The 115,343-nt window shown below is 73.7% G+C and carries 105 protein-coding genes, 4 tRNA genes and 3 pseudogenes (2 of these 112 running past the window's edge); 75 read left to right on the forward strand and 37 right to left on the reverse strand.

Features of this window, described 5'->3' with window-relative positions; all coding sequences use genetic code 11:
- The 3 genes in view from FB380_RS22050 to FB380_RS22060 are tightly spaced (at most 30 nt apart) and all read left to right on the forward strand, a layout consistent with a single transcriptional unit that may run on beyond the window.
- On the forward strand, positions 1–915 hold the 3' portion of the coding sequence (locus tag FB380_RS22050; protein WP_166757495.1) for a sigma-70 family RNA polymerase sigma factor. Its footprint begins 102 nt before the window's first position; 915 of the gene's 1,017 nt are visible here — the last part of the coding sequence; its start codon lies off the left edge, out of view; it ends in the stop codon at positions 913–915.
- Between the two features lie 30 nt (positions 916–945).
- Complete coding sequence (locus FB380_RS22055; RefSeq protein ID WP_208383952.1) at positions 946–1,353, forward strand: VOC family protein; 408 nt, start codon at positions 946–948, stop codon at positions 1,351–1,353.
- Complete coding sequence (locus FB380_RS22060; RefSeq protein WP_166757496.1) at positions 1,353–1,907, forward strand: dihydrofolate reductase family protein; 555 nt, start codon at positions 1,353–1,355, stop codon at positions 1,905–1,907. The genes FB380_RS22055 and FB380_RS22060 overlap by 1 nt, the downstream gene beginning before the upstream one ends.
- Positions 1,908–2,035: 128 nt before the next feature.
- On the opposite strand, the gene FB380_RS22065 is transcribed toward FB380_RS22060, so the two are convergent.
- Positions 2,036–2,431, reverse strand: a complete 396-nt coding sequence (locus FB380_RS22065) for a VOC family protein (RefSeq protein WP_166757497.1) — start codon at positions 2,429–2,431, stop codon at positions 2,036–2,038.
- Between the two features lie 180 nt (positions 2,432–2,611).
- Here FB380_RS22065 and FB380_RS22070 point away from each other — a divergent pair, with 180 nt between their 5' ends.
- Together FB380_RS22070 and FB380_RS22075 are read left to right on the forward strand one after the other, a co-directional pair.
- Positions 2,612–3,571, forward strand: coding sequence for a sigma-70 family RNA polymerase sigma factor (locus FB380_RS22070; protein WP_166757498.1), 960 nt, complete (start codon positions 2,612–2,614; stop codon positions 3,569–3,571).
- 119 nt (positions 3,572–3,690) lie between these two features.
- A complete protein-coding gene (locus tag FB380_RS22075) occupies positions 3,691–5,169 on the forward strand; it encodes a family 14 glycosylhydrolase (protein WP_229682305.1) in 1,479 nt (492 codons plus the stop codon).
- Positions 5,170–5,349: 180 nt separating this feature from the next.
- Here the strand turns inward: FB380_RS22075 and FB380_RS22080 are convergent, their stop codons facing one another.
- The 11 genes and pseudogenes from FB380_RS22080 to FB380_RS22135 all read right to left on the reverse strand — a co-directional run bounded on the left by FB380_RS22080 (position 5,350) and on the right by FB380_RS22135 (position 20,609).
- Positions 5,350–6,126 carry a hypothetical protein gene (locus FB380_RS22080; protein WP_166757499.1) on the reverse strand — a complete coding sequence of 259 codons (777 nt, stop codon included), beginning with the start codon at positions 6,124–6,126 and terminating at the stop codon, positions 5,350–5,352.
- Between the two features lie 138 nt (positions 6,127–6,264).
- Positions 6,265–6,578 (reverse strand): annotated as a pseudogene (locus tag FB380_RS22085) (transposase); the annotation flags it as partial.
- A 338-nt stretch (positions 6,579–6,916) separates the two neighbouring features.
- Positions 6,917–8,584 carry a cation:proton antiporter gene (locus FB380_RS22095; RefSeq protein WP_166757500.1) on the reverse strand — a complete coding sequence of 556 codons (1,668 nt, stop codon included), beginning with the start codon at positions 8,582–8,584 and terminating at the stop codon, positions 6,917–6,919.
- A gap of 99 nt (positions 8,585–8,683) precedes the next feature.
- Entirely contained in the window at positions 8,684–9,178 is a 495-nt protein-coding gene (locus FB380_RS22100; RefSeq protein ID WP_166757501.1) for a cation:proton antiporter regulatory subunit, read from the reverse strand.
- The gene (locus FB380_RS22105) at positions 9,153–11,954 is read right to left on the reverse strand and encodes an HAD-IC family P-type ATPase (RefSeq protein ID WP_166757502.1); all 2,802 of its coding nucleotides are present in this window, start codon (positions 11,952–11,954) and stop codon (positions 9,153–9,155) included. The genes FB380_RS22100 and FB380_RS22105 overlap by 26 nt, the downstream gene beginning before the upstream one ends.
- A 239-nt stretch (positions 11,955–12,193) precedes the next feature.
- Positions 12,194–15,145 (reverse strand): annotated as a pseudogene (locus FB380_RS22110) (UPF0182 family membrane protein).
- Positions 15,146–15,517: 372 nt separating this feature from the next.
- Positions 15,518–16,810 (reverse strand): acyltransferase family protein, encoded by a 1,293-nt coding sequence (locus tag FB380_RS22115; RefSeq protein WP_208383953.1) that lies wholly within the window; start codon positions 16,808–16,810, stop codon positions 15,518–15,520.
- A complete protein-coding gene (locus tag FB380_RS22120) occupies positions 16,807–17,691 on the reverse strand; it encodes a bile acid:sodium symporter family protein (protein WP_166757503.1) in 885 nt (294 codons plus the stop codon). The genes FB380_RS22115 and FB380_RS22120 overlap by 4 nt, the downstream gene beginning before the upstream one ends.
- 5 nt (positions 17,692–17,696) lie before the next feature.
- Entirely contained in the window at positions 17,697–19,343 is a 1,647-nt protein-coding gene (locus FB380_RS22125) for an AMP-binding protein (RefSeq protein ID WP_166757504.1), read from the reverse strand.
- A 119-nt stretch (positions 19,344–19,462) separates the two neighbouring features.
- Positions 19,463–20,017 carry a copper chaperone PCu(A)C domain-containing protein gene (locus tag FB380_RS22130; protein WP_166757505.1) on the reverse strand — a complete coding sequence of 185 codons (555 nt, stop codon included), beginning with the start codon at positions 20,015–20,017 and terminating at the stop codon, positions 19,463–19,465.
- 518 nt (positions 20,018–20,535) lie between these two features.
- Positions 20,536–20,609, reverse strand: a tRNA-Gly gene (locus FB380_RS22135).
- Positions 20,610–20,685: 76 nt separating this feature from the next.
- Between FB380_RS22135 and FB380_RS22140 the strand changes: the two genes are divergently transcribed.
- The 6 genes from FB380_RS22140 (at position 20,686) to FB380_RS22165 (ending at position 26,560) form a co-directional block, all read left to right on the forward strand.
- Positions 20,686–20,759, forward strand: a tRNA-Pro gene (locus tag FB380_RS22140).
- A 95-nt stretch (positions 20,760–20,854) separates the two neighbouring features.
- On the forward strand, positions 20,855–22,291 hold the full coding sequence (gene tig, locus FB380_RS22145) for a trigger factor (protein ID WP_166757506.1): 1,437 nt from the start codon (positions 20,855–20,857) through the stop codon (positions 22,289–22,291).
- 301 nt (positions 22,292–22,592) lie between these two features.
- Positions 22,593–23,243 carry an ATP-dependent Clp protease proteolytic subunit gene (locus tag FB380_RS22150; protein ID WP_373286332.1) on the forward strand — a complete coding sequence of 217 codons (651 nt, stop codon included), beginning with the start codon at positions 22,593–22,595 and terminating at the stop codon, positions 23,241–23,243.
- Between the two features lie 2 nt (positions 23,244–23,245).
- Positions 23,246–23,878 carry an ATP-dependent Clp protease proteolytic subunit gene (locus FB380_RS22155; RefSeq protein ID WP_166757507.1) on the forward strand — a complete coding sequence of 211 codons (633 nt, stop codon included), beginning with the start codon at positions 23,246–23,248 and terminating at the stop codon, positions 23,876–23,878.
- Positions 23,879–24,195: 317 nt separating this feature from the next.
- Positions 24,196–25,467: an ATP-dependent Clp protease ATP-binding subunit ClpX gene (clpX, locus tag FB380_RS22160; protein ID WP_166757508.1), complete on the forward strand. Its 1,272-nt coding sequence runs from the start codon at positions 24,196–24,198 to the stop codon at positions 25,465–25,467.
- A gap of 178 nt (positions 25,468–25,645) precedes the next feature.
- Positions 25,646–26,560 (forward strand): DUF559 domain-containing protein, encoded by a 915-nt coding sequence (locus FB380_RS22165; protein ID WP_166757509.1) that lies wholly within the window; start codon positions 25,646–25,648, stop codon positions 26,558–26,560.
- A gap of 50 nt (positions 26,561–26,610) precedes the next feature.
- Here the strand turns inward: FB380_RS22165 and valS are convergent, their stop codons facing one another.
- A complete protein-coding gene (gene valS, locus FB380_RS22170) occupies positions 26,611–29,199 on the reverse strand; it encodes a valine--tRNA ligase (protein ID WP_166757510.1) in 2,589 nt (862 codons plus the stop codon).
- 19 nt (positions 29,200–29,218) lie between these two features.
- Between valS and FB380_RS22175 the strand changes: the two genes are divergently transcribed.
- Together FB380_RS22175 and FB380_RS22180 are read left to right on the forward strand one after the other, a co-directional pair.
- Entirely contained in the window at positions 29,219–30,616 is a 1,398-nt protein-coding gene (locus tag FB380_RS22175; protein WP_166757511.1) for a bifunctional folylpolyglutamate synthase/dihydrofolate synthase, read from the forward strand.
- Positions 30,613–31,002, forward strand: coding sequence for a DUF4233 domain-containing protein (locus tag FB380_RS22180; RefSeq protein ID WP_166757512.1), 390 nt, complete (start codon positions 30,613–30,615; stop codon positions 31,000–31,002). Before FB380_RS22175 ends, FB380_RS22180 begins: the two co-directional genes overlap by 4 nt.
- Before the next feature lie 8 nt (positions 31,003–31,010).
- On the opposite strand, the gene FB380_RS22185 is transcribed toward FB380_RS22180, so the two are convergent.
- Both FB380_RS22185 and FB380_RS22190 read right to left on the reverse strand, forming a co-directional pair.
- On the reverse strand, positions 31,011–31,544 hold the full coding sequence (locus FB380_RS22185) for a Clp protease N-terminal domain-containing protein (protein WP_166757513.1): 534 nt from the start codon (positions 31,542–31,544) through the stop codon (positions 31,011–31,013).
- A gap of 1 nt (position 31,545) precedes the next feature.
- Positions 31,546–31,767, reverse strand: coding sequence for a helix-turn-helix domain-containing protein (locus FB380_RS22190; protein ID WP_166757514.1), 222 nt, complete (start codon positions 31,765–31,767; stop codon positions 31,546–31,548).
- Between the two features lie 72 nt (positions 31,768–31,839).
- Between FB380_RS22190 and ndk the strand changes: the two genes are divergently transcribed.
- From ndk to holA, 19 genes and pseudogenes are all read left to right on the forward strand, one after another.
- A complete protein-coding gene (gene ndk / locus FB380_RS22195) occupies positions 31,840–32,259 on the forward strand; it encodes a nucleoside-diphosphate kinase (RefSeq protein WP_036336704.1) in 420 nt (139 codons plus the stop codon).
- 116 nt (positions 32,260–32,375) lie between these two features.
- A complete protein-coding gene (locus FB380_RS22200; RefSeq protein ID WP_166757516.1) occupies positions 32,376–34,301 on the forward strand; it encodes a TIGR03960 family B12-binding radical SAM protein in 1,926 nt (641 codons plus the stop codon).
- The gene (locus tag FB380_RS22205; RefSeq protein WP_166757517.1) at positions 34,301–35,068 is read left to right on the forward strand and encodes a TIGR03936 family radical SAM-associated protein; all 768 of its coding nucleotides are present in this window, start codon (positions 34,301–34,303) and stop codon (positions 35,066–35,068) included. Before FB380_RS22200 ends, FB380_RS22205 begins: the two co-directional genes overlap by 1 nt.
- 287 nt (positions 35,069–35,355) lie before the next feature.
- The gene (locus tag FB380_RS22210) at positions 35,356–38,709 is read left to right on the forward strand and encodes an Rne/Rng family ribonuclease (RefSeq protein WP_229682303.1); all 3,354 of its coding nucleotides are present in this window, start codon (positions 35,356–35,358) and stop codon (positions 38,707–38,709) included.
- A gap of 231 nt (positions 38,710–38,940) precedes the next feature.
- Entirely contained in the window at positions 38,941–39,252 is a 312-nt protein-coding gene (gene rplU, locus FB380_RS22215; RefSeq protein WP_166757519.1) for a 50S ribosomal protein L21, read from the forward strand.
- A gap of 4 nt (positions 39,253–39,256) precedes the next feature.
- A complete protein-coding gene (gene rpmA, locus FB380_RS22220) occupies positions 39,257–39,544 on the forward strand; it encodes a 50S ribosomal protein L27 (protein ID WP_166757520.1) in 288 nt (95 codons plus the stop codon).
- Between the two features lie 134 nt (positions 39,545–39,678).
- Positions 39,679–41,166 carry a GTPase ObgE gene (gene obgE, locus FB380_RS22225; RefSeq protein WP_166757521.1) on the forward strand — a complete coding sequence of 496 codons (1,488 nt, stop codon included), beginning with the start codon at positions 39,679–39,681 and terminating at the stop codon, positions 41,164–41,166.
- On the forward strand, positions 41,163–42,284 hold the full coding sequence (gene proB / locus FB380_RS22230; RefSeq protein ID WP_166757522.1) for a glutamate 5-kinase: 1,122 nt from the start codon (positions 41,163–41,165) through the stop codon (positions 42,282–42,284). Before obgE ends, proB begins: the two co-directional genes overlap by 4 nt.
- A gap of 12 nt (positions 42,285–42,296) precedes the next feature.
- Positions 42,297–42,776, forward strand: coding sequence for a peptide deformylase (def, locus tag FB380_RS22235; protein WP_166757523.1), 480 nt, complete (start codon positions 42,297–42,299; stop codon positions 42,774–42,776).
- Positions 42,777–42,865: 89 nt separating this feature from the next.
- Entirely contained in the window at positions 42,866–44,116 is a 1,251-nt protein-coding gene (locus tag FB380_RS22240; protein ID WP_188959686.1) for a glutamate-5-semialdehyde dehydrogenase, read from the forward strand.
- Between the two features lie 32 nt (positions 44,117–44,148).
- Complete coding sequence (locus FB380_RS22245) at positions 44,149–45,033, forward strand: AAA family ATPase (protein ID WP_166757524.1); 885 nt, start codon at positions 44,149–44,151, stop codon at positions 45,031–45,033.
- On the forward strand, positions 45,033–46,472 hold the full coding sequence (locus tag FB380_RS22250; protein ID WP_188959685.1) for a vWA domain-containing protein: 1,440 nt from the start codon (positions 45,033–45,035) through the stop codon (positions 46,470–46,472). The genes FB380_RS22245 and FB380_RS22250 overlap by 1 nt, the downstream gene beginning before the upstream one ends.
- Positions 46,473–46,787: 315 nt before the next feature.
- The gene (nadD, locus tag FB380_RS22255) at positions 46,788–47,645 is read left to right on the forward strand and encodes a nicotinate-nucleotide adenylyltransferase (protein ID WP_229682302.1); all 858 of its coding nucleotides are present in this window, start codon (positions 46,788–46,790) and stop codon (positions 47,643–47,645) included.
- A complete protein-coding gene (gene rsfS / locus FB380_RS22260; protein ID WP_166757525.1) occupies positions 47,642–48,151 on the forward strand; it encodes a ribosome silencing factor in 510 nt (169 codons plus the stop codon). Before nadD ends, rsfS begins: the two co-directional genes overlap by 4 nt.
- On the forward strand, positions 48,148–48,918 hold the full coding sequence (locus FB380_RS22265; RefSeq protein ID WP_166757526.1) for a histidine phosphatase family protein: 771 nt from the start codon (positions 48,148–48,150) through the stop codon (positions 48,916–48,918). Before rsfS ends, FB380_RS22265 begins: the two co-directional genes overlap by 4 nt.
- A gap of 46 nt (positions 48,919–48,964) precedes the next feature.
- A complete protein-coding gene (locus tag FB380_RS22270) occupies positions 48,965–49,885 on the forward strand; it encodes a DegV family protein (protein ID WP_166757527.1) in 921 nt (306 codons plus the stop codon).
- A 137-nt stretch (positions 49,886–50,022) separates the two neighbouring features.
- Entirely contained in the window at positions 50,023–50,874 is an 852-nt protein-coding gene (locus FB380_RS22275; protein WP_166757528.1) for a ComEA family DNA-binding protein, read from the forward strand.
- Positions 50,875–51,725: 851 nt separating this feature from the next.
- Positions 51,726–53,090 (forward strand): annotated as a pseudogene (locus tag FB380_RS25000) (ComEC/Rec2 family competence protein); the annotation flags it as partial.
- 544 nt (positions 53,091–53,634) lie between these two features.
- Complete coding sequence (holA, locus tag FB380_RS25005; RefSeq protein WP_229682301.1) at positions 53,635–54,639, forward strand: DNA polymerase III subunit delta; 1,005 nt, start codon at positions 53,635–53,637, stop codon at positions 54,637–54,639.
- Positions 54,640–55,003: 364 nt separating this feature from the next.
- Here holA and rpsT read toward each other — a convergent pair whose 3' ends face one another.
- The gene (rpsT, locus tag FB380_RS22290; protein WP_166757531.1) at positions 55,004–55,264 is read right to left on the reverse strand and encodes a 30S ribosomal protein S20; all 261 of its coding nucleotides are present in this window, start codon (positions 55,262–55,264) and stop codon (positions 55,004–55,006) included.
- 199 nt (positions 55,265–55,463) lie between these two features.
- On the opposite strand from rpsT, the gene lepA reads away from it, so the two are divergent.
- Both lepA and FB380_RS22300 read left to right on the forward strand, forming a co-directional pair.
- Complete coding sequence (gene lepA, locus FB380_RS22295; protein WP_166757532.1) at positions 55,464–57,308, forward strand: translation elongation factor 4; 1,845 nt, start codon at positions 55,464–55,466, stop codon at positions 57,306–57,308.
- On the forward strand, positions 57,305–57,964 hold the full coding sequence (locus FB380_RS22300) for an MOSC domain-containing protein (RefSeq protein WP_249523417.1): 660 nt from the start codon (positions 57,305–57,307) through the stop codon (positions 57,962–57,964). Before lepA ends, FB380_RS22300 begins: the two co-directional genes overlap by 4 nt.
- Positions 57,965–57,968: 4 nt before the next feature.
- Here the strand turns inward: FB380_RS22300 and FB380_RS22305 are convergent, their stop codons facing one another.
- The 3 genes from FB380_RS22305 to selD form a co-directional block, all read right to left on the reverse strand.
- Positions 57,969–58,934 carry a zinc-binding dehydrogenase gene (locus tag FB380_RS22305; RefSeq protein ID WP_166757533.1) on the reverse strand — a complete coding sequence of 322 codons (966 nt, stop codon included), beginning with the start codon at positions 58,932–58,934 and terminating at the stop codon, positions 57,969–57,971.
- Between the two features lie 70 nt (positions 58,935–59,004).
- Positions 59,005–59,583 (reverse strand): hypothetical protein, encoded by a 579-nt coding sequence (locus tag FB380_RS22310; RefSeq protein ID WP_166757534.1) that lies wholly within the window; start codon positions 59,581–59,583, stop codon positions 59,005–59,007.
- 249 nt (positions 59,584–59,832) lie between these two features.
- A complete protein-coding gene (selD, locus tag FB380_RS22315; protein WP_166757535.1) occupies positions 59,833–60,840 on the reverse strand; it encodes a selenide, water dikinase SelD in 1,008 nt (335 codons plus the stop codon).
- A 144-nt stretch (positions 60,841–60,984) separates the two neighbouring features.
- Here selD and FB380_RS22320 point away from each other — a divergent pair.
- The 9 genes from FB380_RS22320 to selB all read left to right on the forward strand — a co-directional run bounded on the left by FB380_RS22320 (position 60,985) and on the right by selB (position 71,980).
- Positions 60,985–61,080, forward strand: a tRNA-OTHER gene (locus tag FB380_RS22320).
- 193 nt (positions 61,081–61,273) lie between these two features.
- Entirely contained in the window at positions 61,274–62,272 is a 999-nt protein-coding gene (locus FB380_RS22325; RefSeq protein ID WP_166757536.1) for a LacI family DNA-binding transcriptional regulator, read from the forward strand.
- Between the two features lie 442 nt (positions 62,273–62,714).
- Positions 62,715–64,067, forward strand: a complete 1,353-nt coding sequence (locus tag FB380_RS22330) for an ABC transporter substrate-binding protein (protein WP_208383955.1) — start codon at positions 62,715–62,717, stop codon at positions 64,065–64,067.
- Between the two features lie 94 nt (positions 64,068–64,161).
- Positions 64,162–65,109 carry a carbohydrate ABC transporter permease gene (locus tag FB380_RS22335; RefSeq protein ID WP_166757537.1) on the forward strand — a complete coding sequence of 316 codons (948 nt, stop codon included), beginning with the start codon at positions 64,162–64,164 and terminating at the stop codon, positions 65,107–65,109.
- A complete protein-coding gene (locus FB380_RS22340) occupies positions 65,106–66,026 on the forward strand; it encodes a carbohydrate ABC transporter permease (RefSeq protein ID WP_208383956.1) in 921 nt (306 codons plus the stop codon). The genes FB380_RS22335 and FB380_RS22340 overlap by 4 nt, the downstream gene beginning before the upstream one ends.
- A 143-nt stretch (positions 66,027–66,169) precedes the next feature.
- Positions 66,170–67,681 (forward strand): arabinosylfuranosidase ArfA, encoded by a 1,512-nt coding sequence (gene arfA / locus FB380_RS22345; protein WP_166757538.1) that lies wholly within the window; start codon positions 66,170–66,172, stop codon positions 67,679–67,681.
- Between the two features lie 88 nt (positions 67,682–67,769).
- Positions 67,770–68,843 carry an ABC transporter ATP-binding protein gene (locus FB380_RS22350; RefSeq protein WP_166757539.1) on the forward strand — a complete coding sequence of 358 codons (1,074 nt, stop codon included), beginning with the start codon at positions 67,770–67,772 and terminating at the stop codon, positions 68,841–68,843.
- A gap of 60 nt (positions 68,844–68,903) precedes the next feature.
- Positions 68,904–70,214 (forward strand): L-seryl-tRNA(Sec) selenium transferase, encoded by a 1,311-nt coding sequence (gene selA, locus FB380_RS22355; RefSeq protein WP_166757540.1) that lies wholly within the window; start codon positions 68,904–68,906, stop codon positions 70,212–70,214.
- Complete coding sequence (gene selB / locus FB380_RS22360; protein WP_229682299.1) at positions 70,211–71,980, forward strand: selenocysteine-specific translation elongation factor; 1,770 nt, start codon at positions 70,211–70,213, stop codon at positions 71,978–71,980. Before selA ends, selB begins: the two co-directional genes overlap by 4 nt.
- A gap of 21 nt (positions 71,981–72,001) precedes the next feature.
- Here the strand turns inward: selB and FB380_RS22365 are convergent, their stop codons facing one another.
- Both FB380_RS22365 and FB380_RS22370 read right to left on the reverse strand, forming a co-directional pair.
- A complete protein-coding gene (locus tag FB380_RS22365; protein ID WP_166757541.1) occupies positions 72,002–72,163 on the reverse strand; it encodes a hypothetical protein in 162 nt (53 codons plus the stop codon).
- 285 nt (positions 72,164–72,448) lie between these two features.
- On the reverse strand, positions 72,449–73,234 hold the full coding sequence (locus FB380_RS22370) for an enoyl-CoA hydratase-related protein (RefSeq protein WP_166757542.1): 786 nt from the start codon (positions 73,232–73,234) through the stop codon (positions 72,449–72,451).
- 39 nt (positions 73,235–73,273) lie between these two features.
- On the opposite strand from FB380_RS22370, the gene hemW reads away from it, so the two are divergent.
- On the forward strand, positions 73,274–74,506 hold the full coding sequence (gene hemW / locus FB380_RS22375) for a radical SAM family heme chaperone HemW (RefSeq protein WP_188959684.1): 1,233 nt from the start codon (positions 73,274–73,276) through the stop codon (positions 74,504–74,506).
- A gap of 71 nt (positions 74,507–74,577) precedes the next feature.
- Here the strand turns inward: hemW and recQ are convergent, their stop codons facing one another.
- On the reverse strand, positions 74,578–76,431 hold the full coding sequence (recQ, locus tag FB380_RS22380; RefSeq protein WP_229682298.1) for a DNA helicase RecQ: 1,854 nt from the start codon (positions 76,429–76,431) through the stop codon (positions 74,578–74,580).
- A 105-nt stretch (positions 76,432–76,536) separates the two neighbouring features.
- On the opposite strand from recQ, the gene FB380_RS22385 reads away from it, so the two are divergent.
- Genes FB380_RS22385 through FB380_RS25680 form a run of 4 tightly spaced genes read left to right on the forward strand, consistent with a single transcriptional unit; the run spans position 76,537 to position 79,936 of the window.
- Positions 76,537–77,448: an ATP-binding cassette domain-containing protein gene (locus FB380_RS22385; protein WP_166757543.1), complete on the forward strand. Its 912-nt coding sequence runs from the start codon at positions 76,537–76,539 to the stop codon at positions 77,446–77,448.
- The gene (locus FB380_RS22390; RefSeq protein ID WP_166757544.1) at positions 77,445–78,185 is read left to right on the forward strand and encodes an ABC transporter permease; all 741 of its coding nucleotides are present in this window, start codon (positions 77,445–77,447) and stop codon (positions 78,183–78,185) included. Before FB380_RS22385 ends, FB380_RS22390 begins: the two co-directional genes overlap by 4 nt.
- Positions 78,186–78,221: 36 nt before the next feature.
- Positions 78,222–79,331: a sensor histidine kinase gene (locus FB380_RS22395; RefSeq protein ID WP_166757545.1), complete on the forward strand. Its 1,110-nt coding sequence runs from the start codon at positions 78,222–78,224 to the stop codon at positions 79,329–79,331.
- Complete coding sequence (locus FB380_RS25680) at positions 79,328–79,936, forward strand: response regulator transcription factor (protein WP_166757546.1); 609 nt, start codon at positions 79,328–79,330, stop codon at positions 79,934–79,936. The genes FB380_RS22395 and FB380_RS25680 overlap by 4 nt, the downstream gene beginning before the upstream one ends.
- A gap of 60 nt (positions 79,937–79,996) precedes the next feature.
- On the opposite strand, the gene FB380_RS26350 is transcribed toward FB380_RS25680, so the two are convergent.
- A complete protein-coding gene (locus tag FB380_RS26350) occupies positions 79,997–80,542 on the reverse strand; it encodes a type II toxin-antitoxin system VapB family antitoxin (RefSeq protein WP_425563407.1) in 546 nt (181 codons plus the stop codon).
- A 37-nt stretch (positions 80,543–80,579) separates the two neighbouring features.
- Between FB380_RS26350 and hrcA the strand changes: the two genes are divergently transcribed.
- The 3 genes from hrcA to FB380_RS22420 are packed head-to-tail and all read left to right on the forward strand — an operon-like array spanning position 80,580 to position 83,510.
- Positions 80,580–81,602, forward strand: coding sequence for a heat-inducible transcriptional repressor HrcA (gene hrcA, locus FB380_RS22410; protein ID WP_166757547.1), 1,023 nt, complete (start codon positions 80,580–80,582; stop codon positions 81,600–81,602).
- A gap of 16 nt (positions 81,603–81,618) precedes the next feature.
- Positions 81,619–82,755, forward strand: coding sequence for a molecular chaperone DnaJ (gene dnaJ / locus FB380_RS22415; protein WP_166757548.1), 1,137 nt, complete (start codon positions 81,619–81,621; stop codon positions 82,753–82,755).
- Positions 82,752–83,510 (forward strand): 16S rRNA (uracil(1498)-N(3))-methyltransferase, encoded by a 759-nt coding sequence (locus FB380_RS22420; RefSeq protein WP_166757549.1) that lies wholly within the window; start codon positions 82,752–82,754, stop codon positions 83,508–83,510. Before dnaJ ends, FB380_RS22420 begins: the two co-directional genes overlap by 4 nt.
- A gap of 89 nt (positions 83,511–83,599) precedes the next feature.
- Here FB380_RS22420 and FB380_RS22425 read toward each other — a convergent pair whose 3' ends face one another.
- The 4 genes from FB380_RS22425 to FB380_RS25685 all read right to left on the reverse strand — a co-directional run bounded on the left by FB380_RS22425 (position 83,600) and on the right by FB380_RS25685 (position 88,671).
- Positions 83,600–85,216, reverse strand: coding sequence for a PhnE/PtxC family ABC transporter permease (locus FB380_RS22425; protein WP_166757550.1), 1,617 nt, complete (start codon positions 85,214–85,216; stop codon positions 83,600–83,602).
- Positions 85,213–85,959, reverse strand: coding sequence for a phosphonate ABC transporter ATP-binding protein (locus FB380_RS22430; RefSeq protein ID WP_208384039.1), 747 nt, complete (start codon positions 85,957–85,959; stop codon positions 85,213–85,215). The genes FB380_RS22425 and FB380_RS22430 overlap by 4 nt, the downstream gene beginning before the upstream one ends.
- Entirely contained in the window at positions 85,956–86,918 is a 963-nt protein-coding gene (locus FB380_RS22435; RefSeq protein WP_166757551.1) for a putative selenate ABC transporter substrate-binding protein, read from the reverse strand. The genes FB380_RS22430 and FB380_RS22435 overlap by 4 nt, the downstream gene beginning before the upstream one ends.
- Positions 86,919–87,111: 193 nt before the next feature.
- The gene (locus tag FB380_RS25685) at positions 87,112–88,671 is read right to left on the reverse strand and encodes a GAF domain-containing protein (RefSeq protein ID WP_166757552.1); all 1,560 of its coding nucleotides are present in this window, start codon (positions 88,669–88,671) and stop codon (positions 87,112–87,114) included.
- Positions 88,672–88,821: 150 nt separating this feature from the next.
- Between FB380_RS25685 and FB380_RS22445 the strand changes: the two genes are divergently transcribed.
- The 8 genes from FB380_RS22445 (at position 88,822) to FB380_RS22480 (ending at position 95,396) form a co-directional block, all read left to right on the forward strand.
- Complete coding sequence (locus FB380_RS22445; protein ID WP_229682294.1) at positions 88,822–89,193, forward strand: histidine triad nucleotide-binding protein; 372 nt, start codon at positions 88,822–88,824, stop codon at positions 89,191–89,193.
- Between the two features lie 28 nt (positions 89,194–89,221).
- Positions 89,222–90,043, forward strand: a complete 822-nt coding sequence (locus FB380_RS22450) for an enoyl-CoA hydratase/isomerase family protein (RefSeq protein WP_166757553.1) — start codon at positions 89,222–89,224, stop codon at positions 90,041–90,043.
- A 95-nt stretch (positions 90,044–90,138) separates the two neighbouring features.
- The gene (locus tag FB380_RS22455; RefSeq protein WP_166757554.1) at positions 90,139–91,269 is read left to right on the forward strand and encodes a PhoH family protein; all 1,131 of its coding nucleotides are present in this window, start codon (positions 90,139–90,141) and stop codon (positions 91,267–91,269) included.
- 2 nt (positions 91,270–91,271) lie between these two features.
- A complete protein-coding gene (gene ybeY, locus FB380_RS22460; protein WP_166757555.1) occupies positions 91,272–91,769 on the forward strand; it encodes an rRNA maturation RNase YbeY in 498 nt (165 codons plus the stop codon).
- Positions 91,766–93,106: a hemolysin family protein gene (locus FB380_RS22465; protein WP_166757556.1), complete on the forward strand. Its 1,341-nt coding sequence runs from the start codon at positions 91,766–91,768 to the stop codon at positions 93,104–93,106. The genes ybeY and FB380_RS22465 overlap by 4 nt, the downstream gene beginning before the upstream one ends.
- A gap of 84 nt (positions 93,107–93,190) precedes the next feature.
- Positions 93,191–93,523, forward strand: a complete 333-nt coding sequence (locus tag FB380_RS22470; protein ID WP_166757557.1) for a cytidine deaminase — start codon at positions 93,191–93,193, stop codon at positions 93,521–93,523.
- Between the two features lie 143 nt (positions 93,524–93,666).
- The gene (locus tag FB380_RS26130; protein WP_166757558.1) at positions 93,667–94,740 is read left to right on the forward strand and encodes a sensor histidine kinase; all 1,074 of its coding nucleotides are present in this window, start codon (positions 93,667–93,669) and stop codon (positions 94,738–94,740) included.
- Entirely contained in the window at positions 94,737–95,396 is a 660-nt protein-coding gene (locus FB380_RS22480) for a response regulator transcription factor (protein ID WP_166757559.1), read from the forward strand. Before FB380_RS26130 ends, FB380_RS22480 begins: the two co-directional genes overlap by 4 nt.
- Positions 95,397–95,442: 46 nt before the next feature.
- Here the strand turns inward: FB380_RS22480 and FB380_RS22485 are convergent, their stop codons facing one another.
- Positions 95,443–96,039: a hypothetical protein gene (locus FB380_RS22485; protein ID WP_166757560.1), complete on the reverse strand. Its 597-nt coding sequence runs from the start codon at positions 96,037–96,039 to the stop codon at positions 95,443–95,445.
- 75 nt (positions 96,040–96,114) lie between these two features.
- Here FB380_RS22485 and era point away from each other — a divergent pair, with 75 nt between their 5' ends.
- The 3 genes from era to FB380_RS22500 are packed head-to-tail and all read left to right on the forward strand — an operon-like array spanning position 96,115 to position 98,612.
- Complete coding sequence (gene era, locus FB380_RS22490) at positions 96,115–97,032, forward strand: GTPase Era (protein WP_166757561.1); 918 nt, start codon at positions 96,115–96,117, stop codon at positions 97,030–97,032.
- A gap of 19 nt (positions 97,033–97,051) precedes the next feature.
- Positions 97,052–97,798, forward strand: a complete 747-nt coding sequence (gene recO / locus FB380_RS22495) for a DNA repair protein RecO (RefSeq protein WP_166757562.1) — start codon at positions 97,052–97,054, stop codon at positions 97,796–97,798.
- 49 nt (positions 97,799–97,847) lie between these two features.
- Positions 97,848–98,612 carry an isoprenyl transferase gene (locus FB380_RS22500; RefSeq protein WP_166757563.1) on the forward strand — a complete coding sequence of 255 codons (765 nt, stop codon included), beginning with the start codon at positions 97,848–97,850 and terminating at the stop codon, positions 98,610–98,612.
- A 98-nt stretch (positions 98,613–98,710) separates the two neighbouring features.
- Here FB380_RS22500 and FB380_RS22505 read toward each other — a convergent pair whose 3' ends face one another.
- Positions 98,711–99,061, reverse strand: a complete 351-nt coding sequence (locus FB380_RS22505; protein ID WP_166757564.1) for an ArsR/SmtB family transcription factor — start codon at positions 99,059–99,061, stop codon at positions 98,711–98,713.
- 66 nt (positions 99,062–99,127) lie between these two features.
- Between FB380_RS22505 and FB380_RS22510 the strand changes: the two genes are divergently transcribed.
- On the forward strand, positions 99,128–99,403 hold the full coding sequence (locus FB380_RS22510; protein WP_188959683.1) for an antibiotic biosynthesis monooxygenase family protein: 276 nt from the start codon (positions 99,128–99,130) through the stop codon (positions 99,401–99,403).
- Positions 99,404–99,406: 3 nt separating this feature from the next.
- On the opposite strand, the gene FB380_RS22515 is transcribed toward FB380_RS22510, so the two are convergent.
- Positions 99,407–101,380, reverse strand: a complete 1,974-nt coding sequence (locus FB380_RS22515; protein WP_166757566.1) for a methyl-accepting chemotaxis protein — start codon at positions 101,378–101,380, stop codon at positions 99,407–99,409.
- Positions 101,381–101,512: 132 nt separating this feature from the next.
- Between FB380_RS22515 and FB380_RS22520 the strand changes: the two genes are divergently transcribed.
- The 9 genes from FB380_RS22520 (at position 101,513) to FB380_RS22560 (ending at position 109,100) form a co-directional block, all read left to right on the forward strand.
- Positions 101,513–101,947: a DUF1622 domain-containing protein gene (locus FB380_RS22520; protein WP_229682293.1), complete on the forward strand. Its 435-nt coding sequence runs from the start codon at positions 101,513–101,515 to the stop codon at positions 101,945–101,947.
- A 7-nt stretch (positions 101,948–101,954) separates the two neighbouring features.
- The gene (locus FB380_RS22525) at positions 101,955–102,218 is read left to right on the forward strand and encodes a hypothetical protein (RefSeq protein ID WP_166757567.1); all 264 of its coding nucleotides are present in this window, start codon (positions 101,955–101,957) and stop codon (positions 102,216–102,218) included.
- Positions 102,219–102,297: 79 nt separating this feature from the next.
- Entirely contained in the window at positions 102,298–103,710 is a 1,413-nt protein-coding gene (locus FB380_RS22530) for a glycine--tRNA ligase (RefSeq protein ID WP_166757568.1), read from the forward strand.
- Between the two features lie 132 nt (positions 103,711–103,842).
- Entirely contained in the window at positions 103,843–105,000 is a 1,158-nt protein-coding gene (gene dusB / locus FB380_RS22535) for a tRNA dihydrouridine synthase DusB (protein ID WP_166757569.1), read from the forward strand.
- Positions 105,001–105,022: 22 nt separating this feature from the next.
- On the forward strand, positions 105,023–105,481 hold the full coding sequence (locus FB380_RS22540; protein WP_166757570.1) for an Rv0361 family membrane protein: 459 nt from the start codon (positions 105,023–105,025) through the stop codon (positions 105,479–105,481).
- 58 nt (positions 105,482–105,539) lie between these two features.
- The gene (locus FB380_RS22545; protein ID WP_188959682.1) at positions 105,540–106,169 is read left to right on the forward strand and encodes a YdcF family protein; all 630 of its coding nucleotides are present in this window, start codon (positions 105,540–105,542) and stop codon (positions 106,167–106,169) included.
- 8 nt (positions 106,170–106,177) lie between these two features.
- Positions 106,178–106,657, forward strand: a complete 480-nt coding sequence (locus FB380_RS22550; RefSeq protein ID WP_166757571.1) for a hypothetical protein — start codon at positions 106,178–106,180, stop codon at positions 106,655–106,657.
- A complete protein-coding gene (dnaG, locus tag FB380_RS22555; protein WP_166757572.1) occupies positions 106,657–108,543 on the forward strand; it encodes a DNA primase in 1,887 nt (628 codons plus the stop codon). The genes FB380_RS22550 and dnaG overlap by 1 nt, the downstream gene beginning before the upstream one ends.
- Entirely contained in the window at positions 108,540–109,100 is a 561-nt protein-coding gene (locus FB380_RS22560) for a hypothetical protein (protein ID WP_166757573.1), read from the forward strand. Before dnaG ends, FB380_RS22560 begins: the two co-directional genes overlap by 4 nt.
- A 7-nt stretch (positions 109,101–109,107) precedes the next feature.
- Here the strand turns inward: FB380_RS22560 and FB380_RS22565 are convergent, their stop codons facing one another.
- Together FB380_RS22565 and FB380_RS26135 are read right to left on the reverse strand one after the other, a co-directional pair.
- The gene (locus FB380_RS22565) at positions 109,108–109,320 is read right to left on the reverse strand and encodes a hypothetical protein (RefSeq protein ID WP_166757574.1); all 213 of its coding nucleotides are present in this window, start codon (positions 109,318–109,320) and stop codon (positions 109,108–109,110) included.
- Between the two features lie 29 nt (positions 109,321–109,349).
- On the reverse strand, positions 109,350–110,444 hold the full coding sequence (locus tag FB380_RS26135; protein WP_166757575.1) for a GGDEF domain-containing protein: 1,095 nt from the start codon (positions 110,442–110,444) through the stop codon (positions 109,350–109,352).
- Between the two features lie 191 nt (positions 110,445–110,635).
- On the opposite strand from FB380_RS26135, the gene FB380_RS22575 reads away from it, so the two are divergent.
- Both FB380_RS22575 and FB380_RS22580 read left to right on the forward strand, forming a co-directional pair.
- Positions 110,636–110,708 (forward strand) — tRNA-Asn (locus FB380_RS22575).
- A gap of 109 nt (positions 110,709–110,817) precedes the next feature.
- Positions 110,818–112,068, forward strand: a complete 1,251-nt coding sequence (locus FB380_RS22580) for a tyrosine-type recombinase/integrase (RefSeq protein WP_166757576.1) — start codon at positions 110,818–110,820, stop codon at positions 112,066–112,068.
- Between the two features lie 55 nt (positions 112,069–112,123).
- Here the strand turns inward: FB380_RS22580 and FB380_RS22585 are convergent, their stop codons facing one another.
- From FB380_RS22585 to FB380_RS22605, 5 genes are all read right to left on the reverse strand, one after another.
- Positions 112,124–112,327, reverse strand: coding sequence for a helix-turn-helix domain-containing protein (locus FB380_RS22585; protein WP_166757577.1), 204 nt, complete (start codon positions 112,325–112,327; stop codon positions 112,124–112,126).
- Between the two features lie 178 nt (positions 112,328–112,505).
- On the reverse strand, positions 112,506–113,123 hold the full coding sequence (locus tag FB380_RS22590; RefSeq protein ID WP_229682292.1) for a cytochrome c biogenesis CcdA family protein: 618 nt from the start codon (positions 113,121–113,123) through the stop codon (positions 112,506–112,508).
- Between the two features lie 236 nt (positions 113,124–113,359).
- Complete coding sequence (locus FB380_RS22595) at positions 113,360–113,959, reverse strand: TlpA family protein disulfide reductase (protein WP_229682291.1); 600 nt, start codon at positions 113,957–113,959, stop codon at positions 113,360–113,362.
- On the reverse strand, positions 113,952–114,590 hold the full coding sequence (locus FB380_RS22600; RefSeq protein ID WP_166757578.1) for a vitamin K epoxide reductase family protein: 639 nt from the start codon (positions 114,588–114,590) through the stop codon (positions 113,952–113,954). Before FB380_RS22600 ends, FB380_RS22595 begins: the two co-directional genes overlap by 8 nt.
- Entirely contained in the window at positions 114,583–115,224 is a 642-nt protein-coding gene (locus FB380_RS22605) for a DsbA family protein (RefSeq protein WP_166757579.1), read from the reverse strand. Before FB380_RS22605 ends, FB380_RS22600 begins: the two co-directional genes overlap by 8 nt.
- 99 nt (positions 115,225–115,323) lie before the next feature.
- On the opposite strand from FB380_RS22605, the gene FB380_RS22610 reads away from it, so the two are divergent.
- On the forward strand, positions 115,324–115,343 hold the 5' portion of the coding sequence (locus tag FB380_RS22610) for an ArsR/SmtB family transcription factor (RefSeq protein WP_166757580.1). It continues 367 nt past the right edge of the window; 20 of the gene's 387 nt are visible here — the first part of the coding sequence; its start codon is at positions 115,324–115,326; the stop codon falls past the right edge of the window.

A 115,343-nucleotide genomic window follows, 5' to 3' on the forward strand; every position in this document is an offset into this window, starting at 1 on the left:
ATGCTGGGGTCGTCCTTCGACGCGGAGGACGCCGTCCAGGAGACGATGGTGCGGGCCTGGCGCTCGCTGGACCGGCTGCAGGGCGCCGGGGCGCTGCGCTCGTGGCTGTACCGGATCGCCACCAACGTCTGCCTCGACGCCCTGGACGGGCGCAAGCGGCGGGCGCTGCCGGTCGACCTGTCCGGCGGTGAGCCGAGCGCGCCGGTGGTGGCGTCCCTGGCCGGGGTGCTGCCCGACGGGGCGTGGATCCAGCCGGCGCTCGACCGCCAGGTGCTGCCCACCGGCGCCGACCCGGCCGAGCTCGCCGTCCAGCGGGAGTCGGTGAAGCTGGCGTTCGTCGCCGCGCTGCAGCACCTGCCGCCGAAGCAGCGGGCGGTGCTGATCCTGCGCGACGTGCTCCGCTGGCGGGCCGACGAGGTCGCCGGGCTGCTGGAGACGTCGGTCGCGGCGGCCAACAGCGCGCTGCAGCGGGCCCGCGCCACCCTCGCCGCCCACCGGCCCGCGGCCGACGCGCCCACGCCGGTGGTCGCCGCCGATCAGACCGAGCTGCTGGCCCGCTACCTCGACGCCTTCGAGCGGTACGACGTCGAGGCGCTGGTGGAGCTGCTGCACGAGGACGCGGTGATGGACATGCCGCCCTACGCCATGTGGCTGCGCGGCTCGGCCGACATCGCCACCTGGTACGTCGGCCCCGGGCACGGCTGCCGCGGGTCACACGTGGTGCCGCTGGAGATGAACGGCAACCCGGCCTTCGCCCAGTGGCGGCCCAGCGGGCCGGGTGGGTCGTTCGAGCCGTGGGCGGTGCACGCCCTGGAGTTCCGCGACGGCCTGGTGGTGCGGACGACGGCGTTCCTGGGGCCGCAGCTGTTCGAGCTGTTCGGCCTCCCGCGCAACCCGGAGCCGGCCGGCCGATGAGTCCGGCGGCCGGTCAGGGTCTGTAGGGGCATGACCGCGACCCAGGAACCGATCCCGCTGCTCGCCGCCAGCGAGGCGTTCAGCGGCTTCTCCGTCGACGACCTCGACCGTGCCCGCGCCTTCTACGAGCAGGTGCTGGGCCTGCGCACCTCACCGACCGCGATGGCCGGGGTGGTGCACCTGCACCTGGCCGGTGACCGGCAGGTGCTGGTCTACGCGAAGGGCGGTGACCACACCCCGGCCACGTACACGGTGCTCAACTTCCCGGTCGCCGACGTGGACGCGACCGTCGCCGAGCTCGCGGCCCGCGGGGTTGAGTTCCTCCGGTACGACTCCCCGCCGACCGACGAGAACGGGGTCATGCGCGCCGGTGGTCCGCTGATCGCCTGGTTCACCGACCCCGCCGGCAACGTGTTCTCCGTGATCGAGCAGGGCTGATGGCGCGGCTGGTCTACGCGGTCATCTGCTCGCTGGACGGCTACACGGTCGACGCGGAGGGGAGCTTCGACTGGGCCGCCCCCGACGAGGAGGTGCACGCCGCCGCCAACCACCTCGAGCAGCAGGTGGGCACCGCCCTCTACGGCCGGCGCATGTACGAGACGCTCGCGGTCTGGCAGAGCATCGGCGGCCCGGACGTGTCGGCCGTCGAGAACGAGTACGCCGATCTCTGGCGCGCCACCGACAAGGTCGTCTACTCGAGGTCGCTGGCCGAGGTCGGCACGCCACGGACCCGGCTGGAACGCCAGTTCGACCCGGAGGTGGTCCGGCAGCTGGTGGCGGCCGCCGACCGGGACGTCAGCATCGGGGGCCCGGAGCTGGCCGCGCAGGCGCTGCGCGCCGGGCTGGTCGACGACCTGCACCAGTTCCTGCACCCGGTCGTCGTGGGCGGTGGCACCCGGGCGCTGCCCGACGGCATCCGGCTCGACCTGGAGCTGGTCGCCGAACGGCGGTTCACCGGCGGCGTCGTGTACCTGCACCACCGCCGGCGCTGAACCGCGCAGCAGGACGGCGCCGTGCCGCTGTTCGACCTCCTCGGCCTCCCGCACGACCCGGCCGTCGTCGACCGGTGAGCCGTCGACCGGCGTTCCCTCCGGCACAGCTCACCGGCCGACGCCCGGTGTCACCTGCCCGCCGGCTGGAACAACTCGACGAGGTTGCCGGACGGGTCCTGGACCAGCACCTGTCGGCCGCCGGGACCGGTCACGACGTCGTTGCGGAAGCTCAGACCAGCGGCACGCAGGCGAGCGACCTCCTCCTCGATGTCGGCCACGATGAGGTGGATCCGGTTCCACCCGCCAGGCACCGGTTGGGTGCCGTCGGACATCGGACGAGCCGCCGAGCTCTGCGGGCCGCTGAGCAGGAGTCGGAGGTCGCCCCGGACCACGTCGGCGAACGCGGGTGCGGCGTTCGTCCGGACGCTGAAGCCCAGGTGAGCGGTGTAGAAGTCGATCGCGGTCCCGACGTCATGGACCAGGTAGCGAACGCTGACCAGGTCAGCGAGGTCGTTCTCGGACATGGTTCCTCCTCGGAGTCTCTGCGCGGGGTGGAGCGACCCAGGGGGCCGGGATCGTCGGGTCCGGCCGCCATGGACGCTGGGTGGTGTCCACGAGCGAGCACGGCGCGCTCCGCTGCGTGTCACATCGCGGCGGTCGGCGTCGTCACTGGACTGACGGAGCGCGCCGGGAGGATGTGACAGGTGGACGAGGACGGAGCCAGGACGCAACTGCTGGTGGAGCAGTTCAAGGCACATCGCGGGCACCTGCAGGCGGTCGCGCAGCGGGTGCTCGGCTCCTCGAACGAGGCGGAGGACGCCGTCCAGGAGGCATGGCTGCGACTCCAGCGCAGCGGAGCCATGGGCGTGGAGAACCTCGGCGGCTGGTTGACCACGGTCGTCGGCCGGGTGTGCCTGGACATGCTGCGGCGCCGGGGCGCGCGCCGCGAGGAGCCGCTGGAGCTGCACCTGTCGGAACGCCAGGGCGGTGTCCAGCCGGAGGACGAGGCCGTCCTGGCCGACTCGGTCGGCCTCGCGCTGCTCGTGGTGCTCGACGCGCTGACGCCGTCGGAGCGGCTGGCGTTCGTGCTGCACGACCTCTTCGCCGTCCCGTTCACCGAGGTGGCGGTGGTCCTCGACCGGAGCCCGGTGGCGGCCCGCCAGCTGGCCAGCCGCGCCCGGCGCCGGGTGCATGGCGCGGCTCCGGACGCCGCGGACCCCCGCGACGCCCTGCGCCGCCAGGAGGTCGTCCGGGCGTTCCTCGCCGCCGCGCGGGACGGGGACTTCGCCGGACTGCTGGCGGTCCTGGACCCGGACGTCGTCCTCCGCGCGGACGCGCCCGTTCCCGCGCTCGGCGGGGTCGAGCGGCTCGCCGGACATCAGGCCGTCGCCGGCGCCTTCCTCGGCAAGGCACGTGCCGCCCGCGCCGCGCTGCTCGACGGAGCTGCCGGGGCTGTCTTCCTCTCGGGCGGCCGGCTGCACGGAGCGCTGGAGTTCGTCGTCTCGGGGGGCCGGGTGTGCGCCGTCGACGTCATCCTCGACCCGGTCGTCCTCGGTGCGCTGGACGTCGTGCTCCTCGAGGCCCGAGGGTTCGATCCGCGGGGACTCGCAGGCTGCACGACGGTCCGAACGGCGTCCACCGGTCATGGGCGGTCCACGCGCTGACCATGTCCGACGGGCGGCTCCTGCGGCCCGGCCCGCGAGTCCGGCAGGACACGCCGAGGAACCGGTGCCGACCGAGAGATCCCCTGTGACCCGACGCGAGGGCTGGCAACATGCCGGATGTGAGGCACATCACAGCCGCAGTCGCCGCCCTCAGCCTGGTCCTCGTCGGCGCCGGCGGCGCCCAGGCCACGCCCGCGGAGGGCCCGGTGCCGGCCCCGCCCGCGGACGGCCCGGTGCCGCCGGGACCGGTGGCGCTGGACGACCCGGAGTTCACCGCCAACGTGATGGCGCCGCTGAAGGTGACCGACTGGGCGGACTTCGAGGCCGACCTCGAGACCGTGGCCGCCTACGGCGTGGACGCGGTGAGCGTCGACGTGTGGTGGGGCGACGTCGAGGGGGCTGCGGACAACCAGTTCGACTGGAGCTACTACGACCGGGTCTTCGACCTGATCACGTCGAAGGGCCTGGACCTCGCGCCGATCCTGTCGTTCCACCAGGCCGGCGGCAACGTGGGGGACGACTACACCAGCCTGCTGCCGTCGTGGCTGTGGCCGAAGTACGCCGACGAGAGGCACCACGGCGTCGAACTCGGCCCGACCGGGCTCCAGTACCAGAGCGAGCAGGGCAACCACAGCGCCGAGAGCGTGCAGGGCTGGGCCGACGAGGTCGTCCTGGACGAGTACCGGGACTTCACCGACGCCTTCGAGCAGCAGTACGGGGACGTCTACGCCGACGAGGTGGTGGAGGTCAACGTCTCGCTCGGCCCGTCCGGTGAGCTGAGGTACCCCTCCTACAACCAGCACGACGAGGGCACCGGCTACCCGACCCGGGGTGCGCTGCAGTCCTACTCCCCGCTGGCCGTGCAGGACCTCCGCAGCGAGATGCTGCACCGTTACGGCTCGATCGAGGCGGTCAACGCCGCCTGGGGCACCGACCTCGCGTCGGTGCAGGAGATCGCTCCGCCCGAGGACGCCGACGCCTTCTTCACCGACCTGGACCACCTGGACACGCAGTACGGGCGCGACTTCGTCGACTGGTACAACGGCTCGCTCGTCGAGCACGGCGAGCGCGTGCTGTGGGCGGTCATCGACTCGCTCTGCGGGGACTTCCCCGAGGCGGACATCGGCTACAAGGTGCCGGGGATCCACTGGTCCATGACCAACCCGGCCCATCCGCGGGCGGCCGAGGTGACCACCGGCCTGATCCAGACCAGCCTCGACCTCGACTCCTGGGCGACCGGGCACGGCTACCAGCGGGTCGTCGAGCTGGCCAACCGGTTCGACGGCGGCCCCCGTGAGGTGGTCATGCACTTCACCGCACTGGAGATGGACGACGACCCGGTGGAGCCCGCGTACTCGCTCGCGCAGACCCTGGTCGAGTGGATCGGCGACTACGCCTACCGGGCCGGCGTCGACCTCAAGGGCGAGAACGCACTCGCCGGGGGGGTCGGCTCGGACGAGGGTTGGGACAACATCAACGAGGCCTTCGAGACCTGGGGCTACCTCGGGCTGACCGTGCTCCGGATGGGTGACGTGTCCTCGGGCATTGGGGCCGCCCGGTACGCAGAGTTCATCAAGACCTACAGCCCCGACGTCTGACGCACGGCGGCGCCGCCGGTCGGCCTGCCTCGGCGAGGCACTCGCTCGATCATGGAGCGGGTGACCGGGACCCGAACCGGTATGTCCAGCTCGGACGGTCAGGCCGCACCTCGTGCGGGCCGTTGCCGGCGCACGTCGTCCCCACCGCCGGCGCACGTCCGTGACCGCCGGAGGGCGGGGTCAGGCCGGCACGGCCACCGGCTTCGCCGTCCCCTGCTCGACCCGTGCCGGGCGCCGCTGTTCGCGCAGGGCGGCGAGGGGGGCGAGCAGCAACCCGAGGGCCACCCAGCCGGTGAGGACCCACAGCGGCCCCGCCGCTCCGGCGCCGTCGAAGAAGGCGACCGAGCGCACGGCGCTGACCGTCGCACCCGGGGGCAGCAGCTGGCCGAGGACCGACCAGCCCGCGGGCAGGGTGCGCTCGTCGCGGCCGGCAGCGGGTTGCCGAGCAGCACCATGGTGGCCGATCGGACGCCCAGGCCCGAGGTCTCCCGCCGGCGCGTACAGGCCCAGCAAGGTCCAGGCCACGGCGAGCAGCCCGAGGGCGAGCACGGCGCTGTTGGCGAGCCAGTCGCCGGCCAGGGCGCCGAGCCAGCCCTGGAACAGCCCGGCGAGGACCAGGCCCGCACCGACTGCCACGCACGCCGCGACGAGGAGGCGGGTCCGGAGGCGGGGGAGGGCTCTGCTGAGCAGCCCGGCGGTCAGCACGCCGCCCAGCCCCAGAGGAAGCGCGCCGGCGGCGAGCTCGTCGGCGATCTCGACGGCGTCTCCCGTCGTGCCCGGATCGGGGGTCGCGGGCGCCGTCTCCGGGTTCGGCCTGATCGGCTGGTACTGCTGGGTGGCCGCCGTGCTGCTGCGCCCGGCCGTGCCCGCTCGGGACGGTTCTGCGCCGAGGTCGTGATCCGGTCCAGCAAGTCGTCGGGCCGGCACCGGGCCGACGACGACGGTGGACGCCGACAACGAGTCGCTGACCGCCGCCGTCCGCCGGAGAGCCGCCCACCAGGCTGGCTACGACGGGCTGCGCGCACTGACCAGCACGGGCCGGTGCGGCGGATCCTGCCCGAGGGCTCGCGGGGCGCGGGTCGGCGGGAGTCACCATCACCTCGTGTACCGCAGGGCTGGCTGCCCCACCTCCCTGGTCGGGGTCTCGGTCCTGGCGAGCAGGGCCATGGAGCCCTGGAAGAGGTGGCGGCGGTCGGAGACCTGCCATCCGTCGTGGGCCTCGACCAGCACCGAGCCGGCGAGGTGGAGCAGGGCGTCAGGAGCGGGCAGACGCCGACGACGTCGGTGTGGCGTTTGATCTCCTCGTCGAGTCGTTCCAGCGGGTTGGTACACGAGATCTCCTTCCAGGGCGCAACGGGGAAGCCGGTGAAGGCCAGCAGGTCCTCGACCGCGTCGCGCAGGATCGCGTCGGGAGGCGTTGCGCTGGGCGGTGCAGGCCTCGGTGCGCTCGCGCGGGCCGGCACCGATCACCGCGGTGATCTCCGCCTCGATCAACGCCGGGGAGATCGTGGTCACTGCCGACCGGATCCGGTCACCTGCGGTCCTCGTGTCCCTGCGACGACGAGCAGGTCGACCACTCACCGGGCGATGGGGCCAGGTGCCTCGACGTCCTGGTCATGGTGGCAGCGAGCGGCACTTCCCCCCGGCGCGGCCCGCTGGTGGCCCAGCGGCGGGAAGGGTGCGGCGTTCGGACGGGACGTCGGCCCCCGACGGCCTGTGAGGCGTTCATCCGTGGACACAGCCCACCTCACGCGGTCTCCGTGCCGTCGCGGCCTGCCCTGGGCGTGACCCTGTCCAGGAGGACGGCCGCACCGCTGTCGGCGGCCGCGTGGAACGGTCGCAGGACGACGTCCACCCCGGCGGCCTCGAGCCGCTCGGCATCGTGGTCGTTGTGCGCGGTGAGCGCGATGGCCCCGGTGTAGTCGGCCTGCTCGAGCCCGTTCAGCAGGCCCAGGTTGACCGACCGGTCGGGGACGGTGCTGACCACCCAGGACGTGCCGTGCAGCGGCAGTGCGTCGATCAGCTCCGGTTCCTCGGCGTCGCCGTAGAGCGTCTGGGCCCCCTCCTCCCTGATCTTCTCCAGGGCTTGGGGATCGGTGTCGACCACGAGGACGCCGACATCCCGGTCGAGCACGTGGCGCACCAGTCGACTGCCGTAGCGGCCGGCTCCGACGACGATGATGTCGACGGTGGACCCGGCTGCGCCTCCTTCGTCGTCCGCATGCCGTGGCCGGGTCCGCTCGAACACCGACAGCAGCGGTGCGAGCCGGGCGAAGAGCGGCGCCGAGTACAGGATCATGTAGGTCGACAGGGCGATCGTGACGATCCCGACCGCGGTGATCAGTCCGACGGTGTCCGCGGCGATGTGGCCGAGGCTGAGGCCGAGGGCCGCCAGGACCAGGGAGAACTCGCTGATCTGCGCGACGGTCAGTCCGGCCAGGAAGCTGGTCCGCTTCCGGTAGCCCATCAGTCCCATGATCACCAGGACGATCAACGGGTTGCCGATCAGCACGAACAGCGACAGCACCGTGGCGGCCACCAGTTGGCTGGCGGCGTCGGAGAAGTCCAGCCAGGACCCGAGGTCGATGAAGAAGAACAGCAGCAGGAAGTCCCGGAGGCTGATCAGCCGCGATCCGATCGCCTCCCGGTAGGGGGTGGCGGCGAGGGAGATGCCGCTGAGGAAGGCCCCGACCTCGATGCTGAAGCCCAGGCGGTCGCCGAGGCCGGCCAGCGCGATTCCCCAGGCGAGGGCGAAGAGGACCAGCAGCTCCTTCGATCGGGCCATCCAGCCCAACGCCGGCCGGAGCAGGTACCGCATGGCCAGGAGGACGCCACCGACGAACAGTGCACCCTTGGCCAGAGCCAGCGCCAGGTCGGCGACCAGGTCGTCGCCCTGCCCGGCGGCGCCGACAGCGGTCAACAGGATCATCACGAGGACGACGACGATGTCCTGGACGATGAGGAAACCGACGGCGATGCGGCCGTGCAGCTGGTCGATCTCGCGTTTGTCGGACAGCAGCTTGACGATGATGATCGTGCTGGAGAACGTCAGCGCGACGGCGACGTAGATGGCCTCGACCGGGGACAGCCCCAGCATCAGCCCGAGTCCGAACCCGACGATCGAGGTGAAGGCCACCTGGCCGAGCCCGGTGGCGACGGCGACCGGCCCGGTGGTGCGGATGAGGTGCGGGTCGAGCTTGAGCCCCACCAGGAACAACAGCAGGGCGATGCCCAGCTCGGCCAGCAACGCGACCTGGTCGTTGCCCTGCACCCACCCCAGTCCGACCGGGCCGACGAGGATGCCCACGGCGATGAAGCTGATGATCAGCGGCTGGCAGAGCTTGACCGCGGCCGCGGCGACCACTGCGGCCACCGCCAGGAGTGCGGCGATGACCTGGAACTCCTGTTCGAACACGGTGCCTCCTCGGCCGACCGACCGTCGCTGGTGGGCGGGGTCAACGGCCCCGGCGGCCGACGGGGACGGTGTCCGTGCGACGCCTGCGGTCGCCGCTGCTCACACGGCGTCCCGGAGCTGGTGCAGGCGGCTGCGGCGGGCGGCGACGACGAGCTTGTCGCCGGCCCGGACGCTTCGGCCGTCGTCGTTCTCGACCAGTTGCGGGGTCGCATCGCAGATCACGCCGAGCAACGCTGCGTCCGGGCCGAGCCGCCTCACGATGTCGTCGGGAGCCAGGCCCAGTGCCGGTGAGCCGCCGGCGATGGCCACTGTCTCGACGACGACCTCCGCCTGGTCCGGCGTCGTCGTAGGAGCGGCCTCACTGGTCTCGAGGGTGAAACGTGCCCCGGTGAGCAGCGCCGCCAGCACGGACGTGTGCTCGGCAGGCAGTCGGACGGTCGTGAGCGGTTCGTCCAGCCGGGGGTCGACGAGGACGAGGTGCGTGGGACCTCGGTCCTCCACGACCACCACGACCCGTCTGCCCCGGTCCGCCGGAAGGCTGTAGCGCCAGCCGATCCCCGGAAGCCGCTCAGCGTGCACGCGTACGTCGGTCATGGCGCCTCCCTGGGTCAACCGGCGTCGGAGGGCGGCGCGGACGGGTGGGCGCCGCCCGCCGCGCGTGCCGCGGATGGCGCAGCCACTTCTCGACCTCGACGACGGTGAAGACGACGACGCCGAGGCCGGTGATCCCCAGCCACCACGCCGGGTGGATCGGCGCGCTGTGGAACAGGTCGTTCATCCACGGCGCGTAGGTGAACAGCAGTTGCAGGCCCAGCATCGCCGTGAGACCGGCCGGCACCCAGCGGTTGCTGAACAGCCCGACCCGCCACATGGGTCGCTCCAGCGACCGGCAGTTGAGCAGGTAGGCGACCTGGACGACGACGAACACGTTGACCGCGACGGTCCGGGCGACCGCCACCGGCTCGTCCTGGCCGAGCGCCCACTCGAACAACCCGAAGGCCCCGAACAGCATGAGAGCGGAGACCAGCGCGATCCGGCCGGCGAGCGAGCGGGTGAGCAGCGGGCGTGACGACGGCACCGGTGGTCGGCGCATGACGTCGGCCTCGGGCGGCTCGAAGGCCAGCACCAGGCCCAGTGCCACGGCGGTGGTCATGTTCACCCACAGCACCTGGACCGGGAGGATCGGCAGCGTGGTGGCCAGCGCGATGGCCGCCAGGATGACCAGTCCCTGTCCGATGCTGGTGGGCAGGATGAAGGTGATGAACTTGCGCAGGTTGTCGAAGACGCCGCGTCCCTCCTCCACGGCGGCCTCGATGGAGGCGAAGTCGTCGTCGGTGAGGACCATGTCGGCGGCCTCCTTGGCCACCTCGGTCCCGCCCTCTCCCATCGCCACGCCGATGTCCGCCCGCCGCAGGGCGGGGGCGTCGTTGACCCCGTCGCCGGTCATCGCCACCACGTGGCCGGCGGCCTGCAGACTGCGCACCAGGCGCAGCTTCTGCTCCGGGCTCACCCGGGCGAACACCGCCGTGCCGGCCACCAGCTCGGGCAGGTCCTCGTCCGGGCAGGCCGCCAGGTCGGTCCCCGTGACCACCGTCGGCACACCGCCGTGCCCGAGGGCGAAGCGCTCTGCGATGGCGCGGGCGGTGCCGGCGTGGTCACCGGTGATCATCTTGACCTCGATGCCGGCGTCCCGGCACGCGGACACTGCGGTGAGCGCCTCCGGTCGCGGCGGGTCGAACATGGCCTGCAGGCCCAGCAGGGTGACCCGGCCGTCGATCAGCCCCTCGGTGAGCGCGGTCGTGCTCGCCGGCATCTCGGCCCGGCCGAACGCCAGCACCCGCAGTGCCCGCCCGGCCAGCTCGTCCGCGCGGGCATGCCCCGCGTCGGTGTCGATGGCGGTCACCGTGCCGTCGCGGTCGAGCTCGTGTGTGGCCATGTCCAGCAGCCGTTCGACCGCCCCCTTGATGTAGACGACGACCCGCCCGGACTCGTCCCGGTGCAGAGTGGCCATGTACCGGCGCTCGGAGTCGAAGGGCACCGCGTCCAGGCGGGGCAGCCGCCTCCTCAGCTGGTCGGGGTCGAGGCCGGCCTTCTCCGCCGCCACGAGCAGAGCTGCCTCGGTGGGGTCGCCGGCCACCTCCCGCCGCCCGGCAGTCTCGGTCAGGTGGGTGTCGTTGCACAGCGCTCCCGCGACCAGGCACTCCCGCAACGCCGGGTGCCGCGCGAGATCGGCGGGGTCGTCGTCGTCGAGGACCTGGCCCTCGGAGGCGTAGCCGGTGCCGGTGACCGGGTGGCTCCGCCCGCCGGCCACGATGGTGGTGACCGTCATCGCGTTGGCCGTCAGTGTCCCGGTCTTGTCGGTGCAGATCACCGTGGTGCTGCCCAGGGTCTCCACCGCAGGCAGCCGGCGGATGATCGCCCGCCGGCGCGCCATCCGCGCCACCCCGATCGCCAGGGTGATCGTCACCACCGCGGGCAGTCCCTCGGGGATGGCGCCGACGGCCAGCGCGACCGCCGCGGTCAGCATCTCGTCGACCGGCTCACCTCGCACGGTCCCCAGTGCGAAGGCCAGCGCCGCGAGCCCCAGGATGATCACCGTCAACACCCGGCTGAACCGGCCGATCTTGCGGGTCAGCGGGGTCTGCAGCACCTCCGCCTCACCGACGAGGCGGTGGATGCGCCCGATCTCGGTGTCGGCACCCGTGGCCACCACGATCCCGTGACCACGCCCGCGGGTGACCAGGCCACCCGAGTACGCCATGTTGGCCCGATCGGCCAGCGCGGTCTCGGCCGGCAGCGCCATGGGGACCTTCTCCACCGGCACCGACTCCCCGGTAAGGGCCGACTCGTCGATCTGCAGCTCGTGTGCGGTGACGAACCGCAGATCCGCGGGCACCCGGTCCCCGGTCTCCAGGACCACCAGGTCCCCGGGGACGAGGTCCTCGGAGGTGATCCGGCGCCGCACGCCGTCCCGGACGACCGTGGCCTGGGTGCGCACCATCGCCATCAGGGCGTTCAGCGCCTGCTCCGCACGCGTCTCCTGCACGAAGCCGATCCCCGCGTTGATCAGCACCACGGCGAGGATGACGCCGGCGTCGACCACCTCTCCCAGGAGCAGCGTCGCCACCGCGGCAGCCAGCAGCACGTAGATCAGCGGATGGTGGAACTGCACGAGGAAGCGGACCAGTGGACCCCGGCGGTCGACCGGTGGGAGCGCGTTCGGGCCTTCCAGCTCCAGCCGCAGCGCGGCCTCGTCGAGGCCCAGACCGCGCTCGTGGTCGGTCTCGAGCAGCAGCACCACCTCGTGCACCGGCAGCTCGTGGTGATCGCCGCGCGGAGGTGGGTGGAGCGTCCGGTCCGGCGAGGCCATGCCTCAGCCTCGTCGGCATCCGCTGCGGCGGGGCAGGGACCTTCGTCCAGATCGTCGGGACCAAGCGCATGGCCTTCCGATCGTCAGCCCGGTCGTCGGCACCAGGTCCAGAGATCAACGTCCCCCTCCCGGAGGGCAAGGAGTCCGGCTACGCCGGCGCGGAGCTCCGGTACTCGGACGGGCGCACCGAGATCCTCGGCTGCCCGCCGGTGGGCCACCTCGACCTCCGCTCCCCGTGCTCAGCCGGCCGAGGTGGCCCCAGCCGCCAGTTGATAGGCCGCGACGGCGGCCCCGAGCTCCACCAGTGCCTGCCCCAGCTCGGTGAGATCACCCGACCGTTGCGCGTCAGCCACCCGGTCGAGGGCGGTGTCGATGTCGGTCACCGCCTGGGTCAGTCGCGCATCGGTGGGACCTCCGCCGTCTGCCGTCGCGGAGGCGGCTCCGGGTGGTGGTGTCGGCTCGGGGCCGCCGCCGGGTGGTGGTGTCGACACGGGCCCGCCGTCGGGTGGCGGGGGCTCGGCGGCCGTCGTCGGCTCGCCCGCTCCCGCACCGAACACCTGGTCCAGGGCCTGGTCCAGGGTGTCGGCGTAGCCGATCCGGTCCGCGTAGTTGACCAGCACCTTCTGCAGCAGCGGGAATCCGCCGTCGTTCGTGCCACGTACGTAGAGCGGGGTGACGTACAGCAGGCCGGCGTCGCCGATGGGCAGGGTCAGCAGGTTCCCGAACACCGGCTCGGAGTTCTCGCTGTCGAACAGCGTGAGGTCTGGGCGCACCTGGTTGTTGGACTCGAACGCGTTCTGCACCTGCGCTGGGCCGCGGAAGGGTGTGTTCCCCGGCAGCCTCAGCACCTGGATCTCGCCGTAGGTCTCGGGATCGCTGGACGCGGAGATGAAGGCGGAGAGGTTGTCGCGCTGGAAGGCGTTGAGCGCGCTGGTCAACTGGAACGTGGCCTCGTCGTCACCCGGCCGCTGGGCGAGGATGTAGTAGGGGGGCTGGTCCTCCTCGGTGTCCCGGGTCGGGTCGTCGGGGATCTGCCAGCGGTTGTTGGCGTTGTAGAAGTCCACCGGGTCGTCGACGTGGTACCGCGTCAGGATGTCCCGCTGCACCTTGAACAGGTCCTGCGGGTACCGCACGTGGGCGAGCAACGCGTCCGGGATGTCGCTCCGTTGTTGCACCACGCCCGGGAAGGCCTTCATGTGGGTCTGCAGGACCGGGTCCTGGGTGTCCCACTCGTAGAGCGTGACCGTGCCGTCGTAGGCGTCGACGGTCGCCTTGACCGAGTTGCGGATGTAGTTGACCGTCTCGTCGGGCAGCGCGGTGGTCCCGGTGCCGGTGAGCGCGTCCTGCGCCGCCTCGCCCAGCTCGGTCTGCTCGGCGTACGGGTAGGAGTCCGACGTGGTGTAGGCGTCGACGATCCAGGTGATCCGGCCCGCGACCACGGCTGGGTAGGGGTCGCCGTCGACCTCGAGAAAGGGTGCGACCTTCTCGACCCGTTCGCGTGGATCGCGGACGTAGAGCACCCGCGACTCCTCGTTGACCGCGTTCGACAGCAGGAAGTTGTGCTCTCGGTGGTGGATCGCGAAGACCAGCTACCGGAAGAAGCTGCCCACCGCGACGCCGCCCTCGCCGTCGTAGGTGTTGTTGATCTGCCTGTCGTCCGAGCCCCCCTCGGGCCGGTCGAACTCCCGCGGTGCGGCCCCCTGTGGCGCACCGACGACCGAGTAGTCCTCGATGAGCTCGCCGTAGTAGATGCGACTCTGGTCCACCTCGATGTCACCTCGCACCGGCAGGTCGCCGGTGGTGAAGTTGGGCTCGCCGCCCTCCGTGCCGGCGACCACCTGGTTCGCGGGTGCGGCCACGAAGCCGTTGCCGTGGGTGAAGACCGTGTGCCGGTTGATCCAGGTGCGCTGGTTCTCCGACAGCCCGGCGCTGTTGAGCTCGCGCAGCGCCACGACGTAGTCCCGGATCTCCCCGTCGATGGTGTACCGGTCGATGTCGAGCTTCTCGGGGAAGCCGTAGACGTTGCGGATCTGCTGGCGTGCGGTGAAGGTGTCGGTCAGGACGTTGGGGTCCAGCAGGCGGGCGTTGGGGATGGTCTCGGCGTCGTCGCGGAGCTCCGCCAGGGCGACCTCGGGATCGACGTCGCCCGTGGTCTCCTGGGCGTAGTCGACGTACTCCACACCGGCGAGCCCGTAGGCCTGACGGGTCATCTCGATGGCCCGCTCGATGTAGGGCGCCTCCTTCTCGTCGGCGCTCGGGCGGACGACGAACTGCTGGACGATCGCGGGGTAGGCCACGCTGATGACCGAGCTGGCGACCAGCAGGAGCACGAGCGAGACGGCCGGCAGCACGATGTTGCGGACGACGATGCCGGCCAAGAAGGCCAGCGCGCACACCGCGGCGGCGAAGACGAGGATCGTCTTGGGCACCAGCAGGGCGTTGACGTCGGTGTAGCCGGCCCCGGTGAACACCTCGCCGCGGTCGCTGTAGACCAGCCCGTAGCGGTCGAACCAGTAGGCAACCGACTTCAGCGCGACGAACAGACCCAGCAGCACCGACAGCTGCACCTGGGCAGCGCCGGAGAGCTTCGGGCCCGGGGTCTGCAGCCGCAGCCCGCCGAACACGTAGTGGGTGAGGACCGCACCGATCAGCGCCAGCAGCGCGATCGCGAAGCCGGCGCCCAGCAGCAACCGGTAGAAGGGGTACTCGAAGACGAAGAAGGCCAGGTCGATCTCAAACAGTGGATCGACCTGGCCGAACGCCGTGGAGTTGCGGAACAGGAGCCAGGTCTCCCAGTTGCGCTGCGCGGCGAAGCCGGCGAGCAGGCCGAGCACCACACCGATCGCGGCCAGCGCCAGATGGCGGCGCGGCTCGATCGACTGGCGGTAGCGCTCCAGGTTCTGCTGCTCCAGGGACATGGGCCGGAACGCCGGGCGGGATCGGTAGGCCAGGTACATCGACAAGGCCACCAGGCCGCCGGTGGCCACCCCGGCCACGGCGAACAGCAACAGGCGCGTCTGCAGTTCGGTCCAGAAGACCTCGGTGTACCCGGTCTCGTCGAACCAGGCGTGGTCGACGTAGACGTCGATCAGTGTGCTGATGGCCGCGAAAGAGACCAGCAGCACGGCGATGGCCCCGCTGACCAGCTTCGCGCGACGGGAGAGGACAGGCACCGGCGCGGGGGGGCGCATGGCCACGGGGACCACCTCCGGCTACGGCACGGTCACGGTCGTCGTCCTGGGGCACCGGCGGGCCGTTCGCCGGAGGATCTCGCTGGTCTCCTCCTCGACAGGGACAGGGCGGCCACGGCTCCGCCCGTCAGCCACCGCCCCGCCGTCGGGGCGGTCGTGTCGAGGACCGGGGCGGGAAGGGTGCGTGGACGGTGCCTGCTCGACCCGGGCACACCGGGAGGGAGTCCTGCTGAGACACCGGCTCCCACACATCGCCACCTCCCGCGCGTTCGTCGCGGAAGCGGTCTGGTCCACCGTCTCGGGCGGCGACCCCGGGCGGGTGCCGGGATGACGGGATCGCCCTGCGGACCACTCCCCGGTTCCGGTGTCAGTTTAGCGAATCGCATTTCGTTCGTCCAGGCTCTCGAGCATGGTCCCGTCGGGCGCGCTGTCGATCTTGCGGCGACCCGGCCGCATCGTCCGGACGGCGCCCTGTCGCCTTCGGGGAGGACACGTCCGCGCCCTCCGGCGGTTCCTCGGCCGGCGACGTCCCCAGCGGGCCACGACCTCCACCCGGCCGACCACGGCGACCAGCGCGGCCAGCACGGCGGCCGGCGCGAGCAACCACAGCCAGCGCTGAGCCCACCACTGCGCGGTGGGCTCGGCGAGCAGCGTGCCGCCGAGGCCCTCGACGGTGCGGACGACGAGCAGCAGCGCGGTCATGTGCCAGAGGAAGACGGTGATCGCGACGACGTTCAGGGCCACGACCGGGCGCCACACGGCGGGCCGCCGCAGCAGTCGGCCGGCGGCCGGCGCGATGAGCACCAGCAGGCCGAGCTGGAAGACCGCCAGCGCGGCGATCGCGGCGGTCGTGGGGAACATGTTCGACTCGAGGTCGCCGACCGTCGCCACCATCGAGCGCGGGTAGCCGCCGGCGGTGGTCAGCGCCACGAGGGCAAGCAGACCCGTTCCGGCGACGGCCAGCCGGTGCCGCAACGGCCGCGTGCCCAGGCCGGAGGTGCGCCAGGCACAGCCGAGCTGGTGGCAGAACAGCCAGACGAGCCCCGTGGTGACCCAGCCAGCCCCGGCCAGGCCAGTGATCCGGTCGACCGCGCTGCCGGCGGCGATCCCCAGACCCAGCAGCGCCAGCGCGAGCCCGCCGCGCCGCCGGTGCACCCGTGCGGTGACCGGCACGAGGACGACCAGGACGACGTGGACGCCGAGGAACCACAGCGGCACGAGGATGCCGGCGAACCACTCCCACACCCAGCGGTGTGGCCCCGGCAGCAGAGCCGCGACCAGTTCCACCGCCAGCCACACCGCCACCCACACCACGGTGGGCACCAGGAGCCGGCGCAGCCGGTCGCCGAGGAAGGAGGCATCCGAGCCGCCGGCCGCCCGTGCCCGCTCCCAGGCGGCCAGGTTCGCGTACCCGCCCACGAGGAAGAAGACCGGCACCACCTGCAGCACCCAGGTGGCGAGCCAGCCGCCCGGGACGGCGTCGATCGGGTTGGGCATGACGAGCACACCGTCGGCGGTGCGGTGGGTCACCGACAGCGTCCAGTGCCAGACGACGACGACGACGATGCTGGTCGCCCGGGCGGCGTCGACCAGCCGGTCGCGGGTGTCCGGGGTCGCGTCGGCCAGCGCGGCGAGCGACCCGGACGCGCCGCGCCGGGCGCTCACAGGAGTTCGGGGACCTTCTGCTGAGCGCGATCGTGCGCCCGGCGGAAGCCGATGGTCACGAAGGTCGCGGTGATCACCACGAACAGCGAGTAGAGCGCAGGGAGGAGCAGCACGTCCTGCTCGACGGCACCGGTGAAGGACAGCAGGACGATCGTGATGGCCAGCGGGCCGTTGACGATGCCGATCTCCAGCGCCAGCGTCCGCCGGTCGAGCACCGGCATGCCCAGCAGCCCGGCGTACCCGTAGGCGGCCGCCATGCCCAGCAGCGGGAGGCCGATCGCGCCGACGTAGACCTGCCACGGCGACTCGACCAGCAGCTGCCAGTTGCGTGGCACCCAGGTGACCATGAGCAGGACGATGAACAGCACACCCAGCACGCTGCCCACGAGCTCGAGCGTCGCTCCGAGGTTGGCCGTCCGGCGCCGGATCCAGAGGCCGAGCAGCACGGGCAGGATCAGCAGCACCAGGCTGGCCACCACGTTCGAGGTCGGCACGTCGATGCCCTCGGCCAGCGCGCCGCCGTAGAGCAGCAGCATGAGCGGGGCGAGCACTATGGCCGCGACCGTCGTCCCGATCGTGACCACGACGCTGAGGGCGAGGTTGGCCCGGGCGAAGTAGGTGTACAGGTTCGACGTCGTGCCGCCGGGCATGCAGCCGACGATCACCAGGCCGATCGCCAGCGCCGGGGGCAGCCGGAGCAGCCAGGCCAGCGAGAAGGCGATCAACGGCATGATGGCGAACTGCCCCGCGACCGCCAGGGCGAGGTACCGGGGACGGTGGAGCTCGTCGCCCAGGTCGCGGAAGGTCATCGCCGCGCCCATGCCCAGCATCACCGCGGCGAGGACGGCGGTGAGCATCGCCTGCTCGAACGGGCCGACCACCGCCGTCAGCTCCCGGCCTGCGGGGCCGGCAGCGGCGCGGCCGTCTGCGCTGCCCGGACGTCCTTGCGCAGGACCTTGCCGATCGGCGACGTGGGCAGCTCGGCGGTGAACACCACCTCGCGCGGCACCTTGTACCCGGTCAGGCGCTCCGCCGCCCACGCACGCACCTGGTCGGCGGTCAGCGCCGGGTCGGTGCGGACGACGACGGCGCGCACCCGCTCTCCGGACGCGGCGTCCGGCACGCCGACCACCGCGGCCCCGCGGATGCCCGGATGCGCGGTGAGCACCTCCTCCACCTCGGTCGGGTACACGTTGAAGCCGCTGACCAGGACCAGGTCCTTCTTCCGGTCCACCAGGCGCACGAAGCCGTCGGCGTCCACGACGGCGATGTCGCCGGTGCGGAGCTCGCCGTCCCGCAGCACCGCAGTGGTCTCCTCCGGCCGGCGCCAGTAGCCCGCCATCACCTGCGGGCCGCGGGCGCACAGCTCCCCGGGCTCGCCGGCCGGCACGGTCCGCCCCTCGTCGTCGGCGCAGCGGAGTCCCGTCCCCGGCACCGGGACGCCGACGGTGCCCGGCCGCGCCCGGCCGTCGAGCGGGTTGAAGCTGAGCACCGGCGAGGCCTCCGTCAGGCCGTAGCCCTCGACGACGGGGACGCCCGTGACCTGCTCCCATCGGTGCGCGACCGAACCGTGCAGCGCCATGCCTCCAGCGACCGCCGCCCGCAGCGTCGGCGGTGGGTGGTCGAGGAACCACTGCTCGCGGCACAGGCCGTCGAACAACGTGTTCACCCCGGTGAACCACGTGACGGGGTGGTTCTCCAGCGCTCGCTTCAGGTTGCTCAACGGCCGGGGGTTGGGGATCAGCACGTTGTGCCCCCCGCGGCGGTGGAAGCCCAGCAGGTTCACCGTGAAGGCGAACACGTGGTAGAGCGGCAGGGCGGTGAGCACCGTCTCGCGGCCGGGTCGCACCGCGTCGCCGACGAAGGCCAGCATCTGCTCGCAGTTCACCAGCAGGTTGTGGTTGGTGAGCATCGCCCCCTTGCTCACCCCGGTCGTGCCGCCGGTGTACTGCAGTGCCGCGATGTCCCCGGGGTGGAGGTCCTCCCAGTACCGACGGGCGTCGTCGTCCCCGAGCTGCGCCCGTCCCCGGCGCAGCGCATCGGCCAGCGCCGTGGCCGGGTAGGGGACCGGTGGCAGCGCCCGGTCCCAGTACCGCTGCACCAGCCGAACGATGCCGGCGACGTGGCGTGGGAGGAACTCGGTGACGCGTGCCAGGACCACGGGTGGGTTCCCGAGGGCCGGCAGCACCGGCGTCAGCCGGTCGGCGAAGAGGTCCACCACGACGATCGCGGCGACCTGGGCGTCGGCGTACTGCCGCTGCAGCTCGGCCGTGGTGTACAGCGGGTTGGTGTTCACCAGCACGCAGCCGGCCTTGAGGACGCCGAAGGCGACGACGGGGTAGGCGAGGCAGTTGGGCATCTGCACGGCCACCCGGTCGCCTCGGGCCAGCCCGAGCTCCGCGCGCAGGTAGGCGGCGAAGGCGTCGGCGGCCCGGTCGGTCTCGGTGAAGGTGAGCCGGCCGTTCATGCCGTTGGGCAGGCAGACGGTGAACGCCGTCGCTGCCCCGTGTTCCGCAGCCGAGGCGGTGAGCATCGCGGGGAGGCTGCCGAACGGGACATGCGGGACGGGAGGCGTGCCGCGCCGGTCCGACCGGCTCGGTAGCGTGGCTGCGTCGACACCGAGGGGCGGGACGGGCCCGTCGGGGGAGCTGCTCACAGCAGGTCCTCCTCCCCGGTCTCCCGGTGGAAGTCGAACGCGGGGGCGCGCGGCTGGAGCCCCGGCGCCGGGGCGGTGATGGCGCGCACCGTCGTCTCGCCGGCCCGGGCGAAGGTGAGTGTCAGCTCCACCGAGTGGGCCGCGGTCCTCCGTTCGGCGAGCCCGGTCAGGGTGACGGTGGGGCCCTCCGGGTCGCTGCCCACGAAGACCTTCGCGTCGGACGGGAGGGAGAGGCCCGGTCCACCTCCGCCGGCCCCGATCGTCGCGCCGGTGAACGGTGCACCGGTCACGGCGACCAGCTCGTCGTCGACGCGACCGCCGTTGACGATGACCATGGTGAGCTCGACCGGATCACCTGGGTCGTGGACGCCGTCGGGTGGGTGGGCCAGCGCCGCTGCGCGCACGGTGATGTCCCCGATCCGGGTGGTGCCGCCCGTGCGGTCACGCTCCTGCGTGGCGGTCTGGGCGACCTGCCCCGCGCTGCACCCGCTGAGCACCAGGGCCGCGATCGGGAGCACGGCGACCAGCGCTGCCCGCCGTTTCCGGATCACTGCGCTGCCCCCGGGGGCAGCCCCGCCCGATCCGCCAGGACGTCGACGCCGTCCATCCAGGGGACTCGGGGCGCGCGGCTGTGCACCCGCCTCACGACCGCGCCCACGAGCCGGCCCGGAGGGGGCGTCGAGCGCGGGGTCGTCGTGCCACGGCTGCGGTCCGGACGCCGGTCGCGGGGCCCTGCTGATCGAGGTCATGATCACGCTCCCCTGCAGTGTGCACTTATAGCGCAGATTGTTACGCGAAAAGCTCATCATGTGAAGGCGTGCGGGCGTCCCCTGGTTCACGTCATGGGTACGGGAGCACGGTCCGGACGAGTCATCGACCGAGCCGCTCGTCCGATGTGAGCAGGACCGGTACGAGGAGCCGCGCCCCCGTCGCCCGACGGGACGGATGCCGCCCTGTCGTGGCCGGTCCATGACCCGAGTGGCGTGGGTCGACGCAGGAGGAGAGGGCGTCGACGACGACGGCCCGTCGACCCCCGGGGTGATGGCGGGCCGCGCCTGCAGTTCGTGCGTGGAGCGGGTGACCGGGATCGAACCGGCATGGCCAGCTTGGAAGGCTGGGGCTCTACCATTGAGCTACACCCGCATGCGTACCGCGGCAGCCTATCCCGTGCCCGCGCGGCGCCGTCCGCAGGCCGTCGGCCTAGACTCGCCGGTGGCCACGGGGTGTAGCGCAGCTTGGTAGCGCACCTGCTTTGGGAGCAGGGGGCCGCAGGTTCAAATCCTGTCACCCCGACACCGCCGTGAGGTCTGGAAGACTCGCGGGCACGATCGGCCACCGTCCCCACGGAGGCCGCGCCCACCCCCGTCGTACCTGAGGAGCACGCCGCTGTGAAGAGCACCATCGAGAACCTGGGCCCGACCCGGGTCCGGCTCGCGATCGAGGTGCCGTGGAGCGACCTGGACCACGCCTTCGGTGAGGTCTACAAGGAGCTGGGCAAGCAGGTGCGCGTTCCCGGCTTCCGCCCCGGCAAGGTCCCCAACCGCGTGCTCGACCAGCGCATCGGCCGCCCGGTCGTGCTCGAGCAGGTCGTCCAGCACGCCGTCCCGGAGGTCTACTCCGAGGCGATCCGGGAGAACCAGGTCCGCGTCATCAGCCAGCCCGACGTCGAGGTCACCCGCCTCGACGACGGCGAGGCCCTCGCCTTCACCGCCGAGGTCGACGTCGCCCCCACCCTCGAGCTGCCCCCGCTGGACTCCCTGGCCGTGACCGTCGACGACGTCGAGGTCACCGACGAGGAGATCGACCAGCAGATCAGCGTCATGCGCGAGCGCTTCTCCACCCTCTCCGGTGTCGAGCGCGCGGCCGAGGACGGCGACTTCGTCTCCATCGACCTGGAGGCCACGCTGAACGGCGAGGTGCTCGAGGACGGCAGCACCACCGGGATGTCCTACGAGGTCGGCTCCGGCAACCTGATGAACGGCCTGGACGAGGCCGTGCGCGGGCTGTCCGCCGACGAGAGCGCCACGTTCTCCACCGCCCTCCTCGCCGGTGACCAGGCCGGTGAGATGGCCGACGTGACCGTCACCGTGCGGTCGGTCAAGGCCAAGGAGCTGCCGGAGCTGGACGACGAGTTCGCCTCGATCGCCAGCGAGTTCGACACCCTGGACGAGCTGCGCGAGGACGTCCGCACCCGGCTGGCCCGCACCAAGGTGCTGCAGCAGGGTGCGCAGGCCCGCGACAAGCTGGTCGAGCACCTGCTCGAGACCATCGAGGTCCCGGTGCCGGAGAAGCTGGTCGAGCAGGAGCTGAGCTGGCGCAGCCAGGCCATGGAGCGCGAGCTCCAGCAGGCCGGCATGGACTGGGACGCCTACTTCTCGATGGCCGAGGTCGAGAGCCGCGAGGCCTACGACGCCGAGATGCGCGAGAACGTCGAGAAGGCGGTCAAGACGCAGTTCGTGCTCGACTCGATCGCCGACGCCCGCGAGGTCACCGTCGACAACGAGGACCTCTCCGCGCAGATCATGGCGCAGGCCCAGCGCAACCGGGTCAGCCCCGAGCAGTACGCCCAGCAGCTCCAGCAGGGCAACAACATCGCCGAGTTCGTCGCCGACGTGCGGCGCACCAAGGCGCTGGCCCAGCTGCTGGAGGAGACGACGATCACCGACAAGTCGGGCAACGTCGTCGACCTGGAGGCGCTGCGTCCCCGCACCGTCGCCGCCGACGCGACCGAGGACGCCGACGCCGCTGAGGCGGCCGAGGCCGACGCCGTCGAGGCCGACGCTGCCGAGGAGACCGACACCGAGGCGACGGCCGACAAGGCCTGACCCACCCGGCACACCGCGCCGCCCGTACCCAGCTGGGTGCGGGCGGCGCTGTCGTTCCCGGGACCCGGACCCCGGCGCCGCTGCGCCCACGGCGAACACCGGCCCGCGCCGGGAGGAACCGGTCGGGGGTGCGCGTTAGGGTCGACGTGACACTCAGGCAAGCCTGAAGGACGACTCCACGAGGCCGCACCGACGACCGGCACCGAGGGTCGTCCGCAGCGTCGTCGGTCGCCCCACGACCACCGGCCAACCCGTTCCACGAGACCGACTGCACCGCAGTCCTACGGAGGTCACCGCACCCGTGAGCAACTCAGACCTGATCACCGCCAGCGCGCCGCTGATGCGCGCCGGCGGCTCGATGATGAACCTCAACGACTCGGTCTACGAGCGCCTGCTGCGTGAGCGGATCATCTTCCTCGGCAGCCAGGTCGACGACGTCATCGCCAACCAGCTCGCCGCGCAGATGCTGCTGCTGTCCGCAGAGGACCCCAAGCGCGACATCCACCTCTACATCAACTCGCCCGGCGGCTCCGTCACCGCCGGCATGGCGATCTTCGACACGATGCAGTTCATCGACTGCGACGTCGCCACCTACGCGATGGGCCTGGCCGCCTCGATGGGCCAGTTCCTGCTCACCGCCGGCACCAAGGGCAAGCGCTACTCGCTGCCCCACACGCGGATCCTGATGCACCAGCCCTCGGCCGGCGTCGGCGGCACCGCCTCCGACATCGCCATCCAGGCCGAGCTGTTCCGCAACACCAAGGCCCAGCTCAACGAGCTGCAGGCGCAGTTCACCGGGCAGACGGTCGAGCAGATCGAGAAGGACTCCGACCGCGACCGCTGGTTCACCGCGCAGGAAGCCCTCGAGTACGGCTTCGTCGACCACGTGGTGACCCGCGCGGAGACCATGACCTCGACCGACAACCCGGTCACCGACGGACCGGAGAAGTGACCATGAGCAGCAGCTTCGAGATGCCCTCCAGCCGGTACATCCTGCCCTCCTTCGTGGAGCGCACGAGCTACGGCATGAAGGAGTCGAACCCGTACAACAAGCTCTTCGAGGAGCGCATCATCTTCCTCGGGGTGCAGGTCGACGACGCGTCGGCCAACGACGTCATGGCGCAGCTGATCACGCTGGAGTCCAACGACCCCGACCGTGACATCACCATGTACATCAACAGCCCCGGTGGCTCGTTCACCGCGCTGACGGCCATCTACGACACGATGATGTTCGTCCGGCCCGACATCCAGACCGTCTGCATGGGCCAGGCCGCCTCCGCGGCCGCCGTCCTGCTGGCCGCCGGGACGAAGGGCAAGCGCCTGGCGCTGCCGTACTCCCGGGTGCTGATCCACCAGCCCTCCGGTGAGGCCGGCGGTCAGGTCACCGACCTGGAGATCCACGCCCGCGAGATCGAGCGGGTGCGCACCCAGATGGAGAGCATCCTGGCCCGGCACACCGGGCAGACGCAGGAGCAGGTCCGCAAGGACATCGACCGGGACAAGATCCTCACGGCCGAGGAGGCCATGGAGTACGGGATCGTCGACCAGGTCATCCAGAGCCGCAAGCTCAACGCCCTGCCGGCCTGATCTGCTGATCGGACGGGCCGAGAGCGCGCGTGTCGCGCTCTCGGCCCGTACCGTTCTCCCATCCCGCCTCCCGGCGGCTGCCTGACTCCGCCGGGTCGTGGGGGAGGGCCGGGACGGGTGTTACGGGCCGGGCGACCCGGGTGAGTTCCTGCCCGGGAACGTCGGAGCAGCCGGGTAGGTTCGGCGAACGCCCGATCCCCGGTCGACGACCGCAGGGGCACCGGACGCCAGCGCGAAGGGCGTCGACGAGGGCATGACACAGCACGTACCAACGGGACCGCGGCAGCGCCGTCCCATTCGAGGTGGAGGTCAGCCAGGTGGCACGTATCGGTGAGAGCGGCGACCTGCTCAAGTGCTCGTTCTGCGGGAAGAGCCAGAAGCAGGTCAAGAAGCTCATCGCTGGCCCCGGGGTCTACATCTGCGACGAGTGCATCGACCTCTGCAACGAGATCATCGAGGAAGAGCTCTCGGAGTCCTCGGACCTCAAGTTCGACGAGCTGCCCAAGCCCAAGGAGATCCACGACTTCCTCGAGCAGTACGTCATCGGCCAGGACCAGGCCAAGCGCACGCTCGCCGTCGCCGTCTACAACCACTACAAGCGGGTGCAGGCCGGCGGTGACCGCGCTCGCGACGAGGGCGTCGAGCTCGCCAAGTCCAACATCCTGCTGATGGGCCCGACCGGGTGTGGCAAGACCCACCTGGCGCAGACCCTCGCCCGGATGCTGAACGTCCCCTTCGCCATCGCCGACGCCACGGCGCTGACCGAGGCTGGCTACGTCGGCGAGGACGTCGAGAACATCCTGCTCAAGCTGATCCAGGCGGCCGACTACGACGTCAAGCGCGCCGAGACCGGGATCATCTACATCGACGAGGTCGACAAGATCGCCCGCAAAAGCGAGAACCCGTCGATCACCCGCGACGTCTCCGGTGAGGGCGTGCAGCAGGCGCTGCTGAAGATCCTCGAGGGCACGACCGCGTCGGTGCCCCCGCAGGGTGGCCGCAAGCACCCGCACCAGGAGTTCATCCAGATCGACACCACCAACGTGCTGTTCATCGTCGGTGGCGCCTTCGCCGGGCTGGACCAGGTAATCGAGGCCCGCACCGGCAAGCAGGGCATCGGCTTCGGCGCCGAGGTCCGCGGCAAGGCCGAGATCGAGGAGGCCAACGCCTTCGCCCAGGTCATGCCCGAGGACCTGCTGAAGTTCGGCATGATCCCCGAGTTCATCGGCCGGCTGCCGGTGATCACCAGCGTGCAGAAGCTCGACCGCACCGCGCTGATGAACATCCTCACCGAGCCGAAGAACGCCCTGGTGCGCCAGTACCGGCGGCTGTTCGAGCTGGACGGGGTGGAGCTGGAGTTCACCGACGACGCGCTCGAGTCGATCGCCGACCAGGCCATCCTGCGGGGCACCGGTGCCCGCGGGCTGCGGGCGATCATGGAGGAGGTGCTCCAGTCGGTGATGTACGACATCCCCAGCCGCGAGGACGTCGCCACCGTCGTCATCACCCGCGAGGTCGTGCTGGAGCACGTGAACCCGACGATCGTCCCCCGCAAGCCCGCCCGCGCCCCCCGCGAGAAGTCCGCCTAGGCCACCGGGTCACCCGACAGCCCGTTCCCCTTCCGGGGGAGCGGGCCGTCGCCGTTCCCAGCAGGAAGAGCGTGCGGGAACTGCTGCTCAGGGCGGTCCGGGCTGGCACTCCGCGCCCGCTGTAGGCCCCCTCCACAGGTGGCACCTGTGGGTGGTCGGGGGCGGGCAGGCTTGCGCCGTGCGACCTGATCCCGATGCCGTCGTCGGACCCACCGGGTGGACGACCTGGGCGCAGCTGACCCGGCAGCTCAGCCCGACGACCGTGCGGGCCTGGGTGGCCACCGGGCGGCTCGTCCAGCTCGGCCCGGCCCGCTACGCGACCCCGGCAGCGGCCGGGCGGTGGCGCACCAGGGTGGCCGCAGCGCTGCACGAGAGGGACGCGGTCGCCAGCCACACCACCGCGCTGGCGCTGTGGGGACTGCTGGCACCGCCGGCCGGCCCAGTGCACGTCACCGTCCACACCGGCGCCAGCGGCCGGGGGTCGGCGGCGGTGGTCCGCCACCGGGGGCTGGACGTGGACTGGCACCGCCGGAGGGCCGACGGGCTGCCGGTGACCTCGGTCGAGCGTTCGCTGGTCGACGCCTGGGCGTGCCCGGCCGGGGTCGACCGGGAGGACCTCCGAGGTGCGGCGATCACCGCCGTCCGGAACCGGCTGTGCACGGCATCCGCGGTCGCGGACGAGCTCGTCCTGCGGCCACGCCTGCCTGGTCGCCGCGAGCTGGTCGAGCTGGTGCAGCTGCTCGCCGACGGCTGCCAGAGCGAGCTGGAGATCTGGGGCTGCCTCCGGGTGCTGCGCGGGCCAGGCATGCCCCGCTTCGTTCAGCAACGCCCGCTCGTCCTGGCTGGGAAGCGGGTCTTCCTGGACGTCGCCTACGAGGAGGTGCTGCTGGCGGTCGAGCTGGACGGCGCCGCGTGGCACGGCTCTCGGGAGCAGCGGGAGCGTGACATCCGCCGGGATGCGCTGGCCGCGACACTCGGGTGGCAGACGCTCCGGTTCGGCCACCGCCGGCTCACCGGATCACCCGACGAGTGCCGCCGCCTCATCTGCGCCACCCACGACGCGCGCCGCCGGTTGTTCGACGGTGGGCGCTGAGTGACAGGTCCTGGGTGCGGGACCGGCACTCAGCGCCCACCGTTCGGCGGTCAGCTCTCGGTGGGGGTCTCGGCCAGGACGACGTCGACGTGGAGCGGGCCCTCGCCGGCCACCACGGTCAGTTCCGCGATCCGGCCGGCGTCCACCAGGTCACCCCGGGCGGCCTCGACCGCGGCCTTCCGCGCCTCGGGGACGGTCACCGTCGTCGTCGCGACGTCGGTGCGCATCGAGGTCTTCGCGTCGGACTTCGCCTTGCGGACCAGCGACAGCACCTCGGCCGCCGCCGTCACCACCGCCGGGTCGCCGCCGGTCGGCAGCTCGGTGGCGGTGGGCCACAGGGCGCGGTGCACCGAGCCGGTCTGCCACCAGGACCAGACCTCCTCGGTCACGAACGGCAGCACCGGGGCGAGCAGCCGCAGCTGCACCGACAGCGCCAGCGCCAGCGTCGCCTGCGCGGACGCGGCCTCGGGGCCGGTGCCGTACGCCCGGGTCTTCACCAGCTCCACGTAGTCGTCGCAGAACGACCAGAAGAACGACTCGGTGACCTCGAGCGCCCGGGTGTAGTTGTAGGCCTCCATCGCCGCGGTCGCCTCGTCGACGACCTGGGCCAGCGACGCGAGCAGCCCGCGGTCGATCGGCTCGGTGACCGCCTCGGCGGTCAGGTCGGGGGAGGCGCCCAGCCCGAGCACGAACTTGCCGATGTTGAGCACCTTCATCGCCAGCCGCCGGCCGACCTTCATCTGCGCCTCGTCGAACGGGCTGTCCGCCCCCGGCCGGGCGCCGGCGGCGCGCCAGCGCACCGCGTCGGTGCCGTAGCGCTCCAGCACGTCGATCGGGGTCGTCGCGTTGCCCTTGGACTTCGACATCTTCTTGCGGTCGGGGTCGACGACGAAGCCCGAGATGGTCGCGTGCGTGAACGGCACCGAACCGTGCTCGAAGTGCGCCCGGACGACGGTGGAGAACAGCCAGGTGCGGATGATGTCGTGCGCCTGGGGCCGCTGGTCCATCGGGAAGACGTGCGCGAACAGCTCCGGGTCGGTCTCCCAGCCGGAGGCGACCTGCGGCGACAGCGAGGAGGTGGCCCAGGTGTCCATCACGTCGGGGTCGGCCATGAACCCGCCGGGCACCCCGCGCTGGTCGGCGGTGAAGCCCTCGGGGACGTCGGAGGACGGGTCGACCGGCAGTGCGGACTCCGGCGCCAGGATCGGCGAGGTGTAGTCGGGCTCGCCCTCGGCGTCGAGTGAGTACCAGACCGGGAACGGGACGCCGAAGAACCGCTGCCGGCTGATCAGCCAGTCGCCGTTGAGCCCCTCGACCCAGTTGTCGTAGCGGTGCCGCATGTGCTCGGGCACCCACTGGATCTCCCGGCCGCGGGCCAGCAGGGCGTCCCGCAGGTCGCCGTCCCGGCCGCCGTTGCGGATGTACCACTGGCGGGTGGTGACGATCTCCAGCGGGCGCTCGCCCTTCTCGAAGAACTTCACCGGGTGGGTGATCGGCTTCGGGTCACCGACCAGGTCACCGGACTCGCGGAGCAGCTCGACGATCCGCTGCTGGGCGGAGAACGAGGTCTTGCCGGCCAGCTCGCCGTACACGTCGGCGGGGACGCCGGCCGGGGCGTCGGCGACGAAGCGGCCGTCCCAGCCGATCACGGCCCGGGTCGGCAGCTGCAGCTCCCGCCACCAAGTGACGTCGTTGAGGTCGCCGAAGGTGCAGATCATCGCGATGCCCGAGCCCTTGTCCGGCTCGGCCAGCCGGTGCGCGACGACCGGGACCTCGACCCCGAACAGGGGAGTGCGGACGGTCTTCCCGAACAGCGGCTGGTACCGCTCGTCGTCCGGGTGGGCGACCAGGGCGACGCACGCGGGCAGCAGCTCGGGGCGGGTGGTCTCGATGAAGACCGGGCCGTCGGCACCGTGGAAGCCGATGCGGTGGTAGGCGCCCGGCCGCTCCCGGTCCTCCAGCTCGGCCTGGGCGACCGCGGTGCGGAAGGTGACGTCCCAGAGGGTCGGCGCCTCTTGGGCGTAGGCCTCACCACGGGCCAGGTTGTGCAGGAACATCTTCTGCGCGGTGGCCCGGGAGGACTCCGAGATCGTCCGGTAGACGTTGGACCAGTCGACCGACAGCCCGACCCGGCGCCACAGCTCCTCGAAGGCGGCCTCGTCGACCGCGGTGAGCCGCTCACAGAGCTCGACGAAGTTGCGCCGGGAGATCGGCAGCTGGTCCTTGCCCGGCTTCTCCGGCGGGGTGAACGACTCGTCGTAGGGCAGCGAGGGGTCGCAGCGCACGCCGTAGTAGTTCTGCACCCGGCGCTCGGTCGGCAGGCCGTTGTCGTCCCAGCCCATCGGGTAGAAGACGTGCTTGCCGCGCATCCGGTGGTAGCGGGCGACGATGTCGGTGTGCGTGTAGCTGAACACGTGGCCGACGTGCAGCGAGCCGCTCGCGGTGGGCGGCGGGGTGTCGATCGCGTAGGTCTGCGCGCGGGGGGCGGCCAGCGCGGCGTCCCGGTCGAAGGCGTAGGTGTCGTCCTCGGCCCAGCGGGCGACCCACTTGGTCTCCAGCCCGTCGATGGAGGGCTTGTCGGGTACACCGACGGCGGTCCCCGGGGGAGTGCTGTCCAGGGGGCGGGTGTCAGCGACCATGACTGGCATCCTAAGAGCGATGAGCACCTCACTTCCCCGTGACCTGGCCCGGGTCGAGCAGGCGCTCCTGGCGCGGTGGCCGGAGAACCGGCTCGAGCCGTCGCTGACCCGCATCTCCGCCCTGGTCGACCTGCTGGGCTCCCCGCACCGGGCGATGCCCGTCGTCCAGGTCACCGGCACCAACGGCAAGACCACGACCGCGCGCATGATCGACGAGCTGCTGCGCGGCTTCGGCCTGCGGGTGGGCCGGTTCACCAGCCCGCACCTGGAGTCGATGCGCGAGCGGATCGTGCTCGACGGCGAGCCGCTGCCGGCCGAGCGCTTCGTCGAGGTCTACGACGACATCGCGCCCTACGTGCAGATGGTCGACGCGGGCAGCGACGTCCCGATGTCCTTCTTCGAGGTGACGGTGGCGATGGCCTACGCCGCCTTCGCCGAGGCACCGGTCGACGTCGCCGTCATCGAGGTCGGCATGGGCGGCACCTGGGACGCGACCAACGTCGCCGACGCCCGGGTCGCCGTCGTCACCCCGGTCTCGCTGGACCACGCCGAGTACCTCGGGCCGGACGTCGCCACGATCGCCACCGAGAAGGCCGGGATCATCAAGCCGACCGCCGAGGACGCCGTGCTGCCCGACGGGCGCCCGGACGGCGGCGTCGTCGCGGTGCTCGCCCACCAGCCGGCCGGTGCGCTGGAGGCGCTGGTGCGGCGGGCGATCGAGGTCGACGCGACCGTGGCCCGGGAGGGCACCGAGTTCGGCGTGCTCGAGCGCCGGGTCGCCGTCGGCGGGCAGCAGGTGCGCCTGCAGGGCCTGGGCGGCGAGTACGACGAGGTGTTCCTGCCGCTGTTCGGCGCGCACCAGGCGCAGAACGCCGCCGTGGCGCTGGCCGCGGTGGAGGCGTTCCTGGGCGCGGGGTCGGCCACCGGCCCGGTCGCCCAGGACGTCGTCCGGGAGTCCTTCGCCGCGGTCCGCTCGCCCGGCCGGCTGGAGCGGGTGCGCACCTCCCCGGCGGTGCTGGTCGACGCCGCGCACAACCCGGCCGGCATGGCGGCCACCGTCGAGGCGGTCCGGGAGTCCTTCGACTTCACCCGGCTGGTCGGCGTCGTCGGCTGCGTCCAGGGCAAGGACGTCCCCGGCATGCTCGCCGAGCTGGAGGGCCTGTGCGCCGAGCTGGTGGTCACCCAGAACAGCTCGCCGCGGGCCATCCCGGCCGACGAGCTGGGGGCCCTGGCGGTCGACGTCTTCGGTGCCGACCGGGTCAGCGTGCACCCGCTGCTCACCGACGCGCTGGAGTCGGCGATGGAGCTGGCCGAGGCCGGCCCGGACGACGCACTCGGCGGGTCCGGCGTGCTGGTCACCGGCAGCGTGATCACCGCGGGGGAGGCCCGGGCCCTGCTGTCCGGCACGCAGCGGTGACCGCACCCGACCCGGTGCGCGCCGGCAAGGCCCTCGGCGGGGCCGCCGCGGCGATCCTGTTCCTGGAGGGGATCGCCGTCCTCTTCGTGCCGCGGGGCATCGCCCAGACCGACGACGGGCTGACCGGCACCCGGCTGACCGTGCTGCTCGTGCTGGCGGCGCTGCTGATCCTGGCCAGCGGGGTGCAGCGCCGTCCGCAGGGTCTGGTCATCGGCACGGCGCTGCAGGTCCCGCTGCTGCTCACCGGGCTGCTCAGCGGGGCGATGTGGCTGGTCGGCGGCCTGTTCGTGGCGATCTGGCTCTACCTGCTGCAGGTCCGCAAGGAGCTGCTCGGCTCGCAGTTCGGCCCGCCGCCGGCCGCACCCCCGCCACCGCCCGCGGGCTGACCGGCGCGCTAGGCCGCCGAGGCGTCGCCGAGCTGCCCGCGCAGGCGGTCGGCGTCGGTGCCCAGCTGCCGGAGCAGCCGGGTCACCAGCGGGTCGTCGACCGCGAGCAGCCCGGCCAGCACGGCACCGCTGTCGATCGCCCGGGCCCGGCGGCGCGCCCTGGACCGCAGCACGTGCCGCAGCGACTCCTCGAGCGCGCGCTTGCTGCCGTCGGCGAACGGGATGTGCCCCGCCGGGCTGCCGCTGCGGTCGAGCGCGCCCGGCCCGAAGGCCGCCTCCGCAGCTGCTCGCACCCGGTCGAGGTCGATGCCCACGGCGGCGAGGGCATCGGCGTCCAGGTCGCCGCCGGAGCGTGCCATCGCCGACCGGACCGACGCGTGGTCGGCGCCCACGGCCCGCAGCACGGTGCCACCGCGGCCGGGGTCCTCGGACAGCGCGAGCAGCAGGTGCACCGGTTCGATCTGCTCGGCCCGATGCTCCCGGGCCTCTTCCTGGGCCATGACGACGACCCGCCGGGCCTCGTCGGTGAAGCGCTCGAACACGTCAACGGTCCCTTCTCGAGGTGGCGTGCTTCTTGTGGACCGCCTGCCGGCTGACGCCGAGGGCGTCGGCGATCTGCTGCCACGACCAGCCGCGGGCCCGGGCCGAGGAGACCTGGAGGGCCTCGAGGCGGTCGGCCAGGTCGCGCAGGGCCCGGATGGCGCGCAGCCCGGTGTCCGGGTCGTCGGCCGCGGCGGCGGTGGTGACGTCGGTGGGGGAGGCCATGTCGTCAACATAGGTTGACGGGTCCCACCTGTCAACCGAAGTTGACTGATGGGGTCCCGTACGCTCCCGGCCGTGTCTGCACCCACTGCTGAGCGTTCGCTGGTCCTGGTCAAGCCCGACGGCGTGGCCCGCGGCCTGGTCGGCCAGGTCATCGCCCGCCTCGAGGCCAAGGGCCTGCGCCTGGTCGCCGCCGAGCTGCGCACCCTGACCACCGAGGTCGCCGAGGAGCACTACGGCGAGCACCGCGAGCGGCCGTTCTTCGGCTCGCTGGTCGAGTTCATCACCGGGGGGCCGCTGCTGGCCCTCGTGGTCGAGGGACCGCGGGCCATCGAGGCGTTCCGCGCGCTGGCCGGCGCCACCGACCCGGTGAAGGCCGCTCCCGGCACCATCCGCGGCGACTTCGCCCTCGAGGTGCAGGCCAACATCGTGCACGGCTCCGACTCGCCCGAGTCGGCCGCCCGGGAGATCGCGCTCTTCTTCCCCGCTCTCTGACGAAGGCCCCCCCTCGCCTCCCCTCGCTCGCGAGCTCGCGACGGGCCCCGGCGAGGGGGCCGGGGGGCGAAGTCACGACCTCGGCCCCCGGGGGCAGCGGCTACCCTGGGCGGGTCATGACTGTCGATTCTCTGTACCCCCGCCTCGAGCCGCTCCTCGCCCAGGTGCAGAAGCCCATCCAGTACGTCGGTGGCGAGCTCAACGCCCAGGTGAAGCCGTGGGACGACGTCGCCGTCCACTGGGCGCTGATGTACCCCGACGCGTACGAGGTCGGGCTGCCCAACCAGGGCCTCATGATCCTGTACGAGGTGCTCAACGAGCGCCCGGACGCCCTGGCCGAGCGCACCTACGCCGTCTGGCCCGACCTGGCCGGGCTGATGCGCGAGCACGGCGTCGGCCAGTTCACCGTCGACGCCCACCGCCCGGTGCGGGAGTTCGACCTGCTCGGCGTCAGCTTCGCCACCGAGCTGGGCTACACCAACCTGCTCGAGGCCCTCGACCTCGCCGGCGTCCCGCTGCACGCGGTCGACCGCGACGAGAGCCACCCGGTGGTCGTCGCCGGCGGGCACGCCGCCTTCAACCCCGAGCCGGTCAGCGACTTCGTCGACTGCGCGGTGCTCGGCGACGGCGAGCAGGTCGTCGGCGACATGACCGACGTCGTCGCCGCCTGGAAGGAACAGGGCCGCCCCGGCGGCCGCGTGGAGCTGCTGGCCCGGCTCGCCCGGGTCGACGGCGTCTACGTCCCCCGCTTCTACGCCGTCACCTACGGCGCCGACGGCACGATCGCCGAGGTGCTCCGCACCCGGGACGACGTCCCGGCCCGGGTCGGCAAGCGCACCGTGATGGACCTCGACGAGTGGCCCTACCCGAAGCAGCCGCTGGTCCCGCTGGCCGAGAGCGTGCACGAGCGGATGAGCGTGGAGATCTTCCGCGGCTGCACCCGGGGCTGCCGGTTCTGCCAGGCCGGGATGATCACCCGCCCGGTCCGCGAGCGGACGATCACCGGGATCGGCTCGATGGTCGACGCCGGGCTCAAGGCCACCGGCTACGAGGAGGTGGGCCTGCTCTCGCTGAGCAGCGCCGACCACTCGGAGATCGGCCAGCTGGCCAAGGAGCTCGCCGACCGGTACGAGGGCACCAACACCGGGCTGAGCCTGCCGAGCACCCGGGTCGACGCCTTCAACGTGACCCTGGCCAACGAGCTGTCCCGCAACGGCCGCCGCTCCGGGCTGACCTTCGCCCCCGAGGGCGGCAGCGAGCGGATCCGCCGGGTGATCAACAAGACCGTGTCCAAGGAGGACCTGGTCCGCACGGTCACCACGGCCTACGCCAACGGCTGGCGCCAGGTGAAGCTCTACTTCATGTGCGGTCTGCCGACCGAGACCGATGAGGACGTGCTGGAGATCGCCGAGCTGGCGGTCGAGGTCATCCGCGCCGGCCGCGAGGCCAGCGGCAGCAAGGACATCCGCTGCACCGTCTCCATCGGTGGCTTCGTGCCCAAGCCGCACACCCCCTTCCAGTGGGCGTCCCAGGCCAGCGCCGAGACCATCGACCACCGGCTCAAGGTGCTGCGCGAGGCGATCAACGCCGACCGCCGGATCGGCCGCTCGATCGGCCTGCGCTACCACGACGGCAAGCCCGGGGTGATCGAGGGCCTGCTGTCCCGCGGCGACCGCCGGGTCGGCCGGGTCATCGAGCGGGTCTGGCGCGACGGTGGGCACTTCGACGGCTGGAGCGAGCACTTCTCCTACGACCGGTGGCAGACGGCCGCCGCCGAGGAGCTCGCCGCGTTCGGGCTCGACCTCGACTGGTTCACCACCCGGGAGCGCACCGAGCACGAGGTGCTGCCCTGGGACCACCTGGACTCCGGGCTGGACAAGGAGTGGCTCTGGGACGACTGGCAGGACGCGATCAGCGAGGACGAGGTCGGCGACTGCCGCTGGACCGGCTGCTACGACTGCGGTGTCTGCCCGACCATGGGTACCGACATCCAGATCGGGCCCACCGGGCGCAGCCTGCTGCCGCTGACCGTGGTCCGGTAGTGGCCCGCACCCCCGACGGCCCACCGCCGCCGCCCACCGTGCAGAAGCTGCGGCTGCGCTACACCAAGCGCGGCCCGCTGCGCTTCGCCTCCCACCGCGACCTCGCCCGGGCCCTGGAGCGGGCGCTGCGCCGCGCCCAGGTGCCGATGGCGTTCTCCGCCGGCTTCAGCCCGCACCCGAAGATCTCCTACATGGGCGCAGCGCCGACCGGCGCGGCGTCGGAGGCGGAGTACTTCGAGATCGGGCTGTCCGCCCGGCGCGACCCGGAGCAGGTGCGGGCCGCGCTGGACGCCTCGCTGCCGCCGGGCATCGACGTCCTCGAGTGCGTCGAGGCCGTCGAGGGCAGCGGCTCGCTGGCCGACCGGCTGGACGCCACCCGGTGGCGGATCGACCTCCCCGGCGTGGCCGCCGACGAGCTGTCGAGCGCGGTGCAGGCCTTCCTCGCCGAGGAGGTCGTGCTGGTCTCGAAGCGGACCAAGAACGGCACCAAGGACGTCGACGCGCGGGCCGCCGTCGTCTCCGCTGCGGTCACCGTTGAGGCAGGTTGTGCCATACTGCTCGTGGTCGTACGGCAGCTCACGCCGACCGTTCGACCGGATGACGTGATGGCCGCTCTGGCTGCCGTCGCCGACCTGCACCCGCCGTTGCCCGCCCGGGCCGTGCGTGAGGCGCAGGGCCGGCTCGACGACAGCGGTGACGTCGCCGATCCGCTGGGGCCCGACCGCGTGGCCAGTTCCCGCTGCCAGGGGGAGCCGGCTCAGGTCTGACCCGGTGGACCCGGATGCGCCGGGCGTCGCCTGCGACACGTCTGCCAGCCGTGGCGCTGCACCACCCGAACTCGGCACCACCTGAGCCTTCGAACCACCGCACCACCCGTGTTCAGCACGCTGCACCACCGGGCACCAGCCGCACCGGCCGGAGCGCGGACCCAGACTTCGCGGGCCGGGCAGAACCGCCGCTCCCAGCGGCCGCCCGATCCGCCCGACCCACGTTCCTGCGCGGCCGCCAGTCGGAGACGATCGGCGCCCGGGGACGCACAGGAGGCGAGCCCTTCGTGGCCGACCACGACGACAACGAGAACAGCACCGACACCAGCACCGCGGAGGGATCAGCGCCCGCCGATCTGCTCGGTGGCCCGGCCCCGGAGCCGGACACCGGTGACGGGTCGGCGGAGCCGGACGCCGAGGACCTCCCTGAGGAGCCGGTCGAGGTGCCGATGGCCGAGGCCATCACCCCCCAGCCCGAGCACGAGCTCCCCAGGTTCGGCGCCCAGTTCAGCTCGCCGGAGCCCACCACCGTCACCGCCCGGCCCCGCCGCCGGGCCACCCGGCCGGCCGTGACGGCAGACCCCGACTCGGTCGAGCCGCCGGCCCCGCAGCTCTCGCCGGTGGCTCCCGCCTTCGTCAGCTTCGTGGCCCCCGAGCCCGAGGTCGCCGCACCGCGCCGCCGCAGCCGCCGTCCGCAGGCCGAGTCGCCGGCGGAGTCGACCGACGCCGACTCCGGCCGGACCGACGACCGGCCGGCCGCCGACGAGCGTGACGCCGAGCAGGCACCGCCGCGGCGGTCCCGCAGTCGCCGCCGTGCCCTCGCGGAGAGCGAGCCGGTCGAGGCCGAGGACACCGAGACCACCGAGACCGACGAGCGGGACACCGACGAGCGGGACACCGAGGACGCCGACGACCGCGACGGCGACGACGGCGGCTCCTCGGGCAGCCGCCGCCGGCGCCGGGGCCGTCGGGGCCGTGGCCGTGGACGCACCGGCGAGGACGGCAGCGACGGCGACCGCGACGACGAGGACACCGACACCCCGGCCGCGGCCGAGGAGTCCGAGGACAGCACCGAGCCCGAGGGCCAGGACGACGACAGCGAGGACGACGACTCGGCCGAGGGCGGCTCAGGGTCGAGCACCCGCCGTCGCCGCCGGCGCCGTCGTCGCGGCAGCAGCGGCGAGAACGGCAGCAGCGAGGACAGCACCGAGGACGCCGACGACCGGCCGGAGCGGGCCGGGCGCAACGGCCGCACCTCCAGCGACGACGACGTCCGTGGGGTGGCCGGCTCCACCCGGCTCGAGGCCAAGCGGCAGCGGCGTCGCGAGGGCCGCGACGGTGGCCGCCGGCGCGCGCCGATCCTGAGCGAGTCGGAGTTCCTGGCCCGGCGTGAGGCCGTGGACCGGGCGATGGTCATCCGCCAGCAGGGGGAGCGCACCCAGATCGCCGTCCTCGAGGACGACGTCCTGGTCGAGCACTACGTCACCCAGGCGCAGGCCACCTCGTTCGCGGGCAACGTGTACCTGGGCCGCGTGCAGAACGTGCTGCCCAGCATGGAGGCCGCGTTCGTCGACATCGGCAAGGGCCGCAACGCCGTCCTGTACGCCGGTGAGGTCAACTGGGACGCCGCCGGCCTGTCCGGCAAGTCGCGGTCGATCGAGACCGCGATGAAGTCCGGCGACAAGGTCCTGGTCCAGGTGACCAAGGACCCGATCGGCCACAAGGGTGCCCGGCTGACCCAGCAGGTCAACCTGCCCGGCCGCTTCCTGGTCTACGTGCCCGGTGGCTCGATGACCGGCATCAGCCGCAAGCTGCCGGACAAGGAGCGCCAGCGGCTGAAGGACATCCTGAAGAAGATCGTCCCCGAGGACGCCGGCGTCATCATCCGCACGGCCGCGGAGGGCGCCTCGGAGGAGGAGCTCACCCGGGACGTGGCCCGGCTGCAGGCGCAGTGGGAGGTCATCCAGACCAAGGCGTCCTCGACGTCCAGCGCGCCGACGTTGCTCTACGGCGAGCCCGACCTGGCGATCCGGGTCATCCGCGACGTCTTCAACGAGGACTTCAAGCGGCTGGTCGTCCAGGGTGACGACGCCTGGGACACCGTCGAGGCCTACGTCGCGCACGTGTCCCCGGAGCTCTCCGAGCGGCTGCAGCGCTACACCGGCACCGGCGACGTCTTCCGTGACCTGCGGATCGACGAGCAGCTGATGAAGGCCCTCGACCGCAAGGTGTGGCTGCCTTCGGGCGGCTCGCTGGTCATCGACCGCACCGAGGCGATGACGGTCGTCGACGTCAACACCGGCAAGTTCGTCGGCTCGGGCGGCAACCTCGAGCAGACCGTGACGCGGAACAACATCGAGGCCGCCGAGGAGATCGTCCGCCAGCTCCGGCTGCGCGACATCGGCGGGATCATCGTCATCGACTTCATCGACATGGTCCTGGAGAGCAACCGCGACCTCGTGCTGCGGCGGCTCACCGAGTGCCTCGGCCGCGACCGCACCAAGCACCAGGTCGCCGAGGTCACCTCGCTGGGCCTGGTGCAGATGACCCGCAAGCGGGTCGGCCAGGGGCTGCTGGAGGTCTTCTCCGAGCCGTGCGAGCACTGCCGTGGCCGGGGTGTCCTGGTGCACGTCGACCCGGTGGACGAGAAGAAGCGGTCCAGCGGCAACGGCAACGGCGGCGGCGGGAACGGCGGCGGCAACGGTGGCGGCGGCCGGAACCGGGGCGACTCGGGGAGCGGGTCGGGTTCGGGCAGTGGCTCTGGCAGTGGTGGTGCCTCCGGCCCGGGCCGGGACAAGGGCCGGGACGACCGGGCGAAGGACGCCGCTGTCGCGACCCCCGACGCCGCGGAGACCGCACCCGTGACCGAGGACGCGCGCCCCGAGGGCGACGCCGCCGACGCGCCGGGCGCCGACGCCGCCGAGACCGGCGGCGGTCGCAGTCGTCGCAGCCGGGGTGGCCGCGACCGCGGATCGCGGAGCGGCAACGCCGCCGAGCGCGGTCCCGTGGACGCCGGCTCGCCGGCCGCCCAGGCCGACCAGGACGAGGCGGCCCCGGAGCCGGCGGACGGGGGCACCGCGACCTCGCGTCGCGAGGACCCGGCCGCGGGCTGGGACGTCGCCGACGCCATGGCGCTGCAGGGCGGGGCGTCCTTCGACGAGCCCGTCGCCGGCGGACAGGCCACGGGGGAGCAGGTCGCCGCGGAGCAGGTCACCGAGTCGACGGACGAGCCGGCCGGTGAGGGTCGTGGCCGCCGCAGCCGGGGCCGTCGAGGCCGTGGGCAGGCAGCCGGGGCCCGCGGGGCCGAGGACGCCCCGGTCGCCGACGCGCCCGACAGTGGACTGCCGGACGCCGACGCGCTCACCGGGGAGGAGACCCTCCCCACGGGCGAGACCGCGGTGCAGGTGGTCGCCGAGGAGCCGACGCCTGCCGAGGCGTCGACCCCGGACACCGTCCTGGCCGCCGCGGTGGCGGCGCCGCCGGCCAGCCCGGATGCCCCGGAGGCAGCGGAGGAGCGGTCGGAGCCGGCCGTCGTCGTGCCGCCCCAGCCGGTCGCCGAGCCCGTGGCCGACCCGGAGGTCCCGGCGGTCCGGCCGCGGCGCCGCAGGGCCGCCTCGCGGCCCGCAGGCCCGCCCGCCTGACCGAGGACCCCGGGCAGGGCACCGTCCCTGCCCGGGGCCGGGTCGAGCCGCACCCACGCGGTTCGACCCGGGCACAACGCCTCGGGTACGCTGGACGGGTTGCTCCACCACGGGCCGCGCACCTCGGTGCCGCCTGGGAGGCGCGAGCAGCACGTCCAGCACTCGGCCCTCGTGGCGGTCGTGCGCGCAGGACACAGTGCTGGACACATGGAACCGATCGAGGAGTCAGTGGTGTACGCAGTCGTCAAGGCCGGTGGAGCGCAGCACAAGGTGGGTGTCGGTGACACGTTCACCGTCAACCGCCTCAGCGGAGAGGCCGGTGACACCGTCACCCTCCCGGCCATCCTGCTGGTCGACGGCGACACCGTCACCGCCGACGCCCAGACGCTCGCCGGCGTCACCGTGACCGGCGAGATCGTCGAGCACGGCAAGGGCCCGAAGATCCACATCCACAAGTTCAAGAACAAGACGGGCTACCACAAGCGCCAGGGGCACCGTCAGCCCCTGACCAGCGTCGTGGTCCGCGACATCACGAAGGGCTGACGACATGGCACACAAGAAGGGCGCATCGTCGTCCCGCAACGGTCGCGACTCCAACGCCCAGCGCCTGGGCGTCAAGCGCTTCGGTGGTCAGGTCGTCAAGGCCGGTGAGATCATCGTCCGCCAGCGCGGCACGCACTTCCACCCGGGTCTCGGCGTCGGCCGCGGCAAGGACGACACCCTGTTCGCGCTCGTCCCCGGCGCGGTGACCTTCGGGTTCCGCCGCGGCCGCCGCGAGGTCGCCATCACCGCCGTCGGCGCGCCGGTGGCCGCCCGCGAGACCGTCTCGGTCTGAGCAGTCCCCGGCCCGTTCCCCGGAACACAGGCCGGTCGCACGACGCACGACACGGGTGGCGGCGCCGGTACTCCGGCGCCGCCACCCGTTCCCCATTCCGGACAGTTCGGCCGTAACGCAGAGAGGCGGCGATCATGGCCGCTTTCGTCGACCGCGTGACGGTCCACGTCTCGGCAGGAAAGGGTGCCAACGGGGTCAGCTCCGTGCACCGCGAGAAGTTCAAGCCGCTGGGCGGCCCCGACGGGGGCGACGGGGGTGACGGCGGCGACGTCGTCCTCCAGGTCGACCCGAGCGTGCACACCCTGCTGGACTTCCACCACCGCCCGCACCAGAAGGCCGGCAACGGCAAGCAGGCGGCGGGCGACTACCGCAACGGCGGGCGCGGGGCCGACCTCGTCCTGGGCGTCCCCTCCGGCACCGTCGTGAGCGTCGGCGGCCAGGTCGTCGCCGACCTGGTCGGGGCCGGTGCGCGGGTGGTGCTGGCCCGCGGCGGCAAGGGCGGGCTGGGCAACGCCGCGCTGGCCAACGCCCGCCGCAAGGCCCCCGGTTTCGCGCTGCTGGGCGAGCCGGGGGAGGCCGTGGACGCCGTCCTCGAGCTGAAGAGCATCGCCGACGTCGGTCTGGTCGGGTACCCCTCGGCCGGCAAGTCCTCCCTCGTCGCCTCGATGTCGGCCGCCCGCCCCAAGATCGCCGACTACCCCTTCACCACGCTCGTGCCGCAGCTGGGCGTCATCCGCTCCGGCGACACGACCTACACGATGGCCGACGTCCCCGGGTTGATCCCCGGCGCGTCCGTCGGCAAGGGCCTGGGCCTGGAGTTCCTGCGGCACGTCGAGCGCTGCGCCGTGCTGGTGCACGTGGTCGACATGGCGACCATGGAGCCCGGACGCGACCCGGAGACCGACATCGAGGCCCTCGAGCACGAGCTGCGCGAGTACGGCGGCGACGAGCTCGACCTGGTCGGCCGGCTGCGGATCGCCGTGCTGAACAAGATCGACGTCCCGGACGGTCGCGAGCTGGTCGACCTGGTGCGCGCCTCGCTGGAGCAGCGCGGCCTGCAGGTGTTCCCGATCAGCGCGGCCACCGGGGAAGGGGTGACCGAGCTGGGCTACGCGCTCGCCGCCGCCGTCCGGGAGCACCGCGCCTCGCTGCCCGAACTCCCGCCGGCCCCGATCACGATCGTGCCGCGCGCCGTCGACGACGGCGGCTTCACCGTCGAGCCCGACCCCCGCACCGACGGGTGGGTCGTGCTCGGGGTGCGCCCGGAGCGCTGGGTCCGGCAGACCGACTTCGGCAACGACGAGGCCGTCGGCTACCTGGCCGACCGGCTCAACCGGCTGGGCGTGGAGGAGGAGCTGGCCAAGGCCGGCGCCGTCCCCGGCGACGCGATCACCATCGGCGACGTCACCTTCGACTGGGAGCCCACCCTCCCGGCCGGCACGCTCACCATCGAGGAGACCGCGGGCCTGGGTGGCCGCGGCACCGACACCCGGCTCGAGGACAACACCCGGCTGTCGGCCGAGGACCGCCTCCGGGCCAAGAAGGCCCGCCGGCTGCCGTACGAGGTCACCGAGGGGGACGGCTGGATCGACGCCGACCTCCTCGACGACACCGACCGGTGACCGCCCGCGCGGAGATCGCCGCCGCGCAGCGGGTGGTGGTCAAGGTCGGCTCCTCGTCGCTGACCACCCTGCCCGGCGGGCTGGACGAGACCCGCCTTCGGGCGCTGGTCGACGTCCTCGGCGCGCTGCGGGCGGCCGGCCGGCAGGTCGTGCTCGTCTCCTCCGGCGCGATCGCCGCGGGGCTGGCGCCGCTCGGGCTGGGTGGCCGGCCGCGCGACCTGGCCACCGCGCAGGCGGCGGCGAGCGTCGGGCAGCTGCGGCTGGTGCAGACCTACGCCGACGCCTTCGCCGCCCACGACGTGACCGTCGGACAGGTGCTGCTCACCGCCGACGACCTGACCCGGCGCGGCCACTACCGCAACGCGCAGCAGACGATCGAGCGACTGCTGTCCCTCGGCGTGCTGCCGATCGTCAACGAGAACGACACGGTCGCCACCGAGGAGATCCGGTTCGGCGACAACGACCGGCTGGCGGCGCTGGTCGCCCACGTCGCCCTGGCGGACGCCCTGCTGCTGCTCTCGGACGTGGACGGCGTCTACGACGGCGACCCGCGCACCGGGCCGGCCGCGCTGGTCGACACCGTGCGCGGCCCCGCCGACCTCGCGGCGGTCACGCTCGGCTCGGCCAGCCGCAACGGCGTCGGCACCGGCGGGATGGCCACCAAGGTGGAGGCCGCGTTCATCGCCTCGGCGGCGGGGGTGCCCGTCGTGGTGACCTCCACGCCACAGGCGGCGGACGCGCTGGCCGGTGAGCGGGTGGGCACCCTGTTCGCCCCGACGGGGCGCCGTCCCTCGGCCCGGCAGTTCTGGCTCCGCTACGCCAGCCGCCCGCGCGGCCGGGTGCTGCTGGACGAGGGGGCGGTGCGGGCGGTCCGCGAGCGGCACGCCTCCTTGCTGGCCGCGGGTGTCACCGGGGTGACCGGCGAGTTCCTCGCCGACGACCCGGTGGAGCTGGTCGGCCCGGACGGCGAGGTGGTCGCCCGCGGCCTGGTCGCCTACGACGCCCGCGAGCTGCCCGCCCTGCTCGGCCGCAAGACCGGTGACCTGGACCCCGAGTACCGCCGCGAGGTCGTGCACCGCGATGAGATGGTGCTCGTCGGGCGCACCACCCGCGGCTGAGAGACTGCCCCCGTGACGATCCGTGCCATCCGCGAGATCGGCGACCCGGTGCTGCGCACCCCGGCCGACCCGATCCGTGCCTTCGACAAGGACCTCGCCGCGCTCGTCCGCGACCTGGAGGAGACCGTCGACCACCCCGGTCGGGCCGGGGTGGCGGCGACCCAGATCGGGGTCGGCCTGCGGGTCTTCTCCTACAACGTCGACGGCGTCATCGGCCACCTGGTGAACCCGGTGATCACCGAGCGCTCCGAGGAGACCCAGGACGACGACGAGGGCTGCCTGTCGATCCCGGGCCTCTACGCCCCCACCGTGCGGGCGATGCACTGCGTCGCCGAGGGGTTCGACGTCCACGGCGAACCGCTGCGGATCGAGGGCAGCGGGCTGCTGGCCCGCTGCCTGCAGCACGAGGTCGACCACCTCGACGGGAAGCTCTTCGTCGACCGGCTGACCGGCGACGCCCGCAAGCGGGTGCTCCGCGCGCTGCGCACCTGACGAAGGACCCCTCGAAGGACCCCCGTGCCCCCCACCACTCGCAGGCTCGCGGCGGGACCCGGCACGGGGGCCGGGCGTAACCTCCAGGCGTGTCCGACGCCGACTTCCCGCTGATCGGGGCCGCCGCGGCCCGTGCCCGCGAGGCCGCCCGCGTGCTGCGCACCCTGCCCACCGAGACCAAGGACGCCGCGCTGACGGCGATGGCCGAGGCGGTCCTGGAGCGGGCCGACGAGGTGCTCGCGGCCAACGCCGCCGACGTCGAGGCCGCCGCGGCGGACGGCACGCCGGCCTCGGTGCTGGACCGGCTGCGGCTGGACCGCACCCGGCTGGCCGCGGTGGCCGACGCGCTGCGGCACCTGGTCTCGCTGCCCGACCCGGTCGGCGACGTCGTCCGCGGGTCGACGCTGGCCAACGGGCTGCAGCTGCGGCAGGTGCGGGTGCCGCTCGGGGTGGTGGGGATCGTCTACGAGGCCCGGCCCAACGTGACCGTGGACGCCGCCGGACTGTGCCTGAAGAGCGGCAACGCGGCGTTGCTGCGCGGGTCGGGCTCGGCGCACCGCACCAACACCGCGCTGGTCGCCGTCCTCACCGAGGCCGCCGAGAAGGCCGGGCTGCCGGCCGGGTCGATCGCGCTGCTGCCCGCCGACCGGGCGTCGGTCGGCGAGCTGCTGAACGCCCGCGGCCTGGTCGACGTGGTCATCCCGCGCGGCGGGGCGTCGCTGATCTCCCGGGTGGTCCGCGAGTCCACCGTGCCGGTGATCGAGACCGGCGTCGGCAACTGCCACGTCTACGTGGACGCCTCCGCCGACCCGGCGATGGCCGAGGCGATCGTGCTGAACGCCAAGACGTCCCGGGTCAGCGTGTGCAACTCCGCGGAGACCCTGCTGGTGCACCGGGACGTCGCCTTCCTGCCCCGGCTGCTGACCGCGCTGGCCGACGCCGGGGTCACCCTGCACGGCGACGAGACCGCTGCCCGGGCGCACGAGGGCGTCGTCCCGGCCACCGACGAGGACTGGGCGACCGAGTACCTGTCGATGGACATGGCCGTCCGGGTGGTCGACGACCTCCCGGGCGCGCTGGACCACATCAGCCGGTGGGGGAGCGGGCACAGCGAGGCGATCGTCGCCGACTCCGCCCGGGCGATCGCCGAGTTCACCGCCGGCGTCGACGCCGCCGCGGTGCTGGTCAACGCCTCCACCCGGTTCACCGACGGCGGCGAGTTCGGGTTCGGCGCCGAGATCGGCATCTCCACCCAGAAGCTGCACGCCCGTGGCCCGCTCGGGCTGCCGGAGCTCACCTCCACCACCTACGTCGTCACCGGCAGCGGCCACACCCGCTGATCCCGGCACGCCCCAGCTCAACGAGGAGCCGCATGTCCCGCACGCCCACGCACGCCGCCCAGTTCGCCGACGTGGCGGACGTGACGACGCGGCTGTCGGCCGCGGGGTACCTGCCCGACGCGCAGATCGCGACGACCGTCTTCCTGGCCGACCGGCTGGGCAAGCCGCTGCTGGTCGAGGGGCCGGCCGGGGTGGGCAAGACCGAGCTGGCCAAGGCGATGGCCGCCGCGACGAGCTCGGAGCTCATCCGGCTGCAGTGCTACGAGGGCCTGGACGAGGCGCGGGCGCTGTACGAGTGGAACTACAAGAAGCAGCTGCTGCGGATCTCCGCGGCCGGCACCGGCGGGGCCGACTGGGACACCGTGCACGACGACGTCTTCGGTGAGGAGTTCCTGCTCGCCCGCCCGCTGCTGACCGCGATCCGGCGGACCGAGCCGACCGTGCTGCTCATCGACGAGACCGACAAGGCCGACGTCGAGGTGGAGGGCCTGCTGCTGGAGGTGCTCAGCGACTTCCAGGTCACCATCCCCGAGCTGGGCACGATCACCGCCGCCCGTCGACCGCTGGTGGTGCTCACCTCCAACGCCACCCGCGAGCTCTCCGAGGCGCTCAAGCGTCGCTGCCTGTACCTGGCGCTGGACTACCCGAGCGCCGAGCGGGAGCGGGAGATCGTGCTGTCCCGGGTGCCCGACCTCGCGCCGGGCCTGGCCGACCAGCTGGTGCGCACGGTGCGCGCGCTGCGGGCGCTGGAGCTGAAGAAGTCGCCGTCGATCTCCGAGACCCTCGACTGGGCGCAGACGCTGCTGGCCCTCGGCCTGGACACCCTGGACGAGTCGGCGATGCGCTCGACGCTGGGCGTGGTGCTCAAGCACGCCAGCGACCAGGCGCGGGCCGCCGCCGAGCTCCGGCTGAACTGATGTCGCCGGGAGCCGCCGCCGTCGAGCCGGGTGGGCTCGTCGGGCACCTGGACGGCTTCGTCCGCGCGGTGCGGGAGGCCGGCGTGCCGGTCGGGATCAGCCAGGCCGTGGACGCCGCCCAGGTGCTCACCGTGGTCGACCTGCTCGACCGGGAGCAGCTGCGGCACGGCCTGGCCGCGGTGCTGCTCCGCCGGGCCGCCCAGCGCGAGGTGTTCGACGTCCTGTTCGACCTGTGGTGGCCGCTCACCGACCGGCCGGTGACCGCGGCCGAGGAGGACGCGACCCAGGACGACGAGGACGACGACGGGACGGGCGCCGAGGGCCCGCTGCCGGTGGGCGACCCCGGTGCGCTGGCCGAGGCGCTGCGCGCCGAGCTGCTGCGGCTGCTGCTGGAGGGCGACGAGGAGGCGCTGCGCCGGTTCGCCCGGCTGGCCGTCGACCAGCTCGGCGCCGGGGCGCCGAGCCCGTCCGGGCAGTCGTTCTTCAGCTACCGGGTGCTGCGCGCGCTCTCGCCGGACACCCTCGTGGCGCAGCTGCTGGCCGGGATGCTCGCCGGCGCCGAGCGCGGGGGACTGGCCGAGCAGGTGGCCCGGTCGACGGCGAAGGAGCGGATCGCGGCGTTCCGGACGGCGGTGGAGGCCGAGGTGCGGCGGCGCACCGCCGCGGAGAAGGGGCGGGACAAGGTCGCCCGCAACGCCGTCCGCCCGATGGCCGACCAGGTCGACTTCCTCCGCGCCCAGCAGGCCGACCTGGCCGAGCTGCGCCGCACCGTCGCGCCGCTGGCCCGGCGGCTGGCCGTGCGGCTGGCGGCCCGCCGGCGGCTGGGCCGGGCCGGGCGGCTGGACTTCCGCCGCACGGTGCGCGCCTCGCTGGCCACCGGCGGGATGCCCCTGGTGACCCACCACCGGCCGCGGGCGGTGCACAAGCCCGAGCTGGTGGTGCTCTGCGACGTCAGCGGCTCGGTGGCCGGCTTCAGCCACTTCACCCTGATGCTGACCCAGGCGCTGCGCGAGCACTTCAGCGGCGTGCGGGCGTTCGCCTTCGTCGACTCGACCGACGAGGTCACCCGGTTCTTCACCCCCGGCGCCGACGTCGTCGACGCGATCGCCCGGATCGGCCGGGAGGCCGACCTGGTCAGCTTCGACGGGCACAGCGACTACGGCAACGCGCTGGAGGTCTTCGCCGAGAGGTGGCCGGCCGCGGTCGGGCCGAAGACGTCGTTGCTGGTGCTCGGCGACGGTCGCACGAACTACCGGCACCCGGGTCTGCCGACGCTGGCGGACCTGGTCCGGCGGTCGCGGTCGGCCCACTGGCTCAACCCGGAACCGCGCCGGCTCTGGGGGAGCGGCGACTCGGCCGCCGACCGGTACGCCGACGTCATCCCGATGGTGGAGGTCCGCACCGCCGCCCAGCTGGCCGACTTCGTCACCACCCTCTGAGCCGGCCCGGAGCAGGTCCGGAGTCGGCCGGAACATGACGACACGCCGACGGAATCGTTCCCACGGGCGCACCTCCCTGCGGAGTCGGCAACGGGACGGCATCGTCCGGTAAGGCACGACGGCGGGGCGGACGACGGGGCCGCGGCGGTGGACCTCCGGGCCACCGGCCGGCCCCACGCCCGCGACCGGCGCCACGGGGGAGCCGGTCGCCGAGCAGTGGGCGCGAGGACCACCCGGCCGTCGTGCCCCTCCTGCCCGCCGATGGAGCCGGTGGTCGGACGACCGGCTCCGGCCGGGCCGGGCTAGGCTCGGTCGGTGGCAGGACGTCGACTCGGGGTGATGGGCGGGACGTTCGACCCCATCCACCACGGGCACCTGGTGGCCGCGAGCGAGGTGGCCGGGCTGTTCGGGCTCGACGAGGTCGTGTTCGTGCCCACCGGCCAGCCGTGGCAGAAGTCCGACCGGGGGGTGAGCCCCGCGGAGGACCGCTACCTGATGACCGTCATCGCGACCGCCTCCAACCCGAGGTTCTCGGTCAGCCGGGTCGACGTCGACCGGGGCGGGCCGACGTACACCATCGACACACTCACCGACCTGCACCGCCTGCACCCCGACGCCGAGCTCTTCTTCATCACCGGCGCCGACGCGCTCGCCCAGATCGTCGGCTGGCGGGACACGGACAAGCTCTTCCAGCTGGCCCACTTCGTGGGCGTCACCCGGCCCGGGTACCAGCTGGCCGACGCCGACCTCCCGCGAGGTGCGGTCAGCCTGGTCGAGGTCCCGGCGCTGGCGATCAGCTCCACCGACTGCCGCGACCGGGTGCGCCGGGGGCGGCCCGTCTGGTACCTGGTGCCCGACGGTGTGGTGCAGTACATCGAGAAGCGCGGCCTGTACCACCCCGGCACGGCGGGGTCCGACGAGCCGCTGGCCGGCACCGGCCCGCGGGGCGGTGGCTTCCCGGCCGAGCGGCTCGAGGCCCCGGACGACGGCGAGACCGCAGCTGTGGACCGACGCGAGACCGTGGCCCTCGACCACTGCGGGACGGCAGCTCCGGACCACCGGCCGACCGCGCCGCCGGACCACCGGCCGACCGCCAGACCCCGCCCCGACCTGAGCGACACCCCCATCCCCGGGGACGACCCGTCCCCCGACCTGCAGGAGATCCCCCGATGACCGCCTCGGACGAGGCACGCGAGACCGCGCTGATCGCAGCGCAGGCCGCCGCCGACAAGCTCGCCACCGACGTCTCGATCGTCGACGTCAGTGACCGCCTGGCGATCACCGACGCGTTCGTGCTGACCTCGGCACCCAACGAACGTCAGGTCCAGTCGATCGTCGACGGGGTGGAGGAGCGCCTGCGCGAGCACGGCGTGAAGCCGGTCCGCCGCGAGGGCGTGGCCGAGGGACGGTGGGTGCTGCTCGACTTCGTCGACGTCGTCGTGCACGTCCAGCACGCCGAGGAGCGCGCCTACTACGCCCTCGAGCGGCTCTGGAAGGACTGCCCGGTGATCCCGTTCACCGACGGTGCGGCCCCCGCCGCCCCGACGCCCGCCGAGGAGGCTGCCGTCGACGACGAGGCTGCCACCGTCGACGACGAGGCTGCCGCAGGCGACGACGAGGCTGCCGCAGGCGACGAGGGCGCCAGCGGTGAGGACGTCGCGGGCGAGTCCGGCCGGTGACGCAGGGCGCCGACGCCCCCGCGGTGCCCCGACTGCTCGTGTGGCGGCACGGCCGTACCGAGTGGAACGCCGCCGGGCGCTTCCAGGGGCAGCTCGACCCGCCGCTGGACGCCGAGGGGCGGTCCCAGGCCGCGCGCACCGCACCGCACCTCGCCGCCCTGCTGGCGGGCCAGGAGACGCTGCTGGTCTCCAGTGACCTGCAGCGCGCGGTCGACACGGCCGGTGCTCTCGCCCCGCTGCTGGGCGTGCCGCTGCGCGTCGACGAGCGGCTGCGCGAGCACGGGCTGGGCAGCTGGGAGGGCCTGACCCGTCATGAGGTGGCCGATCAGCACCCGGGTCAGTACGCCGACTGGATGGCCGGCCGACCGGTGCCCGAGCGCGGCGGTGAGGCCCAGGCCGACGTCGCCGCCCGGGCCCTGGCGGCCGTGGCCGACCTGCCGCCGGCGGCCACGGCCGTGCTGGTGACCCACGGCGGGACCGCCGGCCGGTTGATCGAGGCACTGCTGGGCCTGGGGGCGGCGCACAAGCGGGTCTTCGGGCCGCTGGGCAACTGCCACTGGAGCGAGCTGTCCTTCCAGGCGTCGGGGTGGCGGCTGATGCGGCACAACCTGTCGGCGCTGGCGCCGGAGCGCGTGGAGGGCGGCATGCGGTCACCGGGTGACCGCGGCGCGTTCCCCGAGCCCTCGGCCACCGATGCGCCGGATGCCCCGCAGGCGGGCGCCAGCCCCGAGGAGGGCGCGCCGGCGACCGACGCCGACGCCGGCTGACCAGCCACCCCCGCGGCGCCGCGCCCCCCGCGGCTAGCCTCGCGCCATGTCCGTCGCCGTGGTCACCGACTCGACGGCCTACCTGCCGGCCGACGTCGTCGAGCGCTACGGCATCGAGGTGGTGCCGCTGTACGTGGTGCTCGCCGGGCGGTCCGGTCGGGAGGGCAGCGACGTCACCTCCGCCGAGGTCGCCCGGTCGCTCGCCGTCCGGGGTGGACACGTCAGCACGTCGCGCCCGACGCCGGGGGACTTCGTCGCCGTCTACCGGCGGCTGCTGGACGGTGGTGCCGACCGGCTGGTGTCGGTGCACCTGTCCGGCGAGCTGTCGGGCACCTGGGACGCCGCCCGGGTGGCCGCGACCCAGGTGGGTGAGCACCTGGTGACCGTGCTGGACTCCCGGTCGGCCGCGATGGGCACCGGGTTCGCCGTGCTGGCCGCTGCCCGGGCCGCGGCCGACGGGGCCTCGGCCGCCGAGGTGGCCGACGCGGCGCGGCAGACCGCGGCGGCGACCCGCACCTTCTTCGTCGTCGACACCCTGGAGCACCTTCGCCGGGGCGGGCGGATCGGTGCCGCGGCCGCGCTGCTGGGCAGTGCCCTGGCGGTGAAGCCGGTGCTGCACGTGACCGACGGCCAGGTGGTCGCCCTGGAGAAGGTCCGCACCTCGGGCCGGGCCCTCGCCCGGCTGGTCCAGCGCGCGGCCGACGTGGCCGGTGACGTGCCGGTGGCCGCGGCGGTGCACCACCTCGCCGCGCCAGAGCGCGCCCAGCGGCTGGCCGACCAGCTCGCCGCCCGGCTGCCCTCGCTCACCGAGCTGTACGTCAGCGAACTGGGGGCCGCGGTCGGGGCGCACGTCGGGCCGGGAGCGGTCGGGGTGGTCGTCGACCCGACGCCGCGATCGGCGACCGAGGCAGGACAGCGGCCGGAGGACCCGCCACCAGCGGACCCGGCGGAGCACGTGGGGGACTGAGGGCGGGAGCTCGCACACCCGGTCACCCTCCGGCGCGCCCGGCCCTGCGCGGGGGCCGTCGTCCACAACGGTGACCGTCGTCCACAACCTGCCCGCGGCCCCGGTCGGGCGCTGAGCGGGTCCCTAGCGTCCCTGCCGTGCGCCCTCCTGCCCGTCGCAGCGACGACTCCGACGTCATCCGGGCCCGGCTGCGCGCCCTGCTGGCCGAGGGGCAGCACCGGGGCTGGGTCCCCGATGCGGACGAGCCGGGTGCACCCGACGACGGCGGTGGCTGGCCGGACGACGAGGACGACCGGGCGACCCAGCCCGTCGAGCCCACCCACCTGCCCGCCGGGCTGGGCCGGCACCGCGCTCCCGGGCGTGCTGCCCGGGTCGACCCCGGCCGGCCGGGCGCGTGGGCGCTGTGGGCGGTCGCGGTGCTGGCGGCGGTCGTCGTCGTCGGCTGGACATGGGTCGACCGCCCAGCCGTCGACCAGGTGCCGGCCGCCGCGTCCCGTGGTGCCGAGGTGACCACCGAGCCCTCGGTGCCGCCGCCGTCGGCCGCCCCCGCGCCCGCGGCGCCGACCGGCACGGTCGTGGTCTCCGTGGTCGGCCTGGTCGGTGCCCCCGGCCTGGTCACCCTGCCGGCGGGGGCGCGGGTGGCCGATGCGCTGGCCGCGGCCGGCGGGCTGCTGCCCGAGGCCGACGCGGCGTCGGTCAACGCAGCGGCCCTGGTCACCGACGGCCAGCAGATCGCCGTCGGTGTGCCCGGGGCGGTGGCCGCAGCCGGGCCGACGGGTGGCGCGGTGGTGGGCGGTGCCCCGCTGGACCTGAACTCGGCGACCGTCGCGGAGCTGGACGCCTTGCCGGGGATCGGCCCCGTGCTCGCCCAGCGGATCGTCGACCACCGCACCGCGCACGGGCCGTTCACCAGCGTCGAGCGGCTGGACGACGTCAGCGGCATCGGCCCGGCGATCTTCGCCGAGCTGACCGAGCGCGTGCGGGTCTGACCGTGCCACCGCCGGGTGCCGGTCAGGCCGTGCCACCGCCAGGTCCAGACCCGGCCGTGCCACCACCGAGTCCCGGTCCGGCCACACGACTGCCGAGTGCGGTGGTCATGCGGCCGCCGGGTGCCCGGCACGCCGTCCACCGGGTGCCGGCGACGGACCGGTGGTCCTGGCTCGACCTGCGGCTGGTCCCTCCTGCCGCGACCGTGTGGGCGTTGACCCTGCTGGCGCCCCGGCTGCCCGCCGGGCTGCTCCTCACCCTCGCCGTGGCCGCGGCCCTGGCCGCCGCCGGTCTGCTGCTGGCCGGGCGCGCCGGCCGGCCCGGCGCGCTGCGACGGGTCGCGGCGCGCGGCGTCGTCATCGGCTGCCTCGCCGCGGTGACCGTCACCGGCGCCACCTCGGCGGTCCGGGCTCAGGCGCGGGCCGCCTCGCCCCTGCCGGCACTCGCCGAGCGCGGGGCGGTCGTCGAGGTGGTCCTGGAGCTGACCGACGACCCCCGTCCGGTGGCCGGCGCCGGAGCGGCCCGGGTGCTGGTGCGCGGCACGGTCTCCTGGGCTGCGGACCGGCCCGTGGGCGACGACCCGGTACTGCTGTTCGGTGCCGCCGAGGAGTGGGCCGGCCTGCTGCCGGGCCAGGCGGTGCGGCTGCACGTCCTCGCGCGCCCGGCGGAGCCCGGGGACGCCGTCGTGGCCGTCCTGTCGGCGCGCTCGCCACCCGACCGGCTCGGCGGCCCCGGCGCGGTGCAAGACGTGGCCGGTGCGCTGCGGGCCGGGCTGGTCGACTCGGCTGCCCGCACCCTGCCCGAGCGCGCGGCCGGTCTGCTCCCGGGCCTGGTCGTGGGCGACACCAGTGGCATGGACCCGGTGCTCACCGAGGAGTTCCGGCGGGCAGGGCTGGCCCACCTGACCGCAGTCTCCGGCGCCAACGTCGCGATCGTGGTGGCGTTGGTGCTCTGGCCGTTGCGGGCCCGGGCCGTGGACCGGCGGTGGCAGGCGCTGGCCGCAGCGCTGGCGATCGCCGGGTTCGTCGTCCTCGCCCGCCCGGGGGCCAGCGTGCTGCGGGCCGCGGCCATGGGCGCGGTGGCGGTGCTGGCGCTGGCCTCCGGCCGGGCCCGGGCCGCCGTCCCGGCGCTGGCGGCGACCGTGCTGGTGCTGCTCCTCCTCGCACCCGGGCTGGCCGGCGACGTCGGGTTCGCCCTCTCGGTCTCCGCCACGGCGGCGATCGTGCTCCTGGCTCCTGGGTGGTCCCGGGCGCTGCGCCGGCACCGCGTCCCCCGTCCGCTGGCCGACGCCGTCGCGGTCAGCGCGGCCGCCGGCCTGGTCACCGCGCCCCTGGTGGCCGGCATCTCCGGGCTGGTCAGCGTGGTGTCCCTGCCGGCCAACCTGCTGGCCGCACCAGCAGTGGCACCGGCGACCGTGCTCGGCGTGCTGGCCGCCCTGGTGTCACCCGCTGCGCCGTGGCCGGCCGACGCGCTCACCTGGCTCGCCGGGTGGCCGGTGCGCTGGCTGGTCGCCGTCGCCGAGCGTGCCGCGGCCGTGCCCGACGGCGCCACCGGCTGGCCGACCGGCATCCCCGGTGCGGTCCTGCTGGCCGTCGTCCTGGGCGGCGCCGTCTGGGCGTTGCGGCGCTGGCCCCGGCTGCGCCTGCTGGCGCTCGCCGCCCTGCTGGGCGTCGTGCTGGTCGGCTGGCCGCTGCGCCAGCTCAGCCGGGGCTGGCCACTGCCGGACACGGTCGTGGTGGCCTGCGACATCGGCCAGGGCGATGCGCTCGTGCTGCCGACCGGCCCGGGTGAGGGGGTGCTGGTCGACGCGGGCCCGGACCCGTCCCTCGTCGACGGCTGCCTGCGCCGACTGGGGGTGGAGCGGCTGCCGCTGGTGCTGCTCTCGCACCTGGACGCCGACCACGTGGGTGGGCTCTCCGGTGCCCTGGCCGGGCGGGACGTCGGGGTGGTGGCCACCGGGTCGCTGGCGCCCGACGACGAGCGGGTGTCGCAGCTGGACCGGGCCGTGGCCGAGGCGGGTGCGGACCACGTGGTCCTCCTGCCCGGTGACCGGCGGACGGTCGGCAGCGCGGACTTCGAGGTGCTGGCCCCCGACCCGGCCGAGGCCGTCGCCGGTGCCGAGCCCAACGACCTCAGCCTCGTCGTGCGGGCCACGCAGCGCGGCCTCCGGGTGCTGCTCACCGGCGACCTCGGCGCCGAGGCGGAGGCGCGCCTGGTGGCGGCCGGTCTCGACCTGACCGCCGACGTGTTCAAGGTGCCGCACCACGGCAGCGCCGACGCCGACCCGGGCTTCCTCGCCGCCAGCGGGGCCGCCGTCGCGCTGATCTCGGTGGGCGCCGACAACAGCTACGGCCACCCGACCCGGCGGCTGCTGGACTGGCTGGCCGGCGCCGGGATGCGCGTCCACCGGACCGACCGGGACGGCGACGTCGCGGTGGTCGGCCGGGCGGGGGAGTGGGGAGTGGCCGTGCGGGGACCGGACGCCGCGCTGCGCGCCGATGCCGCGGCCGCGTCACAGGAGACGAGCACGTGGGACGACGGGACGTGGGACGACGGCACGTGGGGAGACGGCAGGTCGGGAGACGGCAGGTGGGGAGACGGCAGGTGGGGAGACGGCACGGCGCCAGAGAGCCCTTGGCGGGACAGCGCGTCGCAGGACAGTCCGTGGGGAGGCGGCCCGTCGGGGTTGGGCAGGTCCGGGACGCGGCCTGCAGGTGCGGCGGCGAGCCGGTCCCGTCGGTGTCCCGTGGCAGCATGGCCCCGTGGCAACAGCGGCACCTCCGGCTCCGACCTCCCGGCTCCGGGTCGTGGTGGGCGAGGAGGAGCTGCTGCGCGCACGGGCGGTCTCCGCCGTGCGCGCGGCGGTCCGCGAGCGCCACCCCGACAGCGAGGAGCACGAGCTCCCGGCGGCCGGTCTGGCGGTCGGTCAGCTGGCCGACGTGCTCGCGCCCTCCCTGTTCGGCGGGCACCGGCTGGTCGTCGTGACCGGGGTGCAGGAGTCCGCGGCGGCGCTGGCCGACTCCCTGGTCAGCTACACCAAGGAGCCCGACCCGGAGCTCACGCTGGTCGTCGTCCACAGCGGCGGGAAGCGCAACGAGGCGCTGCTGAAGGCGTTCAAGGCGGCGGGTGCCGCGGTCGACGAGTGCCCGAAGATCAGCTCGGCGGGGGAGCGGGTCGCCTTCGTGCGCAACGAGGTGCGGTTCGCCGGCGGCAAGATCACTCCGGATGCGGTGACCGCGTTGCTGGACGCGGTGGGCAACGACCTCCGCGGGCTGTCGGCGGCCGCCAGTCAGCTGGTGTCGGACTTCGGTGGGGTCATCGACGCCGACGCCGTCGCCCGCTTCCACCGGGGCCAGGCCGAGGTCACCGGGTTCACCGTCGCCGAACGGGTGCTGGTCGGGGACATGGCCGGCTCGGTCGAGATGCTCCGCTGGGCGCTGGACCGCGGGGTGGCCCACGTGCTCATCGCCGACGCGCTGGCCGACGGGGTGCGCACGGCCGCCCGGGTCGCCTCGTTGAACACCTCCAACATCGGTGAGCTGGCCCGCCAGCTCAAGCTCCCGCCGTGGAAGGTCAAGAAGGCGCATGCGCAGGCGCGGGGCTGGAGCATCGACGCGCTGCAGCAGGCGATCGGGGTGGTCGCCGAGCTCAACGCCGACGTGAAGGGGGTCGCCGCCAGCGCCGACTACGCGCTGGAGCGGGCGGTCCGCCGGATCGTGGGCATCCGTGCGGCCGCGGCCGGCGGGCGGGCCCGCGCGCTGCGCTGAGCACCGGATCCGGCTGCCAGCGCATCTCGGTCGCCCGCTGGCCGCGGCCGACGGGCTTGCCACGCATCACGCTGACCGTGGTCGGAGGGCGAGCCCGCGGGTAGCGCTGGACGCCCGACCCGGCGCCCGCGCATCCCGGCCGCGGCCGGCGGGCTGGCCCTGCGTTGCGCTGACCGCGGTCGGCGGGCGGGCGGACCCGCGCCGTACGCCGACCGCGCGACCCGGCTGACTGCGCACCCTGGCGCCACCGCGTCCGGGACGGCCCGCCGGCCGACCAGACGCTCGGCGACTGGGGCGAGGACCCAGGAACGCGACGAGCCCCCTCCCGGCAGGGAGGGGGCTCGTCGCGGAGCGGACGCTCAGCTCAGAGGCTGGCGGCCTTCTTGGCCAGCGCCGACTTGCGGTTCGCGGCCTGGTTCTTGTGGATGACGCCCTTGCTGGCCGCCTTGTCCAGGGCCTTCGAGGCGGTCACGAGGGCGGCCTCGGCCGCTGCCTTGTCCCCGGCGTCGGCGGCAGTGCGGAAACGCCGCACCTGCGTCTTCAGGGCGGACCGGACAGCGACGTTGCGCTGACGAGCGATCTCGTTGGTCTTGATCCGCTTGATCTGGGACTTGATGTTCGCCACGCGTGAGCCTCGGATGTGTCGCAGGGAGGTGTACTTCTGACAGTGCGTCCACGGCACAACGAAGGGCAGCGCGGACCGGCCTCACAAGATACCAGCCCACTGCTCGTGGCCCAACCGCACAGGGCGCGGGGAGCGCTCGGCGACGTCGTCCCGGGCAATCGCTCTACCCGGGGCGGGGACGTGGGACGATGGGTCCACTGTGACGACTCCTGCCTCCACTGATCCCGCCCGGATCCGGAACTTCTGCATCATCGCCCACATCGACCACGGCAAGTCGACGCTGGCCGACCGGATGCTCGAGGTGACCGGGATCGTCGAGGGCCGTCAGATGCGCGCCCAGTACCTCGACCGGATGGACATCGAGCGCGAGCGCGGCATCACCATCAAGGCGCAGAACGTGCGCCTGCCGTGGACGCCGCGGTCCGGACCGCTGGCCGGCGACGAGTACGTGCTGGACATGATCGACACCCCCGGCCACGTCGACTTCACCTACGAGGTGTCCCGCTCCCTGGCCGCCTGCGAGGGGGCCGTGCTGCTGGTCGACGCCGCGCAGGGCATCGAGGCGCAGACGCTGGCGAACCTGTACCTGGCGATCGAGAACGACCTGACGATCATCCCGGTGCTCAACAAGATCGACCTGCCGGCCGCGCAGCCGGAGAAGTACGCGGCCGAGATCGCCGGCATCATCGGCTGCGACCCGGCCGACGTGCTGCGGGTCAGCGGCAAGACCGGCGAGGGCGTCGCCGAGCTGCTGGACATGATCGTGGAGAAGATCCCGGCGCCGGTGGGCGACGCCGAGGCCCCCGCCCGGGCGATGATCTTCGACTCGGTCTACGACATCTACCGCGGCGTCATCACCTACGTCCGGGTCGTCGACGGCCGGATCAGCGGCCGCGAGCGGATCAAGATGATGTCCACCGGCGCGGTCCACGAGCTGCTGGAGATCGGCGTCATCTCACCCGAGCCCAAGCCGGTGCCGGGCCTTGGCGTCGGCGAGGTCGGCTACTTCATCACCGGGGTGAAGGACGTCCGCCAGTCCCGGGTCGGGGACACCGTGACCCTGCAGCACAAGCCGGCCAGCGAGCCGATCGGCGGGTACAGCGACCCCAAGCCGATGGTCTACTCCGGCCTCTACCCGATCGACGGCAGCGAGTACCAGCTGCTGCGCGAGTCGCTGGACAAGCTGCTGCTCAACGACGCGGCGCTGGTCTACGAGCCGGAGACGTCCGCGGCCCTCGGCTTCGGCTTCCGGGTCGGCTTCCTGGGCCTGCTGCACCTGGAGATCGTCCGCGAGCGGCTGGAGCGCGAGGCCGGGATCAGCCTGATCTCCACCGCGCCCAACGTCGTCTACCGGGTGGTGATGGAGGACGGCACGGAGGTCGTCGTCACCAACCCCAGCGACTGGCCCAGCGGCAAGATCGACCGGGTGTTCGAGCCGATCGTGAACGCCACGATCATCGCCCCCAGCGACTACACCGGCGCCATCATGGAGCTGTGCCAGAGCCGGCGCGGGTCGCTGACCGGGATGGACTACCTGTCCGAGACCCGGGTCGAGCTGCGGTACACGCTGCCGCTGGGCGAGATCATCTTCGACTTCTTCGACGCGCTGAAGTCCCGCACCCGCGGCTACGCCTCGCTGGACTACTCCGAGGCGGGCGAGCAGGAGTCGAAGCTGGTCAAGGTGGACATCCTGCTGCAGGGCGAGGCCGTCGACGCCTTCTCCGCGATCGTGCACGCCGACAAGGCCTACAGCTACGGCGTCCTCATGGCCGGGAAGCTGCAGGAGCTCATCCCGCGGCAGCAGTTCGAGGTGCCGATCCAGGCCGCCGTCGGCTCCCGGGTGATTGCCCGCGAGACCGTCCGCGCCATCCGCAAGGACGTGCTGGCCAAGTGCTACGGCGGTGACATCAGCCGCAAGCGCAAGCTGCTGGAGAAGCAGAAGGAGGGCAAGAAGCGGATGAAGATGGTCGGCCGCGTCGAGGTCCCCCAGGAGGCCTTCGTGGCCGCGCTCTCCACGAACGACTCGACCGCCGCGAAGAAGTGATCACCGGGCGCATCGAGGCGGTCTGCGTCTCCGGCAGTGACCTGCTGCCGTTGCCCGGTAAGCGTCCGAACCGCAGCGGCATCGACAAGAAGCCGGTCACCGGCCGGGTCGCCGTCCACCCGCTGGGGCTGGACGGCGACGTCCAGGTCAACCGGAAGCACCACGGCGGCGAGGGCCAGGCGGTCTACGCCTACGCCCAGGACGACGCCGAGTGGTGGGAGGCCGAGCTCGGCCGGGAGCTGCCCCCGGGCCGGTTCGGCGAGAACCTGCGCACCTCCGGGCTGGACCTGGTGGGCGCCGTCATCGGTGAGCAGTGGCAGGTCGGGACGGCGCTGTTCCAGGTGACCGCCTGGCGGACGCCGTGTGCCAACTTCGCCCGCTTCTGGGACGTGCCCGACCTGGTCAAGCGCTTCGCCGCCCGCGGTGCCACCGGCGCCTACCTCCGGGTGCTGCAGACCGGCGACGTGGGCGCCGGCGACGCCGTCACGGTCCTCTCCCGTCCCGACCACGGCATCACGGTGGCCACGGCGTTCCGCGTGGTGATGACCGAGAAGGCGCGGCTGCCCGAGCTGACGGCGATCCTGCCGTTCGTCGCGGACAAGGACCGGCCGGTGCTCGCCGCCAAGATCGAGAGGCGGCTCGCCGCCCAGGCGTGACCGCTCAGATCGTGAAGACGATCTTCCCGGCCGTGCGCCCCTCGAGCATCCGCTCGAAGCCCTCGCGGGCCCGGGACAGCGGCAGCTCCACGTCGATCGCCGGGCGCACCCCGGTGATCCGGCACATCTGGATCAGGTCGTCGAGCTCGTCCCGGGTGCCCATCGTGGAGCCGATCACCGACAGCTGGGTGAAGAACACCCGGTTGAGCTCGGCGCCGGGGTTGAAGCCGGTGGTCGCCCCGCAGGTCACCACCACGCCGCCGGGCCTGAGCGACTTGATGCTGTGCGACCAGGTGGCCTCGCCGACGGTCTCCATCACGCCGTCCACCCGCTCGGGGAGCCGGGCACCGGACTCGAACGCCTGGTCCGCCCCCAGCGCCAGCGCCGCCGTCCGCTTCTCCTCGCTGCGGCCGGTGACCCAGACCCGGTAGCCGGCCGCGCTGCCGAGCCGGATCAGCGCCGTGGCGACCCCGCCGCTGGCCCCCTGCACCAGGACCGTCGACCCGGGCCGCAGGCCGGAGCGGACGAAGAGCATCCGGTAGGCGGTCAGCCAGGCGGTGGGCAGGCAGGCGGCCTCGGCGAAGGAGAGCTCGGCCGGCTTGGGGACGACGTTGCGCCGCGGCACGACGACGCGTTCGGCCAGCGTGCCCTGGTGCACCTCCGACAGCAGCGAGCGCTTCGGGTCCATCGTCTCGTCACCGGTCCACCCCGGGGAGGTGATGACCGCGTGCACCACCACCTCGTTGCCGTCGGCGTCGATGCCCGCCGCATCGCAGCCCAGGGTCATCGGCATCCGCTCGGCGGGCAGGCCGACCCCGCGCAGGCTGAACAGGTCGTGGTGGTTGAGCGAGGCGGCCTTCACCTCGACCGTCGTCCAGCCCTCGGGCGCCTCCGGCTCGGGCCGGTCACCGACCTCCAGCACGGAGAGCGGGTCCTTCGGGGCGGGGGTGGCGACGAACGCAGCGAGCATGAGCGGACGCTAACCGAGTGCCGCCGCCGCTGCGACGCGGGTCACCCCCGCCCCTCGGGTCGGAGTCCGCTCAGCAGGTCCGCCGTTCCTGCCGGATGTCGGCGTCGTCCTCGGCGTTCAGTGTCAGCACCGCCGACCCGACACCCGGCACGACGGCCAGCATGCCGCCGGTCACCCGGGCCGGGCGGACCTGGAGGGTGACCGTGCACCCCTCCTCGTCGGTCCAGGACTGCTCGACGACCTCGCCGTGGCCGGTCCACCGCAGGTGGACGGCGGCATACCCGCGCACCGTGCCCTCCGCCGAGCCGCACTCATACCTCAGCCAGCCGGTGGCCCGGGCGGACTCCAGGCCGGTCACCTGCGCCGGTACGGAGTCCTCGGTGAGGCACTCGTAGCCGCCGATGAACACCTCGCCGCGGGCGAACGCCGGCACCCCGGCCGGGGCGTAGGCCTCGAACAGGCTCTCCGCGCCGCCCCCGCCGGTCCGGTCCTCGCCGTACAGCAGGGCGGTGGCATAGCCGATCGCGCCGTCGGACGTCCCGGCCCCGGGTCCCGGGGCGGGAGGCGACGCCGCCGCCGTCCCGGTCCCGACCAGCAGCAGCGCAGCCACCGAGCTGCCGCAGACCCAGGTTCGTGTCCTCGTCCGCATGACCTGTCCTCCTCGACGGGCCGGTCGTCCAGCCGGCCGCCTCGTGCGGCCGCGGGCCCGCCGGGAGGATGGCAGCGCAGCAGCCCGGTCGGGGGCGTCGTCCGGTGCGCGAGGGACCGGCTCTCCGGCGCGTCGCCGGCGACACGCTGGCCGGCGCCCCGGGCCGTCAGCGGACGAGCGCCCGGGTCCGCTGGCGACGCCCCGGTCCGCTCCTCGCTCGCTGGCGCTCGCTGCGATGCTCCCGAGCCGTCAGCGGACGACGACGACGGACTCCTGCCGGGCCACGAACTCGCCGATGACGGGGGCGCCGGGCACCTCGCCGCCGAGCAGCAGCCCACCGGAGGTCTGGGCGTCGGCGAGCAGCAGCGCCTCGTCCTCGCCGACCGCCGACAGGTCGGTGTGCGGGCGCACCCAGTCCAGGTTGCGCCGGGTGCCGCCGGAGACCCACCCGTCGGCCAGCGCCTGCCGGGCCCCGGCCAGGTAAGGCACGGCGGCGGCGTCGACCACCGCGGTCACCCCGCTGGCCCGGGCCATCTTGTAGAGGTGGCCGAGCAGGCCGAAGCCGGTGACGTCGGTGCCCGCCCGGATCCCGGCGGCGACGGCGGCGACCGAGGCCTCGGCGTTGAGCGCGGTCATCGAGGCGACCGCCTCCGCCGACACCTCGCCGGTGTTCTTGTGCCGGCTGTTGAGCACGCCGACGCCCAGTGGCTTGGTCAGCGACAGCGCCGTCCCGGCGACGGCGGCGTCGTTGCGGATCAACCGGTCCAGGTCGACCAGGCCGGTGACCGCCATCCCGTACTTGGGCTCGGGGTCGTCGATGGAGTGACCGCCGCCGACGTGGCAGCCGGCCTCGTGCGCGACCTCCAGCCCACCGCGCAGCACCTCCGCGGCCAGCTCGGCCGGCAGCACGTCCCGCGGCCAGCCCAGCAGGTTCACCGCCATGACCGGGGTGCCGCCCATCGCGTAGACGTCGGACAGCGCGTTGGCCGCCGCGATCCGGCCGAACGTGTACGCGTCGTCGACCACCGGGGTGAAGAAGTCGGTGGTCAGCACCAGCCCCTGGCCGCCGGCGATGCGCACCACGGCGGCGTCGTCGCCGTCGTCGAGGCCGACGACGAGCTCGGCGGCCGGGTCCCGCGGACCGGTGGCGGTCAGGCCGGCGACCACCGCCTCGAGCTCGCCGGGCGGGATCTTGCAGGCGCAGCCGCCGCCGTGCGCGTACTGGGTCAGCCGGACGGGCGGCGCGGTGGTGGTCACGTCGCACCAATCTAGAGGCCGGACGGCCGGCCGGACACGGCACGGCCGGGTCCCCGCTGGCCGGTCCGGTGCCGACTCGGCACCTCACGGCGAGTGCGCCGGCTCCGGGTCGCGTCCCGCCGGCGCGTGCGTAGGCTCGGGGGCGGAGGCGTCAGGGTGTCTGGTGGCCCCCGCGGCCTCTAAAGCCGACGTGGTCGAGCATCTCGGCCAGGCGGGTTCGATTCCCGTCCGCCTCCGCCAGCCCTCCGGCCGGCCCGGTCCTCACCGACCCGGCCGGCCGGTGCCCGGAGTGGGCCCCGGCCGGCGGGGCGTCGTCCCGGCGTGGGCCTCGATGGCCTGGTCGCTGTGGCAGTCTCCCCGAGGACGACGGGCGGATGCCCGCCTCCGGGTCCCGATCGGGGGCCCGTGAGGCCACGAGCGGGAGGAGGTGCCGGTGGCCGCCACCCTGCACGACGTGGCCCGGCTGGCCGGTGTGTCCTTCAAGACGGTCTCGAACGTGGTCAACGACTACCCGCACGTCCGGGCCAGCACCCGGCAGCGCGTGCTGGCCGCGATCGAGGAGCTGGGGTACCAGCCCAACCTCTCCGCGCGCAGCCTGCGCTCCGGACGCAGCGACGCGATCAGCCTGGCGGTGCCGGAGCTGCGGCTGCCCTACTTCGCGGAGCTGGCCGACGAGGTGATCCGCGCCGCCGAGCGACGCGGCCTGGTGGTCCTGATCGAGCAGACCAACCGGGACCGCCAGCGCGAGATCGACCTGCTGTCCAGCAACCGGCTGCGGATGGTCGACGGGCTGCTGTTCAGCCCGCTGGGCATGAGCGAGCAGGACGCCGCGCTGCTGGAGATCGGCGTGCCCCTGGTGCTGCTGGGGGAGCGGCTGTTCCACCCGGCGGTCGACCACGTGATGATCCAGAACGTCGAGGCGGCGCGCGGCGCGACCCGGTACCTGCTCGAGCGCGGGCGGCGGCGCATCGCGGTGGTGGGCTACCACCCCGGCGAGGTCATCGGCTCCGCCGGCCTGCGGTTCCGCGGCTACCGGGAGGCGCTGGAGGAGGCCGGGATCGCCCTCGACGAGCGCCTGCTCGGGGTGGCCGAGCTCTGGCACCGGCACCAGGGGGCCGAGGCCGCGCACCAGCTGCTGGAGTCCGGCGCGGACTTCGACGCGGTCTTCGCCTTCAACGACACCCTCGCCCTGGGTGCGATGCACGCCCTGCTGGCCGCCGGACGGCGGGTCCCCGAGGACGTCGCGGTCATCGGCTTCGACAACACCGACGAGGGTCAGTACTCCCAGCCCACGCTGACCACGATCGACCCCGGACGGCGCGAGATCGCCGATCTCGCGGTGGAGACGGTGACCCGCCGGATCGCCGACCGGGAGCTCCCGGTCCAGCACGTGGCGGTCGGCTGGTCCCTCGTGGAGCGCGAGTCCACCTGACCGCCGACGGCCGGGCGTGAGGTGCCGGCCCGGGCGAGAGCGCTCTCCCACGCGCCGCCGCCGGCTCGTCCGGCGGGGCCCCGCGGGGGCATTGGTCACGAGTCGGTCGCGGTGCTTGACAGCACCCCGGCCGGTGAGCAGGATCTCGATTCACAACGTTGTAAAAGTGCTCCACCGCACAGCTCGTCCAGCGAGCGGACCACAGGATCGCCCAACCACGGCGACCGGAACGCCTCTCCCGGACGCAGGCAGGACCCCGTCGCAGGGCACGGGTCCGGCGCCGCCGGCGCCGGGCGCACCGGTCCTCGCGCACGCCCCGGCCAACGCATCGCGCACGACCGCACCACCAGGCACTCCGCACCACCGCGCACCCCGCACAGCACGCACTCCGCACCACCCCACGACGACGACGTCAGTGGGCGCCACTCCTACAGGGAGCACCGTGAAGAACAGACTCCTCACCGTCGTCCTCGGCGCCGGCACCGTGATGGCCTCGCTCTCCGCCTGCGGTGGCGGGGACGGAGGCGACACCGCCAGCGCAGACGCCGGCAACTGCAGCGTCCCCATCGCCAAGCCCGAGGCCGCCGTCGTCTCGGTCTGGGCCTGGTACCCCAACATGAAGACGGTCGTCGAGAACTTCAACGGCTCGCACGACGACGTCCAGGTCTGCCTGACCAACGCCGGCCAGGGCGCCGACGAGTACGCCCGATTCCAGACCGCGGTCTCCGCGGGCACCGGCGCGCCGGACGTGATCATGCTCGAGACCGACACCGTCCCGGTCTTCGCGCTCCAGGAGGCGCTCGTCGACCTCACCGAGTACGGCGCCGAGGAGGTCGAGGGCAACTTCGGCGCGGGCGCCTGGGCGGACGTCTCCAGCGGTGACGCCGTCTACGGCATCCCGGTCGACGGCGGTCCGATGGCGATGATGTACCGCACCGACGTCTTCGAGCAGTACGGCATCACCCCACCCACGACGTGGGAGGAGTACCGGGCCGCAGGCGAGAAGCTGAAGGCCGCCGGCGGACCGCTCATGGGCGACTTCCCGGCCAACGTGCCGGCCCCGACCGTCGCGCTCATGCAGCAGAACGGCGCCGAGCCCTGGGTCTACGACTCCGGCGACCCGACCCAGCTGGAGATCAACCTGAACAGTCCGGAGAGCAAGGAGGTCCTCGACTACTGGGCCGGCCTGGTGCGCGACGGGCTGGTCGGCACCCAGGACCAGTTCACCACCGACTACATCGCGGGGGCGATCCGCGGTGACTACGCCACCTACATCTCCGCCGCCTGGGCGCCCGGCTACCTGACCGGTGCCGGCGCCGGTGAGGGCGAGGACGCCGGCAACTGGGCGGTGGCGCCGCTGCCGCAGTGGGACCCGGCCAACCCGGTGTCGGTGAACTGGGGTGGCTCGGTGTTCTCGGTCACCAGCCAGTCCGAGCAGCCCGAGCTCGCCGCGCAGGTGGCGAAGGAGCTCTACGCCGACGACGCCTCGCTGACCGACGGGTGGACCAGCCAGACGATCTTCCCGCTCAACCAGTCGGTGCTCAGCTCGCAGGAGTTCATCGACAACCAGTCGGAGTTCTTCAACGGCCAGACGGCCAACAAGGACGTCTACATCCCCGCCGCCGACGCCTACGAGGGCTCGACCTACAGCCCCTTCGGCACGACGTTCTACGCCCAGTTCACCGAGGAGATCGCCGCGATCAACGCGGGGGAGAAGACCGGCTCCGAGGCGCTGGACGACCTGCAGGCCGAGATGGAGCAGTACGCGACGGAGCAGGGCTTCACGCTCCAGTGAGCTGACCCCCCGCCCGGCCGTCCGGGTGCCGGGAGCGGGACGACCCCCGCTCCCGGCACCCCCTCCCTCCCCTGCGCACGAGAGCGAGACCGCAATGGCAACGCTGGACACGGCGCCGCGGCCGCAGGCCCCGGCCCCGGACCGAGCCCCCGGACGCAGCCGACGGCGCCGCCGCGGCCGTTCGCAGGGCCTCATCGGCTGGGCCTTCCTGGCCCCCTTCGCCCTGGTGTTCCTGCTCTTCCTGGTGACACCGCTGCTCTACGCCTTCTACCTCAGCCTCTACACCAAGGGCCTGGCCACCGGTGAGCGCTTCGCCGGCCTGGACAACTACACCCGCGCCTTCACCGACCCGGCCTTCCTGCGCGGCGTCTGGTTCGTCATCCGGTTCTCCGCGGTCGTCATCCCGGTGCAGATCCTGGTCGCGCTGGCCGCAGCGCTGGTACTGGACTCGGTCACCAGCCGCTTCGCCCGCTTCTCCCGGCTGATGATCTTCGTGCCGTACGCGATCCCCGCGGTGATCGGCGCCGTCATGTGGGGCTTCCTCTACAGCCCCAACTTCGGCCCCCTGGAGCAGCTGTTCGGCGACAGCGCACCGTTCCTGCTCAGCCCGGACAACCTGTTCTACGGGTTCACCAACGTGGTCACCTGGCAGTGGGCCGGCTACTACATGATCATCATCTACGCCGCCCTGCAGGGCATCGACCCGGCCGTCTACGAGGCGGCCCGGATCGACGGCGCCAACGCGCGGCAGATCGCGCTGCGGATCAAGGTCCCGATGATCAGCTCCGCGCTGATCCTCATCCTGGTCTTCTCGCTGATCGGGACGCTGCAGTTCTTCACCGAACCGCAGGTGCTGACCCCGATCTCCAACGGGGCGATCAGCACCGACATCACGCCGAACGTCTACGCCTTCAACCTGGCGTTCCGGTTCGCGCAGTTCAACTACGCCTCCGCCATCTCCTTCGCGCTGGGCATCGTCGTCTTCATCGGCGTCTACCTGTTCCTCTTCCTGACCCGCAAGCGTGGGGGGTTCCTCAAGTGAGCGTCCTGACCCGAACCGCCGACGTCGAGGCCCCGCCGACCGGGGCGGCCGCTGCCCCCCGCCGCCGGGGCCGGCGCGCCTGGACCTCGCACGTGTTCCTCGCGTTCCTGGTCCTGTACTTCGTGCTGCCGCTGTGGTTCCTGGTGGTGGCGAGCACCAAGAGCGGCGGCGGGCTGTTCAACTCGCCCAACGGCGCGCTCTGGTTCGGCGACGGCTTCCACCTGTTCGACAACCTGTCGACGCTGTTCACCTACAACGACGGCATCTACCTGCGCTGGCTGGGCAACTCGCTGCTCTACGCCTTCGGCGGGGGAGTGGGCGCCACCGTCCTGGCCGTCCTGGCCGGCTACGCCTTCGCCAAGTTCGACTTCCCGGGCCGGCGGCTGACCTTCGCGCTCCTGCTGGGCGCGGTGATGGTGCCGATGACGGCGCTGGTGATCCCCACCTTCGTGATGCTGTCGGAGGTCGGGATGACCAACACGGTGTGGGCGGTGATCCTGCCGTCGATGCTCAGCCCGTTCGGCGTCTACCTGATGCGGGTCTACTGCGCCGACGCCGTCCCCGACGAGCTGCTGGACGCCGCCCGGATGGACGGCGCCGGGGAGTTCCGGGTGTTCCGGCAGGTGGCCCTGCCGCTCATGCGCCCGGCACTGGTCACCGTGCTGCTGCTGTCGGTCGTGGGCACCTGGAACAACTACTTCCTGCCACTGGCCGTGCTCTCGGACTCCCAGCTCTTCCCGGTGACCGTCGGGATCAACCTCTGGCAGGGGCTGGCCGGCGCCAACAACGGCGGCGGGGTGTCGCTGTACACCCTGATCATCGTCGGCTCGCTGGTCTCGATCCTGCCGCTGATCGGCGCCTTCCTCGGCCTGCAGAAGTACTGGCAGGGCGGGCTCTCCATCGGCAGCCTCAAGTAGCGCCCGGCGCCGCCCGCCCCCGCGGCGGGCGGCCCCCGCCGGCCCTGCCGGCCTCGTCTGGCTCCGCCGGCCCCGCCGGCCGCAGCCCTCCCCACCCCACCCCATGCGATCGCGGCACCGCCGCGCCCTCGAGGAGCACCCCCATGCCCGCTGCACGTCTCACGCTCGACCCGCGCTTCACGGTCGGCGCGGTCCACCGCCGCGTCTTCGGCTCCTTCGTCGAGCACCTCGGCCGCTGTGTCTACGACGGCATCTACGAGCCGGGGCACCCGGCCGCCGACGAGGAGGGCTTCCGCACCGACGTCCTGGACCTGGTCCGCGAGCTGGGGGTGTCGACGATCCGCTACCCGGGCGGCAACTTCGTCTCCGGCTACCGCTGGGAGGACGGCGTCGGCCCCCGGGAGTCCCGGCCCAAGCGGCTCGACCTCGCCTGGCACTCCCTGGAGACCAACCAGGTCGGCCTGCACGAGTTCGCCCGCTGGAACGACCGGGTCGGCAGCGAGCTGATGCTGGCGGTCAACCTCGGCACCCGCGGCGTCCAGGAGGCGCTGGACCTGCTCGAGTACAGCAACGTCCGGTCCGGCTCGGCGCTGTCGGACCAGCGCATCGCCGACGGCACCCCGGAGCCCCTCGGTGTCCGCATGTGGTGCCTGGGCAACGAGATGGACGGCCCCTGGCAGCTGGGGCACCGCAGCGCCGAGGACTACGGCAAGCTCGCCAGCCAGACGGCCAAGGCGATGCGCCAGCTCGACCCTTCGGTGCAGCTGGTGGTGTGCGGCAGCTCCAACTCGGACATGCCGACGTTCGGCGCGTGGGAGCGCACCGTCCTGGAGCACACCTACGTCGACGTCGACTACATCTCCTGCCACGCGTACTACGCCGAGAAGGACGGCGACCTGGCCGGCTTCCTGGCCTCCGCCGTGGACATGGACCGGTTCATCGAGGCCGTCGTCGCCACCGCCGACCACGTCAAGGCGGTGCTGCGCAGCGAGAAGACGATCGACATCTCCTTCGACGAGTGGAACGTCTGGAACCAGGACCGCTTCCACGACGAGGACCAGATCACCGACATCGAGCAGTGGCCCTACGCCCCGCGGCTGCTCGAGGACGTCTACTCCGTCGCCGACGCGGTCGTGGTCGGCAACCTGCTGATCTCGCTGCTCAAGCACGCCGACCGGGTGACCTCGGCCAGCCTCGCCCAGCTGGTCAACGTGATCGCCCCGATCATGACCGAGCCCGGCGGCCCGGCCTGGCGGCAGACGACGTTCTTCCCGTTCGCGCTCACCTCGCGGCTGGCCCGGGGCGACGCGCTGCGGGTCGAGCTCGCGTGCGAGACCTACCCGACCGGGAAGCACGGCGACGTCCCGGTCGTCGACGCCGTCGCCACGCACGACCCCGCCACCGGCCGGACGGCGCTGTTCCTGGTCAACCGGGCGATCGAGGGGCCGGTGACGGTGACCGTCGACGCCGGCGCGCTCGGCGACGTCGACGTCCTGGAGACGCACACGCTGCACGACGGCGACCCCTACGCCGCCAACACGCTGGCCGAGCCGACCCGGGTCGCCCCGGGGGAGAACAAGAGCGTCCTGCTGGAGAACGGGTCGCTCACCGTGGAGCTGCCCCCCGTCTCCTGGACGGCGATCTCCCTCGGCTGAGCCACCTGCACCACCCCGGGCGGGCGCGCGCAGGCGCCCGCCCGGACCACCCCCACCCACCGGATCCACCACCACCAGGAGACGCCCGATGGCGACCGTCACCTTCGACCGAGCAACGTGTGCCTATGCCGGAGCCGACCGCCGGGCGGTCGACGAACTGGACCTGGAGGTGGCCGACGGCGAGTTCCTGGCGCTCGTGGGGCCCTCCGGGTGCGGCAAGTCGACGTCCCTGCGGATGCTCGCCGGGCTCGAGGACGTCACCGAGGGCGCGATCCGGATCGGCGGGCGCGACGTCACCGACGTGCCGCCGAAGGACCGGGACATCGCGATGGTGTTCCAGAACTACGCGCTCTACCCGCACATGACCGTGGGCGACAACATGGGCTTCGCGCTCAAGATCGCCGGTGTCGACAAGGCCGAGCGGGACAAGCGGGTCCGGGAGGCGGCGAAGCTGCTGGACCTGGAGCCCTACCTGGACCGCAAGCCGAAGGCCCTGTCCGGTGGTCAGCGGCAGCGGGTCGCGATGGGCCGGGCGATCGTCCGCTCCCCGCAGGTGTTCCTGATGGACGAGCCGCTGTCGAACCTGGACGCCAAGCTGCGGGTGCAGACGCGCACGCAGATCGCCTCGCTGCAGCGCCGGCTCGGGGTGACCACCGTCTACGTCACCCACGACCAGGTCGAGGCGATGACCATGGGCGACCGGGTCGCGGTGCTCAAGGACGGCGTCCTGCAGCAGTGCGACGCCCCGGGGGTGCTCTACGACCGCCCGGCCAACGTCTTCGTCGCCGGCTTCATCGGCTCCCCGGCGATGAACCTGTTCGAGCTGCCGGTGACCGACGGGGGAGTGCGCTTCGGTGACCTGGTCCTCCCGGTGCCGCGCGACGTGCTCGGCCAGGTCACCGGCGGCACGGTGACCCTCGGCGTGCGGCCGGAGGACCTCGCGCTCGCCGACCGGGGCGTCGCCGTCCAGGTCGACGTCGTCGAGGAGCTGGGCGCCGACGCCTACGTGTACGGACGGAGCGAGCAGGGCGGGGAGCAGCGTCCGATCACCGTGCGGGTCGACGGGCGGCGCCCGCCCCGGCGGGACTCGGTCGTCCACGTCGCGCCGCACCCGGACCGCGTGCACCTCTTCGGCGCCGACGGCGGGCGACTGGGGGCCTGAGCGCACGCTGCCCCGCCCGCGCCGGGCGGGGCAGCGCAGCCGTCCTAGGCTGGTGGCGAGATGACGACCGACCCCCGCCGCGCGGTGCCGCGGACCGACGCCGTGCTCGCCGAGCCCCAGGTCGCCGCCGCCGTCGCCCGGCTGGGGCGGGACCTGGTCAAGGCCGCGGTGCAGGCCGCCCAGCAGCGGGTCCGGGGCGGCGAGCTGGCCCCGGACGACGTCGTCCCGGCCGTGCTGGCCGGGTTGCCCGGCACCGCCGGCAGCCTGCACCCGGTGCTCAACGCCACCGGCGTGCTGGTGCACACGAACCTGGGCCGCGCCCCGCTGTCGGCCGCGGCCGTCGAGGCGGTGGCCGCCGCCAGCGGCACCACCGACGTCGAGCTGGACCTCCGGACCGGCCGACGCGGCCCGCGGGGAGAGGGCGCGCTGTCGGCGCTGCTGGCTGCCGTGCCCGCCGCGGAGGCCGCGCTGGTGGTCAACAACTGCGCCGCCGCCCTCGCGCTGGTGGCCACGGCGCTCGGCGGCGAGCTGGTCATCGCCCGCGGCGAGCTGGTCGAGATCGGCGACGGCTTCCGCATCCCCGACCTGCTGGTCAGCTCCGGTGCCCGGCTGCGCGAGGTCGGGACGACGAACCGGGTCTCGCTCGCCGACTACACCGACGCCCTCGGCCCGGACACCGGCGCGGTGCTCAAGGTGCACCCCTCCAACTTCGTCGTCCGCGGGTTCACCCGCTCCGCCGACGTCGCCGAGCTGGCGCCCGCACTGGCCGGCACCGGGGTGCCGCTGGTCGCCGACGTGGGCAGCGGGCTGCTCCGCCCGCACCCGCTGCTGCCCGACGAGCCGGACCTGCAGACGACGCTGGCCGCCGGCGCGGACCTGGTGCTCTCCAGCGGGGACAAGCTGCTCGGCGGGCCGCAGGCCGGCATCGTGCTCGGCCGGGCCGACCTGGTGCAGCGGCTCCGCCGGCACCCGCTCTACCGGGCACTGCGGGTGGACAAGACGACCCTCGCCGCGCTGGAGGCGACGCTGCGCGGGCCGGTGCCGCCGGTGCGCCGCATGCTCGACGCGGACCTCGGCGGCCTGCAGGCGCGGGCCGACGCGCTGGCCGAGGTGCTCCGGGCCGCCGGGGTGGCGGCGACGGCGGTGCCGGCCACCGCCCGGGTCGGTGGCGGGGGAGCCCCGGAGTTCGAGCTGCCCAGCGCGGCGGTGGCGGTGCCGCTGGCCTTCGCGGAGCCGCTGCGCGCCGCCAGCACCCCGGTGGTCGGCTACGCCGCCGGTGACCGCACCCTGCTGGACCTGCGGAGTCTCGCGCCCGAGGACGACGAGCGGCTGGCCGCGATGGTGCTGGAGGTGGCCCGCCGGTGGACGTGAGCGCAGCGGGCCCGACCGGCATGGACGTCGTCGCCACGGCCGGCCACGTCGACCACGGCAAGTCGACGCTGGTCACGGCGCTGACCGGGATGGAACCGGACCGGTGGGAGGAGGAGCGCCGGCGCGGGCTCACCATCGACCTCGGGTTCGCCTGGACGACGCTGCCCTCGGGGCGCCGGCTGGCGGTGGTCGACGTGCCCGGGCACGAGCGGTTCGTCGGCAACATGCTCGCCGGGGTGGGGTCGGTGCCCGCCGCGCTGGTCGTGGTCGCCGCCGACGACGGGTGGTCGGCGCAGACCGCCGAGCACGTCGCCGTCCTGGACGCCCTCGGGGTGCGGCACGGGTTGCTGGCGGTCACCAAGTCCGACCTCGCCGACCCGGCGCCGGTGCTCGCCGACGCCGCCGAGCGGCTGGCCGGGACGTCGCTGGGCCGGGTGCCGGCCGTGGCGGTCAGCGCCCGCGCCGGCACCGGGCTGCCGGAGCTGGCGGGCGCGCTGGAGCAGGTGCTGGCCGGGCTGCCCGCGCCCGACACGGGCGCGCCGGTGCGGCTGTGGATCGACCGGGCGTTCACCATCCGCGGCGCCGGCACCGTCGTGACCGGCACCCTGGCCGGCGGCACCGTGACCACCGGCGACCGCCTCGACCTCGGCGGGCGCGCGGTGACCGTGCGCGGGCTGCAGTCGCTGGGCGCGCCGGTCGAGACGGCGTCGGCCACGGCCCGGGTGGCGCTCAACCTGCGCGGCGTGGCGGTGGAGGAGCTCTCCCGCGGCGACGCGCTGCTGACCCCCGAGGCGTTCCGGCGCACCGCCGACCTCGACGTGACGCTGGTGCGGCCGGTCGAGGAGAAGCTGCCCGCGGAGCTGGTCGTGCACATCGGGTCCGCGACGGTCGCGGCGCGCGTGCGCCCGCTGGACGGGTCGGCGCTGCGGCTGCGGCTGGCCACCGAGCTGCCGTTGCGGGTGGGCGACCGGCTGCTGCTGCGCGACCCCGGTGCCCGCCGGGTGCACGGCGCCGAGGTGCGCGACGTGGACCCGCCGGAGCTGCGTCGTCGGGGTGCGGCCCGGACCCGCGCAGCCGAGCTCGCCGAGCAGCCGCTGGGTGAGGCCGGGGCGCGGGCGGACCTGCTCCGGCGGCGGTTCGTGCGCCGCGCGGACTTCGTCGCCATGGGGTGGCCGGTGCCCGCGGACGCCACGGCCGTCGGCTCCTGGCTCCTCGCCCCGGGGCTGGCCGACGAGCTGGCCGCCCGGGTGCCGCAGGTCGTGGCCCGCTACCGCCAGTTGCGCCCACTGGAGCCCGGCCCGCCGACCGCCGTCCTGCGGTCGGCGCTGGAGCTGCCCGACGTCGAGCTGGTACCCGCCCTCGTCCGCGAGCCCCTGGCGCTGCGGGACGGCCGGGTCGTCGCCGGCGCGGCGGCGCTGCCGCCGGCGGTGCAGCGCGCGGTGGACGACATCCGCGCCCGGCTGCTCCAGGAGCCGTTCGCCGCACCGGAGGCCGGTGACCTGGTGGCCGCGGGACTGGGGCCCCGGGAGCTGGCGGCGGCGGTGCGGGACGAGCAGCTGGTGCGGATCGCCGAGGGCATCTACCTGGCACCCGGCGTCGCCGAGCAGGCCCGCGGCCGGCTGGCGGCGCTCCCGCAGCCCTTCACGCTCAGCGAGGCGCGCAAGGCGTGGGGGACCACCCGCCGGGTCGCCGTCCCGCTGGCCGAGTACCTCGACGCCCGAGGGGTCACCGCCCGCCAGCCGGACAACACCCGCCGCCTGCGCTGACCCGGATCGGCGGTCGACCGCTCAGACCGGGCCGCCGCCGGATGCCAGTTGCCGCAGGTCGACGTGCGCCGGCGTCTCCACCGGCAGCGGGGGCTCGGCGTCGCGGACCTCGACGAACTGGTCCGGTGTCACCGGCTCCGGGAGCTGCCGGTACTGCGCTCGCGGGTCTGCCTGCTCGGTCACGGCCCCAGGGTGCGGCCGCGGAGCGCGGGGCGACAAGTGGTCTTCGCGCGCTAGTGCTCTGGCTGCACTGCTGCACCAGAGCACTAGCGACGGCGGTGCTGCACCAGGGCACGGGCGACGGCTCGGGTGCACCAGGGCACGGGCGACGGCTCGGGTGCACCAGGGCACGGGCAACGGCTCCGGTGCAGCAGGCACAGGCGCCGGCTCCGCTGCGCCGGACCGAACGCGTCGGCACGCCGCACCGGTACCGGGTGCCGGATGCGCGGTGCCCAGTGCGTGCTCGGGCTACTCGCCGGTCGGCACCCAGCGGGCGGGGCGCTTCTCGCGGAAGGCGGCGATGCCCTCCTGGCCCTCCTCGCCGGCGAAAAAGCGCGCCGACAGCTGCAGCAGCGCCGGGAACTGACCGGCCAGGTCGGTGCCCGAGCGCAGCAGCCGCTTCGTCTCGGCCAGCGCGGACGGTGCGCCCGCGGCCAGTGCGGTGACCTGCGCAGCGACGGTGGCATCGACCTCGTCGTCCGGGACGGCCAGGTCGACCAGCCCGCCGGCCGCGGCGGTCGCGGCGTCGAAGACCTCACCGGTGAGCATCAGCCGGTGGACGACGTGCGGGAGCATCCGCGGCCGGCACACCGCGGAGATGACCGCCGGGACGACGCCGATCCGCACCTCGGTGAACGCGAAGCTGGCGCCGGCGCCGGCCACCACGACGTCGCAGGCCGCGGCCAGCCCCACCCCGCCCGCGCGGGCCGGTCCGCGGACGGCGGCGAGCACGGGCTTGGGCGCGTTCCAGATCAGCTGCAGCAGCTCGGGGAACTCGTTGACGCCCTGGTCGGCGGCGGCGCCCCCGGTCGCCTCGGCGAGGTCCATGCCCGAGCAGAACACCCGGCCGGTGTGGTCGAGCACCACCACCCGCACTGCCTCGTCGGCGAAGGCCTCGGTGAGGGCGGCACGGAGCTGGGCGCGCATGGCGCGGGAGAGGGCGTTCCGGTTGGCGGGGGAGTCGAGGGTCAGCCGGGCCACGCCGGCGGACACGTCGACGGAGAGCACGCGGTCGTCATTGGTCGCGGAGGTCACGACGCCATCTTGCCGGGGGCGGTCACACTGGGAGCAGCGATGACCACGACCCTCCCCCTCCTCGGCCAGACCCCGGCACTCCCCGCGGGCCCCTCGATGCTCCCGGCGTCGGCCCGGAACGGCCTGCCGACGACGCCCTTCGGCCTCTACGTGCACGTGCCGTTCTGCGCGACCCGCTGCGGCTACTGCGACTTCAACACCTACACCTCCGACGAGCTGGGCCCGGGCGCCAACCGCAGCGAGTACGCCGGCACCGCGATCGCCGAGCTGCGGCTGGCCGCGCAGGTGCTGGGCCCCGACCGGCCGGCGGTGCAGACCGTGTTCGTCGGCGGCGGCACCCCGACGCTGCTGCCGGCGCAGGACCTGGTGGCCGTCATGGACGCCGTCCGTGAGCTCTTCCCGGTGGCACCCGACGTCGAGGTGACCACCGAGGCCAACCCCGAATCGGTGACGCCGGAGTCGCTGGCCACCCTGCGGGCCGGTGGCTTCACCCGGATCAGTCTGGGCATGCAGTCCGCCGCCGAGCACGTGCTCGCCGTGCTGGACCGCCGGCACACCCCCGGCCGGGCGGTGCAGGCCGCGCACGAGGCCCGGGCAGCCGGCTTCGAGCACGTGAACCTGGACCTGATCTACGGCGCGCCGGGGGAGACCGACGCCGACTGGCAGGCCTCGCTCGACGCCGTCCTGGCCGCGCCGGTCGACCACGTCAGCGCCTACGCGTTGATCGTCGAGCAGGGCACCCGGCTGGCCCGGCGGGTCGCCCGGGGCGAGCTGCCGATGCCGGACGACGACGTGCTGGCCGACCGCTACGAGATGGCCGACCGTGCGTTCGGCGCTGCCGGGCTGGGCTGGTACGAGGTGTCGAACTGGGCGCACGACCGGGCGGCCCGGTGCCGGCACAACGAGCTGTACTGGGCCAACGCCAACTGGTGGGGGATCGGGCCCGGTGCGCACTCGCACGTCGGCGGGCTGCGCTGGTGGAACGTCAAGCACCCGGCCGCCTACGCCGACCGGATCGCCGCCGGCCTGCACCCCGCCGCCGACAGCGAGCTGCTGACCCCGGAGGACCAGGCCCTGGAGACGGTGATGCTGGGCCTGCGGCTGCGCGACGGGCTGCCGCTGACCGCGCTCAGCGCGGCGGGGCGGGCGCGGGCCGCGGAGTCAGTCGTCCGCGGGCTGCTCGCGGCGGAGCCGCACGAGGCAGGGCTCGCCGTCCTCACCGACCGCGGCCGGCTGCTCGCCGACGCGGTCGTCCGCGACCTGACCGACTGAGGAAGGACCCCCTCGCCCCCCTGCGAGGGGGCCGGGCAGCGGCGCCCGTAGCGGGGCCGGGAGACCGGGTGTCAGCCGTGGAGAGCGGCGAGCAACTGCTCGCCGTAGCGCTCCAGCTTGGCCGCGCCGACCCCACTGACGGTGCCCAGCGCGGCCACGGTGGTGGGTTCCTCGGTGGCGATCTGCCGCAGCGTCGCGTCGTGGAAGACCACGTAGGCGGGCACGCCCTGCTCCTTGGCGGTGGCGGCCCGCCAGGCCCGCAGCCGCTCGAACGCCGGGGTGGCCGAGGCAGGCAGCTCGGGTGCGGTGGCCCGGTCGCCCCGGGCGCGGGCGGCCCGGGCCGGGCGCTCGGGCTCGCGCCGCATCAGCACCTCACGCTCCCGGCGCAGCACCGGCCCGCTCGCCTCGTTGAGCGCCAGCGTGCCGTACTCGCCCTGCACCGCCAGCAGCCCCTGCGCCAGCAGCTGGCGGACGACGCCGCGCCACTGCCCCTCGGAGAGGTCGGTGCCGATGCCGAAGACGGTGAGCTCGTCGTGCGCGTGCTGGGCGACCTTGTCGGTGCGCCTGCCCAGCAGGATGTCGATGGACTGCCCCGCGCCGAAGGACTGCCCGCGCTCGCGCTGCAGCCGCAGCACCGTGGACAGCAGCATCTGCGCCGGGATCGTGGCGTCCCAGGACTCCGGGGGGCTCAGGCAGGTGTCGCAGTTCCCGCAGGGCGCGCTCTCCTGGCCGAAGTGGGCCAGCAACCGCACCCGCCGGCACTCGACCGTCTCGCAGAGCGCCAGCATGGCGTCGAGCTGGCCGGAGAGCAGGCGCCGGTGCGCGAGGTCGCCGTCCGAGCCCTCGATCATCTTGCGCTGCTGGACGACGTCGGCCAGGCCGTAGGCGAGCCAGGCCGTCGAGGGCAGCCCGTCGCGGCCGGCGCGGCCGGTCTCCTGGTAGTAGCCCTCGACCGACTTGGGCAGGTCGAGGTGGGCCACGAAGCGGACGTCGGGCTTGTCGATGCCCATGCCGAACGCGATGGTCGCGACCATCACCAGCCCGTCCTCGCGCAGGAACCGGGACTGGTGGTCCGCGCGGGTCCGGGCGTCGAGCCCGGCGTGGTACGGCAGGGCCGGGACGCCGTTGCGGACCAGGAACTCGGCGGTCGTCTCGACCGAGGCGCGGGACAGGCAGTAGACGATGCCGGCGTCCCCGGGGTGCTCGGTGCGCAGCAGGTCCAGCAGCTGCTTGCGGGGCTCGTTCTTCGGTGCGATCCGGTACTGGATGTTCGGCCGGTCGAACCCGGCGACCACGTGCAGCGCGTCGTCCAGCTGCAGCCGGGTGCTGATCTCGGCGTGGGTGGCGGGCGTGGCCGTCGCCGTCAGCGCGATCCGGGGGACGTCGGGCCAGCGCTCGTGCAGCATCGACAGGGCCAGGTAGTCGGGCCGGAAGTCGTGCCCCCACTGCGCGACGCAGTGTGCCTCGTCGATGGCGAACAGGGCGATCCGGCCGCGTTCCAGCAACCGCGCGGTCGGTGAGGCGCCGCCGCCCAGTGACTCCGGCGCCACGTACAGCAGGTCGAGCTCCCCGGCGAGGAAGGCCTCCTCGACGTCCCGGCGCTCGGCCCGGTCCTGGCTGGAGTTGAGGAACCCGGCGCGCACGCCCAGGGCGCGCAACGTGTCAACCTGGTCCTGCATCAGCGCGATCAGCGGGGAGACCACGACGCCGACGCCCTCGCGCAGCAGCGCCGGCACCTGGTAGCACAGCGACTTCCCGCCGCCGGTCGGCATCAGCACCAGCGCGTCACCGCCGGCGACGACGTGGTCGACCACCTCGCGCTGCGGTCCACGGAAGGCGTCGTAGCCGAACACCCGACCGAGCACCTCGAGCGCACGGTCCGCGGTCACGGCGTCCTCGAGCGGGGGAGCCTCGGTCACGTCCACATCGCGAGGGTAGGCGGGCCGGGGGCGGCCGTCTGACATCTGTCAGGAGGTGTGGACGACGTCTCGCACTCCCGCCGGGACCCCGGGGAGGGCCACGCTCGAGGCATGCCCGAGACCCCCGCCCTCGCGATCGAGGGGCTGACCGTCCGCTACGGCCAGACGCTCGCCGTCGACGCGCTCGACCTGCGCATCGACCGCGGTGAGACCGTCGCCCTGCTCGGCTCCAACGGAGCCGGGAAGTCCTCCGTCGTCAACGCCGCGCTGGGCCTCTTCCGCCCGGCCGCCGGGACGGTCCGGCTGCTCGGCCGCGAGCCGGCCGCCGCGCTGCAGGCCGGCGGCGTCGGCGCGATGCTGCAGCACGGCGGGCTGCCCAGCGAGGCGCGCGTCGGTGAGGTGCTCGCGCTGGTGCGCCGCCGCTACGCCGACCCCTGGCCGCTGGCGGACCTCGCCGCCACCGCCGGCATCGCCGGGCTGCTCGACCGGGGGGTCGACGCGCTCTCCGGCGGGCAGCGCCAGCGGGTGCTGCTCGCCCTCGCCCTGGCCGGCGCACCGCCGTTGCTGCTGCTGGACGAGCCGACCTCCGCGATGGACGTCAAGGGCCGGCAGGCCTTCTGGACGACGATGCGCGGGCTGGCCGACCGCGGGCACACCGTCGTCTTCGCCACCCACCACCTGGACGAGGCCGACGCGGTCGCCGACCGGGTCGTGGTGGTGGCCGGCGGACGGGTCCTCGCCGACGGGACGGCGGCGAAGATCAAGTCCCGCATCGCCGGGCGCACCGTCCGGTTCCGCTGCCCCGGCCCGCGGGACGGGCTGGCCGCGATGCCCGGCGTGACCGGGATCGGCGGGGAGGGCGACCTGGTGGAGCTCAACACCACCGACGCCGAGGCCACCCTGCGCGCGTTGCTGGCCAGCCGCACCGGGCTGCCCGACCTGGAGGTGCGCGGCGCCAGCCTCGAACAGGCCTTCCTGCACCTCACCTCCGACCTGACGACCGCGAACGGAGCGCTCCGATGACCGATCTGCTGTTCTTCCAGCTCCGCCGGGTGGGGCGCAACCGGCAGTACCTCTTCTTCACCGTGCTGCTGCCGGCGTTGTTCACCGTCTTCTTCACCAAGGTCATCGGTGGGCAGGCAGGGGCGACCGACTACCAGGACGTCGCCGGCTCGGTGCTGGTCTCGATGATGGCCTACGGCGCGATCGGTGCGGCGCTGGGCGCGACGATCCGGATGGCCTTCGACCGCTCCTCCGGCTGGCTGCGGCAGCTGCGGGTGACCCCGGTGCCGACCGGCTCGGTGTTCGCCGTCGACGTCGTGGTCGGTGCCCTGCTGGTGCTGCCCAGCCTCGTCGTCGTGGCCCTGGTCGGCCGGTTCGTCAACGGCGTCGACCTCGGCCTGGGCACCTGGCTGGCGCTGGTCGGGTCACTGTGGGCCGGGGCGGTGGTGTTCGTCGCCCTCGGCGTGGCGGTGGGGCTGGCGCTGGACGCCCAGGCCGCGGGGGCGGCCATCGGCATCCTGGGCACGGTGCTCGCCGCGCTGGGTGGGCTCTGGTTCCCGGTCGAGCTCTTCCCGGCGGGCATGGCCACGGTGGCCCGCACCCTGCCGTCGTACTGGTTCGCCGAGCTGGGCCGGGACGTCGCGGCGGGCACGTTCGCCGGCACCCCGGTGCTCGTGCTCGCGGGGTACGGCGTCCTGTTCGCCGCCGCGGCGCTGGCCGTCGCCCGGCGGCGCCCGCTGCACGCGGTGGCGGGCTGAGCTGTGGCGTGGCTGCGGGGCGCTACGGTCCGTCCGGTGAACCGGTCCAGCTGGTGGGGTCAGGCCATCTGGGCGGTGCCGTGGCTGCTGTTCCAGTACTTCCCGATCGCCGACCTGGTGACCACCGACCGCCCGGCACCGGCCCGCTGGGTCGGCTGGCTGGGGTTGATCGCCTTCACCGTCGTCTACCTGCGGGTGATCGGCCGGCTCGGCCGGCCCCGGGCGCTGCGGCCGGACTTCGTGGTGATGACCTCGCTGGCCGTCGCCCTCGTCGTCGGGTTCGGCGCCAGTTGGGCCGGACTGATGATCTACGTGTCGGCCGCGGCCGCCGCCGCGCTGCCGTGGCGCTGGGTGTGGCCGGCGGTGATCGCCGCGGCGCTGCTCTGCCTCGCGGTGATCCTCGCCGACGAGGTCTCCGGGCAGCTGTTCCTGCCGCCGCTCTGCCTGCTCACCGCGTTCGGCATCCGGGGCACCGGTTACCTGATCACCGTGAACCGGGAGCTGCAGGAGGCCCGCGAGGAGCTGGCCCGCAACGCGGTCACCGAGGAGCGGTTGCGCTTCGCCCGCGACCTGCACGACCTGCTCGGCCACTCGCTGTCCCTCATCGCGCTCAAGAGCGAGCTGGCCCGCCGGCTGGCCGAGGCCGACCCGGCGCGCGCGGCGGCGGAGATGGCCGACGTCGAGGAGGCCGCCCGCCGGGCGCTGGCCGAGGTGCGCGACGCGGTCAGCGGCTACCGGCAGGTCACCTGCGCGCAGGCGCTCGCCGAGGCGCGCTCCGCGCTGACCGGGGCCGGGATCGACGTCCGGCTGCCCGACCGGGTGCCCGCGCTGCCCGGCACGGTCGACGCGGCACTGGGCTGGGTGGTGCGCGAGGCGACGACGAACGTGCTGCGGCACAGCCGGGCCGGCACGGTGACGGTCGACCTGGCCGAGGACGGGGTGCGCGCGGTGCTGACGGTGACCGACGACGGCCGGGGCGCGCACGACCCGGTCACCGTGCTGGGCACGACGCCGGGGTCGGGGCTGGCCGGGCTGCGGGAGCGGGTCGGCGCGCTGGGCGGTGACCTGGTCGCGGGCCCGGTGGACGGCGGTGGGTACCGGCTGCAGGCCACGGTGCCGCTGCTGCCCGTGTCGGTGACCGCATGACGATCCGGGTGCTGCTGGCCGAGGACCAGGCGCTGGTGCGGGGTGCGCTGCGGGCGCTGCTGGACCTGGAGGAGGACATCGAGGTGGTCGCCGAGGTGGGTCGCGGCGACGAGGTGCTCGAGGCCGCGCGCGGGTGCCGGCCCGACGTGGCGCTGCTGGACATCGAGATGCCGGGGCAGGACGGGCTCGAGGCGGCCCGGGAGCTGGCCGCCGAGCTGCCGGAGGTGCGCGCCGTCGTCCTCACCACCTTCGGCCGGCCGGGGTTCCTGCGCCGGGCGATGGAGGTCGGCGCCGCCGGCTTCCTGGTCAAGGACTCACCGGTGGCCGAGCTGGCCCGCGGCATCCGGGCGGTGATGGCCGGGGAGCGGGTGATCGACCGCGACCTGGCTGCCGCGGCGCTGGCGATCGGCGCGACACCGCTCTCGGGCCGGGAGGCCGACGTGCTGCGGGCGGCGGCCGACGGGGCGACCGTCGCCGACATCGCCGGGCGGCTGTACCTGAGCGAGGGGACGGTGCGGAACTACCTGTCCTCGGCGATCGGCAAGACCGGGGCGCGGACCCGGGTGGAGGCGGCCCGGGTGGCGGAGGAGAAGGGCTGGCTCTAGGAGGACCCCCTCGCCCCCCACCTCTCGCTCCGCTCGGGGCGGGCCCCGGCGAGGGGGCCGTCAGCGCGCGCTGGCGGTGGTGTCCTGGTCGGCGGCGGGCATCAGCGAGTCGAGGTCGAGCACCCGGACGTGGATGACGTTGCGCTGCTGCAGGGCGGCGCGCAGGGCCCGGTGCAGGCCGTCCTCCAGGTACGTCTCCCCGTGCCACTGGACCGCGTGCGGGAACAGGTCGCCGAAGAAGGTCGAGTCGTCGGCGAGCAGCGTGTCGAGGGCCAGCTCACGCTTGGTGGTGACGAGGGTGTCCATCCGGATCTGCCGGGGCGGGATCATCGCCCAGTCGCGGGTGGAGAAGCCGTGGTCGGGATAGGGGCGTCCGTCGCGCACCGCCTTGAAGATCAGGGCTGAGCCTCCCGCTCCCCGGCCCCCCGGTGGGGTCGTCGACGACAGCCACCCTAGTGGGGTCCGGAGGTGGTCGCCGACGCCCGGCGTGCCGGGATCGTTCCCATCCGGGAGGGTCGCGCCACGAGCCGGAGGACGGCGGCGGAGCGCGGTCGTATGCTGGCACTCGGTCCGCGCGAGTGCCAGGCACCTGCCCTGGGCAGCCACCGCCGACCACGTCGAACCGGTACGGGAGGTGTCAGCCGTGGCGCACGACGACCGGCGCCTGCGGGTGCTGCGGGCGATCGTCCAGGACTACGTCTCCACCAACGACCCGGTGGGGAGCAAGGCGCTGGCCGCCCGGTACGACCTCGGGGTGAGTCCGGCCACGATCCGCAACGACATGGCGGTGCTGGAGGAGGAGGGCTACATCACCCAGCCGCACACCAGTGCCGGCCGGGTGCCCACCGACAAGGGCTACCGCTTCTTCGTCGACCGGCTCAGCGCGATCAAGCCGCTGTCGGCCGCCGAGCGCAAGGCGATCGAGAAGTTCCTCGACGGCGCGGTCGACCTGCACGACGTGCTCGGCCGCAGCGTCCGGCTGCTGGCCCAGCTGACCCGCCAGGTGGCCGTCGTCCAGTACCCGACGCTGGCGCGCAGCGCCGTCCGGCACCTGGAGCTCGTGCCGCTGTCGACGTCCCGGCTGCTGATGGTGCTGATCACCGACACCGGCCGGGTCGAGCAGCGCGTGGTGGAGGTGCCGGTCGACACCGAGGCCGACACGGTCGCCGAGCTGCGTGCACTGCTCAACGCCGCGTTCACCGGCGCGAAGCTGGCCGAGGCCAGCGACAAGGTCGGCGACCTGGTCGACAGCTCCGCCCCGCACCTGCGCCCGCTGGTCGCCGCGGTCAGCGCCACCCTGCTGGAGACCCTGGTCGAGCCCTCGGAGGACCGGCTGGTCATCGGCGGGACGGCGAACCTCGCGCAGGGCAGCGCGCTGGACTTCCCCGGCACCGTCCGGCCGTTGCTGGAGGCGTTGGAAGAACAGGTGGTCGTCCTGCGGTTGATGGCCGAGGTGGGCCCCAGCACGGTGACGGTGAGCATCGGCGAGGAGAACGAGCACGAGGCGCTGACCGCCGCGTCGTTCGTCTCCGTGGGGTACGGGTCCGGCGACCAGGCGCTCGGTGGCCTGGGTGTCGTCGGCCCCACCCGGATGGACTACGCAGGGAACATCGCCGCGGTACGAGCCGTGGCCCGCTACGTCGGCCATCTGCTGGCCGAGAGCTGAGGACTGAGAACGCTTCATGGCAACCGACTACTACGGCGTGCTGGGCCTTGCCCAGGGAGCCAGCGACACCGAGATCAAGCGCGCCTACCGCCGGATGGCCCGCGACCTCCACCCCGACGTCAACCCCGACCCGGGCGCGAAGGAGAAGTTCGGCGAGGTCAGCCGGGCCTACGAGGCGCTGACCGACCCGGAGAAGCGGCGGATCATCGACCTGGGCGGTGACCCCTACGACACCAACGGCGGTCGCGGTGGGAGCCCGTTCGGCAACGCCGCCGGCTTCGGCGGGCTCGGCGACATCATGGACGCCTTCTTCGGCGGGGGTGCCGCCCGCGGGCCGCGTGGCCGCACCCGTGAGGGCGAGGACGCGCTGATCCGGGTCGACCTGGACCTCGACGAGACCGTCTTCGGCACCACGACCGAGGTCACCGTCGACACCGCCGTGCTCTGCGACGCCTGCACCGGTGCCGGCACCGCGCCGGGCACCCACCCGGAGACCTGCTCCACCTGCAACGGCCGCGGCGAGGTGCAGAGCGTGCAGCGCTCCTTCCTCGGTCAGGTCATCGCCAGCCGCCCGTGCCCCACCTGCCAGGCCACCGGCCAGGTCATCCCGCACCCGTGCCCCAAGTGCGCCGGTGACGGGCGGGTGCGCTCCCGCCGCACGATCCCCGTCAAGGTCCCGGCCGGCGTCGAGGACGGCATGCGGATCCGGCTCGCCGGCTACGGCGAGGTCGGCCCCGGTGGTGGCCCCGCCGGCGACCTCTACGTCGAGGTCCGCGAGCGCCCGCACGACGTCTTCACCCGCGACGGCGAGGACCTGCACTGCCGGGTCACACTGCCGATGACCGCGGCCGCGCTGGGCACCACGCTGAAGCTGGAGACCCTCGACGGCAACGAGGACCTGTCGATCAAGGCCGGCACCCAGTCCGGCACCGTGCTCACCCTGCGCGCCCACGGCGCCCCGCGGCTGCGCGGCACCGGCCGGGGCAACCTGCTCGTGCACCTGGACGTGCAGACGCCCACCCGGGTCGACGGCCGGCAGGCCGAGCTGCTGCGCGAGCTCGCCGGGCTCCGCGGCGAGGACCTCAGCGACGGCAACAGCGCGAACCACGGCGGCCTGTTCACCCGGGTGCGCGACGCCTTCAACGGCCGATGAGCGAGGCCCCGGACGCACTCGCGGCCGACGGCGCCCCGCTCTTCCTGCTCGACGAGGTGCCCGGCGGCGACGTCCTGACCGTGGACGGCGCCGAGGGCCGGCACGCCGTCGACGTGCTGCGGCTCGGGGCCGGTGAGCGGGTCCGGGTGGGCGACGGCAAGGGGCTGCTGGTCGAGGGCTCCGTGCTCGCCGCCGAGGGGTCGGCGCTGCGGGTGCAGGTGCTCGCCCGGCACGAGGTGCCCGCGCCGCAGCCGGAGTTCGTGCTGGTGCAGGCGCTGCCCAAGGGTGACCGGGGCCCGCTCGCCGTCGACCTGGCCACCGAGCTGGGCGTCGACCGGATCGTGCCGTGGACCGCGGCCCGCTGCGTCACCCGGTGGCGGGAGGACCGGGTCGACAAGGGCCTGGCCAAGTGGCGCTCGGCCGCGCGGGCCGCGACCAAGCAGGCCCGCCGGCCGCGGGTGCCCGAGGTGACCGCGCCGATGAGCACCCGGCAGGTGTGCGGGATGCTCGCCGACGTCGACCTGGCCCTGGTGCTGCACGAGCAGGCCCGCCAGCCGTTCGCGAAGCTCGACGTGCCGTCCACCGGCACGGTCGCGGTGATCGTCGGCCCCGAGGGCGGGCTGACCGACGGCGAGGTGGTCGCCTTCCGGGCGGCCGGCGCGCACTCGGTCCGGCTGGGGCCCGAGGTCCTGCGGACGTCGACCGCCGGCGCCGCCGCCCTCGCCGCGCTGTCCGCCCGCACCCGCTGGGCCTGACGGCACGCCGAGTGCGCAGTTGAGGTCGTCGACACGGCGGGACACGCCGGGGACGGCGGCCTCGACTGCTCAGTCGGCCGGCGGTGGCCTCAGCGCAGGGCCGAGCGGGCGCGGGCGCTGACCAGGTCGACGGCGGCGGTCAGCAGCACGAGCGCCACCAGCACGGTGGTCACCGCGCCCCAGTCGAAGGCGGCCACCTGGCTGGCCAGCAGCGCGCCGAGCCCGCCGGCCCCCAGCAGCCCGACCAGCACGGTGTCCCGGATCGCCACCTCCCAGCGGTACAGCGCGAACGCCAGCACCGGCCCGGTCGCCGCCGGCAGCACCCCGTACAGCCAGCCCGCCACCGGCCCGGCACCCAGCGCGGTCAGCGCCGCCCGGGGCCGCGGGTCCAGCTCCTCGGTGGCCTCCGCGGCCAGCCGCCCCAGCACGCCGAGGGTGTAGACGCCCAGCGCCAGCGCCCCGGGGAGGATCCCCGGCAGCAGCACGAACAGCAGCACCAGCGCCCACACCGGCGGCGGCACGGCCCGCAGCAGCAGCAGGGCCACCCGGACGGCGCTCCCGGCCAGCCGCCGCAGCAGCGGTGCCCGCCGCGGCGGGTGCGCGGCCACCCCGGCCAGCAGCACCGCCCCGGCCGTGGCCACGGCGATCGCGATCACCGACATCTGCACCGTGTCGACCGCGGCGGTCGCGACCGCGGACAGCAGCGGCCCGTCGACGTCCGGGGGCCAGGCGGCGGCCAGCACGTAGCGCAGCTGTTCCCCGGTGCGGTCGGAGACCAGCGTGGCCGGGGAGATCGCCAGGTACCACCACGACCAGACGACCGCGGCCAGCGTGCCGACGACGGCGGCGGTGAGCGCCGGGTCCCGGCGCAGCTGGTCCCCGGCGGAGCGCGGGTCGGCCACCCGGCGCCGCACCGCGCGGCCGCCGACGTCGGCGAGCAGGCACAGCAGCGCCAGCGCGTACACGCACGACCAGACCTGCTCCCAGCGCAGCGAGCTGAACGACAGCAGCAGCTGGTAGCCCAGCCCGCCGGCGCCGATCAGCCCGAGCACCACGGCCGAGCGGACCGCGCACTCCAGCCGGTAGAAGGAGTAGGACAGCAGCCCACCCGAGGCCGGGGGCAGCAGCCCGTACAGCGCGGCCGGCACCCGCCCCACCCCGCCGGCCAGCAGCGCCTCGTAGCTCCCGCGCGGCACCTCGTCGAGCAGGTCGGCGAAGACCTTGGCGGTCACCGCGCCGTAGGGGACGCCGATCGCGAGCACCCCGACCCACGGGTCCAGACCCAGCAGGTTGACCAGCAGCAGTCCCCACACCGCCTCGTGCAGGCCCCGGGGGACGGCGAGCACGCCCCGGGACAGCGTCCAGCCCAGCCGGCGCCGTCCCCAGGTGGTGCGGGCGACCGCCACCGCACCGACCGCGCCCAGCAGCACCGCCAGCGCGGCCCCCAGGGCGGCGTAGGCGACGGTGACCAGCACCGAGTCGGCGAGCACGCGCAGAAACGCACCGTCCAGGGCGGGAAAGAGGGCGGCGGAGGCGAACCGGCCGAACTGCCCGGCACCCGCCGGGTTGACGACGTCGCCGGCGAACGCCCCGGCCCCGGCCAGCGACCAGCCGACGACGGCGAGCGCCCCCAGCCCCCACGCCCACCGGGTCCGTACCCGGCGCAGCCGTGGGGGCGCCTCCGGCCGGTCCAGGACGGCGGTCACCGCGGGGCGCCGTAGAAGTCGGCCAGGTCCCCGACCGTGAGCGCGGCCGCGGGCGCGTCGAGCACCACCCGGCCCTCGACCAGGCCGACCACCCGCGTGCAGTGCCGCAGCGCCAGCGCCGGGTCGTGCAGCGAGGCGATCAGCGCGCCACCCCGCTCGGCGGCGAGCCTGGAGAGCAGGGCGAGGGCACGCTCGGCCAGCACCGGGTCCAGCGCCGACGCCGGCTCGTCGGCGAGCACCAGCTCCGGCTGCTGCACGAGCAGCCGGGCGAGTGCGACCCGTTGCCGCTGGCCGCCGGAGAGCCGTTCGGTGCGCTCGAACACCCGGTCGGCCAGGCCGACCCGCTCCAGCGCGGCGAGCACCTCGGGCACCCCCTGGGGGCGCACCAGCGACCACGCCGCCCGCCAGGCCGGCCAATCCGACAGCCGCCCGGCGTTGACGTTGTGCACCACCCGCAGCTGACCCACCAGCTCCAGGTGCTGGTGGACGGTGCCGACCCGCGCGCGCAGCTGCCGCTGGGCCCGGCCGCGCAGCGCGGTGGGGTCCGCCCCGAGCACCTGGACCGAGCCGGCGGTGGCCGGCACCGAGCCGTTGACCAGCCCGAGCAGCGTCGACTTGCCCGCACCCGACGGCCCCACGAGGGCCACCCGCTGGCCGGCGTCGACGGTGAGGTCGACGCCGGCCAGGGCGCGGGTGGTGCCGTAGCGGACCTCGACGCCGTCCAGCCGGAGGACGGCGGTCAGCTGATCAGCCCCAGGTCGCGGCCGATCGCCTCGATCTGGGTGTAGTTCGCGGCCTCGGTCGGGATGAAGGACCCGGCGCCGAACAGCTCCAGCACCTCACCGCCGGCGGGCAGGCCGGTGAGGTACTCGAGCAGCCGGTCGGGCAGGTCGTCGCCGAGCCGCTCCACCGCCTGCGGGCTGAGCAGCCAGTGGTAGTCGTGGTAGGCCGGGGTGCGGGCGTACTGCACGACCGCCGCGGGGTCGACCGTCCCGTCCTCGACCCGCGCGTTCCACACCTGCTCGTTGAGCACCCCGGCCTGGTAGCTGCCGGAGGAGACCAGCGAGATGGTCGCGTCGTGCGAGCCGGAGAACCCGGGGCCGCCGGGGAAGCCCTGCGGGTCGACGCTCTGCTCGGACAGGAAGTACGCGGGCATGAGCCGGCCGGACGTCGAGGTCTCGCTGCCGTAGGTGAACCGCAGGTCGGCCAGCGGGGTCAGGTCGTCGGCCGGGGTGAGCCCGGTGGCGGGGTTGACGACGAAGACCGAGGTGAACGACTCGTCGATGTCGCGCTGGGCGATCGGCTCGGCGCCGGGGGTCTGCAGCCGGCCCTGCACGCCGGTGAGCCCGCCGAACCAGACGAGGTCGAGGTCGCCGGTGCGGAAGAGGGAGACGGCGGCGCCGTAGTCGGTGACCGGCTGGTAGACGACGTCGAGGTCGAGTGCCTCGGACATCGAGTCGGCCAGCGTGCCGTAGAGGCGCTGCAGGACCTCGGGGTCCTGGTCCGGGATGGCGCCGATGGTCAGGGAGCCACGCGACCCGGACGTCGAGGCGGCCGCGCCCCCGGACGACGACACGGGGGACTCCCGGCTGCAGGCGGCGAGCCCGGCAGCGAGGGCGGCGGCGCTCCCGGCCAGGAAGCCGCGCCTGCTGAGTGCACGTTCTGCGAGACCACCCGACCGGACGGCGCGACGGGTGCTCACTACGTCCTCGGATGGGGCTGGGGTGCGGACACGGGGGACCTCCTGGAGGTGCGGACGACGGGGACGGCCTCATCGTCGCCCACGCCCTCCCACCCGGCCGCGCCGACCACCGAAATGGCCATGTTGGTGGCCACCCACGCCGTCCCGCCCGGCCGCGCCGACCACCAAAGTGGCCATCTTGGTGGGCCGGGGGTCAGGACATCTCGACGATGCTGCGGGTGACCGCCGCCTGCTCGGTGAGCACGCCCCCGATGAGGTGCTGGGTCTCGTTGATCCGCTCGACGATGTCCCGGATCGAGGCGAGTGCGCCCACCACGTCCTGCACGTCGCCCTGGATCGCCGCCACCCGGCTGCTGACGTCCTCGGTCGCCTGGGCGGTCTCCCGCGCCAGCTCCTTGACCTCACCGGCGACCACGGCGAACCCCTTGCCCGCCTCCCCGGCCCGCGCGGCCTCGATGGTCGCGTTGAGCGCCAGCAGGTTGGTCTGCTCGGCGATCCCGGTGATCACCTTCACCACCTTGTCGATCTCCGCGCTGGAGCGGCCCAGGCCGGCCACGAACCCAGCGGCCTCGCCGGCGACCCGCTGGCCGTCCCCGGCGACCTTCGTGGCCTCGGCGACGTTGCGCTCCACCTCGTCGATCGAGGCGACCATCTCCCGGCCGGCGTCGGCGATGCGCTGGGTGGCGGCCAGCCGCTCCAGGGTCTGGGAGATCAGGAAGGCGGTGTTGCGCAGCGCGTCCCGCCGGCTGTCGGCGAGGACCAGCGTGCGCTTGGCGAAGAAGTCCATCGTGCCGACGATCCGGCCGCCGACGCTGATCGGCAGGCAGACCCCGGAACGGACGCCGGCGTTGCGCGCAGCCGGGGCGCGGACGCAGTCGTGCACCTGGCCGAGGTCCTCGACGAACACCAGCTCGCCGGCCGCCCAGGTCCGGCCGGCGACACCCACGCCCCTGGCGAAGCCGGCCTCCAGCGTGATCCGCCGGAACTCCGGGCCCAGGTCGCCGGACTCCTGGGCGAACCGCAGGTCGTTCGTCGAGGAGTCCAGCGCCCAGTACGAGCCGTAGTGCCAGTCGAACTCCCGCCGGATCGTGTCCAGCGCGATGGACAGCGTCTCCTCCTGCGTGCGCGCCCGGGCGAGCCCGCGGAGCAGGCCGTTGATCGCCGCGACGTCGCCGGCGGCCCGCTTCTGCGCCTCGCCCTCGGCGACCCGGGAGAAGGCCTGCGAGACCAGCTTCCCGACCGCCCGGAGCACGTCCAGCCGTTCCGGGGTCGGGCACAGCGTCGCGGTGGTGAAGAAGTCCATGGTGCCGACGACGGCGCCGTCCCGGACGATCGGGAAGCAGATGCCGCTGCGCACCCCCGCCCGCTGCGCGGCCGGCGCCCGGACGCAGTCGGTGAGCTCGCCCAGGTCGGCGACGAAGACCAGGTCCCGGGCCCGCCACGCCCGCCCGGACAGCCCCACGCCGTCGGCGAAGGACGCCGTCAGGGTGACCTGGCGGAACTCCTGCCCGGCGTCGCCGGACTCCACGGCGAAGTGCAGCGCGCCGTCCTCGGGCGCGATCTGCCAGTAGGAGCCGTAGGCCCAGCCGAAGCAGTCGCGCACGGTGTCCAGGGCCGCCCGGGCGACGTCCGCGGTGGTCGACGCACGGTCCAGGGCGGCGAGCACCCGCGTCACCGCCGTGACGTCGGACCGGGCCTCGGCGAGCTCGGCGCCGGGGTCGGGGACGGTGCGGCGGGACGGGACGATGCGCATGGTTCCTCCACGGTCGCGGTGCGCCGTGTCTTCGACGTCCCGGTGACGTGGTCGGCAGGTGGGCCACGGACTGCAGCCGAGCGATCCGGTTGTGCCCCACCGGACGTACTTCCTGGTTCCGCTTCCCGTCGTGCGCCTAAGGTCGGCCGGGTGAGCGAGCCGACGAGCGACTGCCTGTTCTGCCGGATGGTGGCCGGGGAGATCCCGCCGGACGTCGTCCGGGAGACCGACCGCACGCTCGCCTTCCGCGACATCAACCCGCAGGCGCCCACGCACGTGCTGGTGGTCCCGAAGGAGCACCACGCCACCCTCGGTGCGCTGGCCGGCGCCGACCCCGCGCTCACCGCCGAGCTGGTCGCCGCCGCGCACGCCGTCGCCGTCCAGGAGGGCCTGGTGACGGCGGAGGCGGCCGAACCCGGTTACCGCGTCGTGGCCAACACCGGTCCGCAGGCCGGGCAGACCGTCCACCACGTGCACCTGCACGTGCTCGGCGGCCGCGGCCTGGGCTGGCCGCCCGGCTGAGGTCGCTCCGGGCTGCCAGAGTGGGCATGTGTCCGAGACCACTGCGCCCGTCCGGCTCGAGCGGGACGGCGACGTCGCCGTCGTCGTCCTGCACAACCCCCCGCTCAACCTGTTCGACCAGGCGGTGTTCGACGCCTGGGAGCGGGTGACCGGCGAACTGGTCGAGCTCACCGACCCGGCGCGGCCCGACCGGGCCCGCGCGGTGCTGGTCGAGGCGCACGGCCGGGTGGTCTCCGCCGGGGTCGACGTGCACCTGTTCGCCGAGATCGCCGAGGGCCCGGACGCCGTCGCCCGCGGTGGGGCGCTGTGGGCCCGGCTGCTGCGCACGGTGCAGACACTGGAGGACCTCCCGGTGCCCACCGTCTTCGCCGCGCACGGGCTGACCCTGACGGCGGCGTTCGAGATCTCGCTGGCCTGCGACGTGCTGCTCGCCGCGGAGAGCGCGTCCTTCGGGCTGGTGGAGATCGTCGTCGGGCTCACCCCGTCGATGGGCGGGCCGCAGCGGCTGGCCGAGCGGGCGGGTCCGGCGCGGGCCCGGGAGCTCGTGTTCACCGGTGAGCGCTACCCGGCCGCCGTCCTGGAGCGGTGGAACGTGGTCAACCGGGTCCTGCCCGACGACGGCTTCGCCGAGGCCGCCCGCGAGTACGCCCGCCGGGTGGCGGCCGGCCCCACCGTCGCGCACGCGGCGACCAAGCGGCTGGTCGCCACGGCGGCGCGGCACGGCGTCCGCGCGGCGGACGACGTCGTGCCGGCCGTGTCCGGGCTGCTGTTCGGCACCGAGGACCTGCGCGGAGCCGTGGCCTCCTTCCTCACCGACGGCCCGGGGAGGGCCACCCACCGCGGCCGCTGATCCCCGGCGGGCGCGGAGCCGGGTTCCCGGGTGCTCCACGCGGGTACGCTGGGCCGGGTCACAACCCCGTCGCAGGAAGGCAGGGTCGAGCGTTCTTGCCCGACACCTCACCAGACGCCGTACCGGAGACCATCGCGTCCTCCCGTGAGCTCTCCGCGCGTGCCGCGGGAGCCGGCGTCCCGGACCAGGCCGTACCGGCCGAGGTCCGCACCTCCATCACCGTCCCCGACAGCGTCTCCATGGTGGCCCTGCTGGGCTCCGGGGACGAGCTCCTCCGCCTGGTCGAGACCGAGCTGACCGCGGACGTGCACGTCCGCGGCAACGAGATCGCGATCACCGGCCAGCCGGCCGACAACGCCTTCGCCGTGCGGGTCTTCGACGAGCTGATCGCGCTGCTCGCGACCGGCCAGGCGCTGCGCCCGGACTCGGTCCGCCGCGTCGTCGGCATGCTGCGCGCGGGTGGCTCCGAGCGCCCCGCGGACGTGCTCAGCCTCGACATCATCAGCCGCCGCGGCCGCACCATCCGGCCGAAGACGCTGAACCAGAAGCGGTACGTCGACGCCATCGACCACCACAGCGTGATCTTCGGCATCGGCCCGGCCGGCACCGGCAAGACCTACCTGGCGATGGCCAAGGCCGTGCAGGCACTGACCACCAAGCAGGTCAACCGGATCATCCTGACCCGCCCCGCGGTGGAGGCCGGCGAGCGGCTGGGCTACCTGCCGGGCTCGCTGTCGGAGAAGATCGACCCCTACCTGCGGCCGCTGTACGACGCGCTGCACGACATGGTCGACCCGGAGTCCATCCCGCGGCTGATGCAGGCCGGGACCATCGAGGTCGCGCCGCTGGCCTACATGCGCGGCCGCACGCTCAACGACGCGTTCGTCATCCTCGACGAGGCGCAGAACACCACCGCCGAGCAGATGAAGATGTTCCTCACCCGGCTCGGGTTCGGCTCGAAGATGGTCGTCACCGGTGACGTCACCCAGGTCGACCTGCCCGGGGGCGCGCAGAGCGGCCTGCGGATCGTGCGGGAGATCCTCGACGGCATCGAGGACGTCCACTTCTCCACGCTGACCAGCTCCGACGTCGTCCGGCACCGGCTGGTCGGCGACATCGTCGACGCCTACGAGCGCTGGGACGCCACCCGGCAGGCCCCGGCACCGGCGGCCGGCTCCCGTCCGGCCCGGCACGGCCGTCCGCAGACCCGGCAGCAGGGGAGCTGAGCGTGCCCGTCGAGGTCGCGAACGAGTCCGAGGTCCCCGTCGACGAAGGGGCGCTGGCCGGCGTCTGCCGCTACGTGCTCGACGCCATGGAGGTCAGCCCGCTCGCCGAGCTGTCGGTGCTGTGCGTCGACGTCGACTACATGGCCAGCCTGCACGAGCGGTGGATGGGGGAGAAGGGCCCCACCGACGTGCTGGCCTTCCCGATGGACGAGCTGGACACCGCCCGTCCCGACGACCCGGACCCCGGTCCGGCGCTGCTCGGTGACGTCGTGCTGTGCCCGACCGTCGCCGTCCGGCAGGCCCGCGCCGCCGGTCACTCGACGGCCGACGAGCTGCTCCTGCTGGCCACCCACGGCGTGCTCCACCTGCTGGGCTACGACCACATGGAGCCCGACGAGGAGAAGGAGATGTTCGGCCTGCAGTCCAAGCTCCTCGAGGGCTGGCGGGCCACCCCGCGGGAGCCGGTGACCGGCGAGCCCACGGAGCCGGGGACCCGATGAGCACGACCGCGATCGTCCTGCTGGGGATCGCCGTCGTCCTGGTCCTCGTCGCCGGCGTCTTCGCCGCCCTGGACGCCGCGTTGCAGCGGCTGTCCAAGGCCGCGGTGGAGGAGCTGCGGCGGGACGGCGCGAAGCGGGCGGGCCCGCTGGCGCAGGTCATGGAGGACCGGGCCCGGCACGTGGCGTTGCTGCTGCTGCTGCGGATCGTCTGCGAGACCGCCGCGACCGTCATCGTCGCGGTCATCCTCGACGGGTTGTTCGACGGCGTCGCGCTGGGCGTGCTGACCGCCATCGCCGTGATGACCGTGGTCAGCTACGTGCTCATCGGGGTCGGCCCCCGGACGCTGGGCCGGCAGCACGCCTACCCGATCGCGCTGTCCGCGGCCTCGCTGATCCGGCTGCTGGGCCGGCTGCTCGGCCCGATCGCCACGCTGCTGATCCTCATCGGCAACGCGATCACCCCCGGCAAGGGCTACCGCGACGGCCCGTTCAGCAGCGAGGTCGAGCTCCGCGAACTGGTCGACATGGCCGAGGAGCGCGGCGTCGTCGAGTCCGGCGAGCGCAACATGATCCACGGCGTCTTCGAGCTCGGCGACACCATCGCCCGCGAGGTCATGGTGCCCCGGCCGGACGTGGTCTGGATCGAGCGCGGCAAGACCCTGCGGCAGGCGCTGGCACTGTGCCTGCGCAGCGGCTTCAGCCGGCTGCCGGTCATCGGCGAGAACGTCGACGACATCATCGGCGTGGTCTTCCTCAAGGACCTGGTGCGCCGCACCCAGGGCTCCTCGGACTCCCGGGCCAGCGAGCCGAAGGTCGAGGACCTGCTGCGCCCGGCCACCTTCGTGCCGGAGTCCAAGCCGGTGGACGAGCTGCTCCGGGAGATGCAGGCCTCCCGGGCCCACATGGCCGTGGTCGTCGACGAGTACGGCGGCTTCGCCGGCCTGGTCACCATCGAGGACATCCTCGAGGAGATCGTCGGCGAGATCGACGACGAGCACGACACCGTCCAGCGCCCGCCGATCGAGGAGCTGGCGGACGGCTCGGTGCGGATCACCGCCCGGCTGCCGGTGGAGGACCTCGCCGACCTGTTCCGCGTCGAGCTCCCCGACGACGACGGGGTCGAGACCGTCGGCGGCCTGCTGGCCCGGGAGATCGGCATGGTCCCGATCGAGGGCTCGGCCGCCGAGGTCGGCGGCCTGCAGCTGGTCGCCGAGAGCACCGGCGGGCGGCGCAACCAGATCGACACGATCCTGGTCTGCCGGGTGTCCGAACCGAGCACCGAGGAGACGGACGACGAGCCCGCCCGCGAACCCGAACCGGCGGCCGTGGAAAGCTGACGGAGGACCCTCCCGCCCCACCGCTCGCACCCTCGCGGCGGGCCCCCGCGGAAGGGCCGGACCGGCGGACGGAGAACTGAGCACGTGGCTGAGCTGGACCCCGAGGACGCCAAGCTGATCACGCTGGCCCGCTCCGCCCGGAGCCGGACCGGTGCGGCCGAGGGGGCCGCGGTGCGCGACACGGACGGGCGCACCTACCTCGCGGCCACCGTGACGCTGCCCTCGCTGCAGCTGTCCGCGCTGCAGGCCGCCGTCGCCGCCGCGGTCTCCAGCGGGGTCGACGGGCTCGAGGCCGCCGCCGTCGTCAGCGCCGCCGAGGCCGTCGAGGAGGCCGGGCTGGCCGCCGTCCACGACCTGACGGGCGCGGCACCGGTGCTGCTCGCCGGCCCCGACGGGGTGCTCCGCAGCACCAGCTGACCGGGTGACAGTTCGGCCCTGCTCCCGGGGGGTACGGGGCTGACGCCGGAGGGCGGCCGGCGACCGGCCCGGCGGTGGCCCTACGGTGCCCCCATGGTCACCCAGCACCGGGCGGATCCGCTCGTCGTCCCCGGCGTGCTGCTGTGACCGTCCCGGGAGGGGCCGCGCAGCTCACCGACGACGAGGTGGACGCCGCCGTCGTCGACACGTTCCTGGCCGATGCGACCGCGGCGGCCCCCCGGCTGGCGGCCGACCCGGGCCGGGTCGCCCAGCTGCGGAGCCGCGGCCTCGCCGTCCTGCGGGTCACCCACGCCCGGGTCCGTGGGCTGCCCCCGGCCGCGGCCCCGACCGGCCAGCCCGACGTCGGCGCGGCCCGGGCCCGGAGCGGCCTGCACCCGGTGGAGTCCCTGCGGGCGGCCAGCCTGCTGTTCCAGCGGGCCCTGCCCGCGCTCGTCGCACACCACCGGGACGACACGTTCCCCGGCGGCCGTTCCGCGGCCGAGCAGGTCGCGCTCGTCCTGCACCAGGTGATCGACGAGCTGGTCATCCCCGCGTCGGTCACCTACGTCGACGTCCTGCTCGCCCGGATCAGCGACGCCAACCGGGACGAGCGCCGCCGGGTCGCCCGCGACCTGCACGACCACACCAGCCACGGGATCGGCGCGGCGATGCAGGGCATCGACCTGGCCCTGCACCTGCACGCCACCGGCCAGCCGCTGGACGTCGACCGGCTGCGCACCACCCGGCAGCTGCTGCTGGAGACCCTCAACGACGTGCGTGGCCTGGCGACCCGGCTGCGTGACGTGGTCGGGGACCGCTCGCTGGTCCAGGCGCTGCAGGAGTACCTGGACTTCACCGCCCCGGTCGGCCTGGAGGTGACGCTCACCGAGGACGGCGAGGAGGGAGCGCTGCTGCCCGACCACGTCAAGGAGGAGAGCTACCTCATCGTGCGCGAGGCGATCCGCAACTCGTTCCTGCACGGCCGGCGGGCGACCCGGCTCGACGTCGTGGTCCGGGTCGCCGACGCGCAGCTGCAGGCCACCGTGGTCGACGACGGCGCCGGCTTCGACCCCGCGGCGGTCGACGTCACCCGCAGCGTCGGCCTCGCCTCGATCCGGGAGCGCGCCGAGGGCCTCGGTGGCGGGGTCGCGCTGGACGCCGGGCCGGGCGGCGTCCGCGTCGTGCTGACCGTGCCGCTGCCCCGGGCGACGGCGTGACCGGCGCCGAGCGCCGGCTCCGGCTGGTCCTGGTCGACGACCACCGGTTGTTCCGCGAGAGCCTGGGTGCGCTGCTGGCCGTGCACGAGGGCATCGAGGTGGTCGCGGAGGGGGCGGACGGGGAGGAGGCGGTGCGGCTGGCCCGCACGCACCGGCCCGACGTGGTGCTGCTGGACGTCGAGATGCCCGGCCAGTCGGTGCTGACCTCCCTGGTCGAGATCCGCAGCGCCTCGCCGTCGACCCGCATCATCGTCCTGACCATGCACGAGAACACCCCGCTGGCCCGCCAGCTGCTGCTCCGCGGCGCCTCCGCCTACCTGATCAAGACGATCGGGCACCACGAGCTGGTCGCGGCGATCCGGGCCGCCACCGACCGTGACCAGGACCTGATCACCCTCTCGGTGTCCCGCGGTGGGCTGGCGGGGCTGACCACGTCGAGCGGGCCGACGCTGTCCGAACGCGAGGTGGAGGTGCTCGGCCTCGTCGGCAAGGCGCGCTCCAACGCCGCCATCGCCGCCGAGCTGCGGATCAGCGAGGGCACGGTGAAGCGGCACCTGAGCAACATCAACGCCAAGCTCGGTTCGACGTCCCGGCTGGACGCCGTCCGGCGGGCGACCCGGGCACGACTGCTCGCCCCCGGTCTCGGGGACGACTGAGGGCGGACCCCCTCCTCGCACCGGGCGGTGCCCCGGAAGGGGCAGGTCAGTGGAGCGGGCGGCCCAGGGCGTCGGCCACCGCGGCGGGGTCACGCACCCACACGGTGAACGCCTTCGGGGTCTCGCCGTCGGGGTCCAGGTGCCGGACGCTGAGCCGGCTGCGGCCCGGCCACCAGCCGCCCCGCCGCTTGGCCTTCGGCCAGTCGGCCGGCGGCCCACCCGGCACCACCTCGCGGACCAGGACCAGCGGGACGACGCCGAAGGACGACGTCTGCCGCAGCCCGGCGATCTCGGTGGAGACCGCGAAGTCGGAGACGGTGAACCGGCCGGTCGACACGACCACCACCAGCAGGCCCAGGCCCAGGGCGATCGGCGCCTCCGCGGCGGCGGCGGCACCGCCGTCCCGTGAGCCCAGGAACCCCAGCCAGGCTGCGACGGCGACCACGGTCAGCGTGACCACCAGCGGCGAGGCCGGGTCGTACTGCCAGTACCGCAGCGGCCGCGGGGTCACCGTGACGTGCCGCTTGGGCCCGCGACGCGCGAAGTAGCCGTAGCTGGTGACCTGGTCGATGTGCCGTTCACGGTCCCGGGCCGCCTGCACGATGAGGGGCTCGCTGTTGTCGCGTCGGGACCGGGGTGGCATGCCGGCCATGATCCCAGGGCGCCCCCCGCCCCGGCCGCGGCAGTTCCGTCGGTGCGCAGTGGGAGACTGGACGGCGTGACCTCCTCCGATCAGCCGCCGTACCGCAGCGGCTTCGCCTGCCTGGTCGGCCGGCCCAACGCGGGCAAGACCACGCTGACGAACGCCCTGGTCGGCGAGAAGGTCGGCATCGTCAGCAACCGGCCGCAGACCACCCGGCACGCCATCCGCGGGGTGGTGCACCGGCCGGCCGGCCAGCTCGTGCTCGTCGACACCCCGGGGTTGCACAAGCCCAAGAGCCTGCTCGGCCGGCGGCTCAACGACGTCGTCCGCGACACCCTGTCCGAGGTCGACGTCATCGTCTTCTGCATCCCCGCCGACCAGCCCGTCGGCACCGGCGACGCGTTCATCGCCCGGCAGCTCCGGGAGGTCTCCACGCCGATCGTGCTGGTGGTGACCAAGACCGACGCGGCGAGCAAGAAGGCCGTCACCGAGCAGCTCGTGGCGGCCAGCAAGCTGGTCGACGCGCGCGAGATCGTGCCGGTCAGCGCGGTGGCCGGTGACCAGGTCACCCTGCTGGAGGACCTGTTGATCGGCCTGCTCCCCGAGGGCCCGCAGATGTACCCCGACGAGCAGACCACCGACGAGGACGTCGAGCGGCAGATCGCCGAGCTGGTGCGCGAGGCCGCCCTGGAGAAGGTGCGCCAGGAAGTGCCGCACTCCCTCGCGGTCACCGTGGAGGAGATGCACCGCAAGCCCGACCCCCGCGACCCCGACGCGGTCTTCACCGAGATCCACGCCCTGCTGCACGTCGAGCGCCCCAGCCAGAAGCCGATGCTGCTGGGCAAGGGCGGGCAGACGATCAAGGCGATCGGCAGCGAGGCCCGGGTCGGCCTGGAGACGCTGCTCGGCGGCCGGGTGCACCTGGCGCTGCACGTCACCGTGCTGGGCGAGTGGCAGGACGACCCGAAGAAGCTCAACCGGCTCGGTTACTGAGGCGGCGGGTGCTGGACCGATGAGCACGACCCCGCAGTCGCTCTACCGGGACGAGGGCATCGTGCTGCGCACCCAGAAGCTGGGTGAGGCCGACCGGATCGTCACCGTGCTGACCCGGCGCACCGGCAAGGTGCGCGCGGTGGCCAAGGGCGTGCGGCGCACCAAGAGCAAGTTCGGTGCCCGGCTGGAGCCGTTCAGCCACGTCGACCTGCAGCTCTACACCGGCCGCAACCTCGACATCGTCAGCCAGGCCGAGTCGATCCGGCCCTACGGCACCGAGATCGTCGGCGACTACCGCGCCTACACCGCCGGCACCGCCGTGCTGGAGACGGCCGACCGGCTGACGGTGGAGGAGAAGGAGCCGTCGCTGCGGATGTTCCTGCTGGTCGTCGGGGCGCTGCGCACCCTGGCCGAGGGGGTCAAGCCGGCCCCGCTGGTGCTCGACGCGTTCCTGCTCCGGGCCATGTCGGTGGCCGGCTGGGAGCCGGCGCTGGGCGACTGCGCCCGCTGCGGCGAGGCCGGCCCGCACCGGCACTTCTCCGTCCCGGCCGGGGGCACCGTCTGCCCGTCCTGCCGGCCCACCGGCTCGGCGATGCCCAGCCCGGTCACCATCGAACTGCTGGAGGCGCTCTTGTCCGGCGACTGGGGGCGGGCCGAGGCCAGCCTCGGCACCAACCGGCGGGAGGGCAGCGGCCTGGTCGCGGCCCTGCTGCAGTGGCACCTGGAGCGCGGCCTGCGCTCCCTTCCGCTGGTGGACCGGACGTGAGCGGAGGGCTTCGGGCGATGGGGCAGGTCGGGAGCGGACCGGTGACGTGGTGAGGCGCGAGGTGAAGGCGCCGAACCCGCACCCCTCGGGCGCCACCCCGCCGGACATCCCGGCCGACAAGGTGCCGCACCACGTGGCGATCGTGATGGACGGCAACGGCCGCTGGGCGAAGCAGCAGGGGCTGCCGCGCACCGCCGGGCACGAGGCGGGCGAGTCCTCGCTGTTCGACTGCGTCGAGGGCGCGATCGAGCTGGGCATCGGGGCGATCAGCGCCTACGCGTTCTCCACCGAGAACTGGCGGCGCAGCCCCGAGGAGGTCCGCTTCCTGATGGGCTTCAACCGCGACGTGATCCGCCGTCGCCGCGACGAGATGCACGAGCTCGGCGTGCGGGTGCGCTGGGCCGGGCGCCGTCCCAAGCTGTGGCGCTCCGTCATCAAGGAGCTCGAGGTCGCCGAGGAGCTCACCCAGGACAACGACGTCCTGACCCTCACCATGTGCGTGAACTACGGCGGCCGGGCCGAGATCGCCGACGCCGCCGCCGCGATCGCCCGCGAGGTCGCCGCCGGCCGGATCAAGCCGGACAAGGTCACCGAGGAGACCGTCGCCCGGTTCCTCGACGAGCCGGACATGCCCGACGTCGACCTGTTCGTGCGCAGCTCCGGGGAGAACCGGACCAGCAACTTCCTGCTGTGGCAGGCCGCCTACGCCGAGCTCGTCTTCCTGGACACCCTGTGGCCGGACTTCGACCGCCGGCACCTGTGGCAGGCCTGCGAGGAGTACGCCTCCCGGCAGCGTCGGTTCGGCAGCGCCTGACAAAGGACCCCCTTGCCCCCCACTGCTCGCAGGCTCGCAGCGGGCCCCTGCAAGGGGGCCGAGAGGGCGAGGGGGCCGAGAGGGCGAGGGAGCCTCGTTCAGGCCGGGGCGGGGGGCTCCGTGCTGTGGCCGGCGTGGGCGAGGGCGTCCCGGACGATGTGGGCCACGTGCCCGTCGACCAGGCGGTAGTCGACCTCGCGGTGGCGGCGGACGCCGGTCACCAGGCCGGCGCCGCGGAGCACCCGCAGGTGCTGGGAGACCAGCGGCTGCGGGACGCCGAGGGCGTCGACGAGCTGGTGCACGCAGCGGGAGCCGTGCTCGTCGAGCAGGGTGACGATCGACATCCGAAGCGGGGAGGCGAGCGCGGCCAGCAGCTCGCTGGCGGCCTGGACGTCGGCGGGGACGCTCCGGGACCCGGGCCGCGGGGACGGGGTCACGGACGTGGACATGGCACCATGGTCCGAGCGCGTGAGAACGGTTGTCAACTCTTGCCGCAGGGAAGGGGGAGGTGCCCGGTGTTCGCCGTGACCCGCCTGCGCGTCCCGGCCGCCGACGTGCCCGCCTTCCTCACCTCCGCCGCTGAGCTGCTCGCCGCGCTGCGGGCCCGCCCCGGTTTCCTCGGCGGCGAGCTCGGCCGGTCCGCCGACGACCCGCAGCTGTTCGCCCTCTGCACCCGGTGGGACGGCGTCGGCGCCTACCGCCGCGGTCTGTCCGCGCCCGAGGTGAAGATCGCCGGGGCGCCGGTGTGGGTGCACGCCCTCGACGAGCCCGGCGCGTACCTCACCGACTGAGGATCAGGGCAGCTCGAAGCGGGAGACCAGACCGCGCAGCTCCTCGGTGATCGCGGCCAGCGCCACCGCGGTCTCCCTGGTCGACTCGGTGGAGTCGGCGGTGGACCGGGCGGCCTCGGTCACCGAGCGGACGTTCGCGCTGACGCCGTCGGTGCCGCTGGCGGCCTCGGCGACGTTGCGGCTCATCTCCGCCGTCGTCGCGCTCTGCTCCTCCACCGCCGAGGCGATGGTCTGCTGGAAGTCGTTGACCTGCTCGACCACCGCGGCGATCCCGGCGATGGACTCCGCGGCGCCGGCGGTGTCGGCCTGGATCGCCTCCACCCGCCGGACGATGTCCTCGGTGGCCCGCTGGGTCTCCTGGGCCAGCTCCTTCACCTCGTTGGCGACGACGGCGAACCCCTTGCCGGCCTCCCCGGCGCGCGCGGCCTCGATCGTCGCGTTCAGCGCGAGGAGGTTGGTCTGCTCGGCGATCGAGGTGATCGCGCCGACCACGTCACCGATCTGCCGGGAGGACTCACCGAGCCGGGCGACCATCGCGGTCGTCTCCTGGGCGGCGGCCATCGCCGAGGCGCCCACCCGGGCGGCCTCCGTCGTGGAGTGCGCGATCTCCCGGATCGACGCGCCCATCTCCTCGGCGCCCGCGGCGACGGTGCGCACGTTGTCGCTGACCGCCTCGGTCGCGGCCCGCGCCGTCCCGGCCACCGCGGTGCCGCGCGCGGCGTCCCGGGCGACGTCCTCGGAGAGCCCGCGCAGCCGGACCGAGGCGCCGGACAGGTCACCGGTCCGGTCGCGCACGGCGCCCAGCGCTCCGCCCATGTTCTCCAGCGACCGGTTGAGCGCGACCGCCAGCGTGCGCACCTCGTCGGTGCCCGACTCCGGCAGCCGTGGCCGCAGGTCGCCCGCGGCGACCAGCTCGAGCGCGTCGACCGCCCGGTCCAGCGGCCGGGTGAGCGCGCGGGCCACCAGCAGCGCGAGGACGGCGACCGCGGCGGCGACGAGCACGGCCACCAGCAGCACGGCCCGCAGCAGCGAGGACGCCGGCGCGACCGCGTCCCCGAGGTCCTCGCTGAGGACGACACCCCACCCGTAGCCGGCGAACCCGAGCGCACCTTGCGACGCCGACCAGCCACGGACCTGCTCCGCCTCCTGCCCGGTGCCGTCACCGAGGTCGTCGGTGCCGTGGCCGGACTGCCCGGCGACCAGCGCGGTGGCGGCGGGGGAGTCGGCCCCGGCCAGGTCCAGGCCATCGTCGGCACCGGGCCCGACCAGGACGACGCCGTCACTGCGCAGCAGCTGGGCGGTCACGTCCAGGCCGCGGGTGGCGAGCCCGGCGACCTGCTCGTCCATGATCTGCCCGATCACCCGCGGCACCGACGCCCAGTTCACCCAGAGCCGCTGCACGCTGCCGTCGGGCCCGTACACCGGGGCGGCGAACACCAGGGTGGCGTCGTCCCGGCCGGTGGCCGCGCTGACCAGCGGGTCGACCTCGGGGTCCTGGACGTACGTCTGCCCGGGGGACAGCGCCAGGGCCTGCGCAAACCACGGCCGGGTGGAGAGGTCGGCCGACGCCCAGGCGGCCGGGTCGACCGGCTCGCCGTCGCCGGTGACGCTGTTGCCGGCGACCACCCGGCCAGTCGGGTCGACCACCAGCAGCAGGTCGTAGATCACGTAGTTCGTGCTGTAGAAGTCCGCGGCCTCGGCGACCGTGGCCGCGCCGGCGGCGGCGTCGGGGTTGAAGGCGAAGGCCTGCACGTCGCCGTACCGCTCGAAGAGGTTGCGGTCGATCTTGTCGATCGTCGACCGTGCCTCGCTCTGCAGCAGCTCCCCGGAGTTGCGGACCCAGTCGCCCTCGCTCCGCTGCCAGGCGAAGACGCCCAGCCCGGCGAGCGGGATCGTCGAGCAGGCGAGCACGACCAGGACGAGCAGCGCCCGCAGGGAACGCAGGCGCAGGGCGGTGGCCAGGCGGGTGCCGGTCATGGGTGGCCTCTCGGAGCGCGCTCCGCCCGCGGAGGTCGCGCGCGTGGGGGCGTCCCCTCGATCGGCAGTGTGCGACCGACCTGTGACCACCGGCGGTGAATAGCCCGTTCGGCGCCGGGGCAGGACTGCGCGGTGGACGTGCGCGCGGCAGAAGAGACGACCGGGTTCCCCAGTTCCTTCCTCGCGGAGGAGCTGCTGCGGGACTACGTGAACCTGTTCATCCGGCTGGTCGAGGCCGCCGGGGCGATCGTGATCTTCGTCGGCGCGGTCATCGCGGCGGTCCAGTTCGTCCGCGCGGCGGTGCGGGGCCGGCACCGCGAGGAGTTCGTCCGGGTCCGGTTGGGGCTGGCCCGCTACCTGCTGCTCGGCCTGGAGTTCCAGCTGGCCAGCGACGTCCTGCGCACCGCCATCGCGCCGTCCTTCGCCGAGATCGGCAAGCTCGCCGCGATCGCGGCCATCCGGACCGCGCTGAACTACTTCCTGGGCAAGGAGATCGCCGAGGAACGGGCCGAGGTCGAGCAGGACGACGACAGCGAGGGCGAGCGCACCGGTCGGGGCCGGTCGTGAACGGGACATGAGCGCCGTCCTGCAGACCGCCGCGCTGCTGGTGACCGCGCTCGGGCTGGTCGCCGGCCTGGTCACGCTGCTGCGCCTGCGCGACGTCCGGCTGGCGCTGGGCGTCCTGCTGGACTTCCTGGTCGGCGCCGGCCTGTTACGGCTCGCCGACGACGTCACCGTGCTCGGCCTGGTCACAGTCGTGCTGGTGATCGCCGTCCGGAAGCTGGTGATGCGCGCACTGCAGGCCGACCAGCGGGTGCCGGCCGCCGCCGGCGGTTGACGCCCGTGGCCGGACCTCGGCCCGCCGGCGGCTAACGTTGAGGGGATCACCCGCCGACCGCCAGCCGGATGGAGCCTCCGTGCCCAGCGACACCACCCCCGCCCGTACCGCCGACCCCGCTCGCCTGGAGAAGGTGGTCAACCTCTGCAAGCGCCGGGGGTTCGTCTTCCCCTCCGGTGAGATCTACGGCGGCACCCGCTCGGCCTGGGACTACGGGCCGCTGGGCGTGGAGCTGAAGGAGAACATCAAGAAGCAGTGGTGGCGCACCGTCGTCCAGAGCCGGGACGACGTCGTCGGGCTGGACTCCTCGGTGATCCTGCCCCGCCAGACCTGGGTCGCCTCCGGTCACGTCGGCGTCTTCACCGACCCGCTGACGGAGTGCCAGAACTGCCACAAGCGGTTCCGCGCCGACCACCTCGAGGAGGAGTTCGAGGAGAAGAAGGGCCGGCTGCCGGAGAACGGCCTGGCCGACATCTCGTGCCCGAACTGCGGCGTCAAGGGCTCCTGGACCGAGCCGCGCGACTTCAACATGATGCTGAAGACGTACCTCGGTCCGGTCGAGGACGAGTCGGGGCTGCACTACCTGCGCCCGGAGACCGCCCAGGGCATCTTCGTGAACTTCGCCAACGTCATGGGCGCCGCGCGCAAGAAGCCGCCCTTCGGCATCGGGCAGATCGGCAAGTCGTTCCGCAACGAGATCACCCCGGGCAACTTCATCTTCCGCACCCGTGAGTTCGAGCAGATGGAGATGGAGTTCTTCGTCGAGCCCGGCACCGACGAGGAGTGGCACCAGTACTGGATCGACGCCCGCACCGCCTGGTACACCGACCTGGGCATCGCGGCGGACAACCTGCGGCACTACGAGCACCCGAAGGAGAAGCTCTCCCACTACTCGACCCGCACCGTCGACATCGAGTACCGGTTCGGCTTCACCGGCTCGGAGTGGGGCGAGCTCGAGGGCATCGCCAACCGCACCGACTTCGACCTGAAGACCCACTCGGAGCACTCCGGCACCGACCTGTCCTACTTCGACCAGGCCTCCGGTGCCCGCTGGACGCCGTACGTCATCGAGCCGGCGGCCGGGCTGACCCGCTCGTTGATGGCCTTCCTGGTCGAGGCCTACACCGAGGACGAGGCCCCCAACGCCAAGGGCGGCGTCGACACCCGCACGGTGCTCAAGCTCGACCCGCGGCTGGCGCCGGTGAAGGCCGCCGTCCTGCCGCTGTCGCGCAACGCCGACCTCTCGCCGAAGGCCCGCGACCTGGCGGCGACGCTGCGGCGCAACTGGAACGTCGACTTCGACGACGCCGGCGCCATCGGCCGCCGGTACCGCCGGCAGGACGAGATCGGCACGCCGTTCTGCCTCACCGTCGACTTCGACACCCTGGAGGACGACGCGGTGACCATCCGCGAGCGCGACTCGATGGCCCAGGAGCGCATCGGCCTGGACGCCGTCCCCGGCTACCTCGCCACCCGCCTCCCCGGCTGCTGACCGGGCACCTCGGGCTCCTCGCCGAGATCGGGCTGGTGGCTGTCTCCTCCTGGAGGAAGCAGCCACCAGCCCGATCTCGAGGAGCCCGGCCGTGAGCCGGGGCACACAGCGAGGCCACCTACCCTGGACGGCGTGACCAGCACTCTCGAGCGCACGGCGGCGCTGCCCGCGTTGCAGCTCGGCGGGCTGACCGTCGACCCCGCGGTGGTGCTCGCGCCGATGGCCGGGATCACCAACCCGGCGTTCCGCACGCTGTGCCGGGAGTTCGGTGCGGGCCTCTACGTGTGCGAGATGATCACCACCCGGGCGCTGGTCGAGCGGAACGCCAAGACGCTGAAGATGGTGCAGGCCGCCCCGGGCGAGGCCGACGCGTTCAGCGTCCAGCTCTACGGGGTCGACCCGGCCACCGTGGGGCGCGCGGTGGAGATGCTCGTCGACGAGCAGGTCGCCGGCACCCGCCCGGCGCACATCGACCTGAACTTCGGTTGCCCGGTGCCCAAGGTGACCCGCAAGGGCGGCGGATCGGCGCTGCCCTGGCGCCGCCGGCTGTTCGGCAACATCGTGCGGGCCGCGGTGCAGGCTGCCGGCGACGTCCCGGTGACGGTCAAGACGCGGGTCGGCATCGACGCCGAGCACGTCACCTACCTGGACGCCGGCCGGATCGCGCAGGACGAGGGCGCCGCGGCGATCACGCTGCACGGGCGCACCGCCGACCAGCTCTACAGCGGCACCGCCGACTGGTCGCACATCACCCGGCTGGTCCAGACCGTGGACATCCCGGTGCTGGGCAACGGCGACCTGTGGGAGGCCGACGACGCGCTGCGGATGGTCGCCGAGACCGGCTGTGCCGGCGTCGTCGTGGGCCGGGGCTGCCTGGGCCGCCCGTGGCTCTTCGGCGACCTGGCCACCGCCTTCGCCGGCTCGCCGCACCGCACCATGCCCACCTTCCGGCAGGTCGCCGAGGTCATGCACCGCCACGCCACCCTGCTGGCCGCCGACCAGGGAGAGGTGCACGGCTGCAGCGACTTCCGCAAGCACGTCGCCTGGTACCTGAAGGGCTTCTCCGTCGGGTCGGACGTGCGGCGGGCCCTGGCGATGGTCTCCGGGCTCGACGAGCTGGCCGACCTGCTCGACCAGATCCCCGACCAGCCGTACCCCGAGGGCGTGCTCGGTGCTCCGCGCGGGCGCACCACCCCGCCGCGGCCGGTCGCCCTCCCCGAGGGTTGGCTGGCCGACCGCGACGACCCCCGGCCGCCGGCCGGGGCCGAGCTACTGGTCAGCGGCGGATGAGCACCACGACAGGAGCGCAGCGGTGACCCAGGGTCCCTTCCTCTACGACGACGACCCGGCGCCGCTGCACACCGGCACCCCGCGGAACCGCAACGGGCTGATCCTGGCGCTGCTGGGCGGGACGGCGTTGTTCGCCGTCGTCATGGTGGTCGTGATGACCCTGTTCAAGGGCTCCGGTGAGGACCAGGCGCGCGAGGTGGCCGGGGTGTTCACCGCCGCGCTGAGCCAGGGCGACCTGGAGACCGCCTACGGCCTGGTCTGCGACGACGTCCGCGCCACGGTGCTCCCCGACGACCTGGCCGCCGAGTACCTGCAGCCGGGGACGCCGGAGGTGATCGGGGCACGTGCCGGTGAGGTGGACGGCGAGCCGGCGCAGTTCGTCGACGTCCGCTGGGACGACGACGGCGCGGTCACCTCGACCCAGCTGACGGTCGTGCCCGAGGGCGGCACGAAGGTCTGCGGGACCAGCGCCGCGGGGTGAGCGGCACACCGTCCCCAGGGGTCCCGCCGGTGTCGGCCGGCCGTGGTACCCATGACGGGTGGCAGCGGTGGCGGGGCGACTGGTCGTCCGGGTGCTCGGGGCGGCGGTGACGGCGGTCCTGCTGCTGGCCGCCTCCACGGCCACGGCCATCTGGTGGGTCGCCCGGCAGGACGCGCGCCCCACCTCCGACGCGATCGTGGTGCTGGGCTCGGCGCAGTACAACGGCGTCCCCTCCTCGATCTTCGAGGCCCGGCTGGAGCACGCGCACAAGCTGTACGAGGAGGGGGTGGCGCCGGTGATCGTGACGGTGGGCGGCAAGGCCACCGGCGACACGTTCACCGAGGCCGAGGCGGGCCGCGACTACCTGGCCCAGACCGGCGTGCCGGCCGATGCGTTGCTGGCCGTGCCCGAGGGCGTCGACACCCTGGAGAGCGTGCGCGCGGTGGCTGCCGAGTTCGCCGAGCGGGGCTGGGACCACGCCGTCCTGGTCAGCGACCCGTGGCACGCGATGCGCGCCGAGCGGATGACCGAGGACGCCGGGCTGGACGCCGTCAGCTCACCCACCCGGCAGGGTCCGGCGGTGCAGACCCGCGCCACGCAGTTCCGCTACATCCTGCGGGAGACAGCCGCCTACCTGCTCTACCGCGCGACCGGCGAGAGCGTCGCCGGAGCACCGGGGATCGGCTGAGGAGCACCGTGCTGGAGCTGGGCAAGAAGGGGTCGCACGGCACCGAGCGGGGCACCGTCCCGGTGCTCTCCGACGGGGCCGTGGTGGCGACGCTGCGCGCCGCCAACTGGAAGGAGGCGGCGACCGCCGACGTCGCTGGTCGCCAGTGGGAGTTCCGGCGCAACGGCAGCCGCGAGCTGACCGGCCGCTGGGCGCTCGACCCCGCGGACGCCGTCCGGGTCCGCGCGCACCAGGAGTCCTTCTGGCGGAACACCTGGACGGTGGAGCTCGAGGGCACCCCGGTCGGGGTGGCCGCCGCGTCCTGGTGGAAGCCCGCGCGGCGGTACTGCACCGGTGACCGGCTGCTCGCCGAGAGCGGCTCCACCGGCGGGTGGGCCCAGCGCCCCACCCTCACCACGCAGCCGGGCCTGCGGCTGGACCACGCCGTCTTCCTGCTGTGGTTCGAGTTCGTGCTGCGCCGGCGCGCGGCCGCTGCGGCGGCGGCCTGATGGCCGGGCGGGGGCGCATCCGCGCCGCGGACATCGCGCTGGTCCGCGAGCGGACCAAGATCGACGACATCATCGGCGAGCACCTGCAGCTCAAGCGCGCCGGCGGCGGCAGCCTCAAGGGGCTGTGCCCGTTCCACGACGAGAAATCGCCGTCCTTCCAGGTCACGCCCTCGCGAGGTCTTTACCATTGCTTTGGATGTGGGGTCGGCGGCGACGTCATCCGGTTCATCCAGGAGATCGACCACCTCTCCTTCGCCGAGGCGGTGGAGCTGCTGGCCGGCCGGGCCGGGGTGCAGCTGCAGTACGAGGACGACGGCGGCCGGGCCACCGCCGGCCCCGACCGCGCGCACGCCGGCCAGCGCGCCCGGCTGGTGGCGGCCAACACCGCCGCCGCGGACTTCTACGCGAGCCAGCTGATGACGCCGGAGGCCGCGCCGGCCCGGTCGTTCCTCGCCGACCGCGGCTTCGACCGGCAGGTGGCCCTGGACTTCGCCTGCGGCTACGCCCCCGGCGGCTGGGACACCCTCACCCGGCACCTGCGCGGCCTCGGTTACACCCAGGAGGAGCTGGTCACCGGCGGGCTGGCGAAGGAGTCCTCCCGCGGCACGCTGATCGACCGGTTCCACCGCCGGCTGCTCTGGCCGATCCGCGACCTGACCGGCGACGTCATCGGCTTCGGCGCCCGCAAGCTGATGGACGACGACCCCGGCCCCAAGTACCTCAACACCCCGGAGACGCCGCTCTACAAGAAGAGCTCGGTGCTCTACGGCGTGGAGCGGGCCAAGCGCGACATCGCCCGCAACCACCAGGCCGTCGTCGTCGAGGGCTACACCGACGTGATGGCCTGCCACGTCGCCGGGGTGACCACCGCGGTCGCCTCCTGCGGCACCGCGTTCGGGCCCGAGCACATCAACGTGCTGCGCCGGCTGCTGATGGACCAGGACGAGTTCCGCGGTGAGGTCGTCTACACCTTCGACGGCGACGCGGCCGGCCAGGCGGCAGCGATGAAGTCGTTCAAGGAGGACCAGCGCTTCGTCGCGCAGACCTTCGTCGCGGTCGAGCAGGAGGGCCGCGACCCGTGCGAGCTGCGCCAGGCCCACGGGGACGCCGCCGTCCGTGACCTGATCGGCCGGCGCACGCCGCTGATCGAGTTCGTGCTGCGGACGACGCTGGAGGGCTACGACCTGGACACCGTCGAGGGCCGGGTCGCCGCCCTGGACAAGACCGCGCCGCTGCTCGCCCAGATCAAGGACCACGCCCTGCGCCCGGCGTACGCCCGCCGGCTCGCCGGCCTGCTCGGCCTGCCCGACGAGACCGAGGTCGTGGCCCGGGTGCGCCAGCTGGCCGGAGAGAGCGGCGGGGAACGTCCGAAGTCGCGTCCGCGCACCCCGCAGCGGACGCCGGACGACGCCGCGGTCGAGGTCGAGCGGGAGGCGGTGAAGGCCGCCCTGCAGTGCCCGGAGATCGCCGGCCCGCAGTTCGACGCGGTCGAGCCGAGCTCCTACACGCACCCCGACTACGCCGCGGTCGCCGCCGCCGTCCAGGCCGCCGGGGGAGCGGCCGGGGCGACGACGACCGGGGCGGCGTGGCTGGAGGAGGTGACGGCGCACTGCGACCGGGACACCGCCAAGGCGATGCTGACCGCGCTGGCCGTCGAGCCGCTGCACGCGGTGGGGGAGAACGACCCCACCTACGTGAACGCACTGATGGCCCGGCTGCACGAGATGGCCACCGTCCGGGAGATCGCCGCGCTCAAGGGCAAGCTGCAGCGCACCAACCCGATCGAGGCGCAGGACGAGTACATGCGGGCTTTCAAGAAGCTGATGGACCTCGAGCAGCTGGCCATCTCGCTGCGCAAGCGGGCGGCCGGCGGGCTGACCCCGTGAGCCTCATCGAGCGGGTCCGCGAGCGGTTCGCCCGGCCGCCCGAGCCGGTGCGTGCGGCGCTGGACGCGGACGCCGAGGAGCGGGCTCTGGCCTGGGGGGAGCGGGTCGACGGCGGCTGGACGGTGGCCACCTCGCGCGGCCTGCGCGTCGTCCCGGCCGATCCCGGCGAGGACGCACCGCTGCTGGCCTGGCACGAGATCGGGACGGCGCGGTGGACCGCGGCCGGTGCCGGCGGCACGTTCGAGATCACGCCGCTGGTCGAGGTCGAGCCCGGGGTGCAGGCGCGCCAGGCGCCGCAGCGGCACGTGCTGCGCGAGGCCGGTGGGCTGCCCGGCGTGCTGCGCACCCGGGTCGACCGCACGGTGGTCACCAGCCATCGGCATCCGCTGCCCACGGGGGGTGGGGTGCTGCTGGTGGCCCGCCGGGTGCCCGGCCAGGCGGCGCGGGAGTGGACCGTCGTCTTCGACGACGACGCCGACCGGGACGACCCGGTGGCGCGTCAGGTCGCCCGCGACCGCCTGGCCGCCGCGGTCGACGCCGACGACCCCAGCCGCTGACGCGGGTTCACTTGTTGCCGGTCTCGTTCCCCAGCCGGTTCTTCACCGAGTCGACGGCGGCGTCGGCGCGGGCCTGGGCCATGCCGGCCGCGGTCTGCAGGCGCGGGTCGTCCTTGGCGTGGTTGTAGACGCGGCGGATCTGCTCGTAGCGCTCACGGCCGGCCTTGGCGCCGAGGACGTAACCGGCACCGAAGCCGGCGAGGAAGGACAGCTTGGCCACGGGGACCTCCTGGATCGGGGCGGAAGTGATCACGCTACCGGCCCCGCGCGGTTCCGACCCGTCGAGGCCGGGGCGGCTGAGGAGGTCGGGGTGAGCTCGCGTGGGCGGTCGGCGTAGGCGATCCGGTCGCGTCCGGCTCGCTTGGCCTCGTAGAGGGCGCGGTCGGCGGTGCTGAGCAGGGAGAGGACGGCGGCGACCGGCTCCTGACCCGGCGTCGGCTCCGCGGTCACGACCCCGATGCTGACGGTCACCGGAGGGAGGTCGGGCACCGACTGCTCCCGTACGGCGGCGTGCAGCCTCTCGGCGGCGCGGGCGACCTCGTCCGGTCCGGGGAAGTGGGCGACCCAGCCCAGTTCCTCACCGCCGAGGCGGACGAGCAGGTCGTCGGCGCGGGCGATCCGGGTCATCGCGCCGGCCACCTCCATGAGCACCCGGTCGCCGACCGCGTGCCCGTGGGTGTCGTTCACCGTCTTGAAGTGGTCGAGGTCCAGGACCATCACGGTCACCGGCTCGCCGGCTGCCGACGCGGCGGCCACGATCGACCCGGCCCGGGCCTGGATGCCGCGGCGGTTGGACAGCCCGGTGAGCGGGTCGGTCACGGAGAGGGTGCGGGCCAGGTCCCGGGCGGCCTGCATGCGGCGCACCAGGAGGGTGACCACGGTGATCGGGGCGAGCACCATGACGACCATCGTCAGCGCGGAGTACACCCGCAGCAGCGGGGGAGTGGGCAGGGTCAGGCTGATCGCCACCACGCCCGCCACCGCGACCGCCGTGGTGGCGGCCACCTCACGGGTGCCGAGCATCATCGCGGCAGCCACGGGGACCACCACCAGGGCGGCGGCACACAGCCAGCGGATGGTCAGCTCGTCCTGCCCCACCCCTTGGACGATCATCACCGTGCTGGCCGCGCCGATGATGGCGGCGCCGTCCCGAGGGCCCACCCGACGCCGGACGGCGATGTAGCCGGCCATGCAGCCCCAGATCGAGGCGCCCAGGGCGGCGAGCCTGGCGTCGGCGTCCGAGCCGACCGAGCGCTGGAAGGCGCTGACCACGAACAGCGGGATGCTGCCGGTCAGGCAGATCGCGAGGAGCGTGACGGCACGCCACTCGATGTGGCGGCTCACGCCTGCCGCTGCCCGCTCGCACGCCTCCCGCATGCAGACAGCGTCGGCAGTGGTCCAGACCCACTTGAGCGCCCTCACCCGGCCGGGTGGCGGGGTCGTCGCCCTGAGCGCGACCCGCCGGGAGCCCCCCGGGCCAGGTGCCGGCCTGGGCGTGGGGTAATCTCTGTGGGCGCGCGGGCACCACCCGCCGATCCCCCGTAGCTCAATTGGCAGAGCATGCGACTGTTAATCGCAGGGTTACTGGTTCAAGTCCAGTCGGGGGAGCTCCATTAGGGCTCTGGCCAGCGGTTTCGCGGGCTGGAGCCCTTTGCTATGGCCTGAGCCGCACCCGTCGGGCATCCTTTAAGCATCCAAAACGGATGAGGAGGATGCCGTGGGCCGGCCACCGCTCCCGCTCGGCACGTACGGCAAGGTCCTGTTCATCGCGCAGCCGAGCGGCCAGGTCAAGGCTCGGGCGAAGTTCCGCGACTTCGACGGCCGGGTCCGGCTCGTGTCCAAGGTGGGGCCGTCGCGCGCCGCCGCCGAGCGGGCGCTGAAGGCTGAGTTCACCAGCCGCCAGGCGCCCGGCGGTGTCGGCGCGATCACAGCCGCCACACGAATGGCCACGTTGGCCGAGGCGTGGATCGAGGCCGACCACGGCTGGTCGACCGGAACGCAGCGCACCTACAGGTCTGTGGTCAACAAGCAGGTCAAGCCGGCGTTCGGTCAGCTCTGCATCCGCGAGGTGACCTCCGGAGTGGTCAGCCGGGCGCTGGCCGCCATCGCCAAGAGCAGCGGACCGGGGGCGGCCAAGACAGCGCGGGCGTGCCTTTCCGGGATGTTCGCGCTGGCGATCCAGGACGGCGCCGTCGCGGTCAATCCGGTCCGCGACGCCACTGCCAAGATCAGTACCGGCAAGCGAGCGCCGCGCGCACTGACCGTGGCAGAGACCGGACGACTCGTAGAACTGTTCCGAACCAGCGACCGCGCGACCGAGCTCGACCTGCCCGACGTCGTCGACTGGATGCTTGCCACCGGCTGCCGGATCGGCGAAGCGCTGGCTTTGCGGTACGAAACCAACGGCGACGGCAAGCCAATCCTCGATCTCGGGGCCGGGACCTGGGAAGTGAATGCCACTGTGGTCCGCGTGCCAGGCGCCGGGCTGGCGGTCCAGCCGCGGCCGAAGACCACCGCAGGCTGGAGGATCATCGCGCTGCCCGAGTTCGCCGTCCGGATGCTGGAGGACCGGCGGGCGAGTTCCCGCCGGCAGACGGACGCTGAGATCGTCTTCACTCCGCCGCTGACCGGCGCACTGCGGGATCCGTCGAACGTCTCAGGAGACCTCCGCCAGTTGCTCGACTCGTTCGAGTGCGAGACCTGTGGGGGAACGGGCTATCAGCTCGACGAGGACGGCTCCTTCAGGGCCGGAGCAGGCGGGCGACGCATCCGCTGTGAGGAAGGGCCGTGGTCGTGGGTCACCTCGCATGCCTTCCGGAAGACCGTTGCCACGCGTCTCGACGAGGCCGGCCTCAGCCCGCGCCAGGTGGCCGACCAGTTGGGCCACGCCAACCCGTCGATGACGCTCGACGTCTACTTCGGCCGACAGGTCGTCAGCGCCGAGGCGGCGCGGGTGCTGAACCGATGAGCTGCATCGCAGTGGATTGTTGGCACGGCGGCGGGGCAGCGTTCACTCCCGCTGCTCACCCGGCTCGTTCAGCCCGCCCTGCTTCTGCCTGCTCATGGAGCCACGCGGTCACGTCAGCGCGCCGGTAGACCACGCGACGTCCCACACGGAAGCTGTGCGGGCCGGTGCCGAGGTGCCGCCAGTACCTCAGCGTGGAGACGGGCGAGCGCATGATCTGGGCAACCTCGGCCGTGGTCAGCAGGTCATCGGCGTTGTCCATGACGAACCTCTCTAGTCTCGTGACGCCGCCCGGGGGAGGCCCTGCATCGCAAAATAGGGCGAGGTATGGACAGCTCGTCTGCCAGACACCCAAGCGGGAGATCCCAGCCGTGCTCCGGCGCAGTTCCTGAGTTTCACTTGGCTCTGATGCTGGCGATCACGGGGACAATTTCTCGATCTCAGACCACGGAGGAGCCCAGGCCGGTGGTGGCCAGCCAGGAGCGGAGCCACATCATCACTGCGTCCCACATCCCGGTCACCAGGAGCAGGCCGAGGGCCAGGAGCAGGACGCCTCCGACGCGCATGACCGTGGGGGCGTGGCGGCGGGCGAAGGTGGAGAAGGTGAGGGCCCGACGGGCGCCGAGGGCAACCAGCAGGAACGGGATGCCCAACCCAAGGCAGTAGGCCAAGCCGAGCACGGCGCCGCGGCCCGCGGACGCCTGGCTGTAGGCCAGCGAGTTCACCGCGGAGAGCGTCGGGCCCAGGCACGGTGTCCAGCCCAACCCGAAGACGATCCCCAGCACCGGTGCGCCGGCCAGACCGGCCGGTGGGCGCCGGTGGATGCGCCGTTCCCGCTGCAGCCAGGGCAGCGCTCCCAGGAAGGCGAGGCCCATGACGATGGTGACCACGCCCATGACCCGGGTAAGCAGGGGCGCCCACTCCAGCAGCAGCCGCCCGAGACCGCCGAACAGTGCTCCGAAGGAGACGAACACCAGGCTGAAGCCGGCGACGAACAGCAGGGCTCCGGCAAGTACCCGGCGCCGGTCTCTGCGCGACGGCGCCGCCGTGGGAGGCACGTGGTGACGGCGGTCCCGGCCTCCGATGGCGGCGGAGTGGCCGGTTGCCCGGCCGCGGGCCCTGCGGCCGTTGCTCCGGTGAGGCCGGCGACGTAGCCCAGATAGCCGGGGACCAACGGAAGCACGCACGGCGAGGCGAAGCTGATCAGTCCGACCAGGGCGGCGACGGCGATGGCGAGCAGCAGGGAACCGTCGGTGACGATGTCGGCGAATGTCGCGCCGAGGTCGCTCACGGCTCAGCCCTCGTCCAGTAGCTGGTCGAGGGCCGTGCGCAGGTCGTCTTCGGGGACGACGGCCACGTACACCGCGGCTACTTGCCCGTCGCGGTCGAGCAGGATGGTGGTGGGCACGACGTTGGCGGGGAAGCCGCGGAAGGCCAGTGCGACCTCGCCACGTGGGTCGAACATGGAGGGGTAGGTGGCGCCGACGCGATCGACGAAGGCCTGGGCGAGGTTCCGCTGGTCTTTGACGTCCACGCCGAGGAACTGCACGCCGGAGTCGGCGACGTCGGTGTAGACCGCCTGGAACTCGGGTGTCTCCACCCGGCAGGGCGCGCACCAGGATCCCCAGAAGTTGAGCACGGTGATGTCGCCATCCAGCGACTGCGAGTCGAACTCGCTGCCATCGAGCAGCTCACCGCTGAACGCCGGGGCCGATTCACGCGCTTCCGCGGGGATCACCTGGCCCAGGGGAGTGGCCTCGCTGAAGTCGAACTCCGCAGCATCGGTGGCGGTGCTGGCGTTGGTCCCCGAGCTACCGGAGCAGCCCAGGAGCAGGAGGGCGGCAGCGACGAGGGCGGCTGCCACCAGGCCGCGGCGGGTCGGGGTGTCAGCCAACGAGGGAACTCCAGTACAGCCAGAACCGCTGTGTGATGGCGGCGACGATGAGAAGGAACCAGGCGGTGAGCAGGACGCTGTGCCGGGTTCGCACCACCGCGACCGCGGCGTTGACCCCTGCGGGCAGCCGCGGCGCCCAGGCGGTGAGGTTGCGCAGGGTGACGGCGGTGAACAGCGGGATGGTGACCGCCCAGACGACCATGCAGTACGGGCACAGCGCCTCGATGCGGTACAGGCTGGCGAACATCAGCCAGTGCACGAACACGACGCCGGCGGTGACGCCGGCCTGGAGCGCGGCCCAGAACCACTCGGCCAGCCAGCCGCCGGCGAGCAGCGCGGCGCCGGTGGCGGCGACGACGGGGAAGCCGGCGATCCCGAGCAATGGGTTGGGGAAGCCGAAGGCGTCCGCCTGCGGGCTGGCCATGATCGAGCCGCAGCTCAGCACCGGATTGAGGCTGCAGGTCGGCACGTAGGCGGGGTCGGCCAGCAGGGCGTACTTCTCCACCGCCAGCACGAGCGCCGCCACGAAACCGAGCAGCCCGCCGACGAGCAGCCACACCGCCAGGCCGCGGCCGGCCGAGGCGGGTGCCTCGGTGGCGGCCGGCCGGTCGGCGACTGCGGTGTCACTCATCGAGGGCGGCCTCGATGCGCTCGATGAACTCGTCGGTGGTGGTGACCTCGAGCTTCTCGCCGTTGAGGAAGAACGTCGGTGTGCCCTCCACGCCGAGCGCCAGGCCGTCGTCCCGGTCGGCCAGCACCCGCTCGAGGGTGGCCGGGTCGGCCACGTCCTCGTCGTAGGAGGCCAGGTCCAGGCCGAGGTCGGCGGCGAAGCCGCGGAACACAGCGGCTTGGGACTCCTCCCGGTGGCTCCACTGCTCCTGGGTCTCGTACATGCGCTGGTACATCGCCTCGAACTCGCCCTGCTGGGCGGCGGCTTCGACGGCGACGGCGGCGTTCTCGGCGTTCGGGTGGCCGGGCATCGGCATGTACCGGGCGACGAACGTCACCTGGCCGGCGTAATCCTCGCGCAGCTGCTCGACGAACGGGTACACCGACGCGCACGCCTCGCATTCGAAGTCCAGGAACTCGACCAGGGTCACGTCGCCGGCGCCGGGTTCACCGAGGCGGTGGCTGTCCTCGCGCACCACCCGCGCGCCGCTGTCGGCGCTCGAGCCGGAATCGGACTGCCCCAGAATGAGGACCGCGGCCACGACGGCGGCGAACGCGGCGACCAGTGCGGCCGACACCTTGAGGTTGGTGGACACAGGGGCTCCCGCTCTTGCCTTCGACGCCAACGTGATACCAACATAACAACGTCCGTTGGGGCGTTGGTCCTGAGATCGGGTCGAGAACGAAGGGGACCGATGAGCAGCGACACCTGCGA

Source organism: Modestobacter marinus (assembly GCF_011758655.1).
Taxonomy (GTDB): Bacteria; Actinomycetota; Actinomycetes; order Mycobacteriales; family Geodermatophilaceae; genus Modestobacter; species Modestobacter marinus.

Coding starts and splice junctions, on each gene's coding strand:
- FB380_RS22055 (WP_208383952.1), top strand. CDS start 946: ATGACCGCGACCCAGGAACCGATCCCGCTGCTCGCCGCCAGCGAGGCG.
- FB380_RS22060 (WP_166757496.1), top strand. CDS start 1,353: ATGGCGCGGCTGGTCTACGCGGTCATCTGCTCGCTGGACGGCTACACG.
- FB380_RS22065 (WP_166757497.1), bottom strand. CDS start 2,431: ATGTCCGAGAACGACCTCGCTGACCTGGTCAGCGTTCGCTACCTGGTC.
- FB380_RS22100 (WP_166757501.1), bottom strand. CDS start 9,178: ATGACCGACGTACGCGTGCACGCTGAGCGGCTTCCGGGGATCGGCTGG.
- FB380_RS22105 (WP_166757502.1), bottom strand. CDS start 11,954: ATGGCCTCGCCGGACCGGACGCTCCACCCACCTCCGCGCGGCGATCAC.
- FB380_RS22125 (WP_166757504.1), bottom strand. CDS start 19,343: ATGCTCACCGCCTCGGCTGCGGAACACGGGGCAGCGACGGCGTTCACC.
- FB380_RS22155 (WP_166757507.1), top strand. CDS start 23,246: ATGAGCAGCAGCTTCGAGATGCCCTCCAGCCGGTACATCCTGCCCTCC.
- valS (WP_166757510.1), bottom strand. CDS start 29,199: ATGGTCGCTGACACCCGCCCCCTGGACAGCACTCCCCCGGGGACCGCC.
- FB380_RS22175 (WP_166757511.1), top strand. CDS start 29,219: ATGAGCACCTCACTTCCCCGTGACCTGGCCCGGGTCGAGCAGGCGCTC.
- FB380_RS22190 (WP_166757514.1), bottom strand. CDS start 31,767: ATGGCCTCCCCCACCGACGTCACCACCGCCGCCGCGGCCGACGACCCG.
- FB380_RS22200 (WP_166757516.1), top strand. CDS start 32,376: ATGACTGTCGATTCTCTGTACCCCCGCCTCGAGCCGCTCCTCGCCCAG.
- rpmA (WP_166757520.1), top strand. CDS start 39,257: ATGGCACACAAGAAGGGCGCATCGTCGTCCCGCAACGGTCGCGACTCC.
- obgE (WP_166757521.1), top strand. CDS start 39,679: ATGGCCGCTTTCGTCGACCGCGTGACGGTCCACGTCTCGGCAGGAAAG.
- FB380_RS22245 (WP_166757524.1), top strand. CDS start 44,149: ATGTCCCGCACGCCCACGCACGCCGCCCAGTTCGCCGACGTGGCGGAC.
- FB380_RS22250 (WP_188959685.1), top strand. CDS start 45,033: ATGTCGCCGGGAGCCGCCGCCGTCGAGCCGGGTGGGCTCGTCGGGCAC.
- rsfS (WP_166757525.1), top strand. CDS start 47,642: ATGACCGCCTCGGACGAGGCACGCGAGACCGCGCTGATCGCAGCGCAG.
- FB380_RS22270 (WP_166757527.1), top strand. CDS start 48,965: ATGTCCGTCGCCGTGGTCACCGACTCGACGGCCTACCTGCCGGCCGAC.
- FB380_RS22305 (WP_166757533.1), bottom strand. CDS start 58,934: ATGCTCGCTGCGTTCGTCGCCACCCCCGCCCCGAAGGACCCGCTCTCC.
- FB380_RS22310 (WP_166757534.1), bottom strand. CDS start 59,583: ATGCGGACGAGGACACGAACCTGGGTCTGCGGCAGCTCGGTGGCTGCG.
- FB380_RS22335 (WP_166757537.1), top strand. CDS start 64,162: ATGGCAACGCTGGACACGGCGCCGCGGCCGCAGGCCCCGGCCCCGGAC.
- arfA (WP_166757538.1), top strand. CDS start 66,170: ATGCCCGCTGCACGTCTCACGCTCGACCCGCGCTTCACGGTCGGCGCG.
- FB380_RS22350 (WP_166757539.1), top strand. CDS start 67,770: ATGGCGACCGTCACCTTCGACCGAGCAACGTGTGCCTATGCCGGAGCC.
- selA (WP_166757540.1), top strand. CDS start 68,904: ATGACGACCGACCCCCGCCGCGCGGTGCCGCGGACCGACGCCGTGCTC.
- hemW (WP_188959684.1), top strand. CDS start 73,274: ATGACCACGACCCTCCCCCTCCTCGGCCAGACCCCGGCACTCCCCGCG.
- FB380_RS22385 (WP_166757543.1), top strand. CDS start 76,537: ATGCCCGAGACCCCCGCCCTCGCGATCGAGGGGCTGACCGTCCGCTAC.
- FB380_RS22390 (WP_166757544.1), top strand. CDS start 77,445: ATGACCGATCTGCTGTTCTTCCAGCTCCGCCGGGTGGGGCGCAACCGG.
- FB380_RS25680 (WP_166757546.1), top strand. CDS start 79,328: ATGACGATCCGGGTGCTGCTGGCCGAGGACCAGGCGCTGGTGCGGGGT.
- dnaJ (WP_166757548.1), top strand. CDS start 81,619: ATGGCAACCGACTACTACGGCGTGCTGGGCCTTGCCCAGGGAGCCAGC.
- FB380_RS22420 (WP_166757549.1), top strand. CDS start 82,752: ATGAGCGAGGCCCCGGACGCACTCGCGGCCGACGGCGCCCCGCTCTTC.
- FB380_RS25685 (WP_166757552.1), bottom strand. CDS start 88,671: ATGCGCATCGTCCCGTCCCGCCGCACCGTCCCCGACCCCGGCGCCGAG.
- FB380_RS22465 (WP_166757556.1), top strand. CDS start 91,766: ATGAGCACGACCGCGATCGTCCTGCTGGGGATCGCCGTCGTCCTGGTC.
- FB380_RS22485 (WP_166757560.1), bottom strand. CDS start 96,039: ATGCCACCCCGGTCCCGACGCGACAACAGCGAGCCCCTCATCGTGCAG.
- recO (WP_166757562.1), top strand. CDS start 97,052: ATGAGCACGACCCCGCAGTCGCTCTACCGGGACGAGGGCATCGTGCTG.
- FB380_RS22505 (WP_166757564.1), bottom strand. CDS start 99,061: ATGTCCACGTCCGTGACCCCGTCCCCGCGGCCCGGGTCCCGGAGCGTC.
- FB380_RS22515 (WP_166757566.1), bottom strand. CDS start 101,380: ATGACCGGCACCCGCCTGGCCACCGCCCTGCGCCTGCGTTCCCTGCGG.
- FB380_RS22525 (WP_166757567.1), top strand. CDS start 101,955: ATGAGCGCCGTCCTGCAGACCGCCGCGCTGCTGGTGACCGCGCTCGGG.
- dnaG (WP_166757572.1), top strand. CDS start 106,657: ATGGCCGGGCGGGGGCGCATCCGCGCCGCGGACATCGCGCTGGTCCGC.
- FB380_RS22585 (WP_166757577.1), bottom strand. CDS start 112,327: ATGGACAACGCCGATGACCTGCTGACCACGGCCGAGGTTGCCCAGATC.
- FB380_RS22600 (WP_166757578.1), bottom strand. CDS start 114,590: ATGAGTGACACCGCAGTCGCCGACCGGCCGGCCGCCACCGAGGCACCC.